This is a genomic window from Streptomyces hesseae, from assembly GCF_031845785.1.
GTDB classification, from domain to species: domain Bacteria; phylum Actinomycetota; class Actinomycetes; order Streptomycetales; family Streptomycetaceae; genus Streptomyces; species Streptomyces hesseae.
This window is the reverse complement of sequence record NZ_JAVRFI010000001.1, coordinates 629108-744450: the sequence shown is the minus strand read 5'-3', so window position 1 is coordinate 744450 and position 115343 is coordinate 629108. Positions and strand designations below refer to the sequence as shown.

Genomic DNA, 115343 nt, shown 5'->3' with positions numbered 1-115343 from the left:
AGGCGGCGCGTTGGGTTCAGGGCTGCCACTGTGGCAGTTCGGGCATCACGTCACCTACACGCTGCTGTCCAGCTACTGCATGCGCATGGCCGCGGTGTTCACCCTCTCGGCCACAACCATCGGCCGCCTTCTGGGGCTGTTCCCGCGCTGGCTGGTGTGGCTCGGCTACCTCGTCGGCCTCATCCTCCTCTTCGTCGTGGTCAACGTGCGCTGGTCGGAACTGGTATTCCCCTTCTGGGGCCTGCTGGTCAGCTGTCACATGCTCATCTCCCCGACATCATGATGATCACCGGCCCAGTCATCGCCGATCGGAACGGTGCACGATGCCCGGCCACCGGCCGCGGTATCAGGAGCTGAGTGGCCGCATCGCTCAGGCGTGAAGATGCGAGGCTGCGCATCCGTGGTGAGGATGAAGAGGTGAGGGCGATGGCGCCCCATGTCGTGCGCTTGGAGGCCCTCGCACCGACCGTAGTCAGGAGGATCTCACGATGGCTGCGACGACAGGTGGAACCCAGTCTGCTCACCCCGAGCGCCCGGGCAGGTCGGACGGGGTGAGCAGCGAGTTTACCGTCTTCACCAAGATCAAGCCGGGCGAGGCCGAGGCGCTGCGTAAGGACCTCGCCGCGATGGCCGACGCGGCGCAGGACGCGGAGGCCCACGCGGCGGTACGGCAGATCGGCACCCTGCATGACGCGCGGCATGTGATCTTCGACGACGACACCCGGTTCATGTTCGCCAGCGTCTTCGACGGTTCCTGGGACGCCTACATCGACGACTTCGCCAAGACGGTGGTCGGTGCCCGCTTCGAGAGGGTCTTCTCGCACAGCGAGGGGTTCCCCGGCATCCACGATCCGGGGGTGAAGGACTGGTTCGTCGCCCACCAGGCGCCCGCGAATGTCTTCATCAGTGCCTATCCCGATCTGACCGTTCAGCAGATCTACAAGGACCATCGCGTGGAGGAGGCATTCGAGGAGGTGCTGGACACCCCTGAGTTCCGGGCAGCGCTGGAGAACCCGGCGAATGCCGAGCTGGTTGCCACGCCCGCCTTCCAGAAGCTGCTGGAGGAAGCCGCGGCCTAGAACCCGGACACGAACCAACCCTCGGAACCGACCCGACGTCGGTGGACCGGGCCGGCGACCGCGGGGCCGGCCGCTGGAGGGCTGCCCAGGCACAGGCAGGCCGATGTGGAGGCACAAGCGATCATGAACACCGGGGAAAGCAGCAGCACGGCGAGCGTGCGCGTCGAGATCGACGACGTCCAGAGCGGGGCCCTGCGTCCTCGGCCCGTTCCCTACGAGGGAAAGTTCGTCTTCCTGCGCGTCGATGACCGCCACGCCGGGCGCGCCCTGCTGCGGCGGCTGCTCCCGGTGACCTCGGGCGGTCTGCCCAGCGCGGACCGGAGCGGGGATGCCTGGGTGGCCGTGGCGTTCACCTATCAGGGGCTGAGGGCCCTGGGGGTGCCCCAGGAGTCGCTGGACAGCTTTCCGCGGGCGTTTCGTGAGGGCATGGCCGCTCGCGCGGAGCGGATCGGCGACGTGGGCGAGAGCGCACCGGCCCAATGGGAGGCACCGTTCGGAACGGGAGATGTCCACATCGCGTTGAGCGCCCTCTCCTCCGACGCGGCCCAGCTGGACATGGAGCTGGAGCAGGCCCGTGTCGCCTACGAGGACACACCCGGTGTCCAGGTGATCTGGCAGCAGAAGGTCCACCAGCTCCCGACCGGGCGCACCACCTTCGGCTTCCGTGACGGCATCAGCCATCCGAACATCGAGGGCGTCGGACTGCCCGGCTCCAACCCGCAGGAAGCCCCGATCAAGGCCGGAGAGTTCCTCCTCGGCTACCCCGACGAAACCGGCAATCTGTCGCCCGCGCCCAGCCCCGATGTACTGGGACGTAACGGGACCTACGTGGCCGTCCGCAAGATCCACACCAACGTGGCGGCCTGGCGCCGGTACCTGCGCGCGAACACTTCCAGCGCGGAGGAGGAGGCGCTGCTGGCGGCGAAGATGGTCGGGCGCTGGCCCAGCGGGGCGCCGCTGACGCTGTCTCCGGAGCACGATGATCCGGAGCTGGCGGCCGATCCGCAGCGCGTCAACAACTTCCTGTACCGGGAGAACGACGACGGCGGCTTCCGGTGCCCCGCCGGTGCGCACATCCGGCGCACCAACCCCCGCGATGCCACCATCATCGGCGACGCACGGATGCATCGCCTCATCCGCCGTGGCACCACCTACGGCCCGCCTCTGCCCGAGGGCGTGCTGGAGGACGACGGCGCCGACCGCGGGCTGGTCGGAGTATTCATCGGCGCCCACTTGGAACGACAGTTCGAGTTCATCAAGGCCGAGTGGGTCAACGACGGAAACTTCATCGGCTACCCCGGCGAGCAGGACCCCGTCGCCGGGCACCACGGCGGAACCGGCAGTGTCACCATCCCGGAGAAGCCGGTCCGCCGGCGCCTGCGGAACCTGCCCAGCTTCGTGGTCACCCGCGGCGGCGAGTACTGCTTCCTGCCGGGTCTGCGTGCCCTGCGCTGGCTCGCCGAGCTGGAGGACTGACGGCAGTTCCCATCGCCCGAGGGTCCGATCACGCTCCAAGGAGAGGCCGAAGCCATGGCAACACCGTTCGTCCGCTACACGCCTGACGTCGAAGACGACGACCCGGACTTCGACAAGTACCTGCAGAAGGTGATCGACAAGACCGAGAGCTTCATCGCCGAGTCGGTCACGGCCGGCGGCACCGGACAGGCCCTTCGCGACGCCCACGCCAAGGGCTACGGGCTGGTCCGAGGCGAAGTGGAGATCCTGGACGGGCTTCCCCCCGAGTACGCCCAGGGCATCTACGCGACCCCGGGAACCCACGACGCACTCATCCGCTTCTCCAACGGCTCGCCCCACGCCGGAGCCGACGCACGACTGGGCACCGCCACCGGACTGGCACTGAAGATGTTCGACATCCCCGGCCCCACCCTGCTGGAAGACGAACCGGACACAGGCACATTCGACTACGCCAACATCAACGGACCGATCTTCTTCTGCAACACCATCGAGCACTACCTGTTCATCCAGGACCTGTTCCTGAACGCGCCGTCCTACTTCTCCCAGGGCCGCCCCGGAGCACATCGCTTCTTCACCGAATTCGTGACCGGAAAAGGAACGCTGGAACAGGACAACTGGGCATGGGACGAGTTCCTGGCCTTCCTGCGCCTGTCGAAGACCCCTCTGACGAACGTCCTGCTGTCCAGCTACTGGACCATGGGCGCGGTCCGGCACGGGGACTACATCGCCAAGGTGCGCATCACCCCCGATCCGTCCGCCGCCGCCGCGGTGGTCCGGCGCGACATCGACCCGACCTCCGCGCAGGAGGTCTTCCGGCCGGCCCTGCAAGCCGAGCTCCAGGAGCGGCCCTACGCCTTCGACATCCAGGTCCAACTCTGCACCGACCTGCAGCGCATGCCGGTGGAGGACACCACCGTGGAATGGCCCGAACAGCTCTCGCCGCCCGTCACCGTGGCGAAACTACGGCTGCCACAGCAGGACATCTCCGGCCCGGAGAACCTGGCAAAGATGGACGCCCTGTCCTTCACACCCTGGAGGGTCACCGCCGAGCACGCGCCCCTGGGCAACATCATGCGGGCCCGCAAGGAGGTCTACCGGCGATCCTCCATCCAGCGCCACAAGCTCAACCAGCAACCGCGCACGGAGCCCCGCAGCGCCGACGAGGTGCTTGGCCCACCCCAATGAAGCCATCCGGCGCCACGGCAAGCACCAGGGCCCGGATGGCTTCCCGCCCTCGTACTTTGCCTTCAGATTGGCGGCGAGCTTGTCGCGGTCCGGGCCAGTCGGTCCCCCGCCGCCCGCTGGTGATCGGCCCCGGCAAGACAAGCCGGGGCCAGAGCTGTACGCACGGTGATTCTCATAAATGGAACAGATGCGAGAGTTCTGCGAGAGCCCCCACAGCGATCACATTTCCCCAGGTCGCCGTTCGCGGAAGTCCTCTCAAAACCGGTAGAACGACACGACTGTCCGAAGTGTGAAGCCCCCGCCGGAAGTCCGTGCCGCACCCGCGGCGGGAAGGCCGCGACGAAGTACCACACGGCTCGCTTCATCCTCGTCCCCGCGCTGAAGGAGGAGCTGGAGGTGCCGGTGCCCGAGGACCGCGGCCCGGGACGCACCTGGAAGCCGGGGCCGCCCGTCGAGCAGATCCCGGCGACGACCGCCCAGCCGATCCGGATCGGATACGCGCGCTGCTCGACCGCTCAGCAGGAACTCCAGAGCCAGCTCGACGCGCTCGCACCGGTCTGCAAACGGATCTTCTCCGAGAAGATCAGCACCCGGGCCAAGACCCGGCCGGAGCTGGAGAAAGCGCTCAAGCTCGCATACGACATCAAGGAGGCCGCCCCCGACCAGGAGGTCATCCTCACCGTCCACGAACCCAAGCGCCTCGCCCGCAACGCCGCCGAGCTCATGACCCTCTCCGGCCGGCTCCAGGCCGCCGGCGTACGGCTCGAACTCCTCACCGGCCCGCTCAGCGGCATCTACGACCCCAACGGCATGGGCGCGATGTTCTTCGCCGTCCTGGCCGCCGCCGCCCAGATCGAGCGCAACTACATCCGGGAGAAGGCCCTGGAAGGCCGGCACGCAGCCGCAGCGAAGGGCAACCGCGGCGGACGGCCGAAGGTCATCGACGATGACATGCTCACCTTCGCCCGCGCGCTGAAGGAGCGTGGCGTCCCCGTCCCCGGGATCGCGAAGAAGCTGACGATCAAGGCCGGGAAGAACGCAGGGCAGCACCCGTCGGTCGCCTCGGTGTACCGGGCCCTCGCCGAGGCCCCCGAGCCGGACGCCGAGGCGCGGGCGATCGAGCAGCGCCGCCCCGGCGCCGAAGGCACCGAACGCCTCACCCGCCAGGCCCTTACCTCGGCGGGCGACGACGTCCTGGCGCTGCTCGCCCAGCACGCCGAACGCGAAGAAGGGGGTGCCGCATGATCCCGCTGCCGCTGATCCGTACGAAGGGGCCCGGCGTTCTCGGCGCCACTGGCCCCGAAGGCACCGGGCTGTTGGGACGCTGGCCACGGCCGCAGATCGCCGCCGACGAGCCGGACGAGCCGGACGGGCTGGCGAGCCAGACCCTCGTGTGCACGTGCTGGCCCCGGACTCCTATCTCTGACACCAGGGGGCAAGTGACCAGCGGGTAGGGGGCCGTCGAGCAGCACCGTTTGCCGACGTTGAGTCCCGACATTCCCGACATTGGTTGCCGACACTGCGACCTGCAGAAACGTCCGGGCCGGGCCGAGTGTCGACAGGCCCTCGTAAGGGTTTCGGCCGAAGACTGGACACGTCGACCAGCTTCGAAGCCAACACCCACCGGGATTGAGCCGATCGAGCGGGACTTCGCAGGCTCCGCTGCCCCAGAGTAAGGAGCAACCAAACGCCCTCGCGCCACTCCCTCTCGCAAAGTCGGCGGCACGAGGGCCGTCATCACGATGCCCCATCCGATGTCTGACGCAGGACCAGGCAGAGGAAGCCGAAGCTGTCCCGGTACCCGTGCAGCCACTCCGAACGCTGAGCGGTGGCCGTCTCCAGCACCTGTGCGCCGGCCGGGTCAGCGGGGTGGTCCAGAGCCCAGTCGGCCAGCGAGCCCCAACAGGCCCACTCGTAGGCGTCCAGCTCGCTGCGGGTACTGACGTGGCCGTGGACAGGGATCCATCCGTCGGCGGCGACGCGGTCCACCGTGGTCGCCAGGTCATCGAGGTCACCGAACATCTCGACGGCCGCCGGGGAAGGGGCGCGGTCCCAGAACGACTCACCGATCAGGACGCGGCCGCCGGGGGCCAGGTGCTTGCGGGCCGCCGCGAGGGCGGGGAGGAGGCCGCCGAAGGCATGCGTGGCGCCGACGCTGATCACCAGGTCGAACGGCTGCGTGGAGACGAAGTCGGCGGCTTCCTGGTGGTGGAGGACCAGGCGCTCGTCGACCCCGAGTCCGCTCGCCGCCTGGCGTGCCCGGGTCAGGGCGACTTGGGAGACGTCGACGCCCTCGGCGTGCAGGTGCGGGCGGGTCGCCAGGGCACGCAGAAGCCATTCCGCGGTGCCGCATCCCAGATCGAGCACGCGTTCGTCGCCTCGCGGGAGGGCACGTTCGAGCAGCGCGCCGACCGATTCGTCGTTGAGGGGGGACTTGATCGGGTGGTCGGCGTGCGCGATGTCGGAGATCTGTTCGCGGCTCAGCGGCGCGGCGGACGCCGTGTCGAGGAGCAGCTTCGCTGCCACCTCCGTCCCGTCTCCCCGGACCGTGCCCGCGACGGCCTTCGCCCGGGCCGCGGTCCCGGGAGCCAGCGCCGTGCTAAGCGCGGCCGACAGGGACTCGAAGGTCGGGACCGGACCGTTGTGGGCCGCGCCGATGCCCAGTTCGGCGACCTGGGCAGCCCAGTGCGGCTGGTCCACGAACTGGGGTACCACCACCTGGGGCGCGCCGGCCCGGGCGGCCGTTGTCGTCGTGCCCGCACCGCCGTGGTGAACCACGGCGGCCACCCGGGGGAACAGCGCCTGGTGGTTGACGTCACCGACGGCGAAGCAGTCGTCCGCGTCGTCGACCAGGCCGAGCTCGGCCCAGCCGCGCGAGACGAGTACGCGTCGGCCCTGCTCGCGGACCGCCTCGACGGTCACCTTGGCGACGTCCGTCGCGGCGCGCGTCGGCATGCTGCCGAAGCCCACGAAGACCGGCGGCGTGCCGGCGTCCAGGAACGCCTCCAGGTCGGCCGGCAGCGGGCGCTCGTCGGGCAGGATCCACGCACCGGTCTGCACGAGGTCGAGGTCGGCCAGCTCCTGCCACGGCCCCAGGACCGGGTCCGCCGCCAGCCACGGCCGGTCGCCGAAGACGTGGTCGCGGACGTTGTCCAGTGGCGGCAGCCCGATCTCTGCCCGGTGGGCGTTGAGCGGCGCGAGGTACAGCGCGTTCACCTTCTTGACGTCCAGGTCCCACAGGGCCCGGTTGTCGGTCGGGTCGATCATGTCGGTAGACAGCGCCGGGCCCGGCCGCGACGACGGAAGGTAGTGCGACGACGGCATCTCGAACGGGTGGAAGCAGGCGTACACGTAGCGGATGCCCAGCTTCTCGGCCACCGATCGGGCGCCCGCCGGCATCAGGCCGGTCGCCACCAGCACATCGCAGCCTTCGGCAGCCTTGGCGACGGTGTCGAAGTGCTCTGCGACCAGCTCGGCCGCGAACTCGGTGGCGAACCCGGGCGACGGCGGCGCGCCGGTCACCAGAGGGCGTACCGGTCGGCCGAACGGCACGTGCTCCACGCCGACACTCGCCAGCAGCTGAGCGAACTCCTCGTCCGGCGGTGCGCACACGCGTACCTCCGCGCCGAGTTTCCGCAACTGCGCCGCCAGTCCCGCCAGCGGCGCGATGTCGCCGCGCGATCCGTACGCCGTCAACAGCACACGCATGTCTTGCTTCTCATTTCTGTGGATGCCGGTCTCGGCCGGCGATGGTGCGGCAGGAGCAACTACGCCTGTGTGAGCGCTCACTCCTCGACCGCCTGGTAGAGGGTGGTCCAGAAGTCGTGCATCAGGTGGACCGAGTTGGGGACGGAGGCGCCGACCTGGGTGAGGAGGATGCCGACGACGTTGTTGACGGGGTCGGCGTACGCGGAGGTGCCGGCGCCACCGTCCCAGCCGAACTGGCCGACGGGCGCGTAGTCGCCGCGGTAGGTCCGGACCGCCATCCCGAAGCCCCAGCCTCCGTGCTGCCCCTGGCCGAAGGAGATGTGGACGTTGTTGGTGGCCAGCTCGGTGCGGGCGGCGTTCTGCGCGGGGGCGAGGCGGTTGGTGGTCATCAGCTGCACCGCCTGCCGGGACAGGATCCGCTCGCCGCGGTGCTTGCCGCCGTTCAGCAGCATCCTGAAGTAGGCGTGGTAGTCGTCCGCGGTGGAGACCAGACCGCCCCCGCCGCCCTGGAACGCCGGAGGAACGTTCCACCGGCCGCCCTTGGACTCGTCCCACACATGGAACTCGCCGGACGCCGGGTCGGGCGCGTAGAGGACCGGCATGCGGTGGATCTTCTCGTCCGGGACGTGAAAGCCGGTGTCGTTCATCCCCAGCGGGCCGAAGACGCGCTCGCGCAGCGCCTCGTCGAAGGTCTTGCCGGTCACCCGGGAAACCAGCACGCCGGCCAGGTCGCTGGCGATGTGGTACTGCCAGTGGTCGCCGGGCTGGTGCATGAGCGGCAGCGCGCCCAGGCGGCGCAGCCACTCGTCCTGGTCGGGCATGGGCGTGGGCAGGTTGGGCGTCAGCCCCTGCGCGAAGACCTCGTTCATGATCGGCGTACCGATCGAGGTCATGTCCATACCGAGGCCGAAAGTGGAGGTCAGTACGTCCCGGACGGTAATCGGACGGCGTGCCGGGACCGTCTCGTCGATGGGGCCGTCGAACGCCTTCAGTACCTGACGGTCGGCCAGCTCCGGCAGCCACTGGTCCACCGGGTCGTCCAGCCGCAGCCGGCACTCGTCCAGCAGCACCATCGCGGCCGCTATCGAGACCGGCTTGGAGGCGGAGGCCATCCGGAAGACGGTGTCCCGACGCATCGGGGCGCCGCCGTCGTGCTGCATCGTGCCGAGCGCCTCGACGTGCGTCTCGTCGTCCTTGCTGAACAGCGCGACGACTCCGGGGATCTTGCCGGACTCCACGTGCCGTGCCAGCACGTCGCGGATCTTGCGCTGCCCTGATGCGGTGAACTTGGACATGGTGGGGTGCTCCCTGGTCGGGTTGAAGTGTCGGGGGAGTGGTCAGTTGGCGGGCAGGTCGAGTTGGTATTCGTGGGTGCTGCGGTGGAAGCGGAAGCCCAGGCGGCGGTTCACGGCGAGCATGTGGGTGTTGTCCTGTGCGTTGTCGGTCTCGATCTCCACGATTCCGGGGTGCTCGGCACGGAGCCTGCGCACCATCTCGGCCTTGACCCACAGCCCGAGTCCGTGGCCGCGGTGAGCGTGCACCACGACGGTGTCGTACTGCAGGGCCCGGCGGGTCTCCCCGGCCCGGATGACGATCTCGGTGTATCCGGCCACCTCCCCCTTGCGGAGCGCGGCGGTCGTCAGCAGCAGGTCACCGCGGTCGGCCAGCACTTCAGCCATGGCGCGGACCCGGTCGGCGGTCCAGGTCTGGCTGCCGTAGTCCCAGTCGCCGGTGGGCATGTCGTTCATCGCGTTCTTGGCCGCGGCGAACGCTTCGGCCAGCTCTTCGGGAACCGTGCCGGTCCAGCCGGCCAGCTCGTAGCCGGGGTGCTCGGCGTCGGCCTCGGCATCGTCGGCGTGCGCGACGTCGAGAAGCAGGTGGTCAAGTGCCAGTACGCGCCGGAAGCCGTGCGCGGCGCAGAAGGCGCCACTCGGTCCGTCACCGGGTGCGGCGGCCACCAGGCTGCGACGCTGCTCGGTCTGTGCTGCCTTCACGGCTGTGGCCAGCAGGTGCGAGCCCACTCCCGAGCGCCGCCGGTCCGGGGCGACGTGCAGCTCCAGCTCTGCCAGGTGGCTCTGACCGGGCGAGGTGAACAGCCGCAGCCCGGCCACACCGAGCACCGCGCCGTCGGCCGCGGTGGCCAGCCACAGCAGGCGGCGGTTGTCCCTCCCGACGACGGTGAGCTGGGCGTGGACCTGCTCGAACGTGGGCCGGGGCTCCTCGGGCAGATCGCTGGCGAGCGAGGCCGCCACGACCGCATGCCAGGCGGTGGCGTCTTCGGTCGAGACCTCGGTGAGGTGGACGGCGGTGATCATGTGGGACTCCTCGGTGGGGATGGTTCACATTCCTTTGGGCGCGGGCTGCGGGATCCGGTTCGGGCGGTCCGGCCCTGACCGTGTCATCGCGTACGTTCAGGTCATCGCGTTCTCCCAGTCGGTGTGGCGCACGAGCGGCCAGTCGATGTCGATGCGCGCCGCTGTGGCCAGGTAGTTGGTGAACAGGCTGAGTGCCACGTGGGCGATGACCTCGACGACGTGCCCGTCGGAGAGGCCGGCGTGCCGGGCTGTCGCCAGCTGCGCGTCGGAAACGACTCCGTGGTCCCGGACCACCACGGCGGCCAGGTCCAGGACAGCGACGGCCCAGGGGTCGTCGGCTTCGCCCCGCCGCGCGCGGGTGGCCTCGGCCGTGGTCAGCCCGGCCACTTTGGTCCCGCGGAACGCATGCACGGACAGGCAGTAGTCGGATCGGTTCTCCTGCGCCACCAGCAGCGCGATGCGCTCGCGCACACCCGCCGACAAAGTCCCCTCCGCGCTCAGGGCGGTGACGACGTGCACGTATCCCTTCAGTACGGCCGGGTTGTTGGCCATCACCTTGGCCAGGTTGGGGATGACCCCCAGGGCCTGGTGCGTGGCGGTGAACAGGTTCGCGGCTTCGCCGGTCGCCTTCTCCGGCTCGATGGTGTGGAGTGCTGGCATGCCGGTAACCCTGCCGGTGGATCTTGATACATTCCCGATGCTTCTTCTATGCACGCGCTGGTGATCCCCGGAGTGACGTATGCGGTTCATGGTCCTCGGCCCGGTGGAGACCCTGGCCCCCGGTTCGGAGCCGCCCGGGCTGGCACCCCGTCATCGGGCGGTACTGGCCTACCTGTTGCTCCACGCCGGGGTCGCGATCAGTACGGACCGTCTGGTTGACGCGATGTGGGGACCGCTGCCGCCGGACTCGGCCCGCGCACAGATCCAGACCACGATCGCCGCGATCCGACGGATGCTGCGCGCTTCAGGAGCCGACCGGATGCTGTCCACTCAGCCGGCCGGGTACGTGATCGCTCCCGAGCCGGGACAGCTCGATCTGCACGAGTTCACCAGCCTGATCGCCAAGGCATCGGCCACCTCTGCCGACCCGTTGGACACGGTGGGCCAGATACGTACCGCGTTGGCGCTGTGGCGGGGAGAGCCGCTGGCCGACATCACCGCCCATTACGTCCAGGGCGTCAGAGCACGCCTGAACGGGCAGCGGCTGACCGCCGTCGAGCGCCTGGCCGACCTGGAACTGTCCCTGGGCCGTCACGACGACCTCATCGACGAACTGACCGTCCACGCGGCGGCCAGCCCCTTGCGGGAGCGGCTGTGCTGCCAGCTGATGCTCGCCCTGCACCGCGCAGGACGCCAGGCCGACGCGCTGCAGGTGGCCAGAGAATTCCGGGCGACCCTGGCTGAGGAGCAGGGACTCGACCCCGGCCACGCGTTCAGCAAGCTCGAACAGGAGATCCTGCGTGACGAACCCGCCCTGCAGCCACCGGCCGCCGAGCCGGCGACGACGCGGCGGGTCAACTTCCTGCCCTTCGACGTCCCGGATTTCACCGGACGCGAGGGCGAGCTCGACGGGCTGACCCGCCTGTGGACGAGCAACAACAGCGGAAGCGTGACGATCGCGGCGATCGACGGGATGGCCGGGGTCGGCAAGACGACGCTCGCGGTCCATGCGGGACACCGCCTCGCGGACCACTTCCCGGACGGGCAGCTGTTCGTCGACCTTCAGGCGCACACCGCGGGTCAGGAGCCGCTCGACGTCGGTGCCGCGCTCGAGATCCTCCTGGGCCAACTCGGCGTGCCCGCGGCACAGGTCCCGGCATCGGCCGCCGATCGCGCCGCGCTGTGGCGCTCCGAACTCTCCGGTCGTCGCGTGGTGGCCGTGCTGGACAACGCCCTCGGCGCCGACCAGGTGCGCCAGTTGCTGCCCGGCGCCTCCCGCACCCTCGTCCTCGTCACCAGTCGCCGACGGCTGACCGACCTGGACGGTGCACACGCCCTGTCCGTGGAAGTGCTGCCTGCCGCGGACTCCGTGGAGTTGTTCACGGCGATTGTGGGCGAACGGGCGGCCGCCGAACCACTCGCCGTCCTCGACGTGCTCCAGTTGTGCGGCTTCCTGCCGCTGGCCGTCCGCATCGCCGCCGCCCGGCTGCACCATCGCCCCCGCTGGACCGTCGAATATCTGGCCGCCCGACTCCGCGACCAGCGCCGCAGGTTGTCCGAGCTGGCCACGTCGGAGCGGGGCGTGGCCGCAGCGTTCACGCTGTCCTACCAGCAGCTGACTGCTGATCAGCAGCGTATGTTCCGGCTCCTGGGGCTGCAGCCGGGCCGTGACATCGGCGCCGAGGCGGCCGCCGCGCTGGCCGGCCTCCCGAGCGAGGAGGCCGAGACGCTCCTGGAAGACCTCCTGGACGCCCACGTCCTGGCACAGCACCAGCCGGGCCGCTACACCTTCCACGACCTGCTGCGCGAACACGCCCTGGCCACCGCGGCCACCCAGGAACCCTCCGATGTCCAGCGCGACGCCGTCGGACGACTGTTCCACCACTACCTTCACACCGCGAGCACGGCCGTCGACCACCTCTACCCCGAGGGCAAGAGCCGTAGACCACGCATCCCCGCACCGACCACGGAACCCTCGTTCCTGCTGGACGAGACCGAGGCCATCGCGTGGCTGGACGGAGAACGCGCGAACCTCATGGCGGTCGCCCGGCACACCGCCGACCACGACTGGCTCCCCTACCCCAGCCAGCTGGCCGCCACCTTGCACCGTTACCTGCTGGGCCACGCTCACCAGGCCGACGCACTGGACCTCCACGGCCTCGCGCTCCGGACGAGCCGACGAAGCGGGGACACGGCCGCCGAGGCCCGCACGCTCCTCGACCTCGGCGAGGTGCACTACTGGTGGCACGGAGCCTACGAGCAAGCGGCCGAGTGCTACCTGCGCGCCCTGAACCTCTCGCGCGACGTCGGCGACCAGGGCGCCGCGGCCCGCGCCCTGCAGAACCTCGGCACTCTGTACTCCCGGCGCCGAGAGTACGACCGGGCCCACGACCACTGCCGGCAGTCCCTCGCGCTCTTCCGTGAACTCGGCGATCGCGCCGGCGAAGCCAGATCACTGACCGAACTCGGCATCATCCACGAGCGCCGAGGACGATTCGAGGACGCCCACGACCATCACCGCCAGGCGCTCCAGCTGCATCGCGAGAACGGATCGCGCATCGGCGAGATCGTCGTCCTGAACAACATCGGGCTGCTGTACCAACGGCAGGGCCACTTTGACGAGGCCCGACACCGTCATCACGATGCCCTGCAGCTGAGCCGCAGCTTCGACTTCCCCGGCGACGAGGCCGAATCCCTCAACGCCCTGGCGGAAGCCGCCCGTTCCATGGGCGACCTCGCCCGGGCCACGGCCGAACACGACACGGCGCTGACCCTCGCCCGCGAGTTCAGCTACCTTCCCGAACAGGCCCGCGCCCACGCCGGCCTGGCGCACGTCCACCGCGACCTCGGCCGGATCGGCGTCGCCCACGACCACGCCCGACAGGCCTTCGACCTGTACACCGCCCTCGCCGTGCCCGAGGCCGAGGAGATCCGCACCTTCATCACTGACCTGCCGCCGACCCCGGACGGGCCCGAACCGCCGGAGACGACGGGCCGAGGGATGCCGGCCTGCCTCGCAGGCGGTTGACGTACGGTCCCCAACCACCGGGAGCATCAGGAGAGTCGTCGCTGCCAGCCTCATCGGGAGCACCATCGAGTGGTACGACAACTCATCCGATCAGAGCTACGACCTGCGGTTTCCCTGTCTCTGACGCAGGAAGGAGGGGAGGCGCCCCCAAGGCTCTGATCGACGGGGAACTCCGCAGCTGCACGGCCGTTCCAAGGCGCGCCAGGCAGGGGCTGCAGGTCGAGGCCGGGCTCTGTGGTTTCAGGCCAGGGCTCGGCTGCGCGGGAGCCGTGACCCGAAGGGGTTCCGTCCTCCTGTCCACGTCCGGCCACATCGGGCTTGCGCGAGAGGGAGCGTGACGCGCGAAGAGGACACCCGTCCGGCGGGGAGTCGCCCATCGCCGGACGGTGGACCTGGCGGAGGGGGGCGGCGCGCTACGACGATGCTGCGGTCCGGCTTGCCGTCCACCAGATACGCGTACGGGTCGGAGGGCGCGGTCTTCAGCTCGTACACGTTTATGGGCACGCCCGTGGACACGGTGTGGCTCCAGGCCGTATGGGCGTTGTGGCCGATGGAGATCATCGGGAGGCCGAGCAGCGAGCCGCCCGCGACGTCGAGTTCACCGGGGATGGTCAGCTGGGACTGCCAGAAGCGGCGGCCGCCCTCCCAGGGGTAGTGCGGATTGCCGAGCAGCAGCCCGTGGCCGCCGGCGGTGGTGGAGCCCGAGAAGGCCACGGCGTTGGAGCCCATGGCGGCGTCGCGGCGGGAGAACAGCGCGCGGGCCGCCTGCGCGGGATCCGCCGGCGCCGGGGCGCTCTTCGGCCGGGACGCGTCGGGCTTGGACGCGGCGGGTCCGGACGGGGGTCTGGCGCCGGTGATGCTGTCCGCCACGGCACCCTGACCGCCGAGGACGGTGATGGCGTAGCCGCGCCGGGCCACGTCCAGCGCGGTGACGGGCCGGATCCAGTCGGCGCCTTTGCACGCGGGGTCGGTGACACGGTTCTGGCGGAGCCAGGCGTTGTAGCCGGCGGCCCAGCCGTGCATCAGCTCCTTGGCCTGGTGGCTCGGCCCCACCGGCGCGGGCTGGTCGAGGAGCTTCTCCACGGTCCGGGCGTCGTTGATCCCACGGAAGAACAGGTCGCTGGAGAGGTTGTCGCCGGCGTCCGACAGGGAGCGGTCGGCCTTGCCTTCGGGGCCGAAGTGGCGCGAGCGCTCCCCGCGCAGGCTGACGAAGCCCTTGGCGAGCTCGCACACCTGGTCGTTGGCCTGGGCCCAGCCCGAGCCGAAGCCGACGTTCGCGTAGTCCTTGCCGACGATGTGCGGGATGCCGTACTCGGTATAGCGGATGACGGCGGAGAGACCGTCGCCCGACGGGTGTCCCGTACGCCCCGGGCCGGCGGCCGCGGCCCCGCGGCCACGTACGTCCCCGCGGTTGACCTCCTTCTCCGCAGTGTCACTTGGGGCGTTCGTCGACGATCCGTTTGAGCTTGCCCAGGGACCGCTCCAGGGTCTCGGGATCCACTATCTCCACGCCCGCCGTCACCCCGATGCCGTCCCTGATCCGCCGCTCCAGCTCCACGGCGGCCGCCGCGCGCCGTTCCTGCGTCGCGTCCGGCCGTGCTTCGGCGCGGACCGTGAGGCGGTCCAGCCGGCCCTCGCGGGTCAGCCGCAGCTGGAAGTGGGGTGCGACGCCGGCGACGTCCAGCACGATCTCCTCGATCTGCGAGGGGAAGAGATTGACCCCGCGCAGCACGATCATGTCGTCGCAGCGGCCGGTGATCCGCTCCATGCGCCGGAAGGCGGGCCGGGCGGTGCCCGGCAGCAGCCGGGTGAGGTCGCGGGTCCGGTAGCGGACGAGGGGCATGGCCTCCTTGGTGAGCGAGGTGAGGACCAGCTCCCCGTGGGCGCCGTCGGGCAGGGGCTCGCCGGTGACCGGGTCGACGATCTCCGGGTAGAAGTGGTCCTCCCACAGATGCGGGCCGTCCTTGGTCTCCACGCACTCCTGCGCGACGCCGGGGCCGATCACCTCGGAGAGCCCGTAGATGTCGACGGCGTCGATCGCGAAGCGCTCCTCGATCTCGCGGCGCATCTCCTCGGTCCAGGGCTCGGCGCCGAATACGCCGACGCGGAGGCTGGTGCTCCGGGGATCGATGCCCTGGCGCTCGAACTCGTCGAGCAGCGTGAGCATGTACGAGGGGGTCACCATGATGACCTCGGGGCGCAGGTCGTGGATCAGCCGGACCTGGCGGGCGGTCATGCCACCGGAGGCGGGGACGACCGTACAGCCGAGCCGCTCGGCTCCGTAGTGGGCGCCGAGCCCGCCGGTGAACAGACCGTAACCGTAGGCCACATGGACCGTGTCACCGGGCCGGACACCGGCCGCGCGGAGGGAACGGGCCACCACGTCGGCCCAGACATCCAGATCGCGCTCGGTGTAGCCGACGACGGTCGGGGTGCCCGTGGTGCCGCTGGAGGCGTGCAGCCGCCGGATCCGCGACCGCTCCACCGCGAACATGCCGAACGGGTACTGCGCGCGCAGATCCGCCTTGGTGGTGAAGGGGAAGCGGGCGAGATCGGCCGGCGTCCGGCAGTCCTCCGGGCGCAGCCCGGCGGCGTCGAACGCCTGCCGATAGAAGGGGACGTTGTCGTAGACATGCTGGAGCGTGGCGCGCAGGCGCTCCCGCTGGAGCGCCTCCAGCTCCCCGCGCGACATCCGCTCCGCCGCGTCCCACGAGTCCGCCGGTGAATCCGCCCGTGAATGCGCACGCGCGTCCGTCATCGTCTCCCCCTGCCCCGTCGTGACCCCGAGTACCCGACCGATCGTTCGGTAGATTCGATGGGATCAAGTATCCAGGGTCACAGCCGGGAGTCAAGAGGTCCTGAGGCCGCGGCCGCGCCCGTGAGGGCCGTCCGCCCCATGGGCCAGTGGCGTCCCCGTGGGTCAGCGGCGTACGGACACCCGGAAGGAGCCCGCGAGTGAGCCGACGCCCTGGGTGGAGCAGTGCATCATGCGCGGCGTGCCCACGGTGCCGACGGTGACGGTGTGCCCGGACAGCGGTCCGGAGCGGACCTGGATGGTGGGCAGGGGGCCGGCGGCCGACCAGTCGTCGACGCGTGCGGCGACGCCGAGTTCGGAGGTTCCCCAGGGCGGTCCCCCGCGGTACGCCGTCCGGTACCAGGTCACACGTCCGCTGCCGGTCACGTCCCTGACGCCGTTGCAGCTCGCCAGGCCGGACATCCGCAGGACGACCTCGGCCGAGCGTAGGCCGGCGGCGGTGCCGTCGGGTGAGACGCAGTGGTCGAGCAGCAGCGTGCCGCGCACTTCGGTCCGCAGCGGGCGGCGGCCCAGGGGCGGAGAGACGACCACGGGCGCCTCGGACGCGGTGTGTCCTTGACAGGTCTGAACGAGGGCGCTGGCCGCCCAGCCCGGAATCGCCGGCGTGAGTGATCTGCCGATGCCGATGCCGATGCCGTTGCCGGTGCCGGACGGGCGAGCCGGGCACACCGCCTACCGCCTGGTCGGGCTCACCGGCAGCGCGAAGTAGCGCCAGGTGTGGGCCGTCGCGCAGCAGAAGGCCTTCGCGAACGCCGCCGGGCAGGCGTCCGGCCAGGCCGTGAGCGCCAATCTGCTGAGTGTCACGGCGGCCGCCACACAGATGCAGGAGAAACTGGCGCCCTCCTTGCGGCTGGCCGACGCCCTGGCCCTGTCGGTGGCCTGCCTGGCACTGCTCCTCGTGCTGCGGCGCCCGGCGCCGGCCGCGCTGTCGCTCCTGGTCTCCGGTGCCACGGTCGCGGTCACCCTGGCCCTGCTCGGCCACCTCCCCGGTGTCTCGGTCGACCTGTTCACCGCGGCGACCACGTCCGCCCTCGGCCTGGGCGTGGGGTTGGACTACGCGTTGCTGCTGCTCATGCGCTTTCGCGAACACCTGGCCGCCGGTGCCGACGGGCCGCGGGCGGCGGTGGCCGCCGTCACCACGGCGGGCCGGACGGTCGCGTACTCCGCCCTGACCGTGATGACCGGCGCCGCCAGCCTGCTGGTGGTCGGCATGCCCCTCGTACGCGGCTGCGCCCTGGGCGCCATGGCCGTCACGGCCGCGGCCCTCCTGGCCACCGTGACCCTACTGCCCGCCTGTCTGGCGCAGTGGCCACAGGCGGTGGCGGCTCCCCGGCCGGTCCCCGGCGCCGACCGCGGCACCGCGCCCGGCGGCTGGGAGCGATGGGCCCGGCAGCTGATGCGCCGTCCGGGGCGCTACGTCCTGGCGGCGCCGGCCGTCCTGGCCGTGGCCGCCTGGCCGGCCGCGGGGCTGCGCACCGGCTTCGACTTCGACCGCGGCGCCCTGGCCGGCACGCCCGCCGGCACGGCCCTGCGCACACTGGAAACCCACGGCGCGGCAGGAGCGGCGGCCACCGTCCTGGTGGCGCTTCCCCATCCCGGCACGCCGGTCGTCGAGGGACTGCCCGCGCTGATGGACGCCCTCCACACCGACCCGGACATCGCGGTGAGCGTCCCGATCGACAACGCCCGGGACACCACCGTGGTGCTGGTGCTCCCCCGTACCGCGATCGACGCCGACCCCACCGCCGCCCTGGTCGAACGGCTGCGCCACCGGATCCTGCCCCGAACCCTGCCGCCCGGACAGGCCGCCCCGGTGGGCGGTGCCGCCGTCGCACTCGCCGACCAGCGCGCGCTGATCGGTGACAGCGTCCTCACGGTCGCCACCTGCCTGCTGACCGGAGCGTTCTGCTGCCTTGTGATCGCCTTCCGCAGTCTGGTGCTCCCGCTCAAGGCCATCGCGGCCAACCTCGCCATGACCGCCGCCACCTTCGGTCGGCGATTTTCACGACCTCCGGGACGTAGCGCTCGAGCGACCCGTTGCCGGTGCCCACCACCACCCCCGCCCGCGCCGCCGGCCACTCCCGTGGAACCAGGCGCGCGTCGGCGACCGCCTCGCGCGCGGCAAGAACGGCCATCGCCGTGAACCGGTCCAGACGGGCCGCCGATCGCCGCCCGAGCAGGACGCCGACGTCGAAGCCGGGAACCCGGCACGAGAAGTCCGTCGGCAGCCCGGCCAGATCGGGGTCGGTGGCCGCGGTGGAGACGCCGGAGAGCAGGCCCTGCCAGGTGGCGGGCACACCCATACCCGCCGCCGTGACCAGGCCCACTCCGGTGACCACTACGTCTTGGTGCCGCAACGATTCACTCCCCGAGCGCGGTCCCTGGTCCGCGGTGCGCGAGGAGATCCTCCGCCCTGCCGACCGCCCGGTCCGACACTATGCGTCAGGGTGCGAACGGTTGCCTTCACCGGCCGAGGCCCGGTCGTGTCCTTCATCCGTTCGGATGCGTTTACGAGCCTCAGCGGCGCCTGAAGTCACACGGGCAGAGCGGACCGTCAAATCGAGCGGGGCCTGAGCAGGTTTTCGACAAGAGCGTCCACCAGGCCGCTGGGGATGCTCGCCCCCGTCAGGGCGCGGTAGACGATCGGGCCGACAAGGGCGTCGATCGTGGCGTCGGGGCCGAGAACGGGCGAGATCTCGCCGGCGTCGATTCCGCGCGCGAGCATGTCCCGTTCCTGGTCACGACGCGGGCCGAGATAGCGCTGGTGAAAGCTCTCGGCCGTGCCGGGATCGTGCTGCGCCTCGGCGATGAGCGCGAGCAGGACCTTGCCGGCGGGGTCGCCGGTGAGGAATCGCGCGAAGTCGCGGAGGTAGCCACGGATGCTCTCCGCCGTGGGCTTCTCCGTCGGGACGGGAAGGTGTTTGCCGCTGTCCTCGATGAGTGTGTCGAGGAGGATCTCGACCTTCGAGGGCCACCAGCGGTAGATCGTCTGCTTGGCGACGCCGGCGCGGCGCGCGATCGCCTCGACGGTCAGGGCGCCGAAGCCGTGTTCGGCGAGCAGATCGTCCGCGGCGTGGAGCACAGCGAGCCGCGCGGCCTCGTCGCGCCGGCTGCCGGAGCGCGGCCTGCGGGGCTGAGGGCTGGCTGAAGGCATGCGAGACACCATACCCGGCAGTAGCCCCGCGGGTGTTGTATAGACGCAACGGTGCGTCTAATCTAAATTTCCCCACTGCGAAGGAGTGAGCATGTCGACCACCTCCAACCGCACGGCCCTCGTCATCGGAGCCTCCCGAGGGTTAGGACTCGTACTCGCCGGCGAACTGGCTCGACGCGGCTGGCACGTCATCGCCACGACGCGCCGGAACGGCGGCGAACTGCAAGCGAACGCCGATGCCTCGAACGGCCGGCTGGAGATCGAATCGCTGGAGATGACAAGCTCGGAAGAGCTGGCCGCGCTCCGCGAGCGACTGGAAGGCCGTCGGCTCGATCTGCTCTTCGTCAACGCCGCGATCAACCGGGGGAACCTGCCGATCCACGAGGTCTCGACCGACGTGTTCACCGAGGTGATGACCACCAACGCGTTGAGTCCGCTGCGCGCCCTTGAGACCCTCCGCGGACTCGTCGCGCCCGGCGGAACCGTCGCCGTCATGTCTTCCGACCAGGGCAGCATCTCGCGGAACACCGACGGCGGCTACGAGCTCTACAAGGCCAGCAAGGCCGCGCTCAACCAGCTGATGCGCAGCTACGCCACCCGCCACGCCGACGACGGACACACCAAGCTGCTCATCGACCCCGGCCACAACCGGACCGAGCTCGGCGGACCCGACGCTCCACTCGACCCCCAGGAGAGCATCCCGGCCGTCGCCGACGTCCTCGAAGCGCAGACCGGCGCCCCCGGCCTTCAGTTCCTGGACCTCCACGGCGAGACCGTCCCGTGGTGAAGCGCTGGGCCGGAGCGCCGGGGCCCGCGCCCCTTCCGAGACCGGATGCCGTCGAGGGCGCCGAGGACGAGGATTGACACGCACCCGCTCCCGGCGCCGTTCGTTGGACACGGAAAGTCCCGCGCCGGGACGGCTCACCGACAGGCTCGTCCCGTCCACGAGAGCCCAAAAAAAGTCGGACGGCGATGTCGAGAACCCGTGACCGGCTCCGTCCCCGCAATGAACGCGACCACAATGGGCCGCACCAGCGAGGAGAAACACGATGGCCAAGTACTTGCTGCTCAAGCACTACCGCGGCGCCCCGGCCTGCGTCAACGACGTGCCCATGGACCAGTGGACGCCGGAGGAGATCTCGGCACACGTGCAGTACATGAACGACTTCGCGGCCCGGCTCGAGAAGACCGGCGAGTTCGTCGACGGCCAGGCGCTCGCCCCCGAGGGGACGTGGGTCCGCTACGACGGTGAGGGGCGCCCGCCGGTCACCGACGGCCCGTTCGCCGAGACCAAGGACCTCATCGCCGGCTGGATGGTGATCGACGTCGACAGCTACGAGCGCGCCGTCGCGCTGGCCGGGGAACTGTCGGCCGCCCCCGGGGCGGGCGGGAAGCCGATCCACGAGTGGCTGGAGCTGCGCCCGTTCCTGGCCTGCCCGCCCACCATCACGGAGTGACCTCACCGATGGACGAGGCCCTGCTCCGGAGCCTCACGCCGAGCGTGCTCGCCATCCTCGTCCGCCGCGGAGCCGACTTCGCGGCGGCCGAGGACGCCGTGCAGGACGCGCTCGTCGAGGCGGTCCGCGTCTGGCCCGCCGACCCTCCGCGGGACGCGAAGGGCTGGCTGGTCACCGTGGCCTGGCGCAAGTTCCTCGACGCGATACGGGCGGACACCGCCCGCCGCCGGCGCGAGGACCTCCTCGACGAGGAACCGGCGCCCGGCCCCGCGCCCGCGGTGGACGACACGCTCCAGCTCTACTTCCTGTGCGCCCACCCGTCACTGACGCCCTCGTCCGCGGTCGCGCTCACACTGCGCGCCGTCGGCGGGCTCACCACCCGCCAGATCGCCCAGGCCTACCTGGTACCCGAGACGACCATGGCGCAGCGCATCAGCCGGGCCAAGCGCACGGTCTCCGGCGCGCGCCTCGACCGGCCCGGCGACGTCGCCACCGTGCTGCGCGTCCTCTACCTGGTCTTCAACGAGGGCTACTCGGGCGACGTCGACCTCGCCGCCGAGGCCATCCGGCTCACCCGGCAGCTCGCGGCCGCCATCGACCACCCCGAGGCGGCGGGGCTGCTCGCGCTCATGCTGCTCCACCACGCCCGGCGCGCCGCCCGGACCGCGCCCGACGGCAGCCTGGTACCGCTCGCAGAGCAGGACCGCGGCCGGTGGGACACCGCGCTGATCGCCGAGGGCGTCGCGATCCTCCAGGCGGCCCTCGCCCGCGACCGGCTGGGCGAGTTCCAGGCCCAGGCCGCCATCGCGGCCCTCCACGCCGACGCGCCCACCGCCGAGGAGACCGACTGGACGCAGATCGTCGAGTGGTACGACGAGCTCACGCGCCTGACCGACAACCCCGTCGTCCGGCTCAACCGCGCGGTGGCCGTCGGCGAGGCCGACGGACCGCGCGCCGGCCTGGCGGCACTCGCGGCGCTGGACACCTCACTGCCCCGCCACGCCGCGGTGGCGGCGTACCTCCACGAGCGCGACGGCGACCTGGCGACGGCGGCACGGCTGTACGCCGAGGCGGCCCACAAGGCCCCCAACCTCGCCGAACGCGACCACCTGACCCGACAGGCCGCCCGGCTCAACGCCCGCCGATGCCGCTGACCCCGGCGACACACTCGTCGTTCCCTCGCGCATCGCCGGTTCGGCGTGAGCCCGCCCCACTCGGTCCGTCCACGGCGGTGGCCGGGAGCGCGGAACGCGAGGGCGCGCAGGGAGCCGTCATCGGTTCCCTCACGCGCCCTCGCGGCGGGGCCCGAGGGCGTCAGGCGTGGACGCGCCCCGCGAAGCGGCGCTCGAAGCCGTCGCCCACGTCGGCCGTGACGCTGTGGTCGTAGCCGCCGTCCTGCTCCGCCGTCAGCGTCAGCCGGGCGCTCCCGCCCGCCGCCACGGTGACCCGCTGCCCGTCGGAGACCGTGAAGACGACCGGTGCGCCGCCGCCGTTGGTGAGCGTGAGGCGCAGCGAACCGGGCGTGGCGGGGTCGGGGGTCACGGCGGCCTCCGGGTGCCCCTTCGTGCCGTCCGACCAGGTGCGTACGTCGCCCTTGAAGCCGCGCAGATAGCCGTCGGGGCCGTGCAGGTCGACGTCGTACTTCCCGCCGCCGTAGGTCAGGGCGCTGAAGTAGTCGCTCGCCCCGCCGCCCACCGGGACCGTGTAGTGCCATGCCGCATAAGCGCGGTAATTGACCGTGTAGGCGCTGAAACCGGCACCGAGCGAGCCGGTGTTGACCACCTTGAACCACAGTCTGCCCGTGGCGGTGTCGGTCCAGGACGTGGTGTCGAAGCCGTAGCCCGTGCGGCGGGCGGGCCGGGTGCCGGGCTCCTGCGTCGGCTGCGGCTGGTCGGCCGGGGGCCGGGCCTCGGGGAGGGAGTGCTGCCGGTCGCAGGCGGCGACGAGCGCGGTGGTGTCCGGCAGCGCGGGGAAGGAGACGTTCTTCGAGGCGAAGTCGAAGGCGTTCATCAGGTCGCCGCAGACGGTGCGCCGCCACGCGGAGATGTTGGGCTCCTTGACGCCCGTCCAGTTCTCCAGGAACCGCAGGGGCGAGGTGTGGTCGAGGACCTCCGAGTGGACGTGTCCGCCCCGGCTCCACGGCGAGATCACCGTCATCGGCACCCGTGGCCCCAGCCCGATCGGCGCGCCGCCCACGAACTCGTCCGGCGTGCCGGCCGGGGGGACCGGCGGGGCCACGTGGTCGAAGAAGCCGTCGTTCTCGTCGAAGTTGAGGAACACCACCGTCCTGGCCCAGACCTCGGGGTGGGCGGCCAGCGACTCCAAGACGTACTTCGCGGTGAAGTCGGCGCCGTACGCGGGCGGGTAGGCGGGGTGCTCGGACTGGTTCTCGGGAGCGACGACCCAGCTGACCGCCGGGAGCCGGCCCGCCGCGACGTCCTGGGCGAAGGCGTCGGCGGGGCGGCGCAGCATGCCGTTGTCGTACAGGGACGAGCCGGGCTTCGCGGCGCGGAACCGGGTGAACCAGGCCAGGGGGTTGTCGTCGTAGTTGTCCTGCTGCTGGTAGACGCGCCAGGAGATCCCGGCCGCCTCCAGGCGTTCGGGATAGGTCGTCCAGGAGTAGCCCTTCTCGGAGTTGTCGGTGACGGGCCCGCCCTGCTTGCCGCCCGGGTCGACGGTCCCCGTCCACTGGTAGAGCCGGTTGGGGTTGGTGGGGCCCTGGACGGAGCAGAAGTACTGGTCGCAGATGGTGAACGCCTCGGCCAGCGCGAACTGGAACGGGATGTCCTCGCGCCGGTAGTACCCCATGGTCCAGGCGCTCTTGGCGGGGATCCAGTTGTCGTAGCGGCCGCTGTTCCAGGCGCGGTGGGTTCCGGACCAGCCGTGGTCGAGGTCGCGGACCCGCTGGGCGTCGGTGGTGGCCGTGTCCAGGTGCCAGGGCCGCACCACGCTTCCGCCGAGCGGGCCGAGCGTCGTCTGTCTGAGGACGTCGGAGCCGCCCGGGAAGCGGAGCGAGGAGCGGTCGCCGAAGCCGCGTACGCCCTTGAGGGTGCCGAAGTAGTGATCGAAGGAACGGTTCTCCTGCATCAGGATGACGACATGGGCGACGTCGTCGAGCGTGCCGGCGGGGGAGGTGGCCGCCATCGCCTGCTGGAGCGACGCGGGCAGCGCCGAGCTCAGGGCCGTGGCCGCGCCGGTGGCGGCGGCCGCGCCGAGGAAGCCGCGACGGGTCAGGGGAGTCATGGGATCTCCTGGGACCGGGGGAAAAGGGAAGGGCGGGTTCAGTGAAGGGCGCTGGGGTGACCGCCCGCCGCATCCGAGGTGTCCGGCGGCCCAAGAGACGGTGTGGGATGGGTCGGGCCCGGCCGCCCACGTCCGACGGGTCCTCACTGCCCACGCCCGACGGGCCCCGCCGCCCGCGTCGGCGGGGCGCGACGTTCAGGCCCCCGATCTCCGTTCGTGCCGGCGGGGCCGCGACGCTCAGGCCCCGGATCCCCGCTCCGCCACCGCCCGGGCCCAGCGGTAGTCAGCCTTGCCGCTTGGCGAGCGTTCGACCCGTTCCGTCAGGACGAGCCCCCGCGGCACCTTGTACCCCGCCAGCCGCGCCCGGCAGTGCGTCTGGAGCGCTTCCAGGGTCGGGGGCGCCGTCCCCTCCCGGGGCTGGACGACCGCCGTGACGCGCTGGCCCCAGCGGGCGTCGGCAACGCCCGTGACCAGCACGTCGTAGACGGCCGGATGGGCCTTGAGGACCTGCTCGACCTCCTCCGGGAAGACCTTCTCGCCGCCCGTGTTGATGCACTGGGAGCCGCGCCCCAGGACGGTCACCACCCCGTCGGCGTCCACGGTCGCCATGTCGCCGAGCAGCACCCAGCGCTCGCCGCCGACTGTGAAGAAGGTCTCGGCCGTCTTCGCCGGGTCGTTGTGGTAACCGAGCGGCACGTGCCCGCGCTGGGCGATACGGCCCGGCACGCCCGGGGCGACCGGCCGGTGGGTCACCGGGTCCACCACGGCCGTACGGTCGTTGACGCGCAGCCGGAAGCCCCGCTCGGGGCCGGAGTCCTCGGTGGCGGTGCCGTTGAAACCCGACTCGGAGGAGCCGAAGTTGTTGACGATCCGCACCCCGGGCAGCAGTTCCGCGAACCGCTCGCGCACGGCCTCCGACAGCACGGCACCCGAGCTGCTGACGCCGATCAGCGACGAGCAGTCGGTCCCCCGCAGCGGCCCGGCCAGGGTCTCCGTGAGCGGCCGCAGCATCGCGTCGCCGACCAGGGAGACATTGGTGACCCGCTCCCGGGCGATCGTGCGCAGAGCTTCCTCGGGCATGAACTTGCGGTGCAGGACCACCTTCTGCCCGAGGAGGTGGGCGATGAGCGCGGTGAGGGTGGACGTGCCGTGCATCAGCGGCGCGGTGGGGAAGAAGACCAGGCCCTCCCCGCCCGCCGCGACGCGCTCGGCCACCTCCTCCGGCCGCTTCACCGGCTCGCCCGTCGGCGCGCCCCCGCCGAGCCCGGAGAAGAAAAGGTCCTCCTGCCGCCACACCACGCCCTTGGGCATACCGGTGGTGCCGCCGGTGTAGATGATGAACCGGTCGTCGCCCGAGCGCGGTCCGACGGCGTCGCGCACGGTCGTGACGGACGCCTCGGCCTCGGCGAAGTCCACTGGGGCGATGGCCGGTTCGGGGGCGTCGGCGGACGGCGTTCCCACCCGGACGAGGTGGCGCAGCCGTCCCCCGGACCGGGGGAGGGCCGCCGTGACCCGCGCGGTGAAGGAGGCGTCGAAGACCAGCGCGACCAGGTCCGCGTCACGGTAGAGGTAGGCCAGCTCGTCCTCGACGTAGCGGTAGTTGACGTTGACCGGCACGGCCCGGATCTTCAGGCAGGCCCAGAGCGTCTGCACGTACGCCACGCCGTTGTAGAGGTGGAGCCCCACGTGGTCGCCGGGGCCGACGCCGCTGTCGAGGAGGTGACCGGCGAGCCGGTCCGCCGCCGTGTCGAGCTCCGTGTACGTCAGCCGGCGTTCGGCGCCGCCGCCGGGGAGGTCGAGCCGGACCAGGGCCTCCCGGGCGGGGACCACGTCCACGACCGATTCGAGGAGATCCGCGAGGTTGTAGTCCACGGCGGTCATTAGAGCGCCGGGGGGTGTCGACCGGAAGGGCCGTGACCCAAGAAATCTGACGATCAGTCAGAAAACTATTGAACCGTGCCCCCGCCTCCTGCACGCTGTTCCGGTCCTCATGACCACAGCCACGACCACGAGATCGCGAAGATCACGACGGGAGGTCCGCCATGGGCGGGACCGAACACCTCACCGTGGAGCGCGTCGGCGCCACGCTCGTCCTCACCCTCGACCGGCCGGAGGCGAGGAACGCGCTGTCACTGCCGATGCTCGCCGGCCTCTACGACGCCTGGCTGCTCGCCGACGCCGACGACGACGTCCGCTCGGTCGTCCTGACCGGCGCGGGCGGCGCGTTCTGCTCCGGCATGGACCTCAAGGCGCTCGCCGAGCGGCGGCCGGACGAGGAGGACCCCGTCCGCGAGCGCTTCAAGGCCGACCCCGACCTCCACTGGAAGGCCATGCTCCGCCACCACCGGCCCCGCAAGCCCGTGATCGCCGCCGTCGAGGGCCCCTGCGTCGCGGGCGGCACCGAACTCCTCCAGGGCACCGACATCCGCATCGCGGGCAGCGGAGCCGTCTTCGGCCTCTTCGAGGTCCGCCGCGGCCTCTTCCCCATCGGCGGCTCCACCGTCCGGCTGCCCCGCCAGATCCCCCACACCCACGCCATGGAGATGCTGCTCACCGGACGCCCGTACACCGCCGCCGAAGCCGAGCGCATCGGCCTCATCGGCCACGTCGTCCCCGACGGCACCGCCCTCGAACGGGTCCTGGAGACCGCCGCACTCGTCAACGCCAACGCGCCGCTCGCCGTAGAGGCCGTCAAGGCCTGCGCCTACGACGCCGCGGCCCTCCCCGAACCCGACGCCCTCGCCCTCGAACTCGAACGCGGCCGGCCCGTCTTCGACACCGCCGACGCCAAGGAAGGCGCCCGCGCCTTCGCCGAGAAACGCCCCGCCGTCTTCCGCCGCGCCTGACGAGGAGGAGAACCGATGCCGGAACACCTCACCGCGCCCCTCGTCGTCTCCTTCCCCTTCACCCGCTCCCTCGGCCCCGTGCAGAGCGCCTTCCTCACCGGCCTGCGCGAACGCGTCGTCCTCGGCATCCGCGCCCACGACGGCCGCGTGCTCGTACCGCCCGCCGAATACGACCCCGACACCGCCGAGGACCTCCGCGAACTCGTCGAGGTGGGCACCACCGGCACGGTCACCACCTGGGCCTGGAACCCCGCCCCCCGCCCGAACCAGCCCCTCGCGACCCCCTTCGCCTGGGTGCTCGTACACCTCGACGGCGCCGACACCGCCCTCCTCCACGCCCTCGACGCCCCGGGCCCCGAAGCCGTCCGCACCGGCATGCGCGTCCGCGTCCGCTGGGCCGGGCAGCGCACCGGAGCCATCACCGACATCGCCTGCTTCGAACCGGACGACGGGCCGTACGCCGAGCAGTACGACGGGCCGGAGACCGGACACGCCACCCCGCACCACGGCACGTTCACCGACCCCGTCACCTCCCTCACCGCCCCCGCCCGCCTCGACTACACCTACACACCCGGCCGCGCCCAGACCCGCCACCTCCGGGACCTCGCCCGCCGCCGCCTCACCGGCGAACGCTGCCCCCGCTGCCACAAGGTCCACGTACCGCCGCGCGGCGCCTGCCCCACCTGCGGAGTCGCCACCACCGAACAAGTCGTCGTCGGCCCCCGCGGCACGGTCACCACCTTCTGCGTCGTCAACATCAAGGCCAAGGGCCTGGCCATCGACGTCCCCTACGTCTACGCCCACATCGCCCTCGACGGCGCCGACCTCGCCCTCCACGGCCGCGTCGCCGGCATCCCCTACGACCAGGTGCGCATGGGGCTGCGCGTCGAGCCCGTCTGGCGCGACGGCGACCGCCACCCCGACCACTACCGGCCCACCGGCGAACCCGACGCCGACTACGACACCTACAAGAGGCTGCTGTGACCAGGAGGCCGCTGTGACGCCGCGCCCCCGCGACGTGGCCGTCGTCGCCTTCGCCCAGAGCGACCACCGCCGCGCCACCCCCGAGCTCTCCGAGACGGAACTGCTCCTCCCCGTCCTGCGCGAGGTCCTCGACCGGGCCGGACTCGCCCCCGGTGAGGCCGACTTCACCTGCTCCGGCTCCAGCGACTACCTCGCCGGACGGCCCTTCTCCTTCACCCAGACCCTCGACGGCGTCGGCGCCTGGCCCCCGATCGCCGAGTCCCACGTCGAGATGGACGGGGCCTGGGCCCTTTACGAGGCCTGGGTGAAGATCCTCACCGGCGAGGCGGACACCGCCCTCGTCTACGCCCACGGGAAGTCCTCCGCGGGCGACATCCGCGACGTCCTCACCCGCCAGCTCGACCCCGTCCACCTGGCACCCCTGTGGCCCGACTCCGTCTCCCTCGCCGCCCTCCAGGCCCAGGCCCTCATCGACGCCGGCGAGACCGACGAGGACGCCCTCGCGGCCATCGCCGCCCGCAACCGCGCTGCCGCCACGACCAACCCCCACGCCCAGTTGCGCGGCGCCGTCCCCCAGGGCGACTACGTCGTACACCCCCTGCGCACCGGCGACTGCCCGCCCGTCAGCGACGGCGCCGCGGCCGTCGTCCTCGCCGCCGGGAACCGCGCCCGGCAGATGTGCCCCCGGCCCGCCTGGATCCGCGGCATCGACCACCGGATCGAACCCCAGAGCCCGGGCCGACGCGACCTCACCGACTCGCCCTCCACCCGCCTGGCCGCCGAACGAGCCGGAGCCTTCGACGCGCCCGTCGACATCGCCGAACTCCACGCGCCCTTCACTGCCCAGGAAGTGATCCTGCGCAAGGCCCTCCGCCTCACCGGCGACGTCCGCGTCAACCCCTCCGGCGGCGCCCTCGCCGCCCACCCCCTCATGGCCGCCGGGCTCGTGCGGATCGGCGAGGCAGCCGCCCGAATCCACCGGGGCGAGTCCCACCGGGCCCTCGCCCACGCCACCTCCGGCCCCTGCCTCCAGCAGAATCTCGTCGCCGTGCTCGAAGCCGCCGTGCTGGAAGGAGAACCCTCGTGAGCGGCACGAACCGTGTGAACGGCACGAACAAGGAACCCGTGGCCGTCGTCGGCATAGGACAGACCCGGCACGCCGCGGCCCGCCGGGACGTCTCCCTCGCCGGACTCGTCCGCGAAGCCGCCCGGCGCGCCCTCGACGACGCAGCCCTCGCCTGGACCGACGTCGAAGCCGTCGTCATCGGCAAGGCCCCCGACTTCTTCGAGGGCGTCATGATGCCCGAGCTCCACCTCGCCGAAGCCCTCGGCGCCGTCGGCAAACCCGTCCTGCGCGTCCACACCGCCGGCTCGGTCGGCGGCTCCACCGCCCTCGTCGCCGCGAACCTCGTCGCCGCCCGCGTCCACCGGACCGTCCTCGCCCTGGCCTTCGAAAAGCAGTCCGAGTCCAACGCCATGTGGGGCCTCTCCCTGCCCGTCCCCTTCCAGCCACCCCTCCTGGCCGGCGCCGGCGGCTTCTTCGCCCCGCACATCCGCGCGTACATCCGCCGCACCGGCGCCCCCGCCGGCACCGGCACGCTCGTCGCCCACAAGGACCGCCGCAACGCCCTCAAGAACCCCTACGCCCACCTCCACGAGCACGGCCTCACCCTGGAGGCGGTGCGCTCCTCGCCCATGCTCTGGGACCCCATCCGCTACTCGGAGACCTGCCCCTCCTCCGACGGGGCCTGCGCCATGGTGCTCACCGACCGCGCGGGCGCCGCCCGCGCCCCGCACCCGCCCGCCTGGGTGCACGGCGGGGCCATGCGCAGCGAACCCACCCTCTTCGCCGGCAAGGACTTCGTCTCGCCGCGCGCCGGCCGCGACTGCGCCGCCGACGTCTACCGCCGGGCCGGGATCACCGACCCCCGCCGGGAGATCGACGTCGCCGAGCTGTACGTCCCCTTCAGCTGGTACGAGCCGATGTGGCTGGAGAACCTCGGCTTCGCCGCCGAGGGCGAGGGCTGGAAACTCGTCGAGTCCGGCGCCACCGAACTGGACGGCGACCTCCCCGTCAACCCCTCGGGCGGCGTCCTGTCCACCAACCCCATCGGGGCCTCCGGCATGCTCCGCTTCGCCGAGGCCGCGCTCCAGGTGCGCGGCGGGGCGGGCGAGCACCAGGTGCCCGGGGCGCGCAGGGCCCTCGGGCACGCCTACGGCGGCGGCGCCCAGTTCTTCGCCATGTGGCTCGTCGCCGCCGGCCCGCCCACCGGATGAGGCCGGATCCGGGGGCCTGTCGGGCACCGGCCGCGCTCGCTAGTGTGGGCGGCGACGACGAGCCGGAAGGGGTACGGACGTGGCGGAGAGCACGACCGAGCAACTGGTGGGCGACGTGAGGCCGGACCTCGACCTCGCCACGGCCACGTGGCAGTCGAGCGCCCGGGGAAGCCGGGGCAACGTCCAGATCGCCTTCGTCGAGGGCTATATCGCCCTGCGGGACCGCAGGGACCCCGACGTCCCCGCGGTGATCTTCTCACCGGGGGAGTGGCGGGCGTTCATGGTGAGCGCGCGGGCCGGGGAATTCGACCTCACCTGACCGGGGCGCGCCGGAGCGGCCGGCTCCGGGTGAAGGGACCCGCCCGACGGGTTCCCGGCGCCGCGGCGCCGCGGCGGGCACGTACGATGTGAGCATGTCCTTCCTCCGCCGCCGCAGCGCCGCCACCCCCACCGGGCCGGACTTCGACGTCCTCGCCATGGACCCCGGTGACTGGCCGGGTGATCTCGGAGCCGGGCTGCTCCCCGCGCCCGACGGCAGCTGCCAGGGAGTCTTCCTCCGCTACGACCTGTTCGGCGGCCGCGGCCCCGCGATGATCATCGGCAATCTGCCCGAGGGCTCCCCGGCCCGGGAGCTCGGCGAGGGCCAGGTGCCCTTCGAGGTGGCCCAGCTGCTGGCCGCGCTCGGCAACGACGAGCCGGTCCAGGTGGTGGAGACCGAGGACCTGCCCGTCATGCACGAGGACAACCTCCTCATCGTGCGCCGGCTGAAGTGCTCCGAGAGCCGGATCTCCTGCACCCAGTTCGACCGCAGCGACGGCGTCCTCGTCACCATCGCCAGCTGGGACCGGCCGATCACCGACGACCTCTACCAGCTGCTGAAGCCGCTGCCGGCCGAGATGTTCCAGGCCGGCTAGGACCGTCACCGGCCCCATGAACGACCGGAGCCCGGCACGCCGTCGCGTGCCGGGCTCCCGCCGTGCCGCTACCACTTCCCGGGCCGCTACCACTTCGAGGAGTGGATCTCCACGTCCGAGGCCTTGACGAAGGCCACCCGGTGCCCGAACTGGATCTCGTAGTAGACGTCCTTGCCCCGGACGATCCGGTGGCCCTCCGGCTCGAAGGTCGCCGCCCACAGATACTCGCCGGGCGAGGTCGCCCCCAGCGCGTACGACTGCCCGGCGGGCAGTTTGTACGGCAACGGGGTCACGGTCTGCACCGGAACGCCCGCCGGATAGGCCTCCTGCTCCGGGTAGGCGCGCCCATACACCGGGATCTCGGCCAGGCCCTCCCTCGGGGTGACCAGCCGGCCGTGGGCGCCCACCGCCGTCGGGTCCCACCAGGGGTTACGGAACCACGCCTTTTGCCCCAGGTACCAGATCGCCGTCCAGCCTCCCTGCCGGTCGGCCACGGCGAACTGCTGTCCGGTGGAGGCGCGGGCGCCCGTGTCGTTGACGTCGGTCGTCGACGGGCTGCCGTCCGGCCGCAGACCGATGTCCTGGATCAGCGGGGCGTCCTCGCGCGGGGCGGTGTGCAGCCGCACCGCACCCGAGCCGTGCGGGGAGCACTTCTCACCCGGCTTGGCGCACCCGGTGTAGGCCGGCTCGTTCTCCTCGTACTCGGGCGCGATGGTGACCATCCCGCTGAAGGGGCTGCCGGTCGCCTCGAACGACTGGCCCATCAGATCGAAGTAGTGCGCCCAGTCCCAGTACGGGCCGGGGTCGGTGTGCATGCCTTTGATGGTCGACGGAACGGTGCCGGGGACGTTGTCGTGGCCCAGGATGTGCTGACGGTCCAGCGGGATGTCCAGCTTCTCCGCCAGATAGCCCACCAGCCGGGCCGACGTGCGGTACATCTCCTCGGTGTACCAGGCGTCGGGCTGGGCCAGGAAACCCTCGTGCTCGATGCCGACGGACTTGGCGTTCACGTACCAGTTCCCCGCGTGCCAGGCGACGTCCTTGGTCGGTACGTGCTGGGCGATATGGCCGTCCCCGGAACGCACGGTGTAGTTCCAGGAGACATACGCCGGGTCCTTGATCAGCTTGATCGTCGTCTCCCATGTCCCCTCGGTGTCATGGATGACGATGAAGTCGACCTTCTGCGACCTGGGCCGGTCGGCGAGGTCGTGATTGCCGTAGTCCTTGCCCTCCAGCCGCTGGTACGGCGCCGGGATCGACTCGCAGGCCACCGACGCCGGGCACTCGGTGCCCTTGGACGGGACCGTGCCGAGCCCCAGCCGTCGTAGCTGCTCGGTGCGGGGGGCGACCCGGGGGGTGGCGGGGAGGACGACCTCCTGGCGGCTGTCGGTGGTGCGCCGCTGTCCCTTGCGGATGACGTCGAAGACGTCATTGGCGAAGGTGGCCGCCGTGGCGGCGTCGGTGGCGCCGGAGTAGCCGGCCACCGCCGCGTACCAGTCGGCGGCGTCACCGCTCGGCGGCAGGCCGAGACGCTTCTGCTCGGCGGCCAGCAGGGCCGCGCCCCCCTGGAGGTTGGCGGCGGTGCTCGTACGCAGCTCCTTGGGGGAATGCCCGGTCAGTTCGGCGGCCCGCTCCAGGGTGCGCAGCCGGGCCGGGAGGGTGGCGGGCGCGGGGGCCGGGGCGGCCACCGCGCTGCGGCCGGCGGCACGCGGCCGGGCGAGATCACCCCGGGCGTCCTCGCCGGGGTCGCTGTGATGCGGGGCGCCGGCCAGGGCGGTGGCGGCGTCGGTGAGATGCATCGGGCCATAGCCGGCGGTGACACTGGGGGCACCGCCATGGGTGTCCCAGCGGGACTCCAGATAGGAGACGGCGAGCAGCACACTGCCCGGTACGTGATACCGGGCGGCCGCCTGGGCGAACTCCCGCTGGAGCGCGCCGGCGGCGGGCTTGTCCGCCGTGGCGGCCGGCCCGGCCGTGACCATCGGCAGGATCAGGGCCGCCGAGGCGACCGCGCCGAACATCCGGGTCCGATGGTTTCTTCGTCTGCCGGTTCTCGCGTTCCGCCGTGACTCCGGTACGGATCCTCGCAATGCGGCCTCCTCGGGACGGGCCGTGCCGAGCGCTTGGAGTGCTGATGGACCGAACTTACCAAGAGCAAAGCCCCGGCAGACGATCCGTCAATATGACTGGGGTGGCGCTCATCAGACTGGGTGGCCGGTGCAACGCACGTCAACGCCCGCGCCGGGGGTTTCCCGACGCGGGCGTGGGAACGCACCGGAGCCGTGCTCGCCCGTCCGGACGAGGCCCGACACGCCGTAAGTCGGCGGAACGGCGTGTCGGGCCGGCTCCTCAGCGCGTACCGACGGCGGCCCGGACGGCCCGGCGGGCCATCGCGCAGTCGTCGTGGAGCCGACGGAGCAGGAGCCGCTGCTCCTCGCCGGACTCGGGGGTGGTGCCGGGTGGGGCGGGCTCGTGCATCGCGCGCTGCACGGCCGTCTCATAGGTCCTGATCTCCCGGGTGAGCACCAGCATCAGATTCACCAGAAAGGCGTCCCGGGAAGTGGTCCCCGCCTGCTGGGCGTGCTGACTGATCTGACGCCGTGCCACCGGGGCGTCACCGAGGACGGTCCAGAGCGTCGCCAGGTCGTACCCCGGCAGATACCAGCCGGCGTGGTCCCAGTCGACGAGCACCGGCCCGGCGGGGGAGAGGAGGACATTGGAGAGCTGGGCGTCGCCATGGCAGAACTGCCCCTGGACATGGGCCAGGCCGTGCAGCAGCTTCTGGAGATCGCCCATGTCACGATCGGTCAGCAGACCCAGCTCGTGATAGCGGGCGATGCGCTTGCCGTAGTCCAGCGGCATATCGAACATCCCGGCGGGCGGCCGCCAGAGATTGACCCGGCAGATGGCGCCGAGCGCCGCCCGGACGTCCGCGCGGGGCAGGGTGTCCACCGGGTGCCGCTGGGTGGCGGCGGGCCGGCCGGGCATCCGCTCGATGACCAGGGTGCAGTGCTCCGGATCGGCGGCGATGAGCCGCGGGACCCGGACCGGGGGGCGATGCCGGACAAACGCCCGATATGTGGCTATTTCATGACGGAACCGCTCGGCCCATGCGGAGGAATGATCCAGTAAACACTTCGCCACGGCCGTACTCCGTCCGGTCGTGCCGACGAGGAGGACGGAACGTCCGCCTCGGCGCAGCACCTGGACGGGGTTGAACTCGGGGCAGATGCGATGGACCGATGAGATCACCGTGCGCAGCTGCGCCCCCTGGGGGCCGGACAAGTCGATTCTCCCGCTGAGCGGTTGGGCGCCGATCCCCGGGGCCCTCCGCGCCCGTCCGCCCCCGAACGCGGCCCCCACTGCGTGGGAGGGGTCGAGGTACGGGCCGCCGCCGCTCTGCTGGGGGCGGAGCGGCCGGGGCGGAGCGGACACGGAGGTCGAGGCTGCATACATGAGCGGAACGGGTCCCTTCGTGTCGGCGAATTGCTGCGCTACCCGGTCCCCGGGCCCTTGGGCACCCTGGGGAATGCGGTCGGGCTGCCGGGTGGCCGGGGTTGCGCGTTCCTACATCACACCCGAGCGCGGGTGGCACACCATGTGGCGCACCCTGGCGAACCCTGGCGAATACTCGCTTGGCCCATGACGGCCCGAGTACCTTCAAGTCAGCCGAGGAACCTGGGGGCTTGACGTGACGAGGGAACCCAACACCCGCCTCGCGGACCTGTTCGGCCTGGCCGGCTGGTCCAAGGGCGAGCTCGCGAGACTCGTGAACCGGCAGGCGGCGGCCATGGGCCATCCGCAGCTGGCGACCGACACCTCGCGGGTAAGGCGTTGGATCGACATGGGGGAGTCCCCTCGCGATCCCGTGCCCAAGGTGCTGGCCGCCCTGTTCACCGAGCGACTCGGCCGTGTCGTGACCATCGAGGACCTCGGGTTCGGCCGGCGAGGGCGGGCCGGCAAGGCGCAGACCCCTGACGGGCTGCCCTGGCCGCCCGAGCGGACCGCCGCGGTCCTCACCGAATTCACGGGAATGGACCTCATGCTCAACCGACGCGGCTTGGTGGGCGCGGGCGCCGCGCTCGCCGCAGGCTCAGCAATCAGTGGCGCGATGCACGACTGGCTCCACACGGACCCGGTCCTCGCCTCCGACGCCCCGCACTTCGACGATCCCCTGCGCATCAAGGCGGCGCAGGCCGACCCCGCCGCCTTCGACCGCTACGAGGCGGCCCCGGTCGGCTCCCTCGAGATCGACGCGCTGGAGCGCTCGGTCGAGGTCTTCCGGCTCTGGGACGCCCAGCGCGGTGGCGGGCTCCAGCGCAAGGCCGTCGTCGGCCAGCTCAACGAGGTGGGCGGCATGCTCTCCTACCATCACCCCGACCACCTCCAGCGGAGGCTGTGGGGTGTCGCCGCCAATCTGGCGGTGCTGGCCGGCTGGATGTCCCACGACGTGGGCCTGGAGCCCACGGCCCAGAAGTACTTCATCATCGCCGCCCACGCCGCCCGGGAGGGCGGGGACCGCCCGAGGGCCGCCGAGGCCCTCTCCCGCTGCGCCCGTCAGAAGATCCACCTGGGCAAGCCGGACGAGGCGCTGGATCTGATGAAGCTCGCCACGTCCGGTTCCGGCCCCGAGACCCTCCCGCGCACCCGGGCGATGCTCTACACGGTCGAGGCCTGGGCCCAGGCCTCGATGGGCCGCGGCCAGGCCATGCGGCGGACGCTCGGCGAGGCCGAGCAGCTGTTCGTCGCCGACAAGGGGGATGTCACCCCGCCGAGCTGGATGCAGATGTTCGACGAGGCGGATCTCCATGGCATGCAGGCCCTGGCCTACCGCACCCTCGCCGAGCACGACCCCACGGCGGCCCCCATCGCCCAGCAGCACGCCAAGCGGGCGATGGAGCTGCGCGGAGGACAGCGCCAACGGTCGATGATCTTCGACTACATCTCCATGGCGTCCGCCTGCTTCATCGGCAATGACCCGGATCAGGCCGACACCTTCGCCCGGATGGCGCTCACCACCATCCCCGAGACGTCCTCCCACCGCACCTGGGACCGGCTGCGCGAGATGTACCGGCTCACCGGGGAGTACGCGGACTACCCCGCCATCTCGCATCTGCGGGAGGACATCCAGCGGACCCTGCCCAAGGGACCGGGGAAGAGCCGCCCGACGTCGGTGTAGAAGGCGGTGTGGAACCGGAAGCCGCCTGAGCGGCTGATGAGGCTATGAGCCGAGCCGACCTATGAGCCGATACGGACGATCAGTACGCACGCGTCGTCCTCGCGCTCCCTGTCGCCGAACTCCTCCAGTACGGCCCGAAGGCACTCCTGAGCGGTGTCCGCCATGGCGAATCGCGGCGCGAGCTCCAGCAGTCGCCCGGCCCCGGGCCGGTCCGCCAGCCCCTCGGTGTGCAGCAGCAGCACATCGCCGTGCAGCAGCCGCTCCTCGGCCTGCGCATAGGAGGCATCCGTCATGGCGCCGAGCAGGACGCCCTCCGGAGGCCGGAGCGCCCGCCCCGTCCCGTCGCGGAAGAGCAGCGGGGCGGGGTGGCCTGCCTGGGACCACAGGAGGATGCCGGAGGAGGGCTCGTAGCGGCAGCAGACCGCGCTGCCCAGGGCGGGCTGGGCGGAGGATTCCAGGAGGTGATTGAGCCAGCCCATCAGGGGGCCGGGCTCGGCCCCGGAGACCGCCATGCCGCGCACCGCGCCCAGCAGCATGGCCATGGTCGAGGTGGCGGCCACTCCCCGGCCGGTGAGGCCGCCGACGGTCAGCAGCGTACGGCCGCCGGGCAGCTCCATCGCGTCGAACCAGTCGCCGCCGATGAGGCTGCTGGTCGAGGAGGGCAGATAGTGCCCGGCCAGGTCGAGGACGCCGCCGCCCGGGGCCTCGGGTGCGGCGGGGACGCTCTGCGGGAGCCGCAGGGAGCCGCGCCACGGTGGCAGTACGGCCTCCTGCAACTCGACCGCAAGCCGGTGCTCGGTCCGGGCGGCATCCCGTCGGCGGTGCGCCGAGTCACGGGTCTCGTGCACCTCCTGGCGGAAGCGCCGCAGATCGCTGACGTCCCGCAGCACGGCCCACATGGAGCTCGTGCAGCCGTCGGCGTCGAGCACCGGCTCGCCCATCATGTGCACCGTGCGCACGGCGCGGTCGTCGCCGCGCACGATGCGGAACTCACCGTCGATCGGCTTCCCGTCCACCAGGCAGTCCGTGACCATCGCGGTCAGCAGCGCGGTGTCCTCCTCCATGAGCGCGGAGGGGAGCTCGTCGAGGGTGAGGGCGCCGTCCTCGGGGCGGCGGCCGAAGAGCGCGAAGAGCTCGTCGGACCAGGCGACCTCGTCGGTCAGCAGATTCCACTCGGCGCTGCCCACCCGGCCGGATGCGACGGGGCCCTCCACGGCCGGGCGGGCGCCCTGGGCCGCCGCGCCGCTCTCCGTGTCGGCGCGGCCGGCGCGGTCGGCGGCGGGCAGGCCCGCGCGGAGCTGGCCCAGCTGCTCGCCGAGGTCGTCCGCGTGGTGGGCGGCCAGCTCGCACAGGGCGCGCTGCCAGTGGAGCCGGGGGTCGTCCGAGGTCTCCGCGCTCGCCACCGCCTCACGGCGTACGGCGTCGATGCCGCCTCTGAGCCGCCGCGTCTGCGAGATGAGCGCGTCCACCTGGCCGCGCTCGGGCGACTCGGCGGTGGGACGATCCGCGGACTGTGGGGACGGCATCACGTACTCCGATACAGGCGGGGCGCGGCCGGCTCCGGGGATCCGCTGGAACGGCCGGCAGGACTGCTGTCACGACTGTGGCACAGGGAGCGACGGGCTGTAAGGGCTTTGGCAATACCCGATACGGTGGTGCTTGCGGCATATGCCGATGGCAGGGGTGGGACATTTCCGGCGGCACTCGGCGGAACACATCGCTCCGGGTAGGCTGCGGCGCTTGTGAGTACTCGAGTTTCCACAGTTCACCAGGCATAGCACAGGTGGACACCGGCAAGAATGCCGTCCGGAAGGAAATCCCGTTGCCAGCCGACTCCTCGCACCGGATGCTGACCCCATGTTCGATCCAGACATAGCGCCCAGCGGCACCCTGCTCGGCCTCCTCCAGCGAGGCCGCGGCGACGGGACCCTGCATGCCCTCGCGGCGCCGCGGGCCGAGGCGCTCGCGGCGCTGAACCACTGCGTGCTCCGCGACCCCCGCCGCGACTGGCAGGTGGAGAACCGCTCCCTCTACTACGCGCGCCTTTATCTGGACCTCGACGGCCGGCTCGGCGAGATCGAACAGCACCTCTTCCACCCGGACGACCTGATCGACACCGCCGAGGAGCGCACGGGCCTGGCCCTGGCCGTCCTCGGCCACCTCGCCTCCTACGGCCGCGACGACGCCCTCGTCCTGCTGCGCCGCTACGCCGCCACCGGCGGGAACTGGGCCTGGGCCCTCGACGAGCTGGCCCTGCGCGACGACGACGCCGGGCTGCGCGCCCTGGCCGTCCCCGTGCTGGCCCGCTTCCCGCACACCCCCGAGGGCGAGGCCGCGCTGGCCGCCGCCGTCCGCGACGCCTTCGAGCCCCGGCCCTGGCGGCTGTGGGCCGACGACCGTCGCGCCCCCGTCACCGCGGCCCGGGTGCGCGCCGCGCAGGAACAGGGCTCCTTCGACCGCTGGCAGCGTCAGATGCGCCCCTCCGGCCCCCGCCCGGGCTGGAGCGTGCGCGAGGTCCTCGACTGGGCCCAGCAGGGCCTCGACGCCCACCCCACCCAGCACCGCCATGTCCCGGCCACCCGCTGTCTGACCGCCGTGGCCGGTCCCGAGGACCGCCTGGAGATCATCGAGGCCGCCGCCTTCGGCCTCGATGCCGCCCGAGCCACCGCCCTGCGCTACCTCGCCGAGCACCACGACCCCCAGGCCCTCGACCTCATCGAGACGGCCGCCGCCGACGTCGGCGAGCTCGTCTCCTCGGCCGCCGTGACCGCCTTCGAACGGATGCGCAGCACGGCCGCCCTGGAACGGGCCCGCGCCTGGATCCACCGGGGCGACGCCTTGGGCGCGGCCGCGGCCGGGATGCTCGCCTGCCGGGGCGCCGCCTACGACTCCGCGCTCGTCCTCGGCGCTCTGCGCCGGACCGTACGCACCGAGGGCTGCGACGCGCCCGTCCTGTGGGACCTCGTCGACGGGGCCGGCCGGCTGGCGATCACCTGTGCCGCGCCCGTGCTGCGCCATATCTACCGCGAGACGGCCTCGTCCCATCTGCGGGGCCGGGCCGCGCGCGCCCTCGCCGCGACCGATCCCTCCTTCGCGGCGGGCTTCGCCGTCGAGTGCCTGTGGGACTGCGAGGAGTCGACCCGGGAACTGGCCGCCCGCCACGCGACCACGGCCGACGCCCGCGTCGTCGACCAGCTGCGCAGGCTGGCCGCCGACCCGGCGGAGGAGGCGGAGGTCCAGACGGCGGTGCGCAGCCGCTTCGAGCCGGAGGCCCCGACGGTCTGACCGTCGGGCCCGGCTCCGGGAGACGGCCGCGAGCCCGGAGGGGGCGGGGACCCTGCCCGTCCGCCGGGGCGCGCGGGCTGCGAAGCTGATGGGATGTCACGATCAGCATCCAGGGGCGTCACCGCCGCGTCCGTCCTCTCCCGTCGCGCCGTGTTCGCCGGAGCCGTCGCGCTCGCGCTGTGGCCCGCCACGGCCGTGGCCGCCGGGCCCGCCGCCGCGCCGGCCCGTACCGCGCAGGGCGGGCCCGTCCGGATCACGGAGGGGCAGGTCGCCGAGGCCGCCCGGGGGCAGGCGATTCTCTACCCCAGCGTCACCAGCTGCCTCACCGTCACCGTGCGGCTGAGCGGCGGGGCGAAGGTCGGCGCGCACGCCAGTCTGTTCCAGGTGCCCGGTGAGCTGCGCTCGGACGAGATCCTCGGTGCCGTCCGGCGCCGGGTCGCGGGGCGCCGGGTGCTCGCCGTGGAGGTCAGGGGTGCCGTCGGCGCCTGGGACCCCTCGTACTTCACCAAGGCCATCGAGAGCTACGGCGACGGCGAGAGCGTGCCCTTCCCGACGCGGCCCGACCCCGAGGGGCTGGCGCGCGCGGTGGCCGGCGGGCTCGGGCTGCCGGCGTCGGTGCGGGTGGGCGTCGAGGACGTGCCCGACGGCGATCAGACGGTGCGCTGACGTCGGCCGTCCGCCGGGGGCACGGTGCCCGGGAAAACTGGCGGCCGGCCCCGGCCGGAGTGTGTCAAGCTGTGGCGAAGGCCCCTATGACCAGGAGGTTTCAATGGCGGACGACGGAAGCGCCCAGGCCCCGGAGGGGCAAGAGGACGATGTGAAGCGTAAATTCCGGGAGGCGCTGGACCGCAAACGCGGGAAATCGACGGACGGTGCCTCCGGTGGGCGGGGCCGCGACGGCTCCAAAATCCATGGCACCCACGGCAAGGCCGGCGGGCAGCGTTCGTTCCGCCGCAAGAGCGGCTGACGCGGCCGGCGGCCCGGCGCCGCGGCCCATGGCCTGACCAGTCCGGAAGCCCGGACTGGTCGGTGCCGCCGCCGGCCGGGACGTCACCCCATGGGGCCGGAGGGCTGCTCGGCCTCGGCGCTGCGCGACTGCGGGGGACGGGCCGGCTGCGGGGGGCGCACGTTCTGCGGCGGGCGGACGTTCTGCGGACGCGTCTGCTGGGCGTCGTCCAGCATGCCCTTGCTGACGTTCTTGCAGACGGGCACGGCGCCGGTGTTCTCCACGTACTTGGCCGAGACCCAGGTGTTGCGGTCCCGCAGCAGATACCAGACGGGGTTGCCCGCCACGTCCTGGGCGTGGGCCTTGCAGCGCAGGGACACCTGGGTGTGGTACTTCAGCACACCCTTGACGGCGGAGTCCGTGGTGGGGAAGACGCGCTCGTTGATGCCCGTGTTGGAGACGACCGCCCCGTACGGCCGGCTGGGCGGGATCGGTGGCGCATCGGCGGAGTATGCGGCGGGGGCGGCGGCCAGCAGGGAACCGCCGAGGGTGGCGGCCGCGATCACACCGGCCGAGACCCTTCTGCTGCGGATCACAAGTGTACTGATCATGGGAACTCCCTCGATGCGAAGTGGATCACGCATTGACCGGTTTCCACATGAAATGTCGCCATAAACACAAATCAAGTTGACGGCCCGCATGGACGGCCCGGATGGCTGATCCCGGCGCTCCTCCGGGCGCGTTCGGCGTGCGCCCGCCGTCCTTTCAGTCATCGGTCCTCCGGGCCCGGCTGGGCTGCACCCGCTTGGGCTCGCCCTTCATCTTCGGGTGCTCCGGCGGATAGGGCAGATCGCCGAGGCCGTGCTCGCGCTCGTCGCGCGCGGCCAGCTCCAGGGCCGCCTCCAGGTCGCAGGCCTGCTCGTCCATGCCCGCGTGGAGATCGCCGACCTCGGCGAACCGGGCCGGCATCGTCGCCAGGTCGAAGTCCTCGGGCACGGCGCTGGGCAGCTCGTCCCACCGCAGCGGCGCCGAGACGGGCGCGTACGGCCGGGGCCGTACGGAATAGGCGCTGGCGATGGTCCGGTCCCGGGCGGTCTGGTTGTAGTCGACAAAGATCTTTTCTCCGCGCTCCTCCTTCCACCAGGCCGTGGTGATCCGCTCGGGCGCGCGCCGCTCCAGCTCCCGGGCGACCGCGATGGCCGCCCGCCGCACCTGGACGAACGTCCACCGGGGCGCGATGGGTACGAAGACGTGCAGGCCCCGCCCGCCCGAGGTCTTGGGCCAGCCGACGAGACCCAGCCCCTCCAGGACGTCCCTGAGCTCCAGCGCGGCCCGCACCGCGTCGCCGTAGTCCGTGCCCGGCTGGGGGTCGAGGTCGATGCGCAGCTCGTCGGGGTGCTCGGTGTCCGACCGCCGCACCGGCCACGGGTGGAAGGTCAGACAGCCCAGGTTGGCCGCCCACAGCACGGCGGCCGGCTCACCCGGGCAGATCTCGTCCGCGAACCGGCCGCTGGGGAAGGCGATGCGCCCGGTCGGGATCCACTCGGGCAGGTTCTTGGGCGCCCGCTTCTGGAAGAACGATTCGCCCTCCACCCCGTCCGGGTACCGCTCCAGCGTCGTGGGCCGGTCGCGCAGCGCCCGTACGATCCCGTCGCCGACGCTCAGGTAGTAGCGGGCGACGTCGTACTTCGTGAACCCGCGCCGGGGGAAGTACACCTTGTCCGGGTTGGACAGCCGTACGGTCCGCTCGCCGACGGTGAGCTCGAGCGCCTCTGCCATGCGATTCACGCTAGGCCGGGCCGTGGGGCGGCGCCTGTCGGCGGGCGGGCGCGCGGCCCCGCCCGCACAATCACGACCATGGACCTTCCGGTGATGCCCCCGGTCCGGCCGATGCTGGCGAAGGCCGCCGCCACCATCCCGCCCGGGATGCAGTACGAGGCCAAGTGGGACGGCTTCCGGGCCATCGTCTTCCGCGACGGAGCCGAGATCGAACTGGGCAGCCGCACCGGCAAGCCCCTCACCCGCTACTTCCCCGAACTCACCGGCGCCCTGCTCGAACAGCTGCCCGCCCGCTGTGTCCTCGACGGGGAGATCGTCATCGCGCGCGGCGGCAGACTGGACTTCGACGCCCTCCTGGAGCGCATCCACCCCGCCGACTCCCGGGTGCGCCATCTGGCGGAGGTCACCCCGGCGAGCCTGATCGCCTTCGACCTGCTCGCCCTGGGCGACACCTCGCTCCTCGACACCCCGCAGAGCGAGCGCCGAGCGGCCCTCACCGACGCGCTCCGCGACGCGCGCGACCCTCTCTTCACCGCACCCGTCACCCACGACCTCGACGTGGCCCGGGGCTGGTTCGAGCAGTTCGAGGGCGCCGGCCTGGACGGGGTGATCGCCAAACCGCCCGGGCTGCCCTACCGGCAGGGCGAACGCGTCATGGTCAAGGTCAAGCACGAGCGCACCGCCGACTGCGTCGTCGCCGGGCTGCGCCCGCACAAGAGCGGCCCGGTCGTCGGCTCGCTGCTGCTCGGCCTCCACGACGCCACGGGCCGGCTCCAGCACGTGGGCGTGTGCGCCTCCTTCCCCATGCGCCGCCGCCAGGAACTGATGACCGAACTGGAGCCGCTGCGCATGCCGGACGCCACCGGCCACCCCTGGCAGGACTGGGCGGACGCAGAGGCACAGGCCGCCGGCCGGCTCCCCGGCGGCCCCAGCCGCTGGACCGGCAAGAAGGACCTGTCCTGGATCGCCCTGCGGCCGGAGCGGGTCGTCGAGGTCGCCTACGACCACATGCAGGGGGACCGCTTCCGCCACACCGCCCAGTTCCGCCGGTGGCGCCCCGACCGCACGCCGGAGAGCTGCACCTACGAGCAGCTGGAGGAACCGGTCCGGTACGACCTCGCACGCGTCCTCGGCGGTGGGCCGGAGGCCGGGTAGACCTTCCGGAGCAACGACGCCCCGTACCGCCGCCCCAATGCACGGCTGACGACTCGCCATATTTCACGCTGGTACGACCACCTGAAACCGGCTTGAAGAGGTGACGCTCATGACCGGTGCCCCTGCGATCCGCTTCCGCGCCGGCGCGCGGTACGGCACGGCGGTCCTGGTGTGTGCCGGGGCCGTGTGCCTCGCCTGGGGGCCCGGCCCCGCGGCCGCCACGGATTCCGGGGACGGCTCGGACTCGCCGTTCTGGGTCGAACCCTCGGGCCGGGCCGGCAAACAGGCCCTGACCTGGGAGGAACGGGGCCGGGACGGGGACGCCGAGGCGGTGCGGCACATTGCGGAGCAGCCGACGGCCGTCTGGCTGACGAGCGACGACCCCAGGGACCAGACCGCCCACGTCACCGAGGAGGCCGAACGCGCCTCCCGCATCCCCCTCCTGGTCGCATACAACATCCCGCATCGCGACTGCGGCCAGTACTCCTCGGGCGGCGCGCCCACCGCCGCCGCCTATCGCGCCTGGGTCTCCCGCGCGGCCGCCGGCATCGGCGACCACCGGGCCTGGGTGGTGCTGGAGCCCGACGCGGTCGCCCAGTGGGCCTCCGGCTGTCTGCCGAAGGACGCGGCGCGCGCCCGGCTGGGGCTGCTGGCCGAGGCGGTACGGACGCTCAAGGCCCGGCGGGGGGTGTCCGTCTACGTGGACGCGGGCAACGCGGGCTGGATCTCGGACCAGGCGCTGCTCGCCGACGCGCTGCGCAGGGCCGGGGTCACGGAGGCGGACGGCTTCGCCCTGAACGTCTCCAACTTCCATACGACGCCCGTGACGCGGGAGTACGGCGACCGGCTCTCCGAACGGCTGGGCGGGGCCCACTACATCATCGACACCAGCCGCAACGGCAATGGGCCGCTGCCCGCCCCGTCCGCGTCCGCCGCCGGGAGCGACGAGCCGGGGGCGGAGAGCTGGTGCAACCCGCCGGGACGGGCACTGGGCACGCCGCCGACCACGGCGACCGGTGACCCGAGGGTCGACGCCTTCGTCTGGGTCAAACGGCCGGGGGAGTCGGACGGCAGCTGCCGGGGGGCGCCGCCGGCCGGGCACTGGTGGTCGGAGTACGCGCTGGGGCTGGCGAAGCCGCCCGCGACGACGGCGCCTGCGCGGCCACCCGCGGTGGGGGCGACGGCGTCGGGCTGACGGGACCCCCGCTACTGCACGTGCACCCACGCCGCCCGCGACGGCGTGCCCTCGCGGTCCGTCAGGAAGAGCATGTACCAGCCGCCCGGCACCAGCGAGGGGTCCTGCGGGATCGTCACGGCCACGGCACCGCCACGGGTGGTCAGGGGCAGTGCCACGGACCGCTGTTCGACGTCCGTCGCATGGGTCACCGCGCTGGGCCGCATGAGCCGGGCGGTCGCCACCTCGCCCGGGTCGGTGCCCGGCAGGACGAGCGTGGCGCCGTGGGCGGTGCTCAAGGGGCCCGTGCGCAGGGCGGGGCGGTGGGCGCGGTAGAGGTACGGCGGTGTGTAGACCTCGATGCGCTTCTCGAAGACCCCCATGCGGGTGTCGTCCTTGTCCGCGAAGAGCGGGTTGGAGCCGAAGACCGCGATCCGCCCGTCGGGCAGCAGCAGCGCCTCCGCGTGGTAGTCGCGGCCGACGGCCGGCGCGGCGGCGGTCTCGAAGGCGCGGGTCCTGGGGTCGTAGAACTGGGCGCGCAGGATGTCCGAGCCGCGCTTGCCCCGGTAGTCGCGGGAGCCGCCGGAGGTGAAGACCCGGTCGTCGGGGGTGAGTACGGCGTTGAGGTAGCGGGTGCCCTGGGGCAGGTCGGGGCCGGGGGCGTAGTGGGGGGCCGGGGCGCGGAGGTCGGCGATGGCGGTCCGTTTGGTGGATTCGTGGGACTCGCCGACCCCGCCGCCGCCGAGGATCATCACCTTCCGGTCCTGGGCCGGGGGCAGCAGTACGGAGGCCGAGGTCTCCGTCATGTCCTGGTCCTCCAGGCCGGGGACGGGCACGAAGGCGTTGGTGTCCACGTTCCACAGGCCCGGGGTGCGGCCCTTGTCGGCGGGGCCGTAGCCGGCGTTGGAGCCGGAGTAGAAGAGGCGGCCGCCGGAGGTGAGGAAGAGCGCGGGGTAGGTGGGGAAGTAGCGGTTGGGGCCCGGGGACCATTTGCGGGTCCTGGGGTCGTAGATCTCGTTCTTGCCGGGGATGATCTCGCCCATGTCGTCCAGGCCCGAGACCGCCAGGACCCTGCCGTCCTTGAGGGTGACCAGGGTGGGGTACCAGCGGGCCTCGGACATCGGGTCGACCCGGACGTAGCGCTCGGCGACGGGGTCGAACTCATAGGCGTCCCTCAGGCCCTGGAAGTCCTTCTTGTCCAGCCCCAGTTTGGCGGCGAGGCCGTAGAGGTCCTGGGCGGCACGGCCGCGCAGCCCCTGGACGCGGTACTGGTCGGCGGTGTGGGTGATGCCCTCCTCCCCCTCGGCGACCGCCTCGACGTAGACCCGGGCCTGGGCGGCGGTGACGGTGACCTTCGTCGGGGCGCCGTTGGTCCCCTCCGTGATGTTCTTCTTCGCGCGCGGCACGAGGAGGGGCAGGAGCGTGCGGTACCGCTTGCCGGTGGAGCCGACGAAGACCGTGCCGGCGGGGAAGGTCCGGGGGGCGTCGGGGTTCTCGTTCTTCACCAGCATCGCGCCGCCGGCCCGTCGCACGTCGCCGGTGAGCTTCTCGTAGCGGGCGGTGCCGCCCGCGACCAGCAGCCGGCCGTCGGAGAGCTGGGCGTGGCCCGCGCAGAACATGTCCTTGGGGGTGTCGATCTCCCGGAAGGTGTTGCGGACGGGGTCCCACAGGACGCTCTGGAAGGTCCCGGCCCTGAAGTTCTTCTCGTCGTTGCCGGAGCCGGCGATGAGCAGCACCTGGCCGGTGCGCAGCAGGGCCGCGTGAATGGCGTTGATCCGGAACCGGGCGGGGACGTCCACCACGTCCCAGTGCCCGTACCGGATCTTGTACGACTCCTGGTTGATCGTGTAGTCGTGCCAGGCCCGCTCGGCGAAGCCGGTGGCGGCCGGGCCGTTGGCCGCGATCAGGGCCAGTGCGGCGCCGGCGCCCAGTACCGCCTTGCGTGCCTTCCTGTTCGCCCGGAACCTCGCCCAGGACCCGCCGGGGAACGCCGCTGGGAACCTCCCCGGGAACGCCGCCGGGAATCTCTTCGTCGGGAACCTCACCGCATCCACGTCCCATCGCTCGTACGAGTCGTCACCAGGCCCGGCGCCGCTCCCGCCACCGGCCGCCCCGCCAGACGGCGACCGGGCCGAGGGCGGTCACCAGGGCCAGCAGCGCCCAGAGCCGCATCGCCGCGTGGGCGTGGCCGAGCGCCCAGGAGGCCGCCAGCGACAGGGCGAACAGCCCGGCCCACACCAGATGGGTGCGGAAGGTCGCGAGGCGGTCGGGGCTGGCCGAGTCGCCCTTGGGCGTCACCACGAAGCGCGAGCTCCGCCGCAGCAGGGCCTGGGCGAGCGAGCGCGCGTAGAGGGGGGCGGAGAGCGCGGACATCACCATGCCGGCGGCCCCGGAGGAGCCGGCCGGTTCGTGGGGGCTGACGTTGTGGCGCCGGTTCCAGACGTACAGGCCGATCTGGAGGGCGGCCGCGTCGCAGTAGAGCATCAGCCACAGCGACGGCTCGACGGAGATCCCCGAGGCCCCGAAGCCCAGGAAGAGCGCGCAGGTCAGGGCGCCCAGCACCCAGTTGAGCGCGGCCATGGGGTAGTAGGCCACCATGAATCCGTAGTTGAGCAGCCGTCCGGGGGAGAGGGTCCACGCCGCGCGCCAGAACTGCCGCAGCAGCGTCTCGTACGTCCCGCGCGACCAGCGCAGCTGCTGGCTGAAGAAGTCCGTCCACGTCGACGGGCCCTCTCCCACGGCGAGGACGTCGGGGGTGTAGACGGACTTCCAGCGGCGGCCGGTGGCGGGGTTGCGGCGGCGGTGGATCTCCAGTCCGGTGGCCATGTCCTCGGTGATGGAGTCGTAGAGGCCGCCGATCTGCCGCAGGACGCCGACGCGGACGCAGTTGCTGGTGCCGACGAACATGGGTGAGCCGTAGGCGTTGCCGGCCCGCTGGATCAGGGCGTGGAAGAGGAACTGCTGGCTCTCGGCGGCCTTGGTGACCGCGGTGGTGTAGTTGCCGTAGACCTGGGGGCCGACGACGAACGCCACGTCGGGGTCGCGGAAGTAGCCGAGCATGCGCTCCAGGAAGTTGGGCAGGGGCACATGGTCGGTGTCGACGCAGGCCATGAACTCGTAGGCGTCGCCGTGGGCGTCCAGCCAGGCGTTGTAGTTGCCGTGCTTGGTGCGGGCCCGGTAGCGGCCGGAGGGCTGGTTCCAGCGGGCGACGCCCTTGCGGGAGAAGTGCCGTACGCCCAGCCGCCGGCAGAGCCGCTTGACCTCCGGGTCGTCGCCCTCGTCGAGCAGCCAGACGTCCAGCGGCCCGTCGTGCTCGATGCGCACGGCCCCCTCCAGGGTGGCCCGGACCATGGACAGCGGTTCCTTGCCGGGGACGAAGCTGGTGAGGAAGGCGACGCGGGTGCCGGGCCGGGCGCGGACGGGTACGGGGTCGCGGGCCACCAACGTGGCATGGGCGTTGGAGGTGACGTTGACGACGCGGAACAGCTCGATGAGCCCGATCGAGACCAGCATCACGGTGTCGAGGGCGCGCTCCCAGCCGCTGACATAGGGCCGGTGGAGCCAGTGCTGGGGGGAGACGAGCCACAGCAGGAGGGTGAGGCAGACGAGGGGGCCCGCCGCGACCAGCAGCATCGCTCCGATGCTGCCGCCCGGGCCGGGGCCGAGGAGGCGCCGGTAGCGCACCCGGTAGTCGCCGTCGGGGGGATCGGTGAGCGGCCCGGCGAGTCTGCTGAAGCGCGCGTAGTCGTAGCCGGTGGTGTCGCCCGGCCCGGCGGGCGCCGGGACGCCGGGGGGGCCGGGGGTGCCGCCTCCGGCACCCCCGGCGTCGCCCACCGCGCCGCCGGGGGCGGGCACCGCGCCGTCAGGGCGGCCACGTGCCGCCGCCAGCCGGGCCTCGCTCGCCGAAATCGCCACCATAGACCCCCAGTCGCACCAGGAGGGACAGTGGGAGAAAAGCTAACAAAACGGACCTACGATCATGTGATGAACGCCCCGAAATCGACATCACATCACCTGCACAGCCGAGGGCTACGGTCCGTTCGCCCGCGCGGCCTACAATTGCGTAATTGTTCAATTCACCAGGTCTGCGAAGAGCCGGACAGGCCAGCGAGGGGGCCGCCGTGAGTGCGTTCGCCGAAGCGATGCGGGAGCGGGTGCGCGCCGCGCGCGCCGAGCTCGCGGCCGCGCGGGTGGCCGGGGACGTCTACGCGGCCATGGTCGCGGAGGACGAACTGGACGACGCGCTGCGGCTGGCCCGCGCGCACGGCATCACCATGGACGAGGACGACGGGCGGGGTGGGAGTTGATCGGCGTGAGGGTGCCGCTGTACCAGGCCAAGGCGGAGTTCTTCCGGATGCTCGGCCACCCGGTGCGCATCAGGGTGCTGGAGCTCCTCCAGGACGGGCCCATGCCGGTGCGCGACCTCCTCGCCGAGATCGGCGTCGAGCCGTCCAGCCTCTCGCAGCAGCTCGCCGTGCTGCGCCGCTCGGGCATCGTCACCGCCACCCGCGAGGGCTCCACCGTCGTCTACGCCCTGGCCGGCGGGGACGTGGCGGAGCTCCTCGGCGCCGCCCGGCGCATCCTGGCCCAGGTGCTCAGCGGCCAGGAGGAACTCCTCACGGAGCTCCGGGGCGCGGAGAGCGCCGCCGAACGATGACCCCGCCCGCACACCTGCCCGCGCACCCGCCCGCGAGACGCGCCACGACGACCGGAGAGATACGGCCATGACCCACGATTCCGAGAAGTACGCCGAGAAGGCGGTGGGCTGGCGCGTGCTGATCTACATCGTCTTCGGCCACGTCCTGGCCGGCTTCATCTGGCTGCTCTTCTATCTCGGCTCGCACGCGAAGTAGCCCGCCAGCAGGGCGGACGCCGCCTCCCGGGCCGTTCGGGCCGCCCCGGCGTCGCCCGACACGGCCGCCGTCACGATCGCGCCCTCCGCGAGGAGGGCGATCTGGTCGCCCACCGGCGCCGGCGCGCCCGCCTCCGCGACGAGGCCGCCCAGGTAGTGGCGGAAGGCGTCCTTGTGTGCCCGGGCCGCCTCCGCCACGGCCGGTGAGACGCCCCCCAGCTCGCCGAAGGAATTCACGAACGCGCATCCGCGGAAGCCGTCCTCCGCGAACCAGCGCTCCAGCCAGTCGAAGACCGCGAGCACCCGCTCCCGCCCGGCGGGCAGCGCCTCCGCATGGCGCGCCAGCGCCGCGCGCCAGCGCTCGTCACGGCGCCGCAGATAGGCCTCCACCAGCACGTCCTTGGAGGGGAAGAGCTGGTAGAGGCGCTTGAGGGAGACCCCCGACGCGCCCCGGATCGCGTCCATCCCCACGGCCTGGAGCCCCCGGGCGTAGAAGAGCTCCTCGGCCGCGTCCAGGACCCGGACCTCGGCCTCCGACGGCGCCACCGTCCCCATCGCTCTCCCTCTCCCTGTCGCTTGTGCGAGAACCATCGTTCTCCTACGCTATCGCACACCACAGAGAACGATCGTTCTCCACTCCGTACGGCCAGGGGAGAGTCATGCCCGAGATCAAACCGCCGGTCCCGCCGTTCACCACCGAGACCGCTCTTGCGAAGGTGCGCGCCGCCGAGGACGCCTGGAACACCCGGGACCCCGAGCGGGTCGCGCTCGCCTACACCGAGGACTCCGAGTGGCGAAACCGTGATGTGTTCCTGACCGGCCGTCGGAGGATCGTCGCCTTCCTCCGCGAGAAGTGGGAGCGCGAGCTCTGCTACCGGCTCCGCAAGGAGCTGTGGGCCCACACCGACGACCGCATCGCCGTGCGCTTCGAGTACGAGTGGCACGACGCGGACGGCCAGTGGTACCGCAGCCACGGCAACGAGAACTGGGAGTTCGCCCCGAACGGCCTGATGCGCCGCCGCTACGCGAGCATCAACGACGTCGCCATCACCGAGCGGCAGCGGCGCCTCCACCTGCCCCCGGAGGCGTCATCCGCAGCGGCGTGAGCTGCTCGATGTCATAGCGGAGGCGGAGCTCGGCGATCGCCTCGTGGTCCACCGCCGGCCCGGATTCGAGGATCTCGAAGAGCTCCTCGAAATACCGCTCGTGATCGGGCGGCGGCGACGCCTGGAAGAACATCCGTGCGGGGTCGCCCGTCACATTGGCGAACGCGTGCGGACAGCCCGGGGGCACGACGATCACCGTGCCGGCGGTGGCCCTGACACAGCGCTGACCACTGGCGGACTCCCACTCCCGCCAGTTGTCCCGGGTGCGCACGCGCGGCTCGAAGGCGAGGACGTCGAGCTCGCCCTCGAGGACGTAGAAGAGCTCCTCGCTGCGCGTGTGCCGGTGCGCCCCGACGTCGAAGCCCGGGGGGACGACCACCTCGAAGCTGGAGGCGGCCCGGGAGTGCTCCCCGGTCACCTTGAAGGTGACCCGCTGGGCCGCGGTGACCAGCGTCCGGCCCTCGCCCGGGGGCACGACCAGACCGTCGGGGGCGCTGATGAGCGTCATGGCGGGGCCTTTCGACTGCGGCCGGTGGAACCGGGACGGGCCGGGTCGGCGGTCACCAGGTGACGGGAAGGTTCTCCGGACCCCGGATGAGCGCGTTGCGCTGCCAGCGGACCTTCTCCACGGGCTCCGCCAGCCGCAGCTCCGGGAAGCGCCGCAGCAGGGAGGAGAGGATGATCTCCGACTCCAGCCGGGCCAGCATCGACCCCAGGCAGAAGTGCGGCCCGTGACCGAAGGACAGATGCGGGACGTGCTCGCGGTCGAAGTCCAGCTCGTCGGGGCGGTCGAAGACCTCGGGGTCGCGGTTGGCCGTGAGATAGGAGGAGTGCACCACCTCACCGGCCTTGATCGTCACCCCGGCGACCTCGACGTCCTCGGTCGCGATCCGGGCCAGCCCCACGGCGCTGCGGTGCGGGATGAAGCGCAGCAGCTCCTCGATGGCCTGCGGCAGCAGCTCCGGCTCGGCCCGCAGCCGGGCCGTCTGCTCCGGGTGGGTGAGCAGCGCGTAGACCATGTTGGCGCTGTTGTTGCGCACGGCGTGGGCGGCGCTCGCCTGGATCAGCAGGGCGATGGCCACGGCCTCCTCCGTACTGAGCCCGCCCTGGGCCGTGGCGTCGGCCAGCTCGCCCGCCAGGTCCTCCTGGGGCTCGGCGAGCCGCTGCGCCAGCAGATCGGTGAAGTACTTCGCCATCCCGTTCTTCGCCCGCTCGCTGGCCTCGCGGCCGTACCCGGCGGAGAGGATGACGTTCGTCCACAGCGCCATCTGCCGCCGGTCGACCTGGGGCACGCCCATCAGATCGCTGATCACGGCCAGGGGCAGCGGCCCGTGGAGATGCTCCATCAGATCGGCGGGCGGCCCCTCCTGCTCCATCTCGTCGAGCAGCTCGTCCGCGGCACGCTGGGCGCCCGGCCGCAGCCGGTCGAGGCTACGGGTGGTGAAGGACCTGGCCACGGCCTTGCGCAGCCGGGTGTGCTCGGGCGGGTCGGCGAAGCCCACGGCCTCGTCCAGCGGGATGAAGTGCGGGGCGAGCCGGGTGATCGGGCGGCCCAGCACCGCCTGCCGGCTGAACCGGGGGTCCGAGGTGACGAACTTGACGTCCTCGTAGCGGGTCACGAACCAGGCGTGCCCCTCGCCGTTGGGCAGCTTGACGCGGGAGATCGGCTCATCCCTCAGCCGCTCCGCCATGAAGGGGTCGAAGTCCAGCCCCCGGAGGTCCCGCACATCCCAGAACCGTACGGGGAACGGCTCCTGCGCCGATTCGGTCGTCGTCATCGCTCAAGTACTCCCACCCTGGCCGTGAGCACGTCTGTCCGACAGACACGCTCCCCCAAAACGGGCACGCGCGGCGCGCCACGCCGGGGAAATCACCCGTCCGGCCCACGCCCAGGCGGGGCCGTTCGCGTGACGCGCGGGCGTGGTGCCGCGTCCGTCCGGGGGCACGGCCCGACGCTGTGCGTCGTGAACACAGGGGTGAGCGGGCCGCTGGCCGTCCTGCTGGCGGCGGCGCTGACATTCGCGGCACCGGGCGCGGCGGGTGCCCGGGCGGGACGGGCGGGGGAGCGCGCGGCCGCCGCGCCGATCGTGGCGGCCGACCAGGCGACACGGTCCGTGTACGTCCTGGACTCCGCGCGGACGCGGTGGGACGCCCAGGACGAGGGCGATCCGGGGGTGCTCTGGTCGTGGAGCGCGGACGGGCGGTCCGAACTGTCCGACCTGGACCCCGGCACGACGTGGACCAACCCGAGCGAGGTCAAGTTCCGGTCGCTGAACGGCAGACGCTATCTGCTGGCCACGGCCTCCGGCGGACTGGCCGCCGTGGTGGGCTACCCGGACCGGGAGGTGTACTGGGCGGCCGACACCGGCACCGGCAACGCCCACAGCATCGACCTGCTGCCCGACGGGAACGTGGCCGTGGCGGCGAGCACCGGCGGCTACGTCCGGGTGTACGCGGCCTCCGCCGGTTCGCGCGCCACAAGCCACGCGCAGACGCCGCTCCCGGGGGCCCACGGGGTGCACTGGGACCCGCGCACCCGGCTGCTGTGGGCGCTGGGCAGCCGGCAGCTCGTCGCCCTGCGGGTGGACGGCTCCGCCGCGGAGCCCGAGCTGACCGTCGTCCGGCGCGTGGCCCTGCCCACGCGGGGCGGGCACGACCTGGCGCCCGTACTGGGCAGGCCGGGGCACCTGTGGGTGACCACGGCGTCGGCGGTGTATCAGTACGCGACGGACGAGCAGGCGTTCGTCGGCTATCCGCTCCAGTCGAGGATCAGCGGCCCGGACGTCAAGAGCATCGGGGACGACCCCGCCACGGGCCGGATCCTGCTCTCCCGCCCCGAGCCGGGCCACTCCTGCTCGTGGTGCACCACCACGCTGGTCCTCTACCGCCCGGACGGCACCCGGACGATGCTGCGCGGCGGCATGTACAAGGCCCGCTGGTGGACGACCCGGCGCGGCGAGTGAGGGAACGGGGCGCGCCCCTAGCGCGACCCCACCGGCGGCATCTCCCCCGTCAGGCGCGCCCGTACGTCGGCGGTGGCCTCCTCGCTGTCCGGAACCCGCTCCCACAGCGCGAGCAGGGCGGGCGCCAGCAGGGCCGCGCGGTCGCCGCTGTGCTGCCAGCAGTAGTGGGCCCGTTTCAGCGCGGCGAGGGCCTCCGCGTCGGCCGGGCCGCCCCGGTCCAGCCGGTGGGAGGCGGCCGAAAGCCACAGCTCGGCGGCGCGCGGATGGTCCCCGGCGAGGCGGGAGAGGTCGGCCCGTACCTCGATCCAGAGGCAGGCCTCGGGGCTGTGGGGGCCGTGGCGGCGCAGCGCCTGCTGCTCCCAGGCGGCGGCCATGGCCGCCGCCTCGTTGTGCCGCCCGGCGTGGGCGGCGGCGAGGACGGCGGGCAGCGGATCCTCCTCCTGCCGCGCCGGCGCGGGCACGGCGCCGGCGGTGGGCGCGGAAGCGGGCGCGGCCGGGGGCACTGTGCCGCGCGGCGGGGCCGCCCGGTTGGCGAGGACGGGCCCGGCGCTGCCGTACGCCAGGGCCAGGAAGCCCTCGGGCAGCGTGGCCTGAGTCAGCGCCAGCTGGTGCGGCAGCGCCGGGTCGAGGACGGGCCCGGCCGCGGGGTTCCCGACGGACAGGGCGGTGAGGAAGGCCCGGGTGTAGGGGCCGGCCTCCAGCGAGGGCTTGGCCGGAGTGGGGGTGATCATCCCGTGGACGGCCAGGCCGTCGGCGAGCCGGCCGTCGTGGGCGGCGGCGGTCACATGCGGCCAGGCGTGGGCGTCGGCCTCCGCGTCGACGAGGAGCAGCGTCGGGCCCGCGTGCTCGCGCAGGGTCCGGGTGAGCCACTCCCAGGGCAGCCCGGTGTAGCGGACGGTCGCGGCGGTGCTCTCACGGAGCGCCAGGTGGAGTTCGGTGCTGCGGCGGGCCGGGACCATCAGATGGCCGGTGATCCAGATCAGCAGCGGGCCGGGCACCCGGACGGCGTCCTGGAGGTAGGCGAGGACGCTCTGGGGGCCGGCCATGGCGGGGAGCTGCACCACGTCGGCCGAGGCGGCGGCGAGGAAGCCACGGGGGTTCGCTCCGGCGATCGCGTGGGCGGTCGGGTTCGGCAGGGCGCCCCGCCGCCGGTCGGGGGTGCCGTCCAGCAGCAGAACACAACCATGGGTCGGCTGATCCAACGCGTTCTTCCTTCCGGCCGTTTCGAGAGCCCATGACGCAAGCCCGTGACGCAACTCTAGGCTCCGGTCCGCGCGCCGCGGCCCGCATTCCCCACCCCTGTCCTGCCCCTGACGCCGCCAATCCCGACATGGCCGTACTTATGGTCCGCGCGCGGTCTGTGCCCCTCCGGGGCCGTGGACGCGCCCTGCTGGGCGGTGTCCAGGTGTGCGGATAATGGATGCGCCCCGCGGCCCGCGGAGCACTGAAAGCCACAGCACCAGACACAGGGGGCGCGGATGAAGCACGAGCGGAATCACGACGGACGGTACCGAGGCCGGATGGCCCGCAGAATGTCGGCCGTGGTGGCCGTGGTGCTGGGCGCCGTCCTGATGGCGACGCCTGCCACGGCGGCGAGCTCCTCGGCGGGCACCGCGCGGATCGTCTCCGCCGCGGCCGCCGAGGCCGGTACGGCGGCGGTGGGCACGGGCGCCGCGGACGCGTCGCAGGGCCACCAGGTCGTCGCCGCCTCCCACAAGAAGCACGGTCACACGACGCTGGCCAAGGACAAGAAGAAAAAGAAGAAGGGCTTCTTCGCGAAGCTGGGCGTGGCCCTGCTCATCATCCTGATCCTCGCCTTCCTGTTCGTGGTGGCGGTGATCGTGCTGGTGATCTTCATGATCCGCCGGGCCTTCAAGCGCCGTCGTTCCTGACCGGCCCGGTCGTCCTCCCGCCGAGCGGGGCCCGCCGTCGCGGGCCCCGCTCGGCTCGTTCCCGGCTCGGCTCGTTCTGTGCTCAGCTCGTTCTCGCGACCCAGGCCAGTGCCAGCCACGGCGTGGTGGCGCTCGCGGCCGCCAGGGCCCAGCCGGTCTCCGTGTCGGGGAAGCCGATGAGCAGGGGCAGGACGAGCCCCGCCCCGCACACCAGGAAGAGCGCGGCGGGCAGATGGACCCAGGGCTCGAATCGACGCGCGTAGCGGACGCCGGGCTCCCGGCGGTGGAGGGCCAGGCCGGTGACGAATCCCGCCGCGAGGGCGAAGGTCCAGATCAGCGGCAGCGTGATCATGCGGCCGGCGAAGGTGCCGATGTCGTTGCCGGGTGCCTGACGGGCCCCCAGCTCGGGCCGGTCCGGCACATAGATCAGCTCCACCGTGCGGCCCGCCTCGGGCCTGCCGCTGGTGTGCACCTCCTCGACGGTCACCTGCCGGGCGCCCGAGGCGAAGGGGACGGTGGCGACGATCGTCGAGGCGTACTCGTCGGTGTCGTTGATCTCGACGTCCGTGGGGCGCGGCTCACCCACGATCCGCTCCACGCGCACCTCGCCCGTCACCCCGCCGGACCGGGCCGCCGTGGCGAGCCACTTGCCCTCCGCCCCGTCGGGCCCCACGCCCTGGCACAGCGCGGCGGCGCTGGTGAGCGCGATGCCGAAGCCCAGCGCCCAGCAGAGCAGCCGGGACGGCCGCGGCTCGGGCCAGGGCTCGTAGCGCCTGCGCCAGGTCTTCTTCCGCAGGGCCTTCCGCCGGTGCGCGCGGACCAGCAGCGAAGCGAGGATCCAGCCCCCGGCGCACACGGCGGTCGCGCCCATCAGCCCCAAATGATGCCGCTTGGGCGGCAGTTCCCGGAACGGAGCCGCTCCGAGCAGGACGGTCGCGTACCCGGTGAGCAGCGTCGCCCACCCCGTGAGGCGCGTCCACACCCTCATGCCCTACTTCCCCCACCCGCCTAATTGATCTTGAGGGGGACAGCGTAATGGGGTGCGCCCACTGTTCGCTCACGGGCGGTGGGACGGGGGCGGGGTGACGGTTGGTCACTCGAAGGGGACGAGGAACCTCTCGGGCTCGCAGGCGTCGCAGAACCGGACGTCGAACTTGGCCGCACGGTCGCGGGCCTCCGCGGTGGTCAGGGTGTCCTCACCGCCCCGGGGCACCCAGCAGCCCGCGTGGTGCAGCTCCTGGAGGGTGCCGCCGGGCCGGCGGTGGACGGTGACCGGCCAGATCGCGTCCTCGAGGTCGTGGCGCCACTCGCCCTTGAGGCGCTGGAGCGCGACCTCGCGCACCCAATCCCGTACGGAAAGGCCGCATTCCAGCGCGGCGGCCTCGATTCGGACGAGTTCCTCAGCAGTGAAGAGGGTCTCCATGAGGCGGGACAGTAGCAGCGGAGGACTCCGGGCGAGCCCGGTTCTGGGCAATGGCCCATGGTGCTGACCTGTGGGCTTGACCAGCGGAAACGGCATCTGCTCGGCGATGGCGACGATCGGCCGGTCATACGATCCGCAGCTCCGGCCGCCTTTCCCCCGAGTGGCATAGGACGCGGGTCTATCCAAAGATCTCGACCGCCGGTACACGCATCCCCGGCCTCTTGGCCATTCCGTTATCACCTGTCCTCGTGAACGCCCGGTACTTCCCGGCGGACGGGCCCCGGGCCCCGTAACCCCGGAGGGGGGTGCGGCCGTTTACTGCTCAGTCCCACGGCGCGGCGGTACCGGGCGCCGGGGAGTTCCGAGGGAGGCGGCATGGGCCTGCTGCGCAAGATCCGCGACACCGGACGGGTGGCGGAGGCCGCCCCGCCACCACCCACCGCCGCCCCGCCGCGCGCCGCGCGGGACCTGGGCGGTTCGGTCCAGGTCCGCTGCGTGGACGCGGGTTCGTGCAACGGCTGCGAGATCGAGATCGCCGCCGCGTTCGGTCCGGTGTACGACGTCGAGCGGTACGGCGCCCGCCTGGTGGCCTCGCCCCGGCACGCCGACGTCGCGCTCGTCACCGGCCCGGTGACCCGCAACATGGCCGAGCCGCTGCGCCGCACGGTCGCCGCCATGCCCCGGCCCCGCCTCGTGGTGGCCGTCGGCGACTGCGCCATCGACGGCGGGGAGTTCGCCGGGGGATACGGCGTCGAGGGCGCGGTCGCCGATGTGGTGCCCACCGACCTGGAGGTGCCGGGCTGCCCCCCGGAGCCGGAACGGATCGTCGCCGCGCTGCGCAGGGTGACCGGGCGGTGAGCGGTACGACGACGGGGGGCGAGCCCCCGGGTTCGCCGGTGGGCGGTTTGTGCCCACCCGTTCCGCCCTGCGGAACGATTGCCCACAAACCGCCTGGATCCCGGGGGCGGTGACGTGAGCGTCATCGGACACGCCACCGCGGCGGCAGCCGCCTGCGCCGGCGCCGGGGCGCTGTGCGGGGCGGCCCTGCCGGCCCGCGCCCGCGTCGTCGCGTCAGGCATCTGCACCGCCGGCACCGGCGCAGCCGGCCTCGCGGCCGGCACCGCCGCGCTGCGCGGCGCGCGCTGGTCGGTCTTCCTGCCCGGCGTCCTGCCGCCCACCGGGGTCCACCTGGCCGTGGACGCCCTGTCCGGCCTGTTCATGGCCGTGGCGGGCGGGGTGATCCTCCCCGTGGCCGTCTACGGCATCGGATACGCCGCCGGGCACACCGGCCACGGAGCGGCCTCCCGCACCGCCCAGGCCGTACTGCCGCTCTTCGCGCTCACCCTGCTGCTCGTCCCGGCCGCCGCGTCCGTCTGCTCCTTCCTGCTGCTGTGGGAGCTGATGGCCCTCACCTCCCTGCTGCTGGTCCTGGCCGGGCACCGGACCGGCCCGCCCTCCGCGCGGGCGGCGGTCCGCGCGGCCGGGCTCTGGTACGGCGTCATGACCCAGCTCGGCTTCCTCCTGCTCCTGGCCGGCACCGCCCTCTTCGCCGCCCGCGCCGGCGGCGAGACGTTCACCGCGCTGCGCGACGGCGCCCATCAGCTGCCCTCCGCCGTCCGCGGCACGGTCTTCGTCCTGACCGCCGCCGCCTTCGCGGCCAAGGCGGGCGCGGTGCCGCTGCACCCCTGGCTGCCCCGCGCCCACCCCGAGGCCCCCAGCCACGTCTCGGCGCTGATGAGCACCGCCATGGTCAACCTCGGGATCTACGGTCTCGTCCGCACCGGCTTCGACCTGCTGGACGGCGGGCCGCGCTGGTGGTGGCTGGGCGTCCTGGCCACGGGCGCGCTCTCCGCCGCGTACGGCGTCCTCCAGGCCGCGATGGCCTCCGACCTCAAGCGGCTGCTCGCCTACTCCACCTCCGAGAACCTCGGCCTCGCCCTCATCGGCGTCGGCGCCGCCGGGCTCTTCGCCGATACCGGCGGCGGCGCCCCCGCCGCGCTGGCCCTGGCGGCCGCCCTGCTGCACCTCGTCAACCACGCCGCCTTCAAGAGCCTGCTGTTCTGCGCGGCGGGCTCGGTGCTGCGGGCCACCGGCCTGCGCGACCTGGACCGTATGGGCGGACTGCGCTCCCGGATGCCCGTCACCGCGGGCCTCTTCGCGCTCGCCGCGCTCGGCGCCGCGGCCCTGCCGCCCGGCAACGGCTTCCTCGGCGAATGGCTCCTGCTCCAGTCCCTCATCCACGGCCTGGCCGTACCCGGCCTGGTCACCGCCCTCGTGCTGCCCCCGGCCGTCGCCGTGATCGCCCTGTCCGCCGGACTGGCCGCCGCCGTCTTCGTCAAGGCACTCGGCGTCGCCTTCTTCGCCCGGCCACGCGGCCCCCGCGCCGCCGAGGCCCGCGAGAGCCCCCCGGCCGTGCTCGCCGGGATGGGCCTCCTCGCGGCCCTCTGCGCCGCCCTCGCGCTCGTCCCGGGCGTCCTCGGCGACGGGCTGTCCGCGGCGGTCGCCGCCGCGGGGCTCGCCGACGGCCCGCCGCTGACCGGCGGCCCCCTCGGCGTCCGCCTGGACCGCCTCGCCACCACCCTGTCCCCGCTGTGGGCGGTCTGCGCGCTGACGGCCTGTCTGGTCACCGCGGCCGCGCTCGCCCGGCTCGCCGCGCGCCGCCGCCGGCGCCGCAACGCCCACCTGTGGGACTGCGGCGGCGGCGCGCCGACCCCCCGCATGGCCTACACCGCCACCTCGTTCGCCGAGCCCCTCCAGCGGGTCTTCGACCGGGTGCTGGTGCCCGAACAGGACGTCCGGGTGACGGCCGCCCCCGAGTCCGCGTACCTCGTCGAACGGGTACGGTTCCGCCGCCGGGTCCCCGACCGCATCGAACACCGCCTCTACCGGCCACTGCTGGAGGCCGTGTCCGCCCTGGGCCACGCCTCCCGCCGGCTGGCCACCGGCAGCGTCCACCTCTACCTCGGCTACGGCTTCTGCGGCCTCGTCGCCCTCCTCCTCGTCCTGGCGGTGCGCCCGTGACGGGCCACACCGCCGCCGGGGCGGCCGCCATGTGCGCCCAGGTCGTGGCGGTCGTCGCCGGGGCGCCCCTGCTCACCGGGCTGATGCGGCAGGTACGGGCCCGGATGGAGGGCCGGGCCGGGGCGGGCGTCCGGCAGCCGTGGCGAGACCTGCGCAAACTGCTGCGCAAGGAGCCCATCACCCCCACCGGCACCGGCCCGGCCTTCCGCGTCGCCCCGGCGCTGCTGGTCGCCACCACCGCCGTGGTCGCCGCGCTGATGCCGCTGGCCAGCACCGCCACACTCGCCACCGGCCGGTCCGACCTCATCCTCGTCGTCGCGCTGCTCGCCCTGGGCACCGTGGCCCTGGCCCTGGCCGGGCTGGACACCGGCACCGCGTTCGGCGGCATGGGCGCCTCCCGGGAGATGACCGTCGCCGCCCTCGTCGAACCGGCCATCCTGCTGGCCGTGTTCGCCCTGTCGCTGCCCGCCGGCTCCACCGACCTGGCCGCCATCGTCTCCGGCGGCCTGCGCGACGCGGACCGGCTCGCCTCCCCGTCCGGGCTGCTGGCCACCGCCGCCCTCGCCCTCGCCGTGCTGGCCGAGACGGGCCGGCTCCCGGTCGACAACCCCACCACCCACCTGGAACTGACCATGGTCCACGAGGCGATGGTCCTGGAGTACGCGGGCCCGGACCTCGCGCTCGTCGAACTCGGTGCCCAGATGCGGCTCGCCGTCCTGCTCGGGCTGCTGGCCACGCTCGCCGCGCCCTGGGGCATCGCCACGACCGCCGCCCCGCTCGCCGTCGCCCTCGCCATCGCGCTCCTGGCCGTGAAGGTCGCGGTGCTGGGCGCCGCCCTCGCGGCAGCCGAGGTGTGCTGGGCCAAGGTCCGGCTGTTCCGGGTCCCCGAACTGCTCGCGGGCTCCCTGCTGCTGGCCCTCCTCGCGGTGACCGCCTCCTACTTCCTGACGGGAGCGTGACCAGCCGTGCCCGGCACCCACTACGCCCAGCTCCTCGACCTGGTCTGCGGCGCGTTCCTGCTGGCGGCCGTGGTGGTGCTCTGGCTGCGCCAGCTCGCCTCGATCGTCCGGGTGTTCGCCCTCCAGGGCGTGGCGCTCGCCGGCATCGCCGCCCTCCTCGACGGGCACGAGAGCCGCTGGGAGCTGCTCGCGGTCGCCGTCGGCATCGGCCTGCTGCGCGCCGGGCTGCTGCCCCTGCTGATGCGGCGGGCCCTGACGGCCGTCGCGACCGGCCCCGCGCCGGCGGCCGGTGGGGCGGCGGCCGGCGGGGCGGGCCACCACTACGCGGAGGACGTCAGCGAGGCCCACGAGACACAGCCGCTCGTCAACGTCGCCGCCTCCCTGCTGAGCGCGGCCCTGCTGACCCTCCTCGCCTACGCCGTCGCCAGGCCCCTGGTCGCCCTCCACCCCACGCCCGCCACCCGCGCCCTGCCGGTCGGCCTGGCCGTCGTCCTCATCGGCTTCTTCGTCCTGGTCACCCGGCGGCGCGCCCTGGCCCAGGTGGTCGGCTTCCTGCTCCTTGACAACGGCATCACCGCCACCGCGTTCCTGGCCGCCTCCGGGGTCCCGCTCATCGTCGAGCTCGGCGTGTCCTTCGACGTGCTCCTCGCGGTGCTCGTGCTGGGCATCCTCACCACCCGGATGCGGGCCGCCTTCGGCGGGACCGGCATCGACGACCTGCGGGAGCTCTGCGACCGATGACGCACTCCACGACCTGTGTGCTGCTGCTGACCGCGCCGGTGGGGGTGCCGTTCGCGGTGTCCGCGGTGTGCGGGGTGTCCGCGGCGGGGGCGCGGCCACGGGCCGCCACGCCCGAGGGGGTCCGGCCGCCCGCGCAGCGTGCGCGCGCCGAGCGCGCGCACGCCGCCGCCGGGGCGGCGGCCGCGCACCGCGCGCCGGGTGAGGGACCGTCCGCCCCCGGACTCGTGGAGCCCGCCGGCCCCGGCCGGGGCCGGCCGCGGCGCGTGCCCGGCGCGCCCGGTCCGGGCGACGGCCCCGCGACCGGCATGCTCCCCGGGGCTCCGCCCCGGACCCCGGCCCGGGGGCGCCGGACGGGCTGGACGGCAGCCGCGCGCCGCCTGACGGGCCGGGGGCGGTCCGCCTCCGCGTCCCCGGAGCGACACCCCGGCCGGGGCCGGGACCTGCCGGGGCCCGGGGCGGAGCCCTCACGCGGCGGAGCCGCAGATCGATACGGCCGGGAAAGGGCGGGTCAGGGGAGAACCAGCCGCTTCGCCACCCCGTGGCTCGCCCTCCTCTCTCCCCTCACCGTCCTCGCCTGCGCCGTCGCGCTCGCCCGGACCGTCACCCGGCACGGCCCCGTCGCCGCGTACGGGCTGCGCGCCGACGCGCTCAGCGTGTGGATACTGCTGACCGTCGGCGCCGTGGCCGTCCTGGCCTGCGCGGCGTCCGGGCCCGAGGCCCGGACCGCGCGGCGCTACCACGCCCTGGTCCACGCCTTCCTCGGCACGCTCGCCACCGCCGTGCTCGCCGCCAACCTCGGGGTCGTCTGGATCGCGATCGAGGCGACCACGATCCTCACCGCGTTCCTGGTCGGCCACCGCCGCACCCGGGCCTCCGTCGAGGCCGCCTGGAAGTACGTGCTGATCTGTTCGGCCGGCATCGCCCTGGCCTTCCTGGGAACCGTGCTCCTCTACTACGCGGCCCGCCGCGCCGGGATCCCCGAGGCGTCGGCGCTGGACTGGCCGGCCCTCGCCGCCCGCGCCGGGGAGCTCGACCCGGCCGTCACCCGGCTGGGCACCGGCCTGATCGTCCTCGGCTTCGGCGCCAAGGCCGGGCTCGCCCCGCTGCACGCCTGGCTCCCCGACGCCTACGGCCAGGCGCCAGCCCCCGTGTCGGCGCTGATGTCCGGCGTGCTGTCCGCCGTCGCCTTCACGGCCCTGCTGCGCTACAAGGTGATCGCGGACGCCGCCCTCGGCCCCGGCTGGACCCGCGCCCTGCTCACCGCGACGGCCCTGCTCACCCTCGCGCTGGCGGCTGCCCTGCTGCTGGCCCAGCGCGACCACCAGCGGATGCTGGCCTACTCGAGCATGGAGCACATGAGCCTGATCGCCCTCGGCGCCGCCGTCGGCGGCCCACTCGCCGCCTCCGCGATGCTGCTGCACATCATGGGGCACGGGCTGGCCAAGGCCGTTGCCTTCCGTACGGCCGGGCACGTGCTGCGGCTGCGCGACACTAGCCGGATCGGCCGGGTGCGGGGGCTGCTGGCCCAGGCGCCCGGCGTGGGCGCCCTGTTCGCGCTGGCCGTGCTCGCCCTGCTGGGGCTGCCGCCGTTCGGCCTGTTCGCCGCCGAACTGGGGCTGGTACGGGCCGGGTTCGCGGCGGGCATGGGCGCGGTCATGGGGATCGCGCTGCTCCTGCTGCTGGTCGCGTTCGCCGCGCTGGGCGCGAGGGCGGCCCGGATGCTGCTGGGCCCGCCGCCCCTGCCGGGGCCACCCGCGCGGCTGCCCGCCTCGGAGGCGATCCCGCTGGCCGGCGGGCTGCTGCTGTGCGCGGCCCTCGGCGTGACCACCGGACCGCTCACGGGGCTGCTGGCCGACGCCGCGGCGATCGTCGGAGGGCGGTGAGCCATGGAGTCGCTCGAGACGGGCACCGGATCACGGACCGTCACCGTCACCGACGCCGCCGAACTGCCCGCGCGCTTCGCCGAACTGCTGCGCGCCGGCCACCGCCTCGCCCTGGTCGCCGCCCACCACGACCCGGCCCACGGCGACCACGACCGCGCCGTACGGGTCGTCCACCTCTTCGTCTCCGGCCCGCCCGACACCCGTACCGAACTGCACGTGCGCCTCGACCCCGACGCGCCGGAACTGCCCACGCTGGCCCGGCTCTCCTTCCCCGGGGGCCGGTTCGAGCGGGAGACGCGCGACCTGTACGGCATCGTCCCCCGGGACCACCCGCTGCCCCACCGGCTCGTGCGGCACTTCCACTGGCCGCGCGGCTGGTACCCGATGCGCCCGGACGCGGGACCGCCCCCGCCGTTCGCCGAGCCCGAGGGCCCGTATCCCTTCCTGGAGGTCGAGGGCGACGGCGTCTACGAGATCCCTGTCGGCCCGGTGCACGCCGGGCTGATCGAGCCCGGCCACTTCCGGTTCTCCGTGGTCGGAGAGACGATCATCAAGCTCAAGGCCCGGCTGTGGTTCACGCACAAGGGCGTCGAGAAGCTCTTCGAGGGCCGCACCGCCGGGCGCGGGCTGTCACTGGCCGAGCGCGTCAGCGGCGACACCGCCGTGGGACACGCGCTGGCCTACTGCCTGGCCGTGGAGGAGGCCCTCGCCGTCCGGGTAACCGACGCCGCCCGTCGCGCGCGGGCGCTGCTCCTGGAACTCGAACGCCTCCACAACCACGTCGCCGACCTGGGCGCGCTGTGCAACGACGTCGGCCACGGCGTGCTCAACGCCCAGGCCCAGCGCGTCCGGGAGGAATTGCTGAGGCTCAACCGGGAGGTCACCGGCCACCGGCTGCTGCGCGGCGGCGTCGTCCTCGGCGGCGCGGAGCTGCGCTCCGTGCCCCGCCCGGAGCGGATGCGGGCGCTCGGCGAGGACATCCGCTCGATCGTGGAACTGGCCCTGGGCCACACCACCGTCCGCGACCGCTTCACGGGTACGGCCCGGCTCACTGCCGGGGCCGCCCGGGACCTGGGCTGCCTCGGCTATGTGGCACGGGCCAGCGGCCTGGCCGCCGACGCGCGCCTCGCCCATCCGCTGTACGACTACGGCCCCGCGCTGCGCGTCCCGGTCCACTCGGGCGGCGACGTGCTGGCCCGGTTCCTGGTCCGGGCGGAGGAGATCGACACCTCGCTGGCCCTGATCGAACACCTCACGGACGGCCTGGCGCCGGGCGCCACCGTGGCCCATCCGCCGGAGGCCGACCCGGCGGCCCCCGGCCCCCGCTCGGGCGTGGGGCTCGTCGAGGGCTGGCGCGGCACGATCGCCACCCGCGTCGAGCTCGGCCCGGGCCCCGTACTGAGCCGGGTGAAGATCGTGGACCCGTCGTTCTTCAACTGGCCGGCGCTCCCGGTGGCCCTGGCGGACACGATCGTCCCGGACTTCCCACTGGCGAACAAGAGCTTCAACCTCTCCTACGCGGGGAATGATCTCTGATACCGCATCAGGACCCGTATCCCGCCGAATGACCGGTAAAAGCAGGGCCGTCCGGCCCGGCGGCCACCGGAAACGATCCCGTACCGTGGAGTGATCCGTTCATTCGAAGGAGCAGGCCGTGTGTGATCTCACCTATGACGACATCAAGCGGGCCGCCGACCGGCTGGCCGGGCGCACCCGGCCCGTCGCCGTCGTCGAGGGCGACGACGGCGTGTGGCTGGCGCTGGAGCACATGCAGCACGGCGGCTCCTTCAAGGCGCGCGGCGCCTACAACTTCCTCGCCTCCCACCGCGAGGCCGGCACGCTGCCCGAGGCCGGTGTGACCATCGCCTCCGGTGGCAACGCCGGGCTGGCCTGCGCGTGGGCCGCCCGGCTCCAAGGCGTGCGGGCCACGGTCTTCCTGCCCGAGAACGCCCCCCACGTGAAGGTGGCCAAGCTGCGCGGCTACGGCGCGGACGTCCGCCTGGTGGGCGCCGAGTACGCCGAGGCGCTGGCGGCCTGCGAGGAGTTCGCCGCGACCACCGGCGCCCTGGCCAGCCACGCCTACGACCACCCGCTGATCGCGGCCGGGGCGGGCACGCTCGTCGACGAGATCCGGGCCCGGGTTCCCGGGCTGGACACCGTGGTCGTCGCGGTCGGCGGCGGCGGGCTGTTCTCCGGCGTCGCCACCGCCGCCCGCCACCACGGCGTACGGACCGTCGCCGTCGAGCCCGAGGGCTGCCGCACGCTGAACGCCGCGCTGGAGGCCGGCCGGGTCATCGACGTGCCCGTCGACTCCGTCGCCGCCGACGCGCTCGGCGCCCGCCGGGTTTCGCGTACCGCCCTGGCCATCGCCCGGGACCCCGGTGTGCGTTCCGTGCTGGTGCCCGACACCGCGATCGTCCGCGCCCGCCAGGCCCTCTGGGACGACCGCAGGCTGGCCGTCGAACACGCCGCCGCCACCGCCCTCGCCGCCCTGGCCGGGGGAGCGGGCGCCGCGTACGCGCCCGCCGAGGGCGAGCGCGTGGCCGTGGTGGTCTGCGGCGCCAACACCGACCCCAGCGACCTCGTACGACGCTGAGGAACCAGGGGTACGCCCCCTGCCATCACCGCGAGGAATGAAGGGCGTTCACCCCTCTTCCGCCCATTGCGGACGGTCCGCTAGAAAAGCGGCAGTCGTATGGACGGGGGAGCACGGATGGACACCCAGCACACGGCACACACGGCACCGCCACCCACACCCGCCGCACCGGCCACAGCGCCCCCGGAATGCGCCGGGTTCGTCGAACTGTCCGTACGCCTCACCGGCTTCGGCGAATTCGACCTCCGGGGCACCGGCATGGTCCGGCTCTACCACGACACCACCCTCGACCAGCTGGGCCGGGCGGCCGTGGGCCGCTTCCTCGACGACCTGGCCGCCGCCGGGGGCGACCCCGGCGCCCTCGCCGACGAGGTCTCGCGCGACATCGCCCGGGCCATCACCCACCTGTGGTACCTGGGCGTCTGGCCGCCCCTCGCCCGCGCCACCCACACGGCGCTCGGCCGCGAGAAGCCCAACACCGCCTTCGTCGTCTCGCCCGAGGCCTGGACCGAGGGCCTGGCCTGGCGGACCTTCCACGGCCACCCGCCGGGCGCCCGCCCGCCCGGCTTCGGCACCTGGGCCGACCCGCCCCCCTCCGCCCCCGACCCGGCGACGGAGGGCACGGCATGACCACCCGTCAGCCCACCGCGCACCGCCACGACGCCATCGTCGTCGGCGCCGGGCTCGCCGGCTCCCTCGTCGCCAAACACCTGGGCGACCAAGGGTGGCGCGTCCTCGTCCTGGAGGCCGGCACCCGCACCCTGGACACCTGGCCCGGTCACCTCGACGCCCTGGACACCTACTACGCGGCCCTCGCCAAGGTCCCCAACGCGCCCTACCGGGCCAACGCCGCCGCGCCCTCCCCGGACGTCCTCGACCTGGAGGGCCTGCCGTCCGGCGGCTACCGGGCCCACGGCTACTTCGTCCAGGACGGCCCCCTGCCCTACGCCAGCGACTACCTGCGCGCCTCCGGCGGCACCACCCTCCACTGGATGGGCCTGGTGCCCCGGATGCACCCGGACGACTTCGCCGTGCGCGCCGACTACGGCTACGGACGGGACTGGCCCCTCGGCTACGCCGACCTGGAACCCCACTACCGGGCCGCCGAACACGCCCTGGGCGCCGCCGGGGACGCCGACGAGCAGCGCGACGCCATCGGCCTGCCCTTCCCGCCCGGCTACGCCTACCCGATGCGCCCGATCCCCCGCAGCCACCTCGACCGGGTCCTCGCCGCCCGCCTCGACGGCACCTCCGTCCGGGAGACCCCGGACGGGCCCGGGACCGTCCTGCGCGTGGTCACCACCCCGCACGCCCGCAACAGCACCCCCGACCCACGCCACGACGGCGGCCGCGGCTACCGTCCCGCCGGCGCGGTGGGGCTGCCCAACTACGGCGAACGGTGCGTCGGCAACGCCTCCTGCGTCCCCATCTGCCCCGTCCAGGCGAAGTACGACGCCCGCCGGACCCAGGCCACCTGGAGCCACCGGGTCACCCTCCTCGCCCGCGCCGTGGTGAATCGCGTCCTCGTCGCGGGCAACGGACGCGTCCTCGGCGTCGAGTACCAGCGCTACGACGACCCCGCGAGCCCCGCGCACACCACTCACACCGCCGAGGCGGACGTCGTCGTCCTCGCCGCCCACGCCGTCGAGAACGCCAAGCTGCTGCTGCTCTCCGGGCTCGCCAACAGCAGTGACCAGGTGGGCCGCAACCTCATGGACCACCCCACCCTGCTCACCTGGGGCCTGCTGGACCGGCCCGTCGGCCCGTTCCGGGGCCCCGGCTCCACCTCCGGCCTGGAGGGCTTCCGCACCGGGGCCGCCCGGCGCGACCGCGCCCCCTTCCGCGTGGAGATCGCCAACTGGGGCTGGAGCTGGCCCACCGGCGCCCCGGCCAGCGACGTCGCCCGCCTCCTCGGCATCGGGGCCGACACCGGGGCGCCGCGCGGCGAGGGCCTCTTCGGCACCGCGCTGCGCGAGACACTGGGCCGCGACGTCGGCCGTCAGCTGTGCCTCCAGTTCGCCATGGAACAGGACGCCGAGAGTCGCAACCGCGTCACCGTCGACCCCCGCCACCGCGACAGCCTCGGCAATCCACGGCCCGTCCTCACCTACGACCTCTCCGACCACGTCAAACGCGGCATCGCCACCGCCCGGGCCGTCTCCGGCAGCCTCTTCGCCCTGCTCGGCGCCGACGACCGGACCGCGTACGCCCCGGGGCCCGCCGCCCCCGGCTGGTACCGATTCGAGGGACGCGACTACGTCTTCCAGGGCGCGGGCCACGCGGCCGGCACCCACATCATGGGGAACTCGCCCACGACCTCCGTGGTCGACCCGTGGCAGCGCTGCTGGGACCACCCCAACCTCTACGCCGTCGGCTGCGGCAGCATGCCCTCGGTCGGCACCTCCAACCCCTCGCTCACCATGACCGCCCTCGCGCTGCGCAGCGCCGAGGCCGTCGACCGCGACCTCGGGGAGCTCCACCGGCCCCGGGTCGTCCACCCCGCCCCGCCCGTGCGGGACGAGGCCCGCCTGCCGGAGGGACGGACATGACCGCCGCGGACGCCACGCCCCGGCCCGCCGTCCTGGCGGAGCCGCCGTTCCGGGTACCGCGCGACCGCGCGGACCTCCAGCTGTTCCTCCAGGCCGCGCTGACGCTGGAGCACCTCACCATCCCGCCCTACCTCACCGCCATGTACACGATGCGGGCGGGCACCAACCGCCCCGCCTTCTTCGTCATCCGGAGCGTGGTGCTGGAGGAGATGCTCCACATGACGCTCGTCGCCAACCTCCTCAACGCGGTCGGCGGCCGGCCCCTCGTGGCCCACTCACGGTTCGTCAGCGCCTATCCCACCCGGCTGCCCTTCAGCAAGGACGGCGTCACCGTCGCCCTGCGCCACTTCGGCGTCGAGGCGCTGGAGACCTTCCTGGCCGTCGAACGCCCCGCGTACGTGGCCGGGCCGCCCGGCCATCCGTCGGTGCGCGAGGACGACGGCTGGACCTCGGTCGGCCAGTTCTACCGCACCATCCGGGAGGGCGTGCTCCGGCTGACGGACGGACTCGGCGAACGCGAGCTCTTCAACGGCGACCCCGCGCGCCAGGTGGGGCCCCGGGACTTCTACGACTCGGGCGGCGAGGTCTTCCCCGTCACCGACCTCGCCTCGGCGCTCACCGCCCTGCGCGTGATCACCGAGCAGGGCGAGGGCGCCGACCGGACCGTTTTCGACTCCGACGACCGGCTCTTCGGCGAGGCCCGGCAGCCCGCGCACTACTTCCGCTTCGACGAGATCCTCCGGCAGCGCTCCTACGGGCCCCACGACACCCCCGCCACCGGGCCGACCGGCCCGGCGCTGCCGGTGACCTGGCACGACGCCTACCCCATCGACCCCGCCGCCCGGGCCGCCGACTACCCGCCGGACGGTGAGGTCCGGCGGGCCGCCGACCGCTTCGACGACGTCTACGCGCGCCTGCTGTGCGTCCTGGAACAGGCCTTCACCGGCGACCCCGGGGCGCTGCGCCGGACCGTGCCCACCATGCTGGAGCTCCGCGACCTCGCCGGGCGGCTCTGCCGCAACCCCCACCCCGACCCGGCGCGGCGGGCGCGGGGGCTGTACGCGTCACCGACGTACGAGATCACTGGTAGCCGGTTGGCGCGTGCCCGGTCGGAGCCGGCGGGTTGACGGCCGGCGGGGCCTCGGTCTTCCGTTCCGGTGGGGCCGCGGTCCGCTCCGGCGGTGCCTTTGTCTTCCGTTCGGGTGGGGCCACGGCGGTGGTGCGCTCGGGCGGGGGCGCCACGGCCGTCGTGTGCGCGGGCGCGGCGGTGGTGGCGTGCGTCGGCACCGTGCCCGGCGTCCGGCCGGACGTGGGCGGCGGAGGGGCGATCGACTTCGGCGGGGGCGTGTGCGTACCGCCACCGCCACCGCCGCCGGTCCGTGACGGCGCCGGGAGCGAGGGCCGCTTGGACGCCGTGTGCCCGCCGCCGGACGACGGGCTGTGACCGCCGCCCGTACCGGTGGCCGAGTGGGACGGGGTCGAGGACGGGCCCTGTCCCGACGCCGAGCCCGAGCCGGAGGGCGAGTCCGAGGGGGAGCCCGTACCCGGCTCGGACGGGGAGCCGGAACCGGAACCGGAAGCGGAACCGGAGGGAGAACCGGACCCCGGCTCCGACGGGGACCCGGACCCGCCCGGCCGCGACGGAGTGGGCGACGGCAGGGGATACGGCTTGCCGTCGGTCGAGCCGTCGCCCTTGGCCGGCCGGTCGAAGGCCTTGTCGGGCTGCCCGACGTCGACGAGCGTGACCGACTTCAGGGGGCCCTGCTCGATGGTGCGCGCCTCGATCACGGTGATCTGGGTGACCTCGAAGTGCTCCCACTTGCTCCCGGTGTACGTGGACCCCTTCCGGTCGACGTCGTCCGGCTTCCCCAGCGGGTTGCCGCAGTTGCACTTCACGGCCGGGGTCCCGTAGTCGTCCCGGAGGATGGTGACGCCCGCCTGGAGGACGGAGAGGTACGCGACGGTCTTGCCGTCGCCCTGGTAGTTGTGGTTCTCGACGAGGGTGTCCTGCCTGAGGGTGACCTCGTTGAGGTTGTTGATGTGATCCTTGATCCGTTCGAAGGCGATGCCCCGCACGGCGGCCCAGGCCTTGCCCTTCACCGGGTCCTGGGTCAGCTGGTCGATCAGCTTGGCCCGGTCGCAGCGGGTCATGCCCGGCGTCCCGCCGAACGCCCCCCGGGCGTCGGCCCGGGTGGTGCCCCCGGTCGGCGGGACGGCCTTGACACCCTGGACGTCGGGTCCCGGGGCGGCGACGAACGGCTGCGCCGCCACCACGCCCGCCGCCTCCAGGGCGATCCTCGACGGCTTCCCCCCGTCCGAGGAGCAGGCCGTCAGCCCCGCGCCGGCCAGCAGCACGGGCACCGTCAGCAGTGAGACGATCCTGGTCCGTTGCACACTCACACCCCCGATAGCGTGACTAACACGACGTCACCCAGCCACCGCCGCACGTCGTCCGCGGGCTGGGAGATGGTTCGTAGGTGGGGGACGGGTCGCCGGACCCGTCGTCCCCGGTCCCCACGGTGGCCGGGGCCTGGCTCTGCCCGTCCTGGCCCCCGCCCGTGCCCTGGGAGACCGAGGCGGTGGGCCCGCCGCCCGGGGTCCCCGTGCCCTTGTCCCCCGCGTCGCGCAAGGCGATCACTCCGGCGGTGCCCCCGGCGACCAGGACCAGCGCGGTGACGGCCGCCACGATCCAGGCGGCCTTCCGCCTTCCGGGATCCGGCAGCGGATCCGGATCCGGGCGCACCGGGTAGGCGGGGTGGCGCGGATCGCCGTAGGACGGGACGACCAGGGGCGTGGCGAGGCCCCCCTGCTGGAGCCCGACCGGTACGGGCGGCGGGGTCGGCGAGGCGACGGGGGAGGGCCCGGCCCAGGGCCTCGGCGTCGGTGAAGGCGTCGGCGTCGGTGTGGGCGTGGGCGTGGGCGTCGGTGTGGGCGTGGGCGTATGTGTCGGTGTCGGTGTCGGTGTCGGTGACGGCGTCGGCGTGAACGGCGGTGGCGTCTCCCGTACGGGCAGGGGGACCGGGGACGGGGTCTCCGACCGGGCGCGCACCGGCTCGTCGAGGGTCGTGGGCACGTACCCCGGATGCTCCGTCAGCCGGCCGGTGGCGACGGCATCCAGGAGCTGCTCGGCCTCGGCCGAGCCCATCCGCCGCGCGGGGTCCTTCCGCAGCAGCCCTTCCAGCAGCGACGTCAGCGGGCCGGCGCGCCGGGGCGGTGCCAGCGGGTCGTCGACGACGGCCCGCAGCGTGCTGAGGGCGTCGCCGCGCCGGAACGGCGACACCCCCTCGACCGCCACATAGAGCAGGGTGCCCAGCGACCAGAGGTCGGAGGGGATGCCGGGGCGCTTGCCCGTCGCCCGTTCCGGGGCGAGGTACTCGGCCGAGCCGATGAGGTCGCCGGTGCGGGTGAGGGTGCCCGCGCCTTCGACGAGCGCGATGCCGAAGTCGGTGAGGACGACCCGGCCGCCGGACTCCAGCAGGACGTTGGCCGGTTTGACGTCGCGGTGGAGCACCCCGACGGCGTGGGCGGCGCGCAGCGCCTGGAGCACCAGGGCGCCGATCCGGGCGGCCTCCTTGGGCGTCAGCACCCCCTCCCGGCGGAGCACGTCGTCCAGGGACTGCCCGCGCACCAGCTCCATCACGATCCAGGGGCGGCCCTCCTGCTCCACCACGTCGTGCACGGTGATGACATTGGGGTGGCTGACCCGGGCGGCCGCGCGGGCCTCCTGTTTCAGCCGGGCGTAGAGGACGCGTACGTCGTCGGCGCCCATCCGCTCCGGCGCCTGGACCTCCTTCGCCGCCACCTCGCGGTCCAGCACCTCGTCCATGGCCAGCCAGACGACGCCCATGCCGCCCCGGCCGAGCTGCTCCATGAGCCGGTAGCGCCCGGCCAGCAGTGGTTTGCGGCGTTCCGTGTCCATTTGCCGTACGCCCCTTCCCCCCGCGTACGGCGTACGGAGCCGTGCGCATTCGGGCCACACTGGCTGGGACGTGGTGCCTGCCGATACCGTTCCCCTCCGGTCGTGAAGGGCGTGTGCGCAAGGCTCAGCGGCGGGTGGCGAGTTGCTTGTCGAGCCAGCGGAGCACCACGGGGTACTCCTCGCGCCAGGTGACGAAGTTGTGGCCGCCCTCCTCGCGCACCAGCTTCTCGATCCTGGTGGGGGGCTTGGCCTTCCCCGCGAACTTCTGCATCTGCGCGTAGTACTTCTCCTCGCCCTTCTCGCTGGCGGCCAGGAGCAGGGAGACCGGGGGCGGGGGCATGTGCTCCAGGCGCCACGTCAGGTCGGACTCGTTCTTGAGCTGCTTGTTGCCGGCGTAGAGGTCGCCGGTGTCGCGGTCCTGGCGGGCGAAGAGGTCGGTGGACAGGCCGGCGGCGGCGCCGTACCGGTAGGGGTCGGTCATGGCCATCTTCAACGCGCAGTAGCCGCCGGTGGAGTTGCCGACCGCGCCCCAGGCGCCCCGGGCGTTGTCCACGCGGTAGACGTCGTTGACGGCGATCGGGACGTCCTGGTTGAAGAAGGTCAGCGCCTGCGGACCGCCGGGCACGTCCGTGCAGTTGGTGTCGCGGTCCGCCACCACCGAGGGGCGCAGCATCAGCACGATCGTCGGCTTCATCTCGCCCGCCATCACGGCCTTGGAGGCGGCCTGGGGGACCTTGGCCTTGGTGATGAGGTTGATGGACTGGCCGGGCTGGCCCGTGATCGACACGATCACGGGGAAGGTGTCCTTCTCATGCGCCTTCTGGAAGTACTGGGGCGGGAGATAGGCGAAGCCGTCCATGCTCAGCCCGGTCACCGGGCCGTTGATCTCGATCCGGTCGACCCGTCCTGCCTTTTCCTTCGGGCCGAGGCCGACGGGCTCCTGTCCCTTGACCGTCAGGGCGGGGGGCCGCTTGCCGTTGCCCGAACCGGTCTGCAGCGCCTGCTTGCGGGAGTTCTGCCCGAGGAGCTCCTTCCACGTGGAGTAGAAGCCGAACTCGTTGTTCGCCGCGACGAGGAGCACGGACAGGATGCAGAGCTGGGCCAGTACGAGCATCCCGAGGCGGGAGGCGAACGCCAGGGGCCCCTTCTTCGCGGCCCGCGGCCACAGCCACAGGACCAGCGCGGTCACCGCGACGGCTATGACCACCAGGGTCAGCAGGAAGGTCTGGGACGTAAGGCCCACGGTTGTCGCTCCTCTTCACGGGGGGTCTCCTGGAGAGAGGGCAAACGACGGGACAAGGTTCCTGTATAAGGGCCTTTTTCATCGTATAGCGGTACCGGAGTCCTCGCGCCTCAGAGCTATTGCACCGGGTACGGCACGAAGGTCGTGCGGTTCTCGTCGACGGCCAGCCGGCGCCCCAGGGGTGGTACGGCCCGCTGGGGGCAGTCCAGCCGTTCGCAGACCCGGCAGCCCATGCCGATGGGCGTCGCGGCCGACGCGTCGTCCAGGTCGAGGCCGGCGGAGTAGACGAGCCGGTGCGCGTGCCGGATCTCGCAGCCCAGGCCGATGGCGAAGGTCTTGCCGGGCTCGTGCCAGCCGCCCCGGGAACGGGTGACCGTACGGGCCGTCCACAGATAGCGCCGGCCGTCCGGCATGGCGGCCATCTGCACATCCACCCGGCCGGGCGAGGAGAAGGCCTCGTAGACGTTCCACAGCGGGCAGGTGCCCCCGCCGCGTGAGAAGTGGAAGCCGGTGGCGGACTGCCGCTTGGAGAGGTTGCCCGCCCGGTCGACGCGGACGAAGGAGAACGGCACGCCCCGCGCCCCCGGCCGCTGGAGGGTGGACAGCCGGTGGCAGACGGTCTCGTAGCCGACCCCGAAGTGGTCGGCGAGGCGCTCGATGTCGTAGCGCGTCTCCTCGGCGGCGGTGTGGAAGACGCCGTACGGCAGGATCAGCGCGGCGGCGAAGTAGTTGGCGATGCCGATCCGGGCGGGCGTCCAGGCGGGGGAGTCCTCCGCGAAGTCCTCGGCCGCCTGCCGGGAGAGCTCCCGCCCGTACTCCAGCAGCGCCAGTTGCGTCGCCATCCGGAAGGCCTGCTGGCCGGGGCGGAGCCGGGGTGAATAGTGCAGCACCCGGGAAGCGGGGTCGTAGCGGTGCTGCTGCTCCGCGTCGGCGACCAGCCGGACGCCGTGGTGCTCGGCGAGCCGCGCCGCCAGCGCCTGCCGGACCTCGCCGCGCCGCAGCCCGATCCCGGCCGCCAGGCCCTCGGCGGCCGTGTCCAGGTCATGGAGGTAGTTCTGGCGCCGGTAGAAGAACTCCCGCACCTCGTCGTACGGGGTGCGGCCCAGGACGGCGGCCTCGTCCGGCCCCCGGTCGCCCGCGAGTTCGGCCACCCGCTCGGTGAGCGCGCGGTTCCGGCGGTCGAGGTCGAGCAGGATCCGGGCCACCGTCGGCAGCCGGTGGGCGAGCTCGCTCAGCTCGGCGGGGGAGACCCGGCCGCCCTCCGGCCCGTCCGCGAGCGCCTCCCGCAGGTCCGCCATGAGGCGGTTGGTGTCCCGCTCGGCGAAGAAGCCGGGATCCACGCCGAACGCCTCGGTCAGCCGCAGCAGTACGGGCACGGTCAGCGGCCGGGCATCGTGCTCCATCTGGTTGAGGTAACTCGGGGAGACGGCCAGCCTCCGGGCCAACTCGGCCTGGCTGAGTCCGCGTTCCTCGCGCAGCCGGCGCAGCCGGGCGCCGGCGTAGGTCCTGGCCATACCCGCGAGCGTAGTGGTGTTGGCAACATTCGCAAAGTGGCCGTGGACCCTTGGCGGAAATCGGCACGCGGCCACCGTCGACGGCCGGGCCGCGCCGGTGGGAGAGTCGTCGCACGGCCGGCCCGGCCCTGAGGGGGGCCGGGCCGACGGCCTTCGCAGGCATTCCGATTCTTCGCACGCTTCGCAACTTCGCACGCCTCGCCGTTACGGCGACGGACTCTCCGAAACCCCCGGGAGGGGACATGCAGCAGGCGGAAACCACGGCCGCGGCACTCGCGGAGCGCTGGGCCACCGAAGAGCGCTGGAAGGGCATCGAACGGACCTACGACGCAGAGGACGTGATACGGCTCTCCGGCAGCGTCCGCGAGGAGCACACGCTGGCCCGGCGCGGCGCCGAACGCCTGTGGCGCGAACTGCGCGACCACGACTACGTCCACGCGCTCGGCGCCCTCACCGGCGGCCAGGCCGTGCAGATGGTCCGGGCCGGGCTGCGCGCCATCTACCTCTCCGGCTGGCAGGTCGCCGCCGACGCCAACCAGGCCGGGCACACCTACCCCGACCAGAGCCTCTACCCGGTCAACTCCGTGCCCACCGTGGTCCGCAGGATCAACAACGCCCTGCTGCGCGCCGACCAGATCGCCACCGCCGAGGGCGACACCTCCGTGGACTGGCTCGCGCCGGTCGTCGCCGACGCCGAGGCCGGCTTCGGCGGCCCGCTCAACGCCTTCGAGCTCACCAAGGCGATGATCGCCGCCGGTGCGGCGGGCATCCACTACGAGGACCAGCTCGCCTCCGAGAAGAAGTGCGGCCACCTCGGCGGCAAGGTCCTCGTGCCCACCGCCCAGCACATCCGCACCCTCAACGCGGCCCGGCTCGCCGCCGACATCGCCGACGTCCCCACCCTGATCGTGGCCCGCACGGACTCGCTCGCCGCCAACCTGCTCACCAGCGACGTCGACGAGCGCGACGCCCGCTTCTGCACGGGCGGGCGCACGGCGGAGGGCTTCCACCGCGTCGAGCCCGGCATGGCCCCGGTCATCGCACGCGGCCTGGCCTACGCCCCCTACGCCGACCTGCTGTGGATGGAGACCGGCACCCCCGACCTCGCCCAGGCCCGCGAGTTCGCCGAGGCGATCCACGCCGAGTACCCCGGCAAGGCGCTGGCCTACAACTGCTCGCCGTCCTTCAACTGGAAGGCCGCGCTCGACGACGACCGGATCGCCAAGTTCCAGCGCGAGCTGGGCGCGATGGGCTACCGCTTCCAGTTCATCACCCTGGCCGGCTTCCACTCCCTCAACCACGCGATGTTCGACCTCGCGCGCGGCTACGCCGAGCACGGCATGACCGCCTACGTCGACCTCCAGGAGCGGGAGTTCGCCGCCCAGGCCGACGGGTTCACCGCCGTCAAGCACCAGCGCGAGGTCGGCACCGGCTACTTCGACCTGGTGTCCACCGCACTCAACCCCGCCGCCGAGACGCTCGCCCTGCGCGGCTCCACCGAAGAGGAGCAGTTCCGGTGACCGGCACCCCGATCAGCTCGATCAGCCGCGTCGGCGTCGTCGGCGGCGGTCGGATGGGCGCGGGCATCGCCGAGGTGTGCGCCCGCGCCGGGCTCGACACGGTCGTCCGCGAAGCCGACGCCACGGCCCTGCGCGCCGCGCGCGAGCGGATCACCCGCTCGCTCGACCGGGCCGTCGGCCGGGGCAAGGCCACGGCGGACGAACGCGACGCCGCCCTCGCCCGGATCGTCCTCACCGCCGACCTCGACGACATGGCCGACCGGCAGCTCGTCGTCGAGGCCGTGGTGGAGGACGCCGGCGTCAAGGCGGAGGTCTTCGCCGGCCTCGACAAGATCGTCGAGGATCCGGCGGCCGTCCTGGCCACCAACACCTCCTCCGTCCCCGTGATGCGGCTGGGCATGGCCACCACACGCGCGGACCGCGTCATCGGCCTCCACTTCTTCAACCCCGCGCCGGTCATGCCGCTGGTCGAGGTCGTCACCTCCCTCCACACGGGCGCCGAAACCCTGCGCACGGCGGAGGAGTTCGTCACCGCGACGCTCGGCCGCCGGGTGATCCGCTCCCAGGACCGGGCAGGCTTCGTCGTCAACGCCCTCCTCGTGCCGTACCTCCTCTCCGCGATCCGCATGGCCGAGTCCGGCTTCGCCACCGCCTGTGATATCGACACGGGCATGGAGCTCGGCTGCGCCCACCCCATGGGCCCGCTGGCCCTGGCCGACCTCATCGGCCTCGACACGGTCCTGGCGATCGCGGAGTCCCTCTACGAGGAGTTCCGCGAACCGCTCTACGCGGCGCCGCCGTTGCTGCGGCGGATGGTGGAGGCGGGGCTGCTCGGCCGCAAGGCGGGGCGGGGGTTCCACCCCTACCAGGGCTGACCCCCGCTACACGGTGGAACCCAGTGCCTCCCCGCACCGCAGATTCCACCGGCCCGCCCGCCCGCTGAGCGTGGTCAGCGTCAGAGGCCGCACGTCCAGCCGCCAGAACGCCTGCGGCGGCAGCGCGAGCGCGTGCACGACCGCCGCCCGGATCACGGCGGGTTCGGCGACGGCCAACACCCGGCCGTCGCCGTCATCCTGGCCGCCGAGCCCGTCGAGCCAGGCACCGACCCGTTCGACGAGCGCGAGCAGCGACTCGCCGCCGTGCGGCGCCGCGCCGGGGTCCGCCAGCCACGCGGCCACGGCCTCCGGCTCGGCGACGGCCAGTTCGTCGAGGCTCCGGCCCCGCCACCGGCCGACGGCCAGATCGGCGAGCGCCGGGGCGGGCTCCGGGGAGAGCCCCAAGGCGGCGGCCGTCTCCCGGCAGCGGAGGGAGGGCGCGCTGAGCTGCCGGGAGGCCCGTGGCACGGCCCCGGCGGCCGCGCGGGCTTGGGCGACACCGCGCTCGTCGGGCGGTGAGTCGTCGTCGAACCGGGCCGCGCGGAGGGCGGATCCGACGGCGGGGGAGAGGAGCAGGGCGCGCACGGTCATGGGGCGGATTGTGCCCGAGGCCGGTCCTGCCGCCGTGGTAGGGGCGGTGTGGGTTCGGCGCGAACCGGCCGCCGACGCGATGCCGTTGCACCGTGTCAGGCGGTGTGGCATGGTGAAACCCTCAGCGACGGCGGCTACCGTTGCCGAGGGTTTCGAGGAGCTAACGGTCATCTGCCCCATGGTGCTGGTGGGACAGCGGATCGTCCTTATGGTTGAGGGCCTGATTCAGCCCTTCACGGACGGCGTAGCTGACCAGGGCGGTGAATACCGCCCCGGCAGCTCGCTTCGCCACGCGCCGGGCCCGAGCCCGGAAGAACCATGTCGGTCGCTCCTTGCGGTGACGCCCCATAGGCGCCCCCAGAGGTGAGCATATCCCCTCCGTTCCTCAAGTACGGCCATATCTACGGAGATTACGGCTGACGGAACCTCTGTTCACCGGAACGAGTGTGCACCGCCAGCATCCCCCGTACCGTCCGCGCCCACGGGAACTCCTCCGCCCGCTTCCGCGCTGCCGCACGGCGGCACGGTTCGGGGACGGCCAGCAGGCGGATCACCGCGTCCGCCGTCGACTCCGGCGTGGAGGGGGCCGCCAGGCCCGCGTTCGGGGCGAGGAGTTCAGGGGACGCGCCGGTGTCCGCCGTGACGACCGGGGTGCCGCAGGCCAGGGCCTCCAGCACGGACAGGCCGAAGGACTCCACCGGGCAGGGGGCCAGCGCCACGTCCGACCGCGCGAGCGCCCGGGCCACGGCGTGGCGGTCGGCCACATGGCCGTGGAAGCGCACCGGCAATCCGGCCTCGCACGCCCGCCGTTCCAGGCGGCCGCGCTCCGGGCCGGTGCCCAGGACGTCCAGGCGGGCCGGGACGCCGCGCCGCAGCAGTACGCGCAGGGTTTCCAGGGGGAGGCGGGGGTGCTTCTCCGCCGACAGCCGGCCCACGTACACCAGCCGCACCACCGACTCCTGAGCGGTCCGCTCCGGTGAGAAGACGTCCAGGTCGACGCCGAGCGGCACCCGGTACAGCGCCGGGGCCGCCACGCGCGCGAACTCCGCGCAGGAGAAGGCGGATGTCGCCACCACGGCGTCGAACGCCCCGGTCAGGCGCCGGTTCCACGCGTCCGACGGTCGCGTCAGCGCGGCGGGCCGCAGCGGCAGCCGGGGCGCCAGGATGGCGTCCAGGCGCTCGTGGGAGAGCAGCACCGTCCGGATTCCCCGAGCGCGGGCCCAGCGCGCGGCGTGGACGAGGGTGAACTTGTCGGACACCTCGACGGAGTCCGGTGCCAGGCGCCCCAGCAGTGCCCGCAGAGTGCGCAGTGCCAGGGGCGAGCAGATCAGCCGGTAGCCGCCGCCCACCCGGACCCCGGGCAGGGCGACCCGGAGCCCGGCGGCGTCGCGCCACGCCCCGTACCGGGGGCCGGGGGTGATCAGGACCCGTTCGTGGCCCGCCGCCGCGTAGCCGCGGCCGAGCGCGTGCAGTGCGGTCCGCAGGCCGCCGGAGGCCGGGCCGTGGAAGTTGGCGAGCTGGACGATCCTCACGCGCCGTCGTCCCCCGGGCGCCGCCGGGCGCGCACCAGAGCGGCGTACGTCCAGGGGCGGGCCCCCGCCGCGAGGGCGAGGTCGACGGCCTCCAGGGCGTGTTCGCGCAGGCCCGGCCGATCCAGGTCGGCCGGGTGGAGGGCGATGCGGAAGGGCCTGCCGCGCCCGGACCACCGGCCGGCCGCCGTGCGCATCAGGCGGGCGCCGGCCCGTTCGCCGAGGCCGCCCGGCCGGTGGGACAGCGCCGGCATCCGGTGCCGGGCGCCGGTGCGCAGGTCGTGCACCGCCAAGTGGCTGGTGGTGTACTCCAGGCCCACCGCGCGGAGGGCCGCGAGCGACCCCGGCGAGGCGAGCCACCCCGGCGGGGTGAAGCCCTCCGGGATGATCCCCACGGAGGCGAGCGCGGCCAGCCCGGCCGTGAGCCGGCGGTGGGCCTCCGCCTCGTCCAGCGCGCAGAACTCCGCGCAGCCGCGCGCCAGCACACGGTTCAGCCACCGCCGCGCGGGCGGGCCGCCGGGCACGGCCCGGTGGGTGCAGCCGTGGAGGGAGAGCTCGTGCCCGCGCCGGGCCGCCTCGTGGAGCCAGCGCACCAGGGCCGGGTCGTCCGGCAGCCGGGGCCCGCGCCAGGCGCCCGGTACGAGCAGCAGCGTCGCGGGCACCCCCCGCGCGTCCAGCTCGGCCAGCCAACGGCGGCTGCGAGAGAAGCTCCAGGGGGCGACGTCGTGCACCGAGACCACGAAGACCGCTGTCACCGTCCCAGGATCCTCCGGCCGGTGTGACGTGCGCCGTACGTCCGGGTGAACACCCTCTTCCGGGTGCAGACTGTTGTTCGACAGAGTGACAGGCAACCGGAGTTCAGGAGAACGTATGCGCTACGCGGACGGGCCCGGCGTCCACGACGAGGTCCACATCGACGCGGCCCCGGCCGAGGTCTGGAGACTGGTGGCCGATATCGGCCTGCCCGCCCGGATCAGCACCGAACTCCAGCGGGTCGAGTGGCTGGACGGCGCCACCGGGCCGGTGCTCGGCGCGGCCTTCGAGGGCCACAACCGCCACCCGGTGGGCGGCGAGTGGCGGACCGTCTCGTACATCGTCGCCCTGGAGCCCGAGCGGCTGTTCGGCTGGGCGGTCACGGACCCGGACAACCGGTTCGGGGGCGGGGTCGCCGATCCCTCGTACCCCCTCGCCACCTGGAAGTTCGAGCTCCGGCCCGAGGACGGGGGGACGCTGCTGCGGCAGTCGGTACGGGTCGGGCCGGCGCCCTCCGGGCTCAGCGCCGCGATCGGCCGGATGCCGGACCGCGAGGAGCAGATCCTCGCCATGCGCCTGGGCGAGCTGGGCGAGGGCATACGGGCCACCCTGGAGGGCGTCAAGCGGCTCGCCGAGGAGCCGGCCCGGGAGGCGGGGGCCGGCACGGAGGCCGAGGCGGGCGCCGGAGCGGGGGCGGGGGCGTAGGGCGAATTCAGGGGCGGGACGGCCCGGCCTGGCACGGAAAATCCTGATTTTCGATGATGGTGATTCCATGACCAAGACCAAGGCCATCTCCTTCAGCGCCTTCGGCCCCGCCGAAGTGCTCCGGCTCGGCGGCATCGATCTGCCCGTCCCCGGGCCCGGACAGGTCCGGATCGCCGTCCGCTGCGCGGGCGTCAACCCGCTCGACCACAAGATCCGCAGCGGTGCCATGGAAGCGGTCTTCCCCACCGGGCTGCCGCACGTCCCCGGTGTGGAGGCGTCGGGTCTGGTGGAGGCGGTCGGCGAGGGGGTCACGGAGGTAAGGGCGGGGGACGCCGTCCTGGGCCGCACGCTCACCGGCGCCTACGCCGAACAGGCCCTGGCCCGCGCCGACCAGCTGGTGGTCAAGCCCCTCTCGCTGCCCTGGGAGGAGGCCGCGGCCCTGCCGGTGGCGGCCGAGACGGCGCTGCGGTGCCTGGACGAGCTGGGCGTGGGCGCGGGGGAGACGCTGCTGGTCCACGGCGCGGCCGGTGGGGTGGGCACGATGGTCGTGCAGTTCGCCCGCGCGCGGGACGTCCGGGTGATCGGCACGGCGAGCGAGTTCAACCACGAGTACCTGCGGGGCCTCGGCGCCCTCCCCGTCACCTACGGGGAGGGCCTCGCCGGGCGGGTGCGGGGGATCGCCCCCGAGGGGGTGGACGCGGCGCTGGACGCGGTCGGCAAGGGCGACGCGGTCGCGGTGTCGGTGGAGCTGACCGGCGACCCCGGCCGGGTGCTGTCCATCGCCGACGCGGAGGGCGCCCGGCGCCATGGCGCGCGCTTCAGCTCGGGCGGTACGGGCGCGGGCACGGTTCCCGCGATCGAGGCCGCCCTCGCCCTCCACGAGGCGGGGATCCTCCAGTTGCCGATCCACCGGGTCTATCCGCTGGCGGAGGCCGCCGAGGCGCACCGCGCCAGCGAGCACGGGCACCTCACCGGGAAGATCGTCATCGCGGTGGCGTGAGCGGTGGCCTGAGCGGTGGCCGCCCGAGTGGGCGGCCCGTCTCAGAGCCCGACCGTGAGCTCCGCGTCCCGCCTGATGTGCGGCAGCCGGGCGTTGGTGACCAGGGCGAGCTCACGCGCCCCGCCCCGGCCCGGCCGCCACTGCCCGCCGATCAACGGCAGCAGGGCGACATTGCGCACGGGCCCGGCGGTGAAGTCGAGGGGGCCCGCGACCGTGGCCAGCCGGGTCGTGCCCAGGGCCGCCGCGACCGCGTGCCGGTCGGTGGGGTCGGCGGCGGTCGTCAGGGCGTGGACGGCGACTTCCAGCAGGGCGTGGGCCAGGCCCAGCGGCTGGAGCCAGGGCCGCCCGGTGGTGATCCGGTACTCCTGGGCCAGCCGGGCCGCCGTGGTGTCGTCCAGCGAGGAACGGTAGGGATGCCGGGGCGTCCAGTAGACGAGCGTGGCGATCCGGGCGTTCGCCAGCCCGTCCGGGACCGCCGACGTCCGGGGGCAGTCCAGCTGGCGCGAACAGGTGATCAGCCGGGTGCGCAGCCCCGCCTCGCGGGCCTGCCGGTGGAAGAGGGCCAGGTCCGCCACGGTGGCCGCGCCGGTGACGACGTCGGTCCCGGCCTCCTTGAACCGCCGGACGATGCCCGCGAACCCGGTGGCCGGCTCCCGGTAGCCGCCCGGGTCGACCAGGGTGTGGCCGCGCGCCGCCACCACGGGCGCGAAGCCGTGCCGGGGGTGGCGCAGCGCCCGTCCCTGGGGCCCGTCGTTCCACAGGCAGCCCACCGTGCGGCGCGGCCCCACGCGTTCCCACATCTCCGCGAACACCGCGGCGATGTCGTCCAGCCCCCACCCGAAGTGGAACGTCCAGCGGAACGCGCGCCCCGGCTCCGCGCCCCGGCCCAGGGCGTACGCCTGCCAGGGGAAGCCCGTCGACAGACAGGGGATGCCCAGCACCTCGCAGGCGTCGGCCACGGCCGGCAGCACCCGGGTGCCGCCCATCACCACCACCGCCGAGGCCCCCTCGTCGCGTACGAGTTCCGCGACCGCGCGGCGCGCCCCGTCGGGGCCGGAGCGGCTGTCGCGCCAGGCGAGCCGGACCGGGCGGCCGCGCACCCCGCCCGCCAGCCGGGGTGCCAGTCTGCCGAGCGCGTAGAGCAGGGGGTCGCCCAGCCGGGCGAGCCGCCCCGTCCGCGGCACGACCGCTCCCACGCACAGCTCTCCCATCCGTCCACGAGCCATCAGGCCGCCCCCCCGTTCCGCTGCCGCTCCCCGCGGCTCTCAAAGATCAACGTCCCCCTCCCGCAACCTGGTTGACACGTGACACCCCGGACCCGGAAGGGTGATTCCGTATCGTCCCGCGCACCCGAACGGTCGGGTCCGGACGATTACTGTCCGTTCTCCGTAGGGAAGTTGACGGTCACGGCGCTTGAATACCTAATGGAACCGGCATTCCGGACAGCCGTCATCAGGCCGATCTCTTGACGTCCGGAACCAGTGGAGGCGGATGTGCCTCCGACCCCTGAACGCACGTCCGGTGACGTTGTATACGGAAGTTGACACAGGTCACATCGGGAATGCCCCGGAACGGGCCTCCGGCGGCCGGCGGGAAGGGGTGCCGGGCACTGCGGCGGGTTTCGGCCAGAGCCCCTCGGGGACCGGCCGGGCTACTCCCCGGTGCGCCCCGCGCGGGCTTCGGGCATGACGCACTATATGGCTGAGCGGACGAAGGGCAGCGATGCCTCTCGGAGCCGTGGCACTCCCGTGCCCGGAGACCGCGTCGTCGTCGCGCGCCCCGGGCTCCGGGCGCGCGGCTGGGAACCGGACATCGGCGTTCCGTTCCCTGGCAGGGGAGGAGCGTTCGCGGCCGGGGTGGGGACCCGGCCGTCAGGGGGCCGCTCGCGATCACTCGAAGTGCGACGGCGTTCGTCAGAGGCGCCGTGCACGTATCAGGTACGGAGGACCGCGCGCCCCGCGCGCGGCTCCGTCCGGGGGGAGACGTACATGGGGAGTACGACGCGCGCGGTCGCGGCCTGGGCCGCCGCCGCGATGCTGACGATGGCGCTGCCCGTGGGCAGCGCGAGCGCGGCGGATCTGCCGCCACGCATCGACCTGCGCTTATTGGTGGTCGACGACGGCGGCCCCGCCGTCGAGGCCATCCGTGCCGAGCTGGAGGCGGCCGGCACCCCGTACACCAGGATCAACCTCGACGACGCAGCCCGCCCGCGCGTCGACGAGGCGTTCCTCAGCGACACCGTGGACGGCAGACCGAGAGCCAAGTTCCAGGGCGTGGTCCTGCCCAACGACAACCCCTTCGGCGCCAACTCCGCCGAGATGACGGCCCTCGCCGGTTACGAGAAACGATTCGGCATCCGGCAGGCCGACGCCTACACCTACGCCCGGCCGGCCGTCGGGCTGAACACCCCCGACACGGGCGGCTACGCCGGCCCGCTCGACGGGCAGACCGCCCAGGTGACCACGGCAGGCGCCGCCGGACCCTTCGGCTACCTCAAGAAAAACGTTCCTTTCGAGGACAACGACCCGGCCGTCAAGGAGAGTTACGGCTATATCGCCGTACCGCTCGCACGGCAGGAGAACGGCGCCACCTACACCAGCCTCGTCGACGCGCCCGTCCCCGGCGGCTCCGGACGCGGCTCGCTGATCGGCCAGTACGACCACGAAGGCCGCAGCGAACTCGTCGTCACCTTCGTCGCCAACCGCTACCAGACCCAGTTCCGCCTGGTCTCCCGCGGCATCGTGGAGTGGCTGACCCGGGGCGTCCACCTGGGCGCCGCCCGCAACTACTTCGGCGTCCACGTCGACGACGTCTTCGCCGCCGACGACCGCTGGGACACCAAGCTCAAGTGCACCCCCGGCGACGTCGACTGCCCCGGCAACCCCGACCCCAGCGCCCCCTCCCTGCGCATGACCGCCGCCGACGCGCAGTACGCCAAGCAGTGGTCCGCCACCCACAACCTGCCCATCGACTTCGCCTACAACGGCGTGGGCAGCGAGGAGTACCGGGCCTCGCACGGCGGCGCGCCCGACCCGCTGCTCCAGCAGTTCGTCGCCGACCAGAAGTCCTTCCGCTGGATCAACCACACCTACACCCACGCCTTCCTCGGCTGTGAGCAGGACACCAGCTCCGTGCCCTGGAAGTGCGCCACCGACACCGCCGGCAAGACGCGCTGGGTCAGCCGGCAGACCATCGGCTACCAGGTCGACGAGAACCTCCGCTGGGCCGCCCGCCAGGGCCTGACCCTCGACAAGGACGAGCTGGTCACCGGCGAGCACTCGGGCCTTACGACCCTGCCGCAGCAGGGCCAGGACAACCCCGAACTCCTCCCGGTCCTCGCCCAGTCGGGCGTCAAGTGGATCGCCAGCGACACCTCGCGCGAGCGTGAGCAGCGCCCGGTCGGCACCGCCCTGACCGTGCCCCGCTACCCCATGAACGTGTACTACAACGTGGGCAAGGCCACCGAGCAGGCCGACGAGTACAACTGGCTCTACACCAAGAAGGCCGACGGCGGCAGCGGCACCTGCGAGAAGTTCCCCGAGACCACCACCTGCCTGAAGAAGCCCCTGGACGTCAAGACCGGCTTCCAGAGCTACATCGCCCCGCTCGAGGCCCGGATCGCCCTCGGCCACGTCCTCGGCAACGACCCGCGCCCGCACTTCATGCACCAGTCGAACCTCTCCGAGGAGCGGATCGGCTACACGGTCCTGGAGAAGGTCCTCGCCGACTACGCCGGCCTCTACGCCGACAACACCCCGCTCGTGAACCTCCGGATGCGCGACATCGGCGACGAGCTGAGCCGCCGCGCCGCCTGGAGCGCCGCCGTGGCCGCCGGCAAGGTCACCGGCTACCGCGTCGGCAACACCGTCACCATCACCACGCCCGCCGGGCTGAACACCACCGCGACCGTCCCGGGCGGCACCACCGCCCAGGGCGGCACCGCCTTCGGGACCGCCTACGCGGGCGCCCGCTCCGGCTGGAGCACGCCCGCCGCCGACCAGACCCAGCTCACCCTCACCCTGCCCGCCGGCACCCCCGTCGCCCGTGTCGCGGACGGCAGGGCCGCCCGGGTCCAGGCCCCCGCGGCCGCCCTCCCGGTGCCCCCGGGCGTCGGCCACCGCGTCCCCTTCGGGGCCGGGCACACCGAACGGCGCTGAACCGGCTCGTACCTCCGTGCTGCACCACCCCGCCCCACCGTCTCCTGGAGAGAACCGACTTTCATGCACGGACCGTCAGCCGAACCGGCGTCCGCCATTCCCTCGGTGACCCTGCTCACCGAGGGCACCTACCCCCATAGCCACGGCGGGGTCAGCGTCTGGTGCGACCAGCTCGTCCAGGGCATGCCCGACGTCGACTTCCGCGTCATCGCCGTCACCGGCACCGGCCGCGAGGCACTCGCCTGGGAACTGCCCGGTCACGTCAGGGCCGTGGACACCGTCCCCCTGTGGGGCCCGCCACCGGCCGGCCGCGCCCCGCGCGGCCGGCACCTGCGCCACTTCCTCGCCACCTACGAACAGTTCCTGATCTCCCTCCTCGACCCCGCGCGCGAAGCGCTCTTCGCGCCCGCCTTCTACCGGCTGGCCGACCACGCCGCCGACGGCACGCTCTTCGGCGCCCTGCGCGGCGAGGCGGCGGCCCGGCTGCTGACCCGGCTGTGGAACCGGCCGCACCTCGCCACGGCCGCCGCGCGCCCCACGCTCCACGACGCGCTGGCCGCCACCGACCTGCTGGAGCACGCCCTGCGCCCGCTCGCCGCACCGGCCCCCGCCGAGGGGATCACCCACGCGGTCAGCGGGGGCCTGGCCACCCTCCCCGGGCTCATCGCCCACCACCGGCACGGCACCCCCTTCCTCCTCACCGAGCACGGCATCTATCTGCGCGAGCGTTACCTCAGCTTCCGCGCCGAGCCGTACCGCTGGCCCGTCAAGGCCGTGATGCTCGGCCTGTTCCGGTTGCTCGCCGAGGAGGGCTACGCGAGCGCCGCGCTCGTCACCCCCGGCAACCGCTACAACCGCCGCTGGGAGGAGCACGGCGGCACCCCGCCCGAGCGCATCCGCACCGTCTACAACGGCGTCGACCCGGCCGCCTTCCCGCCCGCCGGCCCCGAACCGGACCGGCCCACCCTCAGCTGGGCCGGCCGGGTCGACCCCATCAAGGGCCTGGAGACCCTCATCCGCGCCTTCGCGATCGTCCGGAAGGAGATACCCGACGCCCGGCTGCGCCTCTTCGGCGGCACCCCACGCGGCGGCGAGGGCTACCGCACCGCCTGCGAAGGCCTCGCCGCCGAACTCGGGGCGGCCGACGCGGTCACCTTCGAAGGGCGCGTCGACGACATCCGCGACGCCTACGCCGCCGGCAACGTGGTGATGCTCTCCAGCATCAGCGAAGGCTTCCCCTTCACCCTCATCGAGGCCATGTCCTGCGGGCGCGCCACCGTCTCCACCGACGTCGGCGGCGTCCGCGAGGCCGTCGGCGACAGCGGACTGGTCGTCCCGCCGCGCGACCCCGAGGCCATGGCCCGGGCCGCGCTGCGGCTGCTGCGCGAGCCCGAACTGCGCGCCAAGATGGGGGAGTCGGCCCGGCTGCGCGTCATCGAACAGTTCACCCTCCGGCAGACCATCGACGGATTCCGCGACATCTACCACGACCTCTCCGGCCTGCGGCGCCCCGTCCCCGTGGACGTCACCGCCGACCGGCCCGCCCCCGTCATGGCCATGGCCGCCGGCGGTGCGGGATGAGCGGACTGTTACGCCTCGTCCCCGGCGAACCCGAACCCTCGCACGAACTCGCCGCAGCGCCCACCGGGACCCGCTCCCGGCCCCGGTGGGCCGCCGACCCCCTCGACGAACTCGCCGAGGAACTGGCCGAGGTCTGCGCGGCCGCCGTCCACCCCGACGAGATCGCCGCCGTCCTGGAGGCCGACGGACTCACCGGCGAGCAGATCGCCGAACGCTACGGCCGCGCCGACGCCTTCGAGCTCGCCGCCGAGCTCTTCGCCCGGGTGCCGCGCGGCCACCCCGAACCCGCCCCGCGCCCCGACCCCTGGCGGGCCGGGCCGTGGCAGCCCCTGCTGCGCTCGGTGGTCTTCACCCTGCCCGGCTTCGGCTACGCGCTGGGCTCACCCCTCCTCGCCGGCGCCCGGGACCGCTTCGGGATGCCCGCCGGCACCTGGGCGCTGGTGGCCTCCGCCCTCACCGCCTGGGCCTGGAACCAGGGCCTGGCCCACCGCGCCTACCTCCGGCTGGCCGCCGGCGGCCGGGCCGCGGCGGGCCGCGCCCTGAGCCTGGGCGCCCCCCTGGGCGCCCTCCTCGCCACCGCCGCCGCGCTCGCCCTGCGCGCCCCGGCCGGTGTGCTCGTCTTCGCGGCGGGCCAGGCCCTCTACCTGGCCGCCGCCACCGCGCTGCTCGTCCTCGGCCGCGAACGGCTCCTGCTGCTCGCCCTGCTGCCCGTCGCCACCGGGGGAGCGGTGCTCGTCGCCGCCCGGCCGCCGGCCGCCCTCGGCACCGGACTGCTGCTCGCCACCGTCGGCGGCGCGCTCTTCGCCGCCGGCTACGAGACGCTGCGCGCCCGGCGCGGCGAGAAACCGCCCTCCGCGCCGGTGCCCCCGTCCGCCACCTCCCTGCCCTACGGCCTCTTCGGCCTGGGCTGCGGACTGCTGACCACCTTCGCCGCCCTCGGCGACGCCCTCGTCCACCACGACGGGGGCACCGCCGGACCCGCCGTCATCGCCCTCACCCTCAGCATGGGGCCCGCCGAATGGCTGCTCTACCGCTGCCGGGGCCGCTCCCTCGCGGCGCTCGCCGCCGCCACGACCACCACCGGGCTGCTGTGGCGGGCCGCCCGCGTCCTCGCCGTGTGCGCCGCCGGATATCTGGCGGCCCTGACCGCGCTCATCCTGGCGGTCGGGGCGCTGTGGCCCGGCGGGGCACCGCCCGCCCCCGGCCGGCTGGCCGCCCTGCTGGCACTCGGCGCCGTGCTGTGGACGGGCCTGCTGCTCCAGGCCTACGGCACCGCCTGGCCCCCGGCCCTGCTCTGCCTGGGCGCCGCCGCGGCCGAGGCCGGCGCGCTCCGGCTGGGCACGGCGGCCCCGGTCACCGACCAGCTCGTCATCTGTTCCGGTGCGGCGGCGGCACTGCTCGCCGTGGCCACCGCCCTGCTCGGCCGGATCACCACCCACCGCTGAGCCACCGTGAAGAAGTCCTGAAGAGGAGAGCCCTCGTGTCCGCATCAACGCTCGTCGCCGTCACCGGCGCCGAAGGATTCATCGGATCGCACCTCGTGGAGGCCCTTGTCGCCGACGGCCACCGGGTCCGCGCGATGGTCCAGTACAACTCCTTCTCGTCCTTCGGCTGGCTGGAGGACCTGCCCCGGGAGGTCATGGACCACGTCGAGGTCGTCCTCGGCGACGTCCGCGACCCCGGCTCCGTCCAGGGCCTGGTGACCGGCGCCGAGACCGTCTACCACCTCGCCGCCCTCATCGCGATCCCGTACTCCTACCGGGCCCCCCACAGCTACGTCGAGACCAACGTCACCGGCACCCTCAACGTCCTGGAGGCCGTCCGCCACCTGGGCATCCCGCGCCTGGTCCACACCTCCACCAGCGAGACCTACGGCACCGCGCGGACCGTGCCCATCACCGAGGACCACCCCATCAACACCCAGTCCCCCTACGCCGCCTCCAAGGCCGGCGGGGACCGGCTCGCCGACAGCTACCACGCCAGCTTCGGCCTGCCCGTCGTCACCCTGCGCCCCTTCAACACCTTCGGCCCCCGCCAGTCCATGCGGGCCGTCATCCCCACCGTCATCGGCCAGGTCGCCGCCGGACAGCGCGCCATCACCCTCGGCGACCTGCGGCCCACCCGGGACTTCAGCTACGTCAAGGACACCGTGGCCGCCTTCCGCGCCGTCGGCACCGCGCCCGCCGCCGCCGTCCTCGGCCGCACCTTCAACTCCGGCACCGGCGAGGAGATCTCCGTCGGCGACCTGGTGACCCTCATCGGCAAGCTCATGGACACCGACCTGGAGGTCACCGAGGACGCCGAGCGCGTCCGGCCCGCGAACTCCGAGGTGATGCGGCTGGTCTGCGACTCCTCCCGGCTGCGCGCCGCCACCGGCTGGGCCCCCGCCCACACCCTGGAACAGGGCCTCGCCGAGACCGTCGCCTTCTTCCGCGACCCCGCCAACCTCGGCCGCTACAAGACCGGCATCTACAACGTCTGACGTTCCATCCACCCACGCGGTACCACCACGCGGCACAAGAGAGGAACGGCACCCCATGCACGTAGTGATCCTCGCCGGAGGCAAGGGCGTCCGGCTCCGCCCGTACACGACCGCGCTGCCCAAGCCCCTGGTGCCCATCGGCGACCAGCACGCCATCCTCGAGATCGTCATGCGCCAGCTGGCCGGCGCCGGGTTCACCAGCTGCACCCTCGCCATAGGCCACCTCGGCCACATCATCCGCGCCTACGTCGGCGACGGCTCCCAGTGGGGCCTGGACGTCGACTACACCACCGAGGAGAGCCCGCTGGGCACCATGGGCCCGCTCCTCACCATGACCGACCGGCTCCCCGAGCACTTCCTGGTGATGAACGGCGACATCCTCACCGACCTCGACTTCGGCGAGGTCCTGCGCGACCACACCGCCTCCGGGGCGCCCCTGACCATCGCCACCTACCCCCGCCGGGTCAGCATCGACTTCGGCGTCCTGACCACCGAGGCGGGCCGGGTCGTCGGCTTCGCCGAGAAGCCCAGCATGGACTACCGCGTCTCCATGGGCGTCTACGGAGTCTCCCGCGACGCCCTCGACCGCTACACTCCCGGACTGCCGCTCGGCTTCGACGAGCTCGTCCTCGACCTGCTGGCGGACGGCACCCCGCCCAACGCCCACGAATTCGACGGCTACTGGCTCGACATCGGCCGCCCCGACGACTACGACCGGGCCAACGCCGAGTTCGCCGTCCGCCGCGACCTACTCATCAAGGGAGCGTGACCGGCCCCGATGCGCATTCTCGTCCTGGGCGCCACCGGCTTCCTGGGCCGGCACACCGCCTCGCGCCTGCGCGCCCTCCCGGGCGCGCACGTGCGGGTCGCCGGCCGCGCCCCCACCGCCGGCCCGCCCGTCGACCTGGCGGCCGCCGACCCCGACCGGCTCGCGGCACTGCTGCGCGAGGCCGCCCCCGACGCCGTCGTCAACTGCGCGGGCGCGGTCGGCGGCAGCGCCGTGACCCTCACCGCCGTCAACGCCCGCGGCCCGGCCGTGCTCTGCGAAGCGCTCGGCGCGGCGGCCCCCGACGCCCGCCTCGTCCACCTGGGCTCGGCGGCCGAGTACGGGCCCGCCGAGGCCCGGCTGCCTGTCGGCGAGGGCGCCCCGGCCCGCCCGCTCGGCCTCTACGGCGCGAGCAAACTGGCCGGCACCCTCGCCGTCACCGGCTCCGGCCTGGACGCCGTCGTCCTGCGGGTGTTCAATCCCGTCGGCCCCGGCGCCCCGGCCGCCTCCCTCCCCGGCCGCCTCGCCGCCGAACTGCGCCGGACGGGCCCCGACTGCCGCGTCCGCACCGGGGACCTCTCCGCCCACCGCGACTTCGTCGACCCGCGCGACGTGGCCGAGGCCGTCGCCCTCGCCGTCACCGCGCCCCGCCCCCTGCCCGCCGTCCTCAACATCGGCAGCGGCACCGCCCGCCCCGTCCGCGACGTGGCCGAAGGGCTGCTGCGCGCGTCCGGGTTCACCGGCCCGGTCGGCGACCGCGTCGCCGAGGACGGCGACGGCTCGCCACGCTCCGCCGCCGTCCCCTGGCAACAGGCCGACATCACCGCCGCCGGCCGCGCCCTGGACTGGGTCCCCCGGCACTCCTTCGCCGACTCCCTCACCGACCTGTGGGCCGCCACCGCGCCCGCCACAGAGCCCGTGCCATGACCACCACCACGCCCGCCTCCCACGGGGACGCCGGGCGACTGCTCGTCCCGCTCTACGTCCACCCCGCCACCCACCCCGAGGAGTGGGCCGCGCTGCTCGACGCCGCCCCCCGGCTGTACGGGGTCGTGCTCAACGCCGCCGACGGCCCCGGCGGCCGTCCCGACCCCGCCTTCGGCGCCGCCGCGCGAGCGCTGCGCGCCGCGGGCGTCCGGCTGCTGGGCTACGTCGACACCGGCTACGGCCACCGCCGCACGGGCGCCGTGGTCGCCGACATCCGCCGCCACCGCCGGTGGTACGACGTGGACGGCGTCTTCCTCGACCAGGTCCCCGCGCACGACACCCCGCTGCCCCGCTACCGCCGCATGGTGCTGGCCGCCCGGGTGCTGGGCGCCCGTACGGCCGTCCTCAACCCCGGCACCCACCCCGACCCCGGCTACGCCTCGCTCGCCGACCTCCTGGTCACCTTCGAGGGCACCTGGGAGGACTACCGGCGCGCCCGGGTGCCGGAGTGGACCACCGGGCATCCACCGGAGCGGTTCTGTCATCTGGTGCACGGGGTGCCCGAGGGGCGGGAGGGACAAGTGGCCCGTACGGCGGGGGCGCGCGGTGCAGCGGTCCACTGCGCGGTGCCGGGCACGGGGGCCAACCCCTGGCGCTCGGTGCCCGTGGCGGCCGCCGGTCTCGCGGCGGGGGGCACGGCATGAGCGCGTGGCGCGTCCGCGCGGGGCTGTGCGCCGCGCTGCTGCTGGTCCTGGCGGGCTGCTCCGCGTCGCCCGCCGACGACGACGGGCCGGACCGGGACGACGAAGGCGCCACGGCGGCCCCCCACGCCTCCGGCACCCCGCGTGCCTCGGGCACGCCGGACGCCTCCGCCTCACCCGGTGGTTCGGCCTCACCCGGCGGAACGGCCACGGGTTCGCCACCGGCCGCGGCCCGTTGGCAGCCGCGCCCGGGCACCCGCTGGCAGTGGCAGCTGGACGGAAAGGCCGACACCTCGGTGGACGCCCCCGTCTATGACATCGACGGCTTCGAGAATTCGGCCGAAACCGTGGCCCAATTGCATGCCGGCGGCCGGAAGGCGATCTGTTACATCAATGCCGGCGCCTGGGAGGACTTCCGGCCCGACCAGGGGAAATTCCCGAAGAACCTGCTCGGCAACAAGAACAAGGGATGGAAGGGCGAGAAATGGTTCGACATCCGCCGTCTCGACACCCTGCGGCCGCTCATGGCGGCCCGGATGGACATGTGCCGGCAGAAGGGATTCGACGCCGTCGAACCCGACCTGACCGAGGGATTCCGCAACTCCACCGGCTTTCCGCTGACGGCCGACCACCAGCTGGCCTTCAACCGGATGCTGGCGGATCTCGCCCATGAGCGGGGCCTGGCCATCGGGCTGAAGAACGACCTGGACCAGATCCCGCAGCTGGTGGACGTCTTCGACTTCGCGGTGAACGAGCAGTGCGCCCAGTACGACGAGTGCGAGAAGCTCACCCCCTTCGTGAAACATAACAAAGCGGTCTTCCATGTCGAATACGAACTGTCCACGGGGGAGTTCTGCGCCACTGCGCGCCGGCTCGGGCTGAGCTCGATGCAGAAGAAGCTGGAGCTGGACGCCTGGCGCAAGCCCTGCTGAACGGCGTTCCCGGAATTACTCGTTCCATGCTGCAAGTACCCATGGAAACAAGGGTTTAGGGCCAGTTCGGCGGGGGCGCGCGGAGCGCGGTTCCGGGTCTGCTCCCGAAGTGAAGAAGTTCACAGATGGCCGCCCGGGTACCGGATTTGAATGATTCATGGTGCAGGATCTCTCACCGAACACAAGATCCCGTCACCATGGCGGGCCACCCGGGCGGACGCCGAGTCCTGCCGCCGTCCCGGGTGCGGCATCGAATTGATGGATCGGCAGGAGCGGGAGACCCAAGCGGTACGGATCACGAAGTCGGTGGTCCTTGGGGTGAAGCCGGGAAATCCGGCCGGGCAACTTCGCAGCCCGAACCCGACAGGTCATCTTTCGTAGGCGGATGTCGAAGGGCTTCGGCATGTCTGCTATGCCTCGCATACCCGCTCTCATATCCCGGGCCGGCGCCGCCTCCGCCGTCACCGCCGCCACGCTGGCGGCATCGGTGCTCGTCCCCGGCCTCGCCTCCGAGGCCTCCGCGGCCACACCCGGTGAGCAGGCCCTGAGGGTCGCCGCCGGCAAGGCCGGCTCCCCCTACCAGTACGGCGCGGCCGGCCCGAACCGGTTCGACTGCTCGGGCCTGACCCAGTACTCGTTCAAGAAGGTCGGCAAGAGCCTGCCCCGCGTGGCCGCCGACCAGTACAACCGCACCCGGCACATCTCCAGCGGCTCCCGCCAGGTCGGCGACCTGGTCTTCTTCCACTCGGGCAGCAACGTCTACCACGTGGGGATCTACGCGGGTAGCAACAAGATCTGGCACGCCCCCAAGCCGGGCGCCACGGTCCGTCAGGAGAAGATCTGGACCGGCAGCGTCTGGTACGGACGCGTCAACTAGGCTCCCCGATCGGGCGGTCCGTGACCCGGGCCGCCCGACATCCGCGTTCGCGCACGGGGGTGCCGCTTCCGGGCGCGGGGAGGGAGCGACGATGAGCGACGTCACCGGCCCGGAAGCCGCCACGGCCCAGGGCACCGTACGGGGCCGCACCACCGGCGGCCTCGCCGTCTTCCGGGGCATTCCCTACGCCCGGCCGCCCGTCGGGGCACTGCGCTTCGCCGCCCCGGCCGCGCCGCACTCCTGGGACGGGGTGCGGGACGCGGCGGAGTTCGGCCCGCCGCCCCCGCAGTCCGGCCCGGTCGGCGCGACCGGCACGGCCACCGGCGACGACTGGCTCACCCTGAACGTCTGGTCGCCGGACCCCGGCGGCTCCGGACTGCCCGTACTGGTGTGGATCCTGGGCGGGGGCTATGTCTCCGGCTACGCGGGCGACCCGCTCTACGACGCCGGGCTCCTGGCCCGGCAGGGCGGCCTCGTCGTGGTCACCCTCAACTACCGGGTGGGCGCCGAGGCCTCCGCCCAGCTGGAGGGCGCCCCCGCCAACCGGGGGCTGCTCGACCTGATCGCGGCCCTGGAGTGGGTCCAGGAGAACATCGCCGGCTTCGGCGGCGACCCCGCGCGGGTCACCGTCGCCGGCCAGTCCTCCGGCGCCGGCTCGATCGCCACCCTGCTGGCCGTGCCCCGCGCCGCCGGCCTCTTCCGCCGGGCGATCGCCCAGTCCGTCCCCGGCCTCTACACCACCCCGGCCCTCGCCTCCGGCCTCGCCGCCGAGCTCGCCGGGCGGCTGGGCACCACTCCGACCGCGGCCGGACTCGCCACCATCGACCCATGGCGGCTGGCCGAGGCGATCACCCCGATGATGTACGGGCTGCCCGCCGAGACCGACCGCTGGGGTCCGCTGGCCCGGACCGGCTCCCCGTTCTCCGTCGTGGTGGACGGCGACCTCGTACCGGAGACGCCCTGGACGGTCCTGCCGGACGGCCGGGCGAGCGGCGTGGACCTGCTGACCGGTCACACCCGCGACGAGTTCCGGCCGTTCCTGGTGATGAGCGGGGGCCGGGACAAGGTCACCGACGAGGACACGGCCGCGGTGCTGACCGCCTTCGCCCCCGGCCCCGACGGCCCCCGGGCCTACCGCGCCGCCTACCCGGACGCCGCCCCCGTGGAACTCTTCGAGACCGTCCACAGCGACGTCCTGTTCCGCATGCCCTCGCTCCACCTCGCCGAGGCCCACACCGCCGGCGGCGGTACGGCGTACCTGTACGAGCTGCGCCGGCCCGCGCCCGTCCTGGGCGGGGCGCTCGGCGCCGCCCACGGGCTCGACGTGTCGATGCTGTTCGGCACCTACGACGCCCCGCAGGCCCGGCTGCTGCTCGGCGAGGGGCCGGTCCCCGAGGACCTGGTGGCCATCGGGGACGGGATCCGCCGGTCGTGGACGGCCTTCGCGACCCACGGCGACCCGGGCTGGCCCGCCCACCGGGCCGACGACGGACGGCTCACCCGGCTCCTCGACACGGCGACGAGCACGGCGCCGTACCCGGAGGAGCGGTCCAGGAAGGTCTGGGAGGGACACACGGTCCGCCCCTACGACCTGCCCGCCTGACGCGGAACGGCGTGGCTTGTTCCACGGACGGGCTCATTCCACGGACGGGCTTATTCCACGGCGTCCAGATAGACCCAGTGGCCGTCCTCCCGCACGAAGCGGCTGAGCTCGTGCTGGGAGCCGGCCTCGCCGTGCGCCTCGTAGTGGGCGCGGAACTCGACCGTGCCGTCGCTGTGGAAGGCGCTGCCGCCGGTCGTGGCCAGGACGTCGAGCCCCGTCCACCGGATCCCCGGGTCGAGGTCGAGGTCGTCCGGGCGCGTGGAGGAGTGCCAGGTCCGCAGCAGATAGAGGGGGTCGAGGACGACGAAGGCGCTGTAGCGCGAGCGCATCAGGCGCTCGGGCGTGGGGGCCGTGGCGCGGCCGTCGTGGAAGGCGCCGCAGCAGTCGCCGTACGTCGCGTCGAGCCCACAGGGGCAGGGCGAGCCGGCGGTGACGACGGGCGGCTTCGGGGAGCGTGAGCTTCTTCTGGACACCCCTCGATTCTGCCTGCCCCGGGGAGCGCCCCCGGCCACGGGGGCGAACCCTTTCGGCCGCAGGGCCGGATGGCGCCGCCCCCGCTGTTCTTTCGGGTGAATTCCCAGCTCAGCCGGGTGTGCGGGGTGAGTGCCCGGTGCCGGTCACCAAGAGCGACCGGTTGCGCACCCATCCGGCGCGGCGGACGGTGGTCGCGTCCCGGCAGATGTCTCGAAGGGAGCCTTCCGCATGCGCAGCACCAAGATCGTCGCGATAGCCACGGCCCTCGTCTGCGGCTCGGTCACCCTGGGCGTCACCGGACCCGCGCTCGCCGCCGGCCGCGTGGCGCGGCCCGCCGCCGTGGAGTCCGCCCCCGAGGCCGACAGCCGCTCGGACTCCATCGGCAGCCTGGGCGAGACGCTCAACCTCGGCTCCCGGATCGCCAAGGAGGCCGACTCCTGGAACCCCGACGTGGAGCACCTGCGCGACCTGAGAGTGCGGCTGCGGGAATCCGCCGAGCGGCTGCTCGCCGACGTCCGGGCGGTCAAGGCCAAGACCCCGGCCCGTCCCGGCGCCGACGGCCTGGCGGTCGACCCGGTCTCGGACGTCAAATCGCAGCTGGACACCCTGGTCAAGGATGTGAACGACCTGCTGGCGGCCGTCGACGCGAAGGACGTCGCCAAGGTCACGGCCCTGGTGGGCAAGGTGACCGCAGACCTCCAGGCCCTCCTCACCTCCGTGCCCAAGCTTCTGACGAACGCGGCACCCCTCCCGGCACCGGCGCCCCTGCCGGGTCTGTAGCCACCTCCGCTCCTGCCGGCACACCCCTGTCGGTCGGCGGTCGGCTCCGCTACGGTCGGCCCGGTGCGCAGACGTCTGTTCGTCGCAGCGATCCTGACCATCTCCCTGACGACCGCCTGCGGCGGCGAGGACACGGAGGAGCCGGACCCGGGCCCGTCGGGCTCCCGGCGAGCCGACCGGGCCGAACCCCTCTTCCACGGCGGCCGCCGGGCCAGCGCCCAGAACCCGGCGTTCTCCCCGGACGGCCGGTCGCTCCTCTTCACCGTCTTCCAGGACGGCTACAACGAGGGCGCCGCCGCCCTGCGCGTCCTGCCCCTGGACGACGGCGCCGGCGGCACGCCCGGGGCCGCGCCCCGCACCCTGCTCGACGAGCGGGACAAGGCGGCCGTGAACCTGCCGGGTTCGAGCTGGAACCCGAGGGGCGAGGTGGCCTTCGCCTCCGACAGGGCGGGCGGCGGCCGCGACGAGGTCTGGGTGCTGAAGCCCGGCGGACGGCCCACCCGGGTGACCGAACACGGCGGCTCCTCCGGCTATCTGGAGCCCAGCTTCTCCCCGGACGGCACATGGATCGTCTTCCAGGAGAGCGTCGAACGCGAGGGCTCCGGCGACCGCGCCGCGCTCGGCTCCCTGTGGAAGGTCCGCCGCGACGGCAGCCGCGCCACCAAGCTCCTGGACGGCCCCGCCACCCGGAGCGACAACCGCCAGCCCAACTGGGCCCCCAAGGGCGACCGGTTGGTCTTCCAGCGGCGCGACGAGGACGGCGAGGACTGGGCGCTGTACGTCATGAACGCGGACGGCTCGGGGCTGCGCCGCCTCACCCGGGGCGCGGGGGAGCACACCGACCCCAGCTGGTCGCCGGACGGGCGGTCGGTGGTGTTCTCCTCCACGGCGGGCGGCCTGGAACTCCCGCAGATCTTCGTCATCCCCGCCGACGGCGCCGGGGCCCCGGTCCGGGTGACCAGGAACCCCGAGTCCTATGACGGCGCCCCCAGTTGGTCCCCGGACGGCCGCTGGATCGCCTTCGAGTCCCACGAGGGGGGAGAGGACCGCCCGAGCTCCTTGTGGCGGATCCCGGCTCCCCGGATCTGACCGGATCGGCTCCCCCCGCCGGGCCGGCGGACGGGCCCGGCGCGGGGCGCGGGGCGTGCCCGCCGGGACGGGGGAGGGCCCCCGGAACTCGGGTTCTTCGCCCGTACCTCGGTCGTCTCCCCTTAAACAACAGAAGTTTCCATGAGCATGCATCAGGCCAGTCGTATCCCGGTCGCATCCACTGTCTTGACCGGTCACTTTTCATCGGCATATGTTCATGCCGGTAACACCAGCAGCAGAAACAACAGGAGTTCCAGTCGAGGGGTGGTCGCATGTCCACGGAAACCGCGGACCCGGATTTCCATCACGCACGGACCGCCTATGAAACGGTCGCCGCCGATTACGATGTGCTCGCCGTGGACCCGCTCTTTTCCCGGTGGGTTTCCTTCTACCACGAACTCATCGAGAAATACGGGTCCGGCGGGCGGACACTCCTCGACGTGGGCTGCGGAACGGGCAACAGCACCCTCGCCTTCCGCGACCTGGGTTACGAGGTGGCCGGCTGCGACCTGTCCCCGTCGATGGTCGAGCGCGCCCGGGCGAAGGCTCCCGGCGTCCCGTTCACGGTCGGCGACGTGCGCGACCTGCCGGTGCTGGGATCCTTCGACGCCGTCACATGCATGAGCGAGCCGCTGAGCTATCTCACCGACGACGGGCAGCTGGAGCGGGCCTTCCGGAGCGTGGCCCGGCAGCTGGCGGACGGCGGGATCTTCGTCTTCGACATGAACACGCTGGGCAGCTACCAGCGGGCCTACGCGGTGACGCGGATCGTCGACCAGGACGGCCACTTCGACGTCTGGCAGGGCGGGCCCGCGCCGGTGGAGCCCGACGCGGTCGTCGACGTCACCCACACCTACTTCCGGCGCACGGGGGAGGACTGGCGGCGCGTGACGTCCCGGCACGTCTACCGCCACCACTCCGACGCCACCGTGCGACGGCTGCTCGCCGCCGCCGGCCTGCGGCTCGTCGCCGCCCACGGTCTCACCGCCGGTGAGCTGACCGGCTCCGGCGACGAGATCCGCGGCCGGAAGATCCTCTATGTCGTGAGCCGCTAGCCCCTTACGGCGCGGCTCCGCCACGATCCCGGTCGGCCATCCGGCCGGCCGCCGGTGAAATCCCGAACGCGAAGGAGGTGGGCCCCATGCGCAAGATGGTTGTCAACACCAAGCCGGTTGTCACCGAGGAGAAGTACCTCGTGCTGCACTCCGCCTGAAAGTGACCGCGGCCGGGCCCTCCTGGGCCCGGCCGCGGTACATCCCGTGAGGAGTTGGAATTGCCCGTCCGCCGAGCCCGCAGCATCGTGTGCTACTGGCACGACAACGCATTCGTCGCGGAGAATTACCGCACCCGTACCACGGTTTCCCTGGAACCCCTGGGCGCGGAATTACTCAACGAGCTGGGGGAATGGATCGAGGAGGAGAAAGCCGCCGCCCGATTCCCGGATTTCGACCCCGAATCCGTCCTCCAGTCCCTGGCCGAACTGGAGGCCGCCGGGCTCGTCGTGCGCGAGGGGGACCCCGGGGCCGACGGCGACGAGGCGGCCGGGACGGCCTGGCCCGAGTGGAACGTCAGCGCCCGCTACCTTCACGCGATGACCAAGGACGCCCCCTACACCGAGGACACCCCCGAACTCCGCGCCCGCATGGCCTCGGAGACGGAGCGGCCCGCGCTGTTCAAGTCCTACCCGGACGCCGACACCATCCTGCTGCCCCGTGCGCCCCGGCGCCTCGACACCCCTTTCGAGGACGTCCTGTACGGCCGGCGGACCCATCGCGCCTTCGCCGACCGGGACGTGCCGCTGGCCGACTTCTCGGCCCTGCTCGCCGCCGTGTTCGGCCCCGCCGCCTTCATCGACGCCGACGCCTACGGCGGGCTGATGCAGCGCACCAGCGCCTCGGCCGGCGCGCGACAGGAGACCGAGGCGTATGTGCTGGTGCGCCGGGTCACGGACGTGGCACCCGGCGTCTACCACTACAACGTGCTCACACACGCCCTGGAGTTCCTCACCGAGTGCCCGCCGTGGCAGGACGTGGCGCGCCTGAGCGTGAACCAGCGGGGGATCGAGGACGCGGCGTTCGCCGTCGTGCTCACCTCGCTGACGGAGCGGCTGCGGTCCAAGTACCGCACGGCGCGCACGTACCGGATCATGCTGATGGACGCCGGCCACTTCGCGCAGACCTTCGCGATGGTGGCCACCGCGCTGGGGCTGGGCCCCTTCCAGACCGCCGCGTTCACCGACTCCGCCGTCGAGGGGCTGCTGGGCCTGGACGGGGTGGAGGAGACGGCGCTGTACCTGCTCGGCGCCGGGGTGCCGGCCGAGGGCCCGGAGGGGACCGAAGGGCTGAAGCGGCCGGCGGGGCTGGAGGCGTTCCGTAGGAGCCGTCCGGGCCCGGCGCCGGCCGCGCGCCCCACACTCAGCCCAGGCTGATCGTGAGCAAGGAGTACTGGGCGACCGTCAGCGGAACGCTCACCGTTCCGCCGTCCACCGTGAAGGGAACCGCCTGCGGAGCGGGCGATGCCGCGTCCGCCGAGCTGACGGTCGCCGACAACACCTTCTTCCCGGCCGGCACGGCCAGCGTGACCGTGCACATGGCGGGCGTGGTCCTGAACGCCGCCGGCACGTCCCCGAACCCCGTGAAGTTGACCAGCTGGATCACCACGTCACCGCCCAGCCGCCCCATCTCCAGATGGATCCGGTCGTCGCCGCCCAGCGTCACCGCGGGCGGCGCGGCGGCCCGTACCGGGGCGAGCAGCAGGTCGCCCGCCGCCTTGTCGGTCGTGGTCAGATACGCCTGTCCTGGCAGGGACTTGACGTAGCGGCACGTCCCCGCGCCGAACCGGTTCTGCTTGTTGTCCGGCAGGGCGTCGCCCTTGCGGAAGCCGAGGACGTCGGCGAGCGCGTACTCGCTCCGGGCCGTGCCGAGCTCGTCCAGCGCCGTGGGTGCCGGGCCGGTGATCACGACGGTGCCGCCGCCCGCGACGAACCCCCGCAGCACCGAGGCCTCCGCGTCGGAGACCGCCTGGAGGTTCGGCAGCAGCAGGACCTTCAGCCCGGCCAGGTCGGCGGCGGTCAGGCCGGGGCTGGTGACGGTGACGAAGGGGACGTGCGCGTAGACCAGCGCCTTGACCGTGCCGCGGAACTCCCCGAGCCACGCCTGCTTGGCGCAGCTCTCCTCCGCGCTGCCCGAGCTCCACCACTCCTTGACCCCGGCCGGCTTCTTGACGTTGGCGTACATGCCCGTGCCCGGCGAGGGGCTGACGAAGTCCCTCGATGCGGAGGAGTGGTAGACGCCGGTCTCGGCGGCGGTCGTGGTGTTGTAGAGCTTCTCCTGGTTGGCCGCCACGAAGGCGTACATGCGGGTGCGCATCACCTTGTCGGTGGTCTCGTTCTTGAACGGGCTCTTGACCTCGTACGGGTTGCAGCCGGCGGCCAGCAGCTCGGCCATCACCAGGGACGCGTCGTCGGCCTTCCAGCCGTAGGAGAACGCCCAGGCCGGCTTGGTGCCGCTGGCGGCCCGCGCGTACTTGTACATCGAGATCAGGCAGGTCCAGTCGGTGGCGGTGGCGTGGCGCATCCCGTCGTAGTTGCCGAGGATGTCCACCTCCCACATCTGGCTCACGCCCTCCGCCGTGCGCAGGTAGGCGCCGTCGAGGCCGACCAGCGTGGCGTACTGGTAGTCCATGCTGACGGTCTCCACGAAGGTGACCAGGTCGGGGTTGACGGACCGGCCGGCGGACGCGATGTCCAGCTGCCACTGGAGGAGGTTGCGGTGGCGCCATTCGACGTAGCGGCGGAAGGGCAGGGCGGTGAAGTCGGCCTTCGTGGGCAGGGCGAGGCCGGTGTCGGCCTTGAAGGCGGCCGCGGCCCAGGAAGAGGCGTCGCACCAGCTGAGCGCGCCGTCGAAGTAGATGGGGACGTCCGGCCAGATGGCGTCGAGGCCGGTGCCGGCGAGGGCTTTGACCCGGCCCAGGTAGTAGTCGCGCCAGGGGGAGTTAGGGCTGAGCCAGCAGCTCTCGTCGCCCGGGTCCACCCAGACGACCAGGCTGCCGTAGAAGACGTTGGGCTTGCCGTCGAGGGAGCGCTGGACCCAGTCCTTGCCCTGGGCGTCCTTGTAGAAGGAACGGCCCTTCTCGCCGCCGACGCTGATCAGTTCCAGCGACGGGTAGTACATGACCACCCGGATGCCCGCCGCGTGGGCGAGGCCGACGAAGTCCCTCACCTTGCCGACGTGCTGGGTGAAGTCCTGGTCCGTCAGCCAGTTGGACAGGATGGTGTCGAGCTCGATCACGCTGACGTTCTGCGCCTTGAGGCCGTCGATCACCGGCTTCATGTCGCGGACCGGGTCGGCGTCCTCGTCGAACGTCCCGTCGGCCAGCCGGGCGAAGCGGCTCCACTCGGGGAAGGTCCCGGCCCGTACGGCGGGGGCGGCCCACGCCGCCCGGTCCAGGGGCAGCGGGGCGGGTGCGGCAGCGGCGGGGCCGGCGAGTGCCAGGTGCTGTCCCGCCACGGCGGCGCCCCCCACCCCCAGCCCCGCCCGTAACAGCCCTCTTCGGCTCATTCTCCGGGTCACGTCCATGACTCCGCCCTCCTGGGAGACGTCCGTCGCCGCTGTCGCGGCTGTCCCGCGAATCAGCGATTCTGCTGGGAATCCGGCGGGAGGGAAGAGTTCCGGCAAGACCGCGCCCACATGCCCCGATTTGCCGTAATTCATCATGTGCGTAGCATTTTGTCGTGGTGCGGATACGGATACCGGACGGCCCGCCGCGGCTCGCGGCGGGCCCACTGGACTGGTCCCTGGTGAGCGGATGGATCCCGCTCGCCGTCCTGGCCGTAGGCCTCTGCGCCCTCGCCGCCCTGTTCTCCTCCCGGCGGCGCCCGTGGTGGGCCCGCTGGGCCCCGGCGGCCGTGGTGCTTGCCGCCCTGCTCACCCTGCTCCTCCAGATGGCCGTCGACGACTGGCTCCAGCCCTTCCCCGACCCCCTGCCGACGGAGGTCGTCCTCTGGGCGGGCGTCGCCGTCCTCGGTCTGTGCCTCACCGCCTTCCGGCTGCCGCTGCTGCGGCCCCGGTACTGGCTCCCGGCCGTGCTCGCGGGCCTGCTCGTCGTCCTCATGGGCGCCTCGCAGATCAACCGCCACTTCGACCAGTACCCGACGACGCGCAGCGCCCTCAACGCCTGGCTCCAGAAGACCACCCGCCTCTCCGAGGCCACCGGCACCGCCGGTCCCACCCTGAACGTGCCGGCGGGCAAGGCGCTCTCCGAGGTGTGGCGGCCCCCGGCGGGCATGGCCGACACCGGCACGATCTCCCGGACCGACATCCCCGGCACCGTCTCGGGCTTCAAGGCCCGCAGCGCGTACGTCTATCTGCCGCCCGCCTACAGGGCCACCCCGCGCCCGCTGCTGCCCGTGCTCGTCCTGATGGCCGGTCAGCCGGGCTCGCCCGACGACTGGATCAACTCCGGCCGGCTCGTCGAGATGATGAACGCCTTCGCCCGCGACCACCGCGGCCTGGCCCCCGTCGTCGCCGTCGTGGACCCGCTCGGCTCGCAGTTCGCCAACACCCTCTGCCTGGACTCCCGGCTCGGGAACGTCCAGACCTATCTCGCCACCGACGTCCCCGGCTGGATCCGCTCCCACCTCCAGGTCGCCGCCGCCCGCACCTCCTGGGCCGTTTCCGGCCTCTCTTTCGGCGGCACCTGCTCCCTCCAGCTCGGTGTGAACGCCCCCCAGGTCTACGGCGTCGTCAACGACATCTCCGGCCAGGAGGCGCCCACCCTCGGCAGCCGGCAGAAGACGATCGACAAGGCCTTCGGCGGGGACGCGGCCGCCTACGAGAAGGTGAACCCGCTGGACGTCATGGCCCGGCAGCGCTTCCCCGACACCAAGGCCGCCTTCGTCGCGGGCAGCGACGACAGCACCTACCGGCCGCAGCAGCGCAAGGTCTACGAGGCCGCCGTGAAGGCCGGGATGCGGGCCGAGTTCGTCCTGCTGCCCGGCGGTCACAGCTGGGCCGTCTGGCGCCCCGGCCTGGAGAGGCAGCTGCCCTGGCTGGCCCGGGAGACGGGACTGATCCGGTGAGCGGCACCGGCACCGGCGACACCCCGGCCGCCCCGCCTCCCGCGCCCCCGCCCGGAGCCGGTGACGTACCCGGGGTCGGCGACAGCACCCACCCCTGGCGGGCCACCCTCGACCGGCTCCTCGCACCCGTCCGCCACGCCCCCTTCACCCTGGGCTTCCTCGCGGTGCTGTGGATCGTCGGCGCCGTCACCGGCTCCCTGGCCTCCGGCCCCCGGCCGCACCGCATGGAGCGGATCGCCGTCGGCGTGCCCGCGCTCGCCGACGGCCGCTGGTGGACCCCGGCCAGCTCCCTGCTGTGGTGCCCCGGCCTCGGCGCGTACATCGGCTCGACCGCCATCGTGCTGCTCCTCGTGACCCCAGCCGAGCGGCGCCTGGGCGTCGCCCGGACCGCCGCCGCGCTCCTCGGCGGTCAGGTCCTGGGCACCCTGCTGGGCGTCGGAGCGGTGAAGCTCGGCTCGCTGGCGGGCGAGCAGTGGCTGGACAGCCTCACCCAGGACCTGTCCGTCACCCCCACCGTGGGCGCCCTCGCCGCCGGAGGCGTCCTCAGCTACCGGCTCACCGCCCTGTGGCGACGCCGGGTACGGCTCGGCATCGTCGCCTTCTCCCTCGTCATGGCCTTGTACGTGGGTCACCTCCAGGGCGTGCTGCGGCTCGGCGGCGCGGTGGCCGGGCTCGCCGTCGGCGCCCTGCTCTTCCGCCGCCGCGGCCCCCTGCGGCCGCTGCACTCCTCCCACACCGAGGCCAGGGTGCTCGTCGCCCTCGTCGTGGCCGCCGCCGCGATCGGCCCGATCACCGCCATCCTCTACAAGGACGCCTACGGTCCCTTCAGCACCTTCAACGAGCTCTACGTATCCACCCGGCCCAGCGCCCAGGACGTCGCCGACGCCTGCGCCCAGTCCGCCCGGGACTGCCACGCCGCCCACGCCGTGCGCGGCTTCTACGACTCGCCCGCCATCGCCATGGCCGTCGTCGTCCCCGTCGTCCTCCTCGTCCTCGCCGAAGGGCTGCGCCGGGGGCTGCGGCTCGCCTGGAGCCTGTCCGTCCTGCTCCATCTCTGCTGGATCGCCCTGTTCGCCTACTGGCTCCACGACTTCCTCGGCAACCCCTCCGCCTACGGCGCCGCACCCACCGAGCACGCCGACTACGTCCAGTACTTCGCCGAGCAGATGCTGCTGCCCGTCCTCGTCCTGCTGCTCCTGTTCGTCACCCGCGAACGCTTTGACCTGCGCCTGCCGCCCTCGGCCCTGTGGGGCCTGGCCGCCGTGGCCGGCGGCGCCCTGCTGCTGGCCTCCGCCGCGTACGTGGGCATCGGCTGGGCCGTGCGCGACCAGTACGACCCCGAGGCCGGTCTCGTCCCGCTGCTGAGCGGGCTGGTGTCGGAGTACCTGCCGCCCGCGTTCCTCGGCTACTTCACCGACTGGCCGGTACCGGTCGGCGGCACGGCCGAGACCCTCTACCGCTACTGCGGGCTCCTCTTCTGGCTGGTGACCCTGATCGCCCTGCTGATCACCTTCCGCCGGCCCCGGCTCCACACCGACGCCGACGCGGCCGTGCGCGCCCGCGAACTGCTCGTCGCGCACGGCGGCTCGACCCTGTCGTACCTGACGACCTGGGACGGCAACTACTACTGGTTCGCCGCGAACGGCCGGACCGCCGTCGCCTACCGGGTCATCGCCACGGTGGCGCTGACCACCGGCGACCCCTTCGGGGCGCCGGAGGAGCGGGCGGACGCGGTGGGCGGCTTCGCCCGCTTCTGCGACGAGCGCGGCTGGACGCCCTGCTTCTACAGCGTCGGCGCCGCCACCCGCGAGGCCGCCGAACGGCTGGGCTGGCGCTCGGTGCAGGTCGCCGAGGACACCGTGGTGCCGCTGCCCGACCTGGCGTTCACCGGCAAGAAGTGGCAGGACGTGCGCACGGCGCTGAACAAGGCGAAGAAGGAGGGCATCACCGCCGAGTGGTGGTCCTTCCCCGACGCCCCCGTCGCCTTCACCGACCAGATCCGGTCGATCTCCGAGGAGTGGGTCGCCGACAAGGGCCTGCCGGAGATGGACTTCACCCTGGGCGGCCTCGACGAGCTGGACGACCCGGCGGTGCGCTGCCTCCTGGCCGTCGACGCCGAGCACACCGTGCACGGCATCACCAGCTGGATGCCGGTGTACGAGGAGGGGACGCCCGCCGGCTGGACGCTGGACTTCATGCGGCGCCGGGCGGACGGCTTCCGCGGCTCGATGGAGTTCCTGATCGCCTCCGCCGCGCTCGGCTTCAAGGAGGAGGGCGCCCGCTTCCTCAGCCTCTCCGGCGCCCCGCTGGCCCGCAAGGCCACCGAGGAGCCGCCGGTCGCCCTCCAGCGGGTCCTCGACTACGGCGGGAAGATGCTGGAGCCCGTCTACGGCTTCCGGTCGCTGCTCGCGTTCAAGGCGAAGTTCCAGCCGCGCTACCGCCCGATGTACATGGCCTACCCGGACCCGGCGGCCCTGCCCGCCATCACCAGGGCGGTCGCCAAGGCGTATCTGCCGCACCTGACGGCCGTCCAGGGGGTGCGGCTGGTGCGGCAGTTCTCGTCCTAGGGCTTCCTGGGAGTGGCCCCGAAGGCCCCGGACGCGTGGGCAACCGGCGGGTGGGACGCCGGTCGCGGGGGGCTTCGCGGGGGCGCACGTCGACCCGGTCGCGACCCTGCCGGTCCCGGGGGTGCTGGTCGGCTGGCGGCCGTGGCCCCGCCGGTGTGCGGCGGCTCCTCGCAGAGCTCGTAGGCTCCTTCAGTGGCGCACGGGTGCCACGCAAAGCCAGGGGTGACGGGCGAGAGGGGCCACGTGGCACACGAGAGCGCGATCGCGACGGCCAAGGAAGCGGCGGACGACGGCCTGGTGCTGGCCTTCGGCCGGCTCCAGGGGGCCGCGAACCGGCTGGAGTACATCCTGGGCCGGGCGATCGAGGAGGAGTGCGGGATCAGCCACCTGATGTTCGAGGTGCTGCTGATCCTGGGCCGGGCCGGGGAGGCGGGGCTGCCCATGCGGGCGATCGCCCAGGAGCGGGTGCTGACCACGGGCGGGGTGACCCGGCTGGTGGACCGGATGGAGGCGGCGGGCCTGGTGGTCCGGGACGCCGACCCCGGCGACCGGCGGGGCCGGCTGGTCCGGCTGACCCCGGTGGGGGAGGCGACGGTGGTCCGGGCCGCCCGGATCCACCGGGAGAACATCCGCCGCTTCTTCCTGGAGCCGCTGCCCGAGGCGCACCGGGAGCGGTTCGCCGAGGATCTGAGGACCCTCAGCCACGCGGCGAGGGATGCGCTGCCGCGACTGCGCTGAGGAATATCTGACGAAGCAGATACTGTTATGGCAGGCGAACCGCTCACGCCATACCCTCTGGAGGCACCCCCCCATGAAGCTCGTCTACGTCTTCGACGCCTACTGCGGCTGGTCCCACGGCTTCTCGGCCACGCTCACCGAGACCGCCCGGCGCCACCCGGAGCTGCCCGTGGAGGTCGTCTCCGGCGGACTGTTCACCGGCGCCCGCCGCATGCCGATCCGCGAGTTCGGCTACGTCCAGGGCGCCAACGCGAAGATCGCGGAGCTGACGGGGGCGGGGTTCGGCGCGGCCTACGACCGGCTGATCGCGGACGGCTCCTTCGTCATGGACTCCGAGGCCGCCGCACGCGGCATGGCCGCCCTCCGCCAGGCCGCCCCGGACCGCGCCGCCGAACTGGCCGCCGCCCTCCAGAACGCGTTCTACGAGGACGGGCTCAGCCTCTCCGAGGAGGGCACCTACCGCACCGTCGCCGAGGCCGCAGGCCTCGACGCGGACGCCGTGGCCGCCGCCCTCCCGTCCCCCGGCGCCGCCAAGGCCGCCCGCGCGGACTTCCGCCGCGCGGCGGAGTACGGCGTCCAGGGCTTCCCCACGCTGCTCGCCGTCGACGGCGAGCGCGTCACGGTCCTGGCCGTGGGCCACGCGACGGCAGACCAGGTGAGCGAGCGCCTGGCGGCGGCCATGGCGGGCTGATTCCAGCCCGTCCGGCGTCCGAGGACCGGGGGTCCGGGGGCGGAGCCCCCGGTTGCGGCGACCCGCACGCCGCCTAGCCTGGGAAAACACCATGGCTCGCGCCGATATCCCACCCGCCGCACGCCGCGCCGTCTGGGCCACCCTCGCCGGCTGCGCCGGCTTCTACGGCTTCGCCCACGCCCTGGGCGACCACACCCTCGGCCTCTACGCCATCTTCGGCGTCCTCCCGCTGGTCCTGTTCTCACAGATCCCGGGCCCCGCCCGCCGCCGCACCCGCACCCTCCTCGCGATGGTGCCGGTCGGCTGGGTCATGGTCACGGCCGGCACCCTGCTGGCCGTGCGCGGCTGGGCCGCCGCGGCCGGCATGTTCGTCGTGGGCTTCCTCGTCGCCTTCGCGGCCACGGCCGGGCCCGGACCGGCCGGGCTGAGCGTGGCCTGCCAGCTCTTCTACGTCCTGCCCTGCTTCCCGCCCTACGCCCCCGGGACCCTCGGCTCCCGCCTGGCCGGCCTGACCGCCGGCATCCTGCTCACCGCCGCCGTCGACCGGCTGCTGGACCGCCTGGGCCTGCGGGAGCCCCCGCCCGTCCCGTACCGGGTGCGGCTCGGCCGCGCGGCGGCGGCCGTGGCCGACAGCTGCGCCACCGCCGCGCGCGGTGGCGAGGACCTCCGGCCCGCCGCCGACCGCGCGCTCGAGGGGGCACGCCCCTCCCGGATCCCGCCCGCCGAGCGCCCCACCTCGCCCTCCGCCCGCGACCGCGCCCTCAACCACACCCGCGCGTGCGTCCGGCACGTCCACGACCAGCTCGACCGCCTCTACCGCGCCCCCGGCGGACCCGACGGCCCCGGTGGGCCCCGCGGCGGCGAGCCCGCCGCCACCGCCCTGCTGGAGCACACCGCCACCGCCCTGCGGCCCGTCGCCACCGGCCTGACCGGCGGCACCCCGCCCCCCGACGGCGACGAGCTGCACCGCGCCGTCGCCGCCTTCGACGCCCTCCGCGCGGACGAGCTCCCCGGCGCCCCGCCCGAGCGGCTCCGCCACGACGCCGTCGTCCGCTCCGCCGCCGAGGGCGCGCGGCTGGCCGGCCTCGCGTCCCGGATCGCCCTGGGCGCCCGTGCCACGAGGGCCGGGGCGGAACGCGACGGACCGTTCTGGTACGCCGCCGTGCCCGCCCCCCTGCTGTGGTGGCACCGGATGCGGGTGCACCTGACACTCCGCTCGGTCCACCTCCAGAACGCCCTCCGGGTCGCCACGGCCATGGCCGGCGCCCGGCTCCTGGTCGGCGCCCTCGACCTCTCGCACGGCTTCTGGGTCCTCCTGGCCACCCTCAGCCTTATGCGCACCTCAGCCGCCGACACCCGTACCGCCCTGCGCCCCGCCATCACCGGTACGACCGCCGGGGCGGTGCTCGCCGCCGTCGCGCTCCGCGTGGTCGGCGACGTCCCCCTCTTCTACGCGGCCGTGCTGCCCGTCGTCCTGCTCGTCGGCTTCACCGCGGCCCCGCTGCTCGGACCCGCGTGGGGGCAGGCCACGTTCACCGTCGTCATCGTGCTGATGTTCGCCCAGATCTCCACCCCGCAGTGGCAGCTGTCCGCCGCGCGCCTCGTCGACGTCCTCGTCGGCGGCGCGATCGGCGTCCTGGCGAGTCTGCTCGCCTGGCCGCGCGGCGCCGGGGGCGAACTGCGCTGTGCCGTCGCCGACTTCCTCGCTGCGGGCGCCGCCGGGTGCCGGGGCGTCACGGACCTCCTCTGCGGCCGCCCCGCGCCCGCCGATCCCCTGCGCCCGGTCCGCGTGGCCATGCTCCTGGCCGAGGCCTCGTACTGCCAGTACCAGAGCGAGCGCCTCCTGCGGCGCACCGCCGACCCACCGTGGTGGGTCGCCATGCTGGCCGGCTACCACATGCTGCGCGGCGCCGAACTGATGCTCCTGCGGCACGGCGCCGCCCTCGGCGCCACGCCCCTCGCGCCCGACGCCGCCGCCGAACTGGGCTTCCTGGCCGACCGCGTGGCCGACGACGCCCTCCGCGCGGCCGAGGCACTGCGCGCCCCCGACACGGCCCGCTCCGTCTCCGACTCCTCCGGCCCCGCCCCGGCCCCCCACCCGGCCGCCACGTCGGGCCTCCTGCGGAGCGCCGCCCTCCACGCCGGGCACGTGGACGCCGCGCGCGTCCTGCTGACGGTGGACGCGGAGGCCTGGCTGACGGGCGTGGCGGAGGACATCGCACGGATCGCCCACACCCCGTACGCGCCACCGGCCGTCGCGTGAGGGACGTCCTCGGCGCGGTAATTCGATGGCGCGCGGGCGACGGTTTGCCCACCCTGGTCCCCGTGTCAGAAAGCAAACACCAGATTCGAGCCCTGTACACGGACTCCACGGTCACCGTCTACCAGGCGTACGCGCCGGGGATCGGCCTGCCGGCGGCGCGTGACGGCCGCTTCCCGGAGACGTGGAAACGGGACCGGATGACATGGATCAAGCCGTCGTTCCTGTGGATGATGTACCGCTGCGGGTGGGGCACGAAGGAAGGCCAGGAGACCGTCCTCGCCGTCGAGATCTCCCGTGAGGGCTTCGAGTGGGCGCTGGAGAACGCCTGCCTGTCCCACTACGAGCAGGGGCTCCACGCCGACGCTGCCACATGGAAGCGCCAATTGAAGCGGGCCCCCGCCCGGGTGCAGTGGGACCCCGAACGCGACCTCCGCCTTCAGCCTCTTCCCCACCGGTCGCTCCAGCTCGGCCTCACCGGGGAAGCGGCGCGTCTCTACGCCGACGAATGGATCGTCTCCATCACCGACGTCACACCGCTCGCCCACGCGATCCACGCGCATGTACGGGACGGGGACCTGGACGCCGCGGGGCGACTCCTGCCCCAGGAACGTCCCTACGCCGTGAACGACGGGTTCCTGGCTCACCTGCACCGATGAGCCGGGGGTTCCCCGGTCGCGCTGTCACCCGTTCGGGTTAGTCCGCCCTCCGCCCCGTATGCCCGCTCGCCGGCCGTGCGCATGCTGAAGACAGGGGGCCTTCTTCAGCGCGGCCCCGCCGCCCGGCATCCAGGGAGGAGTACGCCATGTCGCTCATGGACACGCTCAAGGGCCTCGTCGGCAAGGGGAGGGACGCCGCGGCCGAGAACCCCGAAAAGGCTCATGAGGCGGTGGACAAGGCCGGAGACTTCATCGACGAGAAGACGGGTGGCAAGTACTCCGACCAGATCGGCAAGGGCGCGGACGCGGTGAAGAACGCCATCCCCGAGCGGGATCAGCCCGAGACCCCGCCGCCCCCCGCCCCCGAACCACCCGCGGACCCCCAGGGGTGACCTGCCCGTAGAGGCCCCTCCGGGGGGCCCGCGCCTATCGTGGAACGCGTAGGCGAGCGCGAGGACGCGAGCGCGAAAGCAAAAGGCGGTGGTGATGTGCCGGATCCCGCGACGAGAGTGACCGTGGTGGTGGCCGACGAGCACCCCGCCTACCGCGAGGGCGTCGTCCGGGGCCTGCGCGTCGACAGCCGGATCGACGTGCGGGCCGAGGCCGAGGACGGCGTCGCGGCACTGAACGCCATCCGGGACCTCGTCCCGCACGTGGCCCTGGTCGACTACCGGCTGCCCAAGATGGACGGCGTCGCCGTGATCCACGCCGTCGTCGAGGAGGGGCTGCCCACCCGGGTCGTGCTGCTGTCGGCGGCCACCGACGCGGCCGTGGTCTACCGGGCGCTCCGGGAAGGAGCCGCCGGATACCTCGCCAAGGACGCCAAACGGCCCGAGTTCGTCGAAGCGGTGCTGGCGGCCGCCGACGGCAGGCCGGTCCCCCCGGAGACCGGGCCCCGGCCACCCGCCGGCGAGGACGCCACGGCCCTCTCCGAGCACGAGCGGCAGGTCCTGCTCGGCTTCGCCGAGGGCAAGGGCATCCCACAGCTCGCCGCCGAACTGCGGCTGGCGGCGAACACCGTCAAGTCCGTCACCCAGCGGCTGTACGAGAAGCTCGGCGTACCCGACCGGGCGGCCGCGGTCGCCGAGGCCGTACGCCGGGGCCTGCTCGACTGAGGCGGACGGGGGTCGCCGGGCCGCCGGCGCGATCGGCCTGCGCCGGCCGGGGCGCCACCGAAAACCAGAGGCGGCGTCGCCATCTGATCCCTACGATCCGGATCATGAGTACTCACCGTTCCGGTCCTACGTTCGTCCTGGTGCACGGGTCCGGTACCAGTTCGTTCATGTGGGCGCCCGTCCAGCGGGAGCTGGCGTTGCTCGGCCACCGCAGCTTCGCCGTCGATCTGCCGGGCCATGGGTTCGACGCCCAGTACCCGGTGGCCTACCAGGCCCCGCAGGACCTCGACGCCTGGGCGGCCGAGCCTTCGACGCTGGCCGAGGTCACCTTGCGGGACAACGTGGACATGGTGGTCGACGTGGTCCGCCGAGTGGCGGAGTACGGGCCTGTGGTGCTCGTGGGCGCCAGCCTCGGCGGGACCACCATCACGCAGGTGGGCAACGCGATTCCCGAACTGGTGGACAGGCTCGTCTACATATCCGCGTGGTCGTGCGTACAGCGGTCCAATCCGGTCGAGTACATGCAGGAGCCCGAGTTCGCCGACAACCTGCTGGCCCCGCTGTACGCGTTGAACGTGGGCGACCCGGCCGGACTCGGCGTCGGCCGGGCCAACTACCGCACGGCGGACCCCACCCTGCTCGCCGCCCTCAAGGCAGCGATCATGGCGGATGGCACCGACGAGCAGTTCCGTGCCTTTCTCAACATCCTCCAGCCCGACGAGTCCCTTGCCGTGATGACGGCCGACGCCCGCGGGCAGGCCGACACCTGGGGAACGATCGCCCGCACATATGTCCGGCTCACCGCTGACCGCACGCTTCCGGTGGCGATGCAGGACCGCCTGATCGCCGAGGCCGACGCGCTGACCCCCGACAACCCGTACGACGTGCATTCCCTGGACACCAGTCACACCGGCTTCCTCCTGCGACCGGCGGACGTGGCGGGAATCCTGGACCGGCTGGTCGCCTAGGGATCACATCGGCCCGGCCTGAGCCCGGGGTCCGGCCGGACTCCGGTTGCGCGCCCTCCGGGGATCCGGTCGACTGGGCTGACCGGTGCCTTCCGGGTGCCGGTGGCCCGGGGACCCGAGAACGGTGAGGTGTCGTCCGATGGCGCGAGCTCCGGAGGAATCCGGACCGGGGGACGGGCCGGACCCCGGCCGCTGGGCGATGCTGTCCGTGCTGTGCGCCAGCCTCCTGCTGGTCGCCATGGACGCCACCATCCTCAACGTCGCGCTGCCCTCGCTGATCGACGACCTCCGGCCCGGTCCGCTGGAACAGCTGTGGATCATCGACATCTACGGGCTGATCCTGGGCGGCCTCCTCGTCACCACCGGCGCGGTCGGCGACCGGTGGGGCCGCAAACGGCTCTTCCTCCTCGGCTTCGTGCTCTTCGGCGTCGCCTCCGTCCTCGCCGCGACCGCGCACAGCTCGCTCCAGCTGATCGGCGGCCGGGTGCTGCTCGGGCTGGGCGGCGCCATGGTGATGCCGTCGACGCTCTCCCTCATCCGGAACATCTTCACCAATGCCCGGGAACGGGCCCTGGCCATCGGTGTGTGGGCCGCCGTGGCCGGGGCGGGCGCCTGTGTGGGGCCGCTGGTGGGCGGGTTCCTCGTCGAGCACTTCGCGTGGCAGGCGGCCTTCTGGGTGAACGTCCCGGTCGTCGTCGTGACGGTCGCGGCGGGCGTCCGGCTGCTGCCGGAGTACCGCGCTCCGCAGGCCGGGGGGCTCGACTGGCCCGGCGCGGCCCTCTCGGTCGTCGGCATCGTGGCCCTCGCCTGGGGCATCAAGCACATCGCCAAGGGCAGCCCGCACCCCTCGGACGTGGGCGCCCTCGTCCTCGGCGTGGCCCTGATCGCCCTGTTCGCCTGGCACCAACTGCGGCTCGACGACCCCCTGCTGGACGTCCGGCTGTTCCGCGAGGGCCCGTTCCTCGCGGCGGCGCTGGCCACCCTCCTCGCCATGCTCGCCGTCGGCGCCGCGCTGTTCCTCATCTCCCTCTGGCTCCAGTACGTGCACGGCTACTCGCCCGCGGAGGCCGGGCTGCGCACCCTGCCCTCCGCCCTCGCCATGCTGGCCGGCTCGCTGAGCTCGCCCTGGCTGATGCACCACGCCGGGGTGCGCGCCGTGCTGGCCGCCGGTCTGGGCGCCCTCGCGGGCGGCTTCCTGCTCCTCGCCCTCGCGCCGGAGCCGGTCACCTACCCGGTCGTGGCCGTCGTCCTGGCCGGGATCGGCCTCGGCGACGGGCTGGCCATCACCGCCTCGGCGTCCGTCCTCGTCTCCGCCGTCCCCGCGGAGCGCGCCGGGCAGGCCGGCGCGGTCTCCGAGACCGCCTACGAGCTCGGCGTCGGCCTCGGCGTGGCCCTGCTCGGCAGCATCCACGCGGCCGTCTTCTCCGGCCACATGACGGGCCTTCCGCTGCGCGGGCACGACCTCGGCACCGCGCGCGGCTCGGTCGGCGGCGCGGCGGAGGTGGCCCGGCGGGTCGGCGGGGACACCGGGCGGCGGGTACTGGAGGCCTCGCGGGCCGCCTTCGACCAGGCGCTCACCACCACCGCCTACGTCTCGGCGGGCA

At 73.2% G+C, this 115343-nt stretch carries 98 protein-coding genes, 3 pseudogenes and 1 riboswitch (2 of these 102 running past the window's edge); of the genes and pseudogenes, 66 read left to right on the top strand and 35 right to left on the bottom strand.

All coding sequences use genetic code 11. From position 1 onward, the window contains the following. The 5 genes from RM609_RS02835 to RM609_RS02815 form a co-directional block, all read left to right on the top strand. A protein-coding gene (locus RM609_RS02835) for a hypothetical protein (protein WP_311607580.1) crosses the window boundary here: on the top strand, positions 1 to 283 show its end. It extends 485 nt beyond the left edge of the window; the window shows 283 of its 768 coding nt (coding positions 486-768); its start codon lies off the left edge, out of view; it ends in the stop codon at positions 281 to 283. A gap of 268 nt (positions 284 to 551) precedes the next feature. After that, positions 552 to 1079, top strand: a complete 528-nt coding sequence (locus RM609_RS02830; protein WP_311607578.1) for a hypothetical protein — start codon at positions 552 to 554, stop codon at positions 1077 to 1079. A 123-nt stretch (positions 1080 to 1202) separates the two neighbouring features. Beyond that, the gene (locus RM609_RS02825) at positions 1203 to 2555 is read left to right on the top strand and encodes a Dyp-type peroxidase (RefSeq protein ID WP_311607576.1); all 1353 of its coding nucleotides are present in this window, start codon (positions 1203 to 1205) and stop codon (positions 2553 to 2555) included. A 54-nt stretch (positions 2556 to 2609) separates the two neighbouring features. After that, entirely contained in the window at positions 2610 to 3740 is a 1131-nt protein-coding gene (locus tag RM609_RS02820; protein WP_311607574.1) for a catalase family protein, read from the top strand. Between the two features lie 165 nt (positions 3741 to 3905). Beyond that, positions 3906 to 4985, top strand: a complete 1080-nt coding sequence (locus RM609_RS02815) for a recombinase family protein (protein WP_438828366.1) — start codon at positions 3906 to 3908, stop codon at positions 4983 to 4985. A gap of 492 nt (positions 4986 to 5477) precedes the next feature. Here the strand turns inward: RM609_RS02815 and RM609_RS02810 are convergent, their stop codons facing one another. The 5 genes and pseudogenes from RM609_RS02810 to RM609_RS02790 form a co-directional block, all read right to left on the bottom strand. Further along, on the bottom strand, positions 5478 to 6224 hold the full coding sequence (locus RM609_RS02810) for an SAM-dependent methyltransferase (protein ID WP_311607661.1): 747 nt from the start codon (positions 6222 to 6224) through the stop codon (positions 5478 to 5480). Positions 6225 to 6236: 12 nt separating this feature from the next. Continuing rightward, positions 6237 to 7448: pseudogene (locus tag RM609_RS02805) on the bottom strand (glycosyltransferase); the annotation flags it as partial. 77 nt (positions 7449 to 7525) lie between these two features. Then, positions 7526 to 8743 carry a serine hydrolase domain-containing protein gene (locus tag RM609_RS02800; RefSeq protein WP_311607570.1) on the bottom strand — a complete coding sequence of 406 codons (1218 nt, stop codon included), beginning with the start codon at positions 8741 to 8743 and terminating at the stop codon, positions 7526 to 7528. A gap of 42 nt (positions 8744 to 8785) precedes the next feature. After that, on the bottom strand, positions 8786 to 9763 hold the full coding sequence (locus tag RM609_RS02795) for a GNAT family N-acetyltransferase (protein WP_311607568.1): 978 nt from the start codon (positions 9761 to 9763) through the stop codon (positions 8786 to 8788). A 96-nt stretch (positions 9764 to 9859) separates the two neighbouring features. Beyond that, positions 9860 to 10423: a carboxymuconolactone decarboxylase family protein gene (locus tag RM609_RS02790; RefSeq protein WP_311607566.1), complete on the bottom strand. Its 564-nt coding sequence runs from the start codon at positions 10421 to 10423 to the stop codon at positions 9860 to 9862. Between the two features lie 79 nt (positions 10424 to 10502). Here RM609_RS02790 and RM609_RS02785 point away from each other — a divergent pair, with 79 nt between their 5' ends. Beyond that, positions 10503 to 13451, top strand: coding sequence for an AfsR/SARP family transcriptional regulator (locus RM609_RS02785; protein ID WP_311607564.1), 2949 nt, complete (start codon positions 10503 to 10505; stop codon positions 13449 to 13451). 426 nt (positions 13452 to 13877) lie between these two features. On the opposite strand, the pseudogene RM609_RS02780 reads toward RM609_RS02785, so the two are convergent. The 3 genes and pseudogenes from RM609_RS02780 to RM609_RS02770 all read right to left on the bottom strand — a co-directional run. Then, a pseudogene (locus RM609_RS02780) lies at positions 13878 to 14837 on the bottom strand (penicillin acylase family protein); the annotation flags it as partial. Between the two features lie 46 nt (positions 14838 to 14883). Beyond that, a complete protein-coding gene (gene paaK, locus RM609_RS02775; protein ID WP_311607562.1) occupies positions 14884 to 16209 on the bottom strand; it encodes a phenylacetate--CoA ligase PaaK in 1326 nt (441 codons plus the stop codon). A 162-nt stretch (positions 16210 to 16371) separates the two neighbouring features. Next, positions 16372 to 16797, bottom strand: a complete 426-nt coding sequence (locus RM609_RS02770; RefSeq protein ID WP_311607560.1) for a hypothetical protein — start codon at positions 16795 to 16797, stop codon at positions 16372 to 16374. Positions 16798 to 16981: 184 nt separating this feature from the next. Between RM609_RS02770 and RM609_RS02765 the strand changes: the two are divergent. Further along, a pseudogene (locus RM609_RS02765) lies at positions 16982 to 17665 on the top strand (MMPL family transporter); the annotation flags it as partial. Between the two features lie 547 nt (positions 17666 to 18212). Here the strand turns inward: RM609_RS02765 and RM609_RS02760 are convergent. Both RM609_RS02760 and RM609_RS02755 read right to left on the bottom strand, forming a co-directional pair. Beyond that, positions 18213 to 18569: a beta-ketoacyl synthase N-terminal-like domain-containing protein gene (locus RM609_RS02760; protein WP_311607659.1), complete on the bottom strand. Its 357-nt coding sequence runs from the start codon at positions 18567 to 18569 to the stop codon at positions 18213 to 18215. Between the two features lie 251 nt (positions 18570 to 18820). Further along, complete coding sequence (locus RM609_RS02755; RefSeq protein ID WP_311607557.1) at positions 18821 to 19420, bottom strand: TetR/AcrR family transcriptional regulator; 600 nt, start codon at positions 19418 to 19420, stop codon at positions 18821 to 18823. Between the two features lie 91 nt (positions 19421 to 19511). Here RM609_RS02755 and RM609_RS02750 point away from each other — a divergent pair, with 91 nt between their 5' ends. The 3 genes from RM609_RS02750 (at position 19512) to RM609_RS02740 (ending at position 22031) form a co-directional block, all read left to right on the top strand. Beyond that, positions 19512 to 20207 carry an SDR family NAD(P)-dependent oxidoreductase gene (locus tag RM609_RS02750; RefSeq protein WP_311607555.1) on the top strand — a complete coding sequence of 232 codons (696 nt, stop codon included), beginning with the start codon at positions 19512 to 19514 and terminating at the stop codon, positions 20205 to 20207. Between the two features lie 262 nt (positions 20208 to 20469). Next, positions 20470 to 20877: a YciI family protein gene (locus RM609_RS02745; RefSeq protein WP_311607554.1), complete on the top strand. Its 408-nt coding sequence runs from the start codon at positions 20470 to 20472 to the stop codon at positions 20875 to 20877. An 8-nt stretch (positions 20878 to 20885) separates the two neighbouring features. Beyond that, the gene (locus tag RM609_RS02740) at positions 20886 to 22031 is read left to right on the top strand and encodes an RNA polymerase sigma factor (protein WP_311607657.1); all 1146 of its coding nucleotides are present in this window, start codon (positions 20886 to 20888) and stop codon (positions 22029 to 22031) included. 160 nt (positions 22032 to 22191) lie between these two features. Here RM609_RS02740 and RM609_RS02735 read toward each other — a convergent pair whose 3' ends face one another. Both RM609_RS02735 and RM609_RS02730 read right to left on the bottom strand, forming a co-directional pair. Next, entirely contained in the window at positions 22192 to 24120 is a 1929-nt protein-coding gene (locus RM609_RS02735) for a phosphocholine-specific phospholipase C (RefSeq protein WP_311607552.1), read from the bottom strand. A gap of 237 nt (positions 24121 to 24357) precedes the next feature. Continuing rightward, positions 24358 to 25992: an acyl-CoA synthetase gene (locus tag RM609_RS02730; protein WP_311607550.1), complete on the bottom strand. Its 1635-nt coding sequence runs from the start codon at positions 25990 to 25992 to the stop codon at positions 24358 to 24360. Between the two features lie 170 nt (positions 25993 to 26162). Between RM609_RS02730 and RM609_RS02725 the strand changes: the two genes are divergently transcribed. The 6 genes from RM609_RS02725 (at position 26163) to RM609_RS02700 (ending at position 31141) form a co-directional block, all read left to right on the top strand. Then, on the top strand, positions 26163 to 26966 hold the full coding sequence (locus RM609_RS02725) for a crotonase/enoyl-CoA hydratase family protein (protein ID WP_311607548.1): 804 nt from the start codon (positions 26163 to 26165) through the stop codon (positions 26964 to 26966). 15 nt (positions 26967 to 26981) lie between these two features. Then, on the top strand, positions 26982 to 27950 hold the full coding sequence (locus RM609_RS02720) for an OB-fold nucleic acid binding domain-containing protein (protein ID WP_311607546.1): 969 nt from the start codon (positions 26982 to 26984) through the stop codon (positions 27948 to 27950). A 13-nt stretch (positions 27951 to 27963) separates the two neighbouring features. Continuing rightward, the gene (locus RM609_RS02715) at positions 27964 to 29037 is read left to right on the top strand and encodes a thiolase family protein (RefSeq protein WP_311607545.1); all 1074 of its coding nucleotides are present in this window, start codon (positions 27964 to 27966) and stop codon (positions 29035 to 29037) included. Next, a complete protein-coding gene (locus RM609_RS02710; protein ID WP_311607543.1) occupies positions 29034 to 30227 on the top strand; it encodes a thiolase family protein in 1194 nt (397 codons plus the stop codon). Before RM609_RS02715 ends, RM609_RS02710 begins: the two co-directional genes overlap by 4 nt. Positions 30228 to 30306: 79 nt before the next feature. Then, positions 30307 to 30546 (top strand): DUF397 domain-containing protein, encoded by a 240-nt coding sequence (locus RM609_RS02705; protein WP_311607541.1) that lies wholly within the window; start codon positions 30307 to 30309, stop codon positions 30544 to 30546. A 94-nt stretch (positions 30547 to 30640) separates the two neighbouring features. After that, complete coding sequence (locus RM609_RS02700) at positions 30641 to 31141, top strand: hypothetical protein (protein ID WP_311607539.1); 501 nt, start codon at positions 30641 to 30643, stop codon at positions 31139 to 31141. Positions 31142 to 31227: 86 nt separating this feature from the next. On the opposite strand, the gene RM609_RS02695 is transcribed toward RM609_RS02700, so the two are convergent. Beyond that, on the bottom strand, positions 31228 to 33162 hold the full coding sequence (locus RM609_RS02695; RefSeq protein WP_311607537.1) for an N-acetylmuramoyl-L-alanine amidase: 1935 nt from the start codon (positions 33160 to 33162) through the stop codon (positions 31228 to 31230). Positions 33163 to 33490: 328 nt separating this feature from the next. Then, the gene (locus RM609_RS02690; RefSeq protein WP_311607535.1) at positions 33491 to 34597 is read right to left on the bottom strand and encodes an aminoglycoside phosphotransferase family protein; all 1107 of its coding nucleotides are present in this window, start codon (positions 34595 to 34597) and stop codon (positions 33491 to 33493) included. Between the two features lie 235 nt (positions 34598 to 34832). Between RM609_RS02690 and RM609_RS02685 the strand changes: the two genes are divergently transcribed. Continuing rightward, positions 34833 to 36320: a DNA-binding protein NsdB gene (locus RM609_RS02685; RefSeq protein ID WP_311607533.1), complete on the top strand. Its 1488-nt coding sequence runs from the start codon at positions 34833 to 34835 to the stop codon at positions 36318 to 36320. Between the two features lie 59 nt (positions 36321 to 36379). Here RM609_RS02685 and RM609_RS02680 read toward each other — a convergent pair whose 3' ends face one another. Then, entirely contained in the window at positions 36380 to 37846 is a 1467-nt protein-coding gene (locus RM609_RS02680) for a PP2C family protein-serine/threonine phosphatase (RefSeq protein ID WP_311607531.1), read from the bottom strand. A gap of 331 nt (positions 37847 to 38177) precedes the next feature. Between RM609_RS02680 and RM609_RS02675 the strand changes: the two genes are divergently transcribed. The 3 genes from RM609_RS02675 to RM609_RS02665 all read left to right on the top strand — a co-directional run bounded on the left by RM609_RS02675 (position 38178) and on the right by RM609_RS02665 (position 40572). Further along, the gene (locus RM609_RS02675; RefSeq protein ID WP_311607529.1) at positions 38178 to 39605 is read left to right on the top strand and encodes a HEAT repeat domain-containing protein; all 1428 of its coding nucleotides are present in this window, start codon (positions 38178 to 38180) and stop codon (positions 39603 to 39605) included. A gap of 93 nt (positions 39606 to 39698) precedes the next feature. After that, the gene (locus RM609_RS02670; RefSeq protein ID WP_311607528.1) at positions 39699 to 40271 is read left to right on the top strand and encodes a hypothetical protein; all 573 of its coding nucleotides are present in this window, start codon (positions 39699 to 39701) and stop codon (positions 40269 to 40271) included. A 103-nt stretch (positions 40272 to 40374) separates the two neighbouring features. Further along, positions 40375 to 40572 carry a DUF5302 domain-containing protein gene (locus tag RM609_RS02665; RefSeq protein WP_311607527.1) on the top strand — a complete coding sequence of 66 codons (198 nt, stop codon included), beginning with the start codon at positions 40375 to 40377 and terminating at the stop codon, positions 40570 to 40572. Between the two features lie 83 nt (positions 40573 to 40655). Here RM609_RS02665 and RM609_RS02660 read toward each other — a convergent pair whose 3' ends face one another. Together RM609_RS02660 and ligD are read right to left on the bottom strand one after the other, a co-directional pair. Then, positions 40656 to 41162 (bottom strand): SH3 domain-containing protein, encoded by a 507-nt coding sequence (locus RM609_RS02660; RefSeq protein ID WP_311607526.1) that lies wholly within the window; start codon positions 41160 to 41162, stop codon positions 40656 to 40658. A gap of 154 nt (positions 41163 to 41316) precedes the next feature. Further along, a complete protein-coding gene (ligD, locus tag RM609_RS02655; RefSeq protein WP_311607524.1) occupies positions 41317 to 42330 on the bottom strand; it encodes a non-homologous end-joining DNA ligase in 1014 nt (337 codons plus the stop codon). Between the two features lie 78 nt (positions 42331 to 42408). On the opposite strand from ligD, the gene RM609_RS02650 reads away from it, so the two are divergent. Together RM609_RS02650 and RM609_RS02645 are read left to right on the top strand one after the other, a co-directional pair. Then, on the top strand, positions 42409 to 43485 hold the full coding sequence (locus RM609_RS02650; protein WP_311607523.1) for an ATP-dependent DNA ligase: 1077 nt from the start codon (positions 42409 to 42411) through the stop codon (positions 43483 to 43485). A 109-nt stretch (positions 43486 to 43594) separates the two neighbouring features. Beyond that, the gene (locus tag RM609_RS02645; RefSeq protein ID WP_311607522.1) at positions 43595 to 44680 is read left to right on the top strand and encodes a glycoside hydrolase family 6 protein; all 1086 of its coding nucleotides are present in this window, start codon (positions 43595 to 43597) and stop codon (positions 44678 to 44680) included. Between the two features lie 11 nt (positions 44681 to 44691). Here the strand turns inward: RM609_RS02645 and glxA are convergent, their stop codons facing one another. Together glxA and RM609_RS02635 are read right to left on the bottom strand one after the other, a co-directional pair. After that, on the bottom strand, positions 44692 to 46704 hold the full coding sequence (gene glxA / locus RM609_RS02640; RefSeq protein ID WP_498073162.1) for a radical copper oxidase GlxA: 2013 nt from the start codon (positions 46702 to 46704) through the stop codon (positions 44692 to 44694). Positions 46705 to 46735: 31 nt separating this feature from the next. Beyond that, entirely contained in the window at positions 46736 to 48577 is a 1842-nt protein-coding gene (locus tag RM609_RS02635; RefSeq protein ID WP_311607520.1) for a glycosyltransferase family 2 protein, read from the bottom strand. A gap of 203 nt (positions 48578 to 48780) precedes the next feature. On the opposite strand from RM609_RS02635, the gene RM609_RS02630 reads away from it, so the two are divergent. The 3 genes from RM609_RS02630 (at position 48781) to RM609_RS02620 (ending at position 49512) form a co-directional block, all read left to right on the top strand. Further along, positions 48781 to 48966, top strand: coding sequence for a hypothetical protein (locus RM609_RS02630; protein WP_311607519.1), 186 nt, complete (start codon positions 48781 to 48783; stop codon positions 48964 to 48966). A gap of 5 nt (positions 48967 to 48971) precedes the next feature. Beyond that, a complete protein-coding gene (locus RM609_RS02625) occupies positions 48972 to 49316 on the top strand; it encodes an ArsR/SmtB family transcription factor (protein ID WP_311607517.1) in 345 nt (114 codons plus the stop codon). Between the two features lie 67 nt (positions 49317 to 49383). After that, a complete protein-coding gene (locus RM609_RS02620) occupies positions 49384 to 49512 on the top strand; it encodes a DUF6126 family protein (RefSeq protein WP_229357789.1) in 129 nt (42 codons plus the stop codon). Here RM609_RS02620 and RM609_RS02615 read toward each other — a convergent pair. After that, positions 49488 to 50066 carry a TetR/AcrR family transcriptional regulator gene (locus tag RM609_RS02615; RefSeq protein WP_311607514.1) on the bottom strand — a complete coding sequence of 193 codons (579 nt, stop codon included), beginning with the start codon at positions 50064 to 50066 and terminating at the stop codon, positions 49488 to 49490. The genes RM609_RS02620 and RM609_RS02615 overlap by 25 nt on opposite strands. Before the next feature lie 104 nt (positions 50067 to 50170). Here RM609_RS02615 and RM609_RS02610 point away from each other — a divergent pair, with 104 nt between their 5' ends. Then, positions 50171 to 50617, top strand: coding sequence for a nuclear transport factor 2 family protein (locus RM609_RS02610; protein ID WP_311607513.1), 447 nt, complete (start codon positions 50171 to 50173; stop codon positions 50615 to 50617). Here RM609_RS02610 and RM609_RS02605 read toward each other — a convergent pair. Together RM609_RS02605 and RM609_RS02600 are read right to left on the bottom strand one after the other, a co-directional pair. Further along, a complete protein-coding gene (locus RM609_RS02605; RefSeq protein ID WP_311607512.1) occupies positions 50559 to 51125 on the bottom strand; it encodes a cupin domain-containing protein in 567 nt (188 codons plus the stop codon). The genes RM609_RS02610 and RM609_RS02605 overlap by 59 nt on opposite strands. 52 nt (positions 51126 to 51177) lie before the next feature. Further along, entirely contained in the window at positions 51178 to 52395 is a 1218-nt protein-coding gene (locus RM609_RS02600) for a cytochrome P450 (protein ID WP_311607511.1), read from the bottom strand. Between the two features lie 186 nt (positions 52396 to 52581). Between RM609_RS02600 and RM609_RS02595 the strand changes: the two genes are divergently transcribed. Next, a complete protein-coding gene (locus tag RM609_RS02595) occupies positions 52582 to 53580 on the top strand; it encodes a DUF6528 family protein (RefSeq protein WP_311607508.1) in 999 nt (332 codons plus the stop codon). Between the two features lie 17 nt (positions 53581 to 53597). Here RM609_RS02595 and RM609_RS02590 read toward each other — a convergent pair whose 3' ends face one another. Beyond that, entirely contained in the window at positions 53598 to 54782 is a 1185-nt protein-coding gene (locus RM609_RS02590) for a hypothetical protein (protein WP_311607507.1), read from the bottom strand. 318 nt (positions 54783 to 55100) lie between these two features. Between RM609_RS02590 and RM609_RS02585 the strand changes: the two genes are divergently transcribed. Next, entirely contained in the window at positions 55101 to 55472 is a 372-nt protein-coding gene (locus RM609_RS02585; RefSeq protein ID WP_311607505.1) for a hypothetical protein, read from the top strand. An 82-nt stretch (positions 55473 to 55554) separates the two neighbouring features. Here RM609_RS02585 and RM609_RS02580 read toward each other — a convergent pair whose 3' ends face one another. Together RM609_RS02580 and RM609_RS02575 are read right to left on the bottom strand one after the other, a co-directional pair. Then, positions 55555 to 56460: a hypothetical protein gene (locus RM609_RS02580; RefSeq protein ID WP_311607504.1), complete on the bottom strand. Its 906-nt coding sequence runs from the start codon at positions 56458 to 56460 to the stop codon at positions 55555 to 55557. Between the two features lie 105 nt (positions 56461 to 56565). Further along, a complete protein-coding gene (locus RM609_RS02575; protein WP_311607502.1) occupies positions 56566 to 56895 on the bottom strand; it encodes a DUF6233 domain-containing protein in 330 nt (109 codons plus the stop codon). 375 nt (positions 56896 to 57270) lie between these two features. On the opposite strand from RM609_RS02575, the gene RM609_RS02570 reads away from it, so the two are divergent. The 10 genes from RM609_RS02570 to RM609_RS02525 all read left to right on the top strand — a co-directional run bounded on the left by RM609_RS02570 (position 57271) and on the right by RM609_RS02525 (position 69771). Further along, on the top strand, positions 57271 to 57753 hold the full coding sequence (locus RM609_RS02570; RefSeq protein WP_311607500.1) for an NADH-quinone oxidoreductase subunit B family protein: 483 nt from the start codon (positions 57271 to 57273) through the stop codon (positions 57751 to 57753). A gap of 114 nt (positions 57754 to 57867) precedes the next feature. Continuing rightward, positions 57868 to 59916 carry a proton-conducting transporter transmembrane domain-containing protein gene (locus RM609_RS02565; protein ID WP_311607499.1) on the top strand — a complete coding sequence of 683 codons (2049 nt, stop codon included), beginning with the start codon at positions 57868 to 57870 and terminating at the stop codon, positions 59914 to 59916. Next, positions 59913 to 60875 carry a respiratory chain complex I subunit 1 family protein gene (locus RM609_RS02560; protein ID WP_311607498.1) on the top strand — a complete coding sequence of 321 codons (963 nt, stop codon included), beginning with the start codon at positions 59913 to 59915 and terminating at the stop codon, positions 60873 to 60875. The genes RM609_RS02565 and RM609_RS02560 overlap by 4 nt, the downstream gene beginning before the upstream one ends. Positions 60876 to 60881: 6 nt before the next feature. Beyond that, positions 60882 to 61616, top strand: a complete 735-nt coding sequence (locus RM609_RS02555; protein WP_311607497.1) for a hypothetical protein — start codon at positions 60882 to 60884, stop codon at positions 61614 to 61616. Then, positions 61613 to 63499: a proton-conducting transporter transmembrane domain-containing protein gene (locus RM609_RS02550; protein ID WP_311607495.1), complete on the top strand. Its 1887-nt coding sequence runs from the start codon at positions 61613 to 61615 to the stop codon at positions 63497 to 63499. The genes RM609_RS02555 and RM609_RS02550 overlap by 4 nt, the downstream gene beginning before the upstream one ends. A gap of 3 nt (positions 63500 to 63502) precedes the next feature. Next, positions 63503 to 65035, top strand: coding sequence for a hydrogenase large subunit (locus RM609_RS02545; protein WP_311607494.1), 1533 nt, complete (start codon positions 63503 to 63505; stop codon positions 65033 to 65035). Positions 65036 to 65153: 118 nt separating this feature from the next. Further along, positions 65154 to 66095: a threonine/serine dehydratase gene (locus RM609_RS02540; RefSeq protein WP_311607493.1), complete on the top strand. Its 942-nt coding sequence runs from the start codon at positions 65154 to 65156 to the stop codon at positions 66093 to 66095. Between the two features lie 117 nt (positions 66096 to 66212). Further along, positions 66213 to 66725, top strand: a complete 513-nt coding sequence (locus tag RM609_RS02535; protein WP_311607492.1) for a hypothetical protein — start codon at positions 66213 to 66215, stop codon at positions 66723 to 66725. After that, positions 66722 to 68644: a GMC family oxidoreductase gene (locus RM609_RS02530; protein WP_311607491.1), complete on the top strand. Its 1923-nt coding sequence runs from the start codon at positions 66722 to 66724 to the stop codon at positions 68642 to 68644. The genes RM609_RS02535 and RM609_RS02530 overlap by 4 nt, the downstream gene beginning before the upstream one ends. Next, positions 68641 to 69771: a ferritin-like domain-containing protein gene (locus RM609_RS02525; RefSeq protein ID WP_311607489.1), complete on the top strand. Its 1131-nt coding sequence runs from the start codon at positions 68641 to 68643 to the stop codon at positions 69769 to 69771. The genes RM609_RS02530 and RM609_RS02525 overlap by 4 nt, the downstream gene beginning before the upstream one ends. Here RM609_RS02525 and RM609_RS02520 read toward each other — a convergent pair. From RM609_RS02520 to RM609_RS02505, 4 genes are all read right to left on the bottom strand, one after another. Then, complete coding sequence (locus RM609_RS02520; protein WP_311607488.1) at positions 69725 to 71038, bottom strand: DUF6777 domain-containing protein; 1314 nt, start codon at positions 71036 to 71038, stop codon at positions 69725 to 69727. The two genes, RM609_RS02525 and RM609_RS02520, sit on opposite strands and share 47 nt — an antisense overlap. A gap of 22 nt (positions 71039 to 71060) precedes the next feature. After that, positions 71061 to 72563 carry a serine/threonine-protein kinase gene (locus tag RM609_RS02515; protein WP_311607487.1) on the bottom strand — a complete coding sequence of 501 codons (1503 nt, stop codon included), beginning with the start codon at positions 72561 to 72563 and terminating at the stop codon, positions 71061 to 71063. 124 nt (positions 72564 to 72687) lie between these two features. After that, positions 72688 to 73806: an alpha/beta hydrolase gene (locus RM609_RS02510; RefSeq protein WP_311607486.1), complete on the bottom strand. Its 1119-nt coding sequence runs from the start codon at positions 73804 to 73806 to the stop codon at positions 72688 to 72690. A gap of 116 nt (positions 73807 to 73922) precedes the next feature. Then, entirely contained in the window at positions 73923 to 75320 is a 1398-nt protein-coding gene (locus tag RM609_RS02505) for a short-chain fatty acyl-CoA regulator family protein (protein ID WP_311607483.1), read from the bottom strand. A 242-nt stretch (positions 75321 to 75562) separates the two neighbouring features. On the opposite strand from RM609_RS02505, the gene aceA reads away from it, so the two are divergent. Continuing rightward, positions 75563 to 76840, top strand: a complete 1278-nt coding sequence (gene aceA / locus RM609_RS02500; RefSeq protein WP_311607482.1) for an isocitrate lyase — start codon at positions 75563 to 75565, stop codon at positions 76838 to 76840. Next, complete coding sequence (locus RM609_RS02495) at positions 76837 to 77715, top strand: 3-hydroxybutyryl-CoA dehydrogenase (RefSeq protein WP_311607481.1); 879 nt, start codon at positions 76837 to 76839, stop codon at positions 77713 to 77715. Before aceA ends, RM609_RS02495 begins: the two co-directional genes overlap by 4 nt. Positions 77716 to 77721: 6 nt before the next feature. On the opposite strand, the gene RM609_RS02490 is transcribed toward RM609_RS02495, so the two are convergent. The 3 genes from RM609_RS02490 to RM609_RS02480 all read right to left on the bottom strand — a co-directional run bounded on the left by RM609_RS02490 (position 77722) and on the right by RM609_RS02480 (position 80590). After that, the gene (locus tag RM609_RS02490) at positions 77722 to 78306 is read right to left on the bottom strand and encodes a histidine phosphatase family protein (protein ID WP_311607480.1); all 585 of its coding nucleotides are present in this window, start codon (positions 78304 to 78306) and stop codon (positions 77722 to 77724) included. A 410-nt stretch (positions 78307 to 78716) separates the two neighbouring features. Next, entirely contained in the window at positions 78717 to 79838 is a 1122-nt protein-coding gene (locus RM609_RS02485) for a glycosyltransferase (protein ID WP_311607478.1), read from the bottom strand. Then, positions 79835 to 80590, bottom strand: coding sequence for a DUF2334 domain-containing protein (locus tag RM609_RS02480; protein WP_311607477.1), 756 nt, complete (start codon positions 80588 to 80590; stop codon positions 79835 to 79837). Before RM609_RS02480 ends, RM609_RS02485 begins: the two co-directional genes overlap by 4 nt. Positions 80591 to 80705: 115 nt before the next feature. On the opposite strand from RM609_RS02480, the gene RM609_RS02475 reads away from it, so the two are divergent. Together RM609_RS02475 and RM609_RS02470 are read left to right on the top strand one after the other, a co-directional pair. Beyond that, on the top strand, positions 80706 to 81293 hold the full coding sequence (locus tag RM609_RS02475; RefSeq protein WP_311607476.1) for an SRPBCC family protein: 588 nt from the start codon (positions 80706 to 80708) through the stop codon (positions 81291 to 81293). 67 nt (positions 81294 to 81360) lie between these two features. Continuing rightward, positions 81361 to 82293: an NADP-dependent oxidoreductase gene (locus RM609_RS02470; protein WP_311607475.1), complete on the top strand. Its 933-nt coding sequence runs from the start codon at positions 81361 to 81363 to the stop codon at positions 82291 to 82293. A 41-nt stretch (positions 82294 to 82334) separates the two neighbouring features. On the opposite strand, the gene RM609_RS02465 is transcribed toward RM609_RS02470, so the two are convergent. Next, positions 82335 to 83519, bottom strand: a complete 1185-nt coding sequence (locus RM609_RS02465) for an ABC transporter substrate-binding protein (RefSeq protein ID WP_311607474.1) — start codon at positions 83517 to 83519, stop codon at positions 82335 to 82337. Positions 83520 to 84281: 762 nt separating this feature from the next. Here RM609_RS02465 and RM609_RS02460 point away from each other — a divergent pair. The 10 genes from RM609_RS02460 to RM609_RS02415 all read left to right on the top strand — a co-directional run bounded on the left by RM609_RS02460 (position 84282) and on the right by RM609_RS02415 (position 96319). Next, positions 84282 to 86450 (top strand): hypothetical protein, encoded by a 2169-nt coding sequence (locus RM609_RS02460; protein ID WP_311607473.1) that lies wholly within the window; start codon positions 84282 to 84284, stop codon positions 86448 to 86450. A gap of 63 nt (positions 86451 to 86513) precedes the next feature. Next, on the top strand, positions 86514 to 88031 hold the full coding sequence (gene pelF, locus RM609_RS02455; protein WP_311607472.1) for a GT4 family glycosyltransferase PelF: 1518 nt from the start codon (positions 86514 to 86516) through the stop codon (positions 88029 to 88031). Beyond that, entirely contained in the window at positions 88028 to 89476 is a 1449-nt protein-coding gene (locus tag RM609_RS02450; protein WP_311607471.1) for a hypothetical protein, read from the top strand. Before pelF ends, RM609_RS02450 begins: the two co-directional genes overlap by 4 nt. Positions 89477 to 89511: 35 nt before the next feature. Beyond that, entirely contained in the window at positions 89512 to 90513 is a 1002-nt protein-coding gene (locus RM609_RS02445) for an SDR family NAD(P)-dependent oxidoreductase (protein WP_311607469.1), read from the top strand. 55 nt (positions 90514 to 90568) lie between these two features. After that, a complete protein-coding gene (locus tag RM609_RS02440) occupies positions 90569 to 91282 on the top strand; it encodes a sugar phosphate nucleotidyltransferase (protein ID WP_311607467.1) in 714 nt (237 codons plus the stop codon). 9 nt (positions 91283 to 91291) lie between these two features. After that, on the top strand, positions 91292 to 92206 hold the full coding sequence (locus tag RM609_RS02435; protein WP_311607465.1) for an NAD-dependent epimerase/dehydratase family protein: 915 nt from the start codon (positions 91292 to 91294) through the stop codon (positions 92204 to 92206). Continuing rightward, the gene (locus tag RM609_RS02430) at positions 92203 to 92910 is read left to right on the top strand and encodes a spherulation-specific family 4 protein (protein WP_311607464.1); all 708 of its coding nucleotides are present in this window, start codon (positions 92203 to 92205) and stop codon (positions 92908 to 92910) included. Before RM609_RS02435 ends, RM609_RS02430 begins: the two co-directional genes overlap by 4 nt. Next, the gene (locus RM609_RS02425) at positions 92907 to 93839 is read left to right on the top strand and encodes an endo alpha-1,4 polygalactosaminidase (RefSeq protein WP_311607463.1); all 933 of its coding nucleotides are present in this window, start codon (positions 92907 to 92909) and stop codon (positions 93837 to 93839) included. The genes RM609_RS02430 and RM609_RS02425 overlap by 4 nt, the downstream gene beginning before the upstream one ends. A gap of 246 nt (positions 93840 to 94085) precedes the next feature. Beyond that, positions 94086 to 94238, top strand: a riboswitch (cyclic di-AMP (ydaO/yuaA leader). Positions 94239 to 94242: 4 nt separating this feature from the next. Beyond that, on the top strand, positions 94243 to 94716 hold the full coding sequence (locus RM609_RS02420) for a C40 family peptidase (protein WP_311607461.1): 474 nt from the start codon (positions 94243 to 94245) through the stop codon (positions 94714 to 94716). A gap of 91 nt (positions 94717 to 94807) precedes the next feature. After that, entirely contained in the window at positions 94808 to 96319 is a 1512-nt protein-coding gene (locus tag RM609_RS02415; RefSeq protein ID WP_311607460.1) for a carboxylesterase/lipase family protein, read from the top strand. 50 nt (positions 96320 to 96369) lie between these two features. On the opposite strand, the gene RM609_RS02410 is transcribed toward RM609_RS02415, so the two are convergent. Further along, on the bottom strand, positions 96370 to 96792 hold the full coding sequence (locus tag RM609_RS02410) for a YchJ family protein (RefSeq protein WP_311607458.1): 423 nt from the start codon (positions 96790 to 96792) through the stop codon (positions 96370 to 96372). Between the two features lie 229 nt (positions 96793 to 97021). On the opposite strand from RM609_RS02410, the gene RM609_RS02405 reads away from it, so the two are divergent. From RM609_RS02405 to RM609_RS02390, 4 genes are all read left to right on the top strand, one after another. After that, complete coding sequence (locus tag RM609_RS02405; protein ID WP_311607456.1) at positions 97022 to 97573, top strand: hypothetical protein; 552 nt, start codon at positions 97022 to 97024, stop codon at positions 97571 to 97573. 63 nt (positions 97574 to 97636) lie between these two features. Continuing rightward, complete coding sequence (locus RM609_RS02400; RefSeq protein ID WP_311607455.1) at positions 97637 to 98662, top strand: hypothetical protein; 1026 nt, start codon at positions 97637 to 97639, stop codon at positions 98660 to 98662. Positions 98663 to 98934: 272 nt separating this feature from the next. Next, the gene (locus RM609_RS02395) at positions 98935 to 99717 is read left to right on the top strand and encodes a class I SAM-dependent DNA methyltransferase (RefSeq protein ID WP_311607454.1); all 783 of its coding nucleotides are present in this window, start codon (positions 98935 to 98937) and stop codon (positions 99715 to 99717) included. A 218-nt stretch (positions 99718 to 99935) separates the two neighbouring features. Continuing rightward, on the top strand, positions 99936 to 101090 hold the full coding sequence (locus RM609_RS02390) for a SagB/ThcOx family dehydrogenase (RefSeq protein WP_311607452.1): 1155 nt from the start codon (positions 99936 to 99938) through the stop codon (positions 101088 to 101090). Here the strand turns inward: RM609_RS02390 and RM609_RS02385 are convergent. Then, positions 101077 to 103239, bottom strand: a complete 2163-nt coding sequence (locus tag RM609_RS02385) for a type 1 glutamine amidotransferase family protein (protein ID WP_311607451.1) — start codon at positions 103237 to 103239, stop codon at positions 101077 to 101079. The two genes, RM609_RS02390 and RM609_RS02385, sit on opposite strands and share 14 nt — an antisense overlap. A gap of 155 nt (positions 103240 to 103394) precedes the next feature. On the opposite strand from RM609_RS02385, the gene RM609_RS02380 reads away from it, so the two are divergent. From RM609_RS02380 to RM609_RS02335, 10 genes are all read left to right on the top strand, one after another. Continuing rightward, positions 103395 to 104741, top strand: coding sequence for an alpha/beta hydrolase (locus tag RM609_RS02380; protein WP_311607449.1), 1347 nt, complete (start codon positions 103395 to 103397; stop codon positions 104739 to 104741). Continuing rightward, positions 104738 to 107308, top strand: coding sequence for a bifunctional lysylphosphatidylglycerol flippase/synthetase MprF (locus tag RM609_RS02375; protein WP_311607447.1), 2571 nt, complete (start codon positions 104738 to 104740; stop codon positions 107306 to 107308). The genes RM609_RS02380 and RM609_RS02375 overlap by 4 nt, the downstream gene beginning before the upstream one ends. Positions 107309 to 107551: 243 nt before the next feature. Continuing rightward, entirely contained in the window at positions 107552 to 108046 is a 495-nt protein-coding gene (locus RM609_RS02370; RefSeq protein WP_311607445.1) for a MarR family winged helix-turn-helix transcriptional regulator, read from the top strand. Between the two features lie 73 nt (positions 108047 to 108119). Next, on the top strand, positions 108120 to 108737 hold the full coding sequence (locus tag RM609_RS02365) for a DsbA family protein (protein ID WP_311607444.1): 618 nt from the start codon (positions 108120 to 108122) through the stop codon (positions 108735 to 108737). A 91-nt stretch (positions 108738 to 108828) separates the two neighbouring features. Further along, a complete protein-coding gene (locus RM609_RS02360) occupies positions 108829 to 111000 on the top strand; it encodes an FUSC family protein (protein ID WP_311607443.1) in 2172 nt (723 codons plus the stop codon). Between the two features lie 62 nt (positions 111001 to 111062). Beyond that, positions 111063 to 111656, top strand: coding sequence for a DUF4291 domain-containing protein (locus RM609_RS02355; protein ID WP_311607442.1), 594 nt, complete (start codon positions 111063 to 111065; stop codon positions 111654 to 111656). A 146-nt stretch (positions 111657 to 111802) separates the two neighbouring features. Continuing rightward, positions 111803 to 112048, top strand: coding sequence for an antitoxin (locus RM609_RS02350; protein WP_311607441.1), 246 nt, complete (start codon positions 111803 to 111805; stop codon positions 112046 to 112048). Positions 112049 to 112087: 39 nt separating this feature from the next. Further along, positions 112088 to 112771, top strand: coding sequence for a response regulator (locus RM609_RS02345; protein ID WP_311607440.1), 684 nt, complete (start codon positions 112088 to 112090; stop codon positions 112769 to 112771). Positions 112772 to 112875: 104 nt separating this feature from the next. Next, a complete protein-coding gene (locus RM609_RS02340; protein WP_311607438.1) occupies positions 112876 to 113739 on the top strand; it encodes an alpha/beta fold hydrolase in 864 nt (287 codons plus the stop codon). 139 nt (positions 113740 to 113878) lie between these two features. After that, positions 113879 to 115343: the 5' portion of an MFS transporter gene (locus RM609_RS02335; RefSeq protein WP_311607436.1), read on the top strand. The gene runs 71 nt beyond the window's last position; only the first 1465 of its 1536 coding nucleotides appear in the window; it begins with the start codon at positions 113879 to 113881; its stop codon lies beyond the right edge, outside the window.

What these genes read in the sequence shown, in the direction of transcription:
- RM609_RS02350 (WP_311607441.1), top strand. Translation starts at nt 111,803, where the DNA reads ATGTCGCTCATGGACACGCTCAAGGGCCTCGTCGGCAAGGGGAGGGAC.
- RM609_RS02600 (WP_311607511.1), bottom strand. Translation starts at nt 52,395, where the DNA reads ATGACGACGACCGAATCGGCGCAGGAGCCGTTCCCCGTACGGTTCTGG.
- RM609_RS02725 (WP_311607548.1), top strand. Translation starts at nt 26,163, where the DNA reads ATGGGCGGGACCGAACACCTCACCGTGGAGCGCGTCGGCGCCACGCTC.
- RM609_RS02700 (WP_311607539.1), top strand. Translation starts at nt 30,641, where the DNA reads ATGTCCTTCCTCCGCCGCCGCAGCGCCGCCACCCCCACCGGGCCGGAC.
- RM609_RS02615 (WP_311607514.1), bottom strand. Translation starts at nt 50,066, where the DNA reads ATGGGGACGGTGGCGCCGTCGGAGGCCGAGGTCCGGGTCCTGGACGCG.
- RM609_RS02790 (WP_311607566.1), bottom strand. Translation starts at nt 10,423, where the DNA reads ATGCCAGCACTCCACACCATCGAGCCGGAGAAGGCGACCGGCGAAGCC.
- RM609_RS02545 (WP_311607494.1), top strand. Translation starts at nt 63,503, where the DNA reads ATGGAGTCGCTCGAGACGGGCACCGGATCACGGACCGTCACCGTCACC.
- RM609_RS02695 (WP_311607537.1), bottom strand. Translation starts at nt 33,162, where the DNA reads ATGTTCGGCGCGGTCGCCTCGGCGGCCCTGATCCTGCCGATGGTCACG.
- RM609_RS02675 (WP_311607529.1), top strand. Translation starts at nt 38,178, where the DNA reads ATGTTCGATCCAGACATAGCGCCCAGCGGCACCCTGCTCGGCCTCCTC.
- RM609_RS02635 (WP_311607520.1), bottom strand. Translation starts at nt 48,577, where the DNA reads ATGGTGGCGATTTCGGCGAGCGAGGCCCGGCTGGCGGCGGCACGTGGC.
- RM609_RS02475 (WP_311607476.1), top strand. Translation starts at nt 80,706, where the DNA reads ATGCGCTACGCGGACGGGCCCGGCGTCCACGACGAGGTCCACATCGAC.
- RM609_RS02690 (WP_311607535.1), bottom strand. Translation starts at nt 34,597, where the DNA reads ATGTATGCAGCCTCGACCTCCGTGTCCGCTCCGCCCCGGCCGCTCCGC.
- RM609_RS02800 (WP_311607570.1), bottom strand. Translation starts at nt 8,743, where the DNA reads ATGTCCAAGTTCACCGCATCAGGGCAGCGCAAGATCCGCGACGTGCTG.
- RM609_RS02660 (WP_311607526.1), bottom strand. Translation starts at nt 41,162, where the DNA reads ATGATCAGTACACTTGTGATCCGCAGCAGAAGGGTCTCGGCCGGTGTG.
- RM609_RS02610 (WP_311607513.1), top strand. Translation starts at nt 50,171, where the DNA reads ATGCCCGAGATCAAACCGCCGGTCCCGCCGTTCACCACCGAGACCGCT.
- RM609_RS02515 (WP_311607487.1), bottom strand. Translation starts at nt 72,563, where the DNA reads ATGGACACGGAACGCCGCAAACCACTGCTGGCCGGGCGCTACCGGCTC.
- RM609_RS02490 (WP_311607480.1), bottom strand. Translation starts at nt 78,306, where the DNA reads ATGACCGTGCGCGCCCTGCTCCTCTCCCCCGCCGTCGGATCCGCCCTC.
- pelF (WP_311607472.1), top strand. Translation starts at nt 86,514, where the DNA reads ATGCACGGACCGTCAGCCGAACCGGCGTCCGCCATTCCCTCGGTGACC.
- RM609_RS02755 (WP_311607557.1), bottom strand. Translation starts at nt 19,420, where the DNA reads ATGCCTTCAGCCAGCCCTCAGCCCCGCAGGCCGCGCTCCGGCAGCCGG.
- RM609_RS02430 (WP_311607464.1), top strand. Translation starts at nt 92,203, where the DNA reads ATGACCACCACCACGCCCGCCTCCCACGGGGACGCCGGGCGACTGCTC.
- RM609_RS02420 (WP_311607461.1), top strand. Translation starts at nt 94,243, where the DNA reads ATGTCTGCTATGCCTCGCATACCCGCTCTCATATCCCGGGCCGGCGCC.
- paaK (WP_311607562.1), bottom strand. Translation starts at nt 16,209, where the DNA reads ATGACGGACGCGCGTGCGCATTCACGGGCGGATTCACCGGCGGACTCG.
- RM609_RS02425 (WP_311607463.1), top strand. Translation starts at nt 92,907, where the DNA reads ATGAGCGCGTGGCGCGTCCGCGCGGGGCTGTGCGCCGCGCTGCTGCTG.
- RM609_RS02605 (WP_311607512.1), bottom strand. Translation starts at nt 51,125, where the DNA reads ATGACGCTCATCAGCGCCCCCGACGGTCTGGTCGTGCCCCCGGGCGAG.
- RM609_RS02825 (WP_311607576.1), top strand. Translation starts at nt 1,203, where the DNA reads ATGAACACCGGGGAAAGCAGCAGCACGGCGAGCGTGCGCGTCGAGATC.
- RM609_RS02460 (WP_311607473.1), top strand. Translation starts at nt 84,282, where the DNA reads ATGGGGAGTACGACGCGCGCGGTCGCGGCCTGGGCCGCCGCCGCGATG.
- RM609_RS02620 (WP_229357789.1), top strand. Translation starts at nt 49,384, where the DNA reads ATGACCCACGATTCCGAGAAGTACGCCGAGAAGGCGGTGGGCTGGCGC.
- RM609_RS02440 (WP_311607467.1), top strand. Translation starts at nt 90,569, where the DNA reads ATGCACGTAGTGATCCTCGCCGGAGGCAAGGGCGTCCGGCTCCGCCCG.
- RM609_RS02395 (WP_311607454.1), top strand. Translation starts at nt 98,935, where the DNA reads ATGTCCACGGAAACCGCGGACCCGGATTTCCATCACGCACGGACCGCC.
- RM609_RS02385 (WP_311607451.1), bottom strand. Translation starts at nt 103,239, where the DNA reads ATGGACGTGACCCGGAGAATGAGCCGAAGAGGGCTGTTACGGGCGGGG.
- RM609_RS02525 (WP_311607489.1), top strand. Translation starts at nt 68,641, where the DNA reads ATGACCGCCGCGGACGCCACGCCCCGGCCCGCCGTCCTGGCGGAGCCG.
- RM609_RS02415 (WP_311607460.1), top strand. Translation starts at nt 94,808, where the DNA reads ATGAGCGACGTCACCGGCCCGGAAGCCGCCACGGCCCAGGGCACCGTA.
- RM609_RS02750 (WP_311607555.1), top strand. Translation starts at nt 19,512, where the DNA reads ATGTCGACCACCTCCAACCGCACGGCCCTCGTCATCGGAGCCTCCCGA.
- RM609_RS02435 (WP_311607465.1), top strand. Translation starts at nt 91,292, where the DNA reads ATGCGCATTCTCGTCCTGGGCGCCACCGGCTTCCTGGGCCGGCACACC.
- RM609_RS02550 (WP_311607495.1), top strand. Translation starts at nt 61,613, where the DNA reads ATGACGCACTCCACGACCTGTGTGCTGCTGCTGACCGCGCCGGTGGGG.
- RM609_RS02580 (WP_311607504.1), bottom strand. Translation starts at nt 56,460, where the DNA reads ATGAGGGTGTGGACGCGCCTCACGGGGTGGGCGACGCTGCTCACCGGG.
- RM609_RS02820 (WP_311607574.1), top strand. Translation starts at nt 2,610, where the DNA reads ATGGCAACACCGTTCGTCCGCTACACGCCTGACGTCGAAGACGACGAC.
- RM609_RS02670 (WP_311607528.1), top strand. Translation starts at nt 39,699, where the DNA reads ATGTCACGATCAGCATCCAGGGGCGTCACCGCCGCGTCCGTCCTCTCC.
- RM609_RS02645 (WP_311607522.1), top strand. Translation starts at nt 43,595, where the DNA reads ATGACCGGTGCCCCTGCGATCCGCTTCCGCGCCGGCGCGCGGTACGGC.
- ligD (WP_311607524.1), bottom strand. Translation starts at nt 42,330, where the DNA reads ATGGCAGAGGCGCTCGAGCTCACCGTCGGCGAGCGGACCGTACGGCTG.
- RM609_RS02740 (WP_311607657.1), top strand. Translation starts at nt 20,886, where the DNA reads ATGGACGAGGCCCTGCTCCGGAGCCTCACGCCGAGCGTGCTCGCCATC.
- RM609_RS02650 (WP_311607523.1), top strand. Translation starts at nt 42,409, where the DNA reads ATGGACCTTCCGGTGATGCCCCCGGTCCGGCCGATGCTGGCGAAGGCC.
- RM609_RS02735 (WP_311607552.1), bottom strand. Translation starts at nt 24,120, where the DNA reads ATGACTCCCCTGACCCGTCGCGGCTTCCTCGGCGCGGCCGCCGCCACC.
- RM609_RS02575 (WP_311607502.1), bottom strand. Translation starts at nt 56,895, where the DNA reads ATGGAGACCCTCTTCACTGCTGAGGAACTCGTCCGAATCGAGGCCGCC.
- RM609_RS02665 (WP_311607527.1), top strand. Translation starts at nt 40,375, where the DNA reads ATGGCGGACGACGGAAGCGCCCAGGCCCCGGAGGGGCAAGAGGACGAT.
- RM609_RS02450 (WP_311607471.1), top strand. Translation starts at nt 88,028, where the DNA reads ATGAGCGGACTGTTACGCCTCGTCCCCGGCGAACCCGAACCCTCGCAC.
- RM609_RS02760 (WP_311607659.1), bottom strand. Translation starts at nt 18,569, where the DNA reads ATGGGTGTGCCCGCCACCTGGCAGGGCCTGCTCTCCGGCGTCTCCACC.
- RM609_RS02465 (WP_311607474.1), bottom strand. Translation starts at nt 83,519, where the DNA reads ATGGCTCGTGGACGGATGGGAGAGCTGTGCGTGGGAGCGGTCGTGCCG.
- RM609_RS02785 (WP_311607564.1), top strand. Translation starts at nt 10,503, where the DNA reads ATGCGGTTCATGGTCCTCGGCCCGGTGGAGACCCTGGCCCCCGGTTCG.
- RM609_RS02405 (WP_311607456.1), top strand. Translation starts at nt 97,022, where the DNA reads ATGCGCAGCACCAAGATCGTCGCGATAGCCACGGCCCTCGTCTGCGGC.
- RM609_RS02570 (WP_311607500.1), top strand. Translation starts at nt 57,271, where the DNA reads ATGGGCCTGCTGCGCAAGATCCGCGACACCGGACGGGTGGCGGAGGCC.
- aceA (WP_311607482.1), top strand. Translation starts at nt 75,563, where the DNA reads ATGCAGCAGGCGGAAACCACGGCCGCGGCACTCGCGGAGCGCTGGGCC.
- RM609_RS02795 (WP_311607568.1), bottom strand. Translation starts at nt 9,763, where the DNA reads ATGATCACCGCCGTCCACCTCACCGAGGTCTCGACCGAAGACGCCACC.
- RM609_RS02365 (WP_311607444.1), top strand. Translation starts at nt 108,120, where the DNA reads ATGAAGCTCGTCTACGTCTTCGACGCCTACTGCGGCTGGTCCCACGGC.
- RM609_RS02505 (WP_311607483.1), bottom strand. Translation starts at nt 75,320, where the DNA reads ATGGCCAGGACCTACGCCGGCGCCCGGCTGCGCCGGCTGCGCGAGGAA.
- RM609_RS02680 (WP_311607531.1), bottom strand. Translation starts at nt 37,846, where the DNA reads ATGCCGTCCCCACAGTCCGCGGATCGTCCCACCGCCGAGTCGCCCGAG.
- RM609_RS02720 (WP_311607546.1), top strand. Translation starts at nt 26,982, where the DNA reads ATGCCGGAACACCTCACCGCGCCCCTCGTCGTCTCCTTCCCCTTCACC.
- RM609_RS02470 (WP_311607475.1), top strand. Translation starts at nt 81,361, where the DNA reads ATGACCAAGACCAAGGCCATCTCCTTCAGCGCCTTCGGCCCCGCCGAA.
- RM609_RS02585 (WP_311607505.1), top strand. Translation starts at nt 55,101, where the DNA reads ATGGCCCGCAGAATGTCGGCCGTGGTGGCCGTGGTGCTGGGCGCCGTC.
- RM609_RS02340 (WP_311607438.1), top strand. Translation starts at nt 112,876, where the DNA reads ATGAGTACTCACCGTTCCGGTCCTACGTTCGTCCTGGTGCACGGGTCC.
- RM609_RS02745 (WP_311607554.1), top strand. Translation starts at nt 20,470, where the DNA reads ATGGCCAAGTACTTGCTGCTCAAGCACTACCGCGGCGCCCCGGCCTGC.
- RM609_RS02535 (WP_311607492.1), top strand. Translation starts at nt 66,213, where the DNA reads ATGGACACCCAGCACACGGCACACACGGCACCGCCACCCACACCCGCC.
- RM609_RS02530 (WP_311607491.1), top strand. Translation starts at nt 66,722, where the DNA reads ATGACCACCCGTCAGCCCACCGCGCACCGCCACGACGCCATCGTCGTC.
- RM609_RS02360 (WP_311607443.1), top strand. Translation starts at nt 108,829, where the DNA reads ATGGCTCGCGCCGATATCCCACCCGCCGCACGCCGCGCCGTCTGGGCC.